Source organism: Coleofasciculaceae cyanobacterium, from assembly GCA_036703275.1.
GTDB lineage: Bacteria > Cyanobacteriota > Cyanobacteriia > Cyanobacteriales > Xenococcaceae > Waterburya.
Window position 1 is genome coordinate 57,672 of record DATNPK010000082.1, and the last position, 97,074, is coordinate 154,745.

A 97,074-nucleotide genomic window follows, 5' to 3' on the forward strand; every position below is an offset into this window, starting at 1 on the left:
GCTACTTTGGCTTTCTTGCAGTATACCTCTGGCTCTACGGGTGAACCTAAAGGAGTAATGATTACCCACGGGTGTCTGATGCAGAATCAGGAGATGTTAAAACAGGCTTTTGGACATACTAAAAACTTGGTTGGGGTTGGTTGGCTACCGTTGTTTCACGACATGGGTTTGATTGGAAATGTAATCCAGCCGATATATATGGGAGCATTTTGTGTGATGATGTCTCCCGTTAGTTTTGTGCAAAAGCCGATTCTTTGGCTACAGGCGATTAATAAATATCGAGCGACTACTAGTGGCGCACCAAATTTTGCTTATGATTTATTGTGCGATCGCGTTACGCAAGAACAAGCAGCGCAATTAAACTTAAGTAGCTGGGAAGTAGCGTTTTGCGGAGCAGAACCCATAGAAACGGCAACTATGGAACGATTTAGCCGTAAATTTGCCAGTTGTGGCTTTAAATCGACGGCATTTTATCCCTGTTATGGCATGGCGGAGGCTACTCTAATGATGACGGGGGGAGATAAAGCTAAATCTCCTGCGGTTAAACATTTAGACACAATTGCTTTAGAACAAAACAAGGTGGTGACTAGAGACAAACCCCAACTAGGGACAAAGACTTTTGTTAGTGCGGGGTATCCTTGGCTTGATGGCAAAATTGCGATCGCTAAACTAGCCAAAAGCACTGCCGATCCTGATTCTTTAACTGAATGTCAGCCAGATCGCATAGGTGAAATTTGGTATTCAGGATCTAGTGTCGGACAGGGATATTGGCAGCTACCAGAAAAAACCCAGCAGACATTTCAGGCTAGCCTCAATGGTAAACAGTATTTACGGACAGGAGATTTAGGTTTTATTAGCGACGGTGAACTATATATTACTGGTCGTTTGCATGATATTTTGGTTTTTTGGGGACTCAATCACTATCCCCAGCATATTGAACAAACAGTAGAAAAGTGTCATCCTGCACTAAAAGCCAACTGTGGCGCAGCTTTCTCAGTGGAGGTGTCGGATAAATCCAGATTGATCGTTGCTCAAGAAATAAAGCGTACTTACCGTAAATCTTTGGTAATGGATGAAGTAGTAGAAGCGATCCGCTGGTCAATATTTCAACAGCATTTTATTGATATCTATGGCATTGTCTTATTGCAACCAGGTAGCATGCCAAAAACTTCTAGTGGCAAAGTGCAGCGTAGTGCTTGTAAGGTAAAATTTCTTGACGAAAGCCTAGAGGTTTGTCAACAATGGTATCTCAAAGATGTAACCAAGAGTGATGTGACTGGGTTATTCCAGAGATATACAAATCCCCTGACCTATCTTAAAATGTTATCGGCGATCGCCAGAGGGAAAATGCGACGCACTTTATATTTAAGAATGAACAGTCTGGGTAAATGGTTATAAGCAAGGACTAAGAAATAAATATTTATGCTGAAGAGGTTTAAAAGTATTAAGTATGGTTTTTTATTGGCGATCGCGATTTTAATTACAGTTGCGATCGCGCAATCGGCTATCCCCGCCGAGAGAATTGATTTTAACTACAGTCTGCTGGGTTTTAACCTCAAAGTTAAAGATCTTGAATCCTTTGCTAAAGACGGAAAGGTAAGCAATAGTCTGAATTTTTATCTCAAGCGCATATCGCCGCAGCAAACCACGCAGTTACAGAAATTTCTGCAACAGAGTTACGATGTCGATCCTGTCTTAGTCTATCGTTATTCCCGTACTTCTGTAGGAATTAGGATGTTGCAACGCATTGGCGAGATTATTCAGCTACCTGGCTATCTCAATGGTTTTTATGGTTTGCGTGCTGCGGTGGTACAAACTGCTGCATCTGCTGAAGGAATTAATTTGGTTGATTTTCTCAAGCGTTTTCCGACGGATATTCAACTCAACCTAGAGGAATTACTTAAGCTGGTTAAACAAGTTGCTGATGCAGAAGCAAACACCAAGGATTTTATTGCTGGCTTAGAAGATAATCGCCCAGGCGCAAAATTTGATTCTAAAAACGTCCCTGAGTTTTCACAGCTGGGAGTATATAAAACTAGCAAACAAACTTTAGAATTTTACGATCGCACTCGCGATCGCAATTTAGTTACCGATCTTTATTTACCACAAGGCAAAACCGATACTATTCCCGTAATTGTGGTTTCTAATGGTTTGGGTGCTAAACGCGATCGCTTTGATGAGTTAGCCAATTATTTAACTTCTTATGGCTTTGGGGTAGTTATTCCCGATCATCCAGGAAGCGATCGCTACCGCCAAAAAGCTTTTTTAAAAGGATTATATCAAGAGAACTTTGATGCCACTGATTTTATCGACCGTCCCCTCGATATTAGCTATATACTAGACGAATTAGAGCAAATTAATCAAAAAAATGGCAATAATCAGCTTAATCTAAAACAGGTAGGTCTTTTTGGCTATTCTATTGGCGGGACAACCGCTCTTTCTTTGGCAGGGGCGGAGATCGATTTTGAACAATTAGAACAAGCCTGCGCTCAACCGCTGAATTTGCTGAATATTTCGATTTTGTATCAATGCCGTGCTTTGGAATTACCCAGACAAAAGCACTCGCTCAAAGACGAACGGATTCAGGCTGCGTTTATGTTTGTGCCTTTTGGCAACAGTATTTTTGAGCGAGAAACTCTAGCTAAAATATCTATCCCGATTATGTGGCAGGTTGTTGACCGAGATTTCTTGACTTCTTTATTAAAAGAACAAGTACCATTATTTGAGGCTTTAAAAAGTGGCGATCGCTATTTGGTAATTTCTCAAAATCTACCCCACTCTAACGTTACTTTATCAAATGAGCAGCGATCGAGTCAAGCAAAAGCTTTTGAAGTGGCTAAAATATATCAAAATATTTTATCTTTAGTTTTTTTCCAAAATTATCTGGCTGGTAATAAACAATACCAACCTTATTTAAGTTCAGAATATATTCAGGCAATTGAACAAGAACCTTATGAACTTCATTTAATTGAACCGACTTCGCCTCTACGAGATATGTCAGACTAAAAATCTCTTGCCTTCACTCATATTAAAAGCTAATAGCTAATAGCTAACGGGACGCGACGTAAGGAGCTAATCCTTTAGGGCTAATAGCTTTTTCTAACTATTGCTATATAAAAGTCCCCTAAAGGATTAGAAGTTCGCGTCCGTCCTCGGCGTCCTAAAGGACTAGCTAGCGCGTGACGCGCTAGCTAGTCCTTTAGGGCATATGCTTTAGCATACCGCACAGATAAACACAGATGAACACGGATGATTGATTTGCTTACCAACCAGATCTAAGTTTTTGAAAAGAATTTGTTAATCTATTGTCTATCGGAAAAAAAGTTAGTCAATATGTTGTAAATAAATGAAAAAAAGCAGCCAAAATTACTATTGGTGGTTAGGAATAAGTTTACTTTTTACTCTTTATTATGGGTTGCTTTCTTATTACCACGCTTTTAGCCAAGAATATATAGTTCAAGATGATATTAGACAGCACATAATTTGGTTGCAGAAGTATATCGATTCAGAATTATTTCCCAACGATTTTATTGCTGACTATTTTCAAAGTCTTGCTCCTCTGGGATTTGAAGCCTTGTATTTTTGGACTGCCAAGGTTGGTTTTGAACCAGTCTGGTTAGCGAAAATTTTGCCAGTAATTTTAGCAATAATAACTACTGTGTATATCTATTTATTTACTTTAAAAATATTACCAAGGGCTAGCTGTGCATTTCTTGCTAGTCTATTGGTTAATCAACTTATCTGGCTCAATGACGATCTGATTTCGGCAACCCCCAGAGCTTTTATTTATCCTTTTTTGGCGGCATTTTTATATTATTTAACCATAAATTCGCTAATTCCTTGTCTTGTATTAATGTTATTGCAGGGTTTATTTTATCCTCATATATTATTAATCGAAATGGTTGTATTGACTCTAAGATTATTAGTATTTAAAAAGAGCTTTTCAATTAAACTTACCGCTGATAAGCAACCTTATCTTTGGTGGATTTTAGGCTTGATTATTACAGCGATCGCGCTATATCCGCTTACTCAGCAACCCCCTGAACTAGCTACTGTGATTACCGCCGAACAAATGCAGCAAATGCCTGAGTTTAATCCTGGTGGTAGAACTCCTATTTTTGGTAGTGGCTGGTTTGAATATTGGTTTTTTGGAAATAGCGGTTTAGATCTTCCTCTATTTCCGACTATAGTTTGGTGTAGTTTAGGATTACCTTGGATCTTAATAATTAAGTTGCCAGTTATTAAGCTGATTACCAACAAAATTGCCATTTTAAACCAAGTTACTATTGCATCTTTATTAATGTTTGCGCTAGCGCATATTTTATTGCCCGTGCTACATTTGCCTAGTCGTTTTACCTATCATAGTTTGCGTATTATAATGGCGATCGCTACGGCAATTGTCTTAACAATATTAATAGATATAGGTAAAAATTGGTTTAATCGCCAGCTTCAAGCTAAAACATCTTTTAAGTTATTCGATAAAATCAAAATTGCTTTAATTATTATCTTTAGTATTACAGTAATTGTTGTTCCTGCTGTACCCTATATATTTAGTTCGTTTCAAAACTGGCAAGTGGGTACAGCACCAGAAATTTATCAGTATTTAGCCCAACAGCCGAAAGATATTTTAGTCGCATCTTTAAGTGCAGAAGCTAATAATATTCCCGCCTTTTCTCAGCGCTCAATTTTAGTAGGAGATGAATTTGCTTATGCTTATCATCCCGCTTACTATAATCAGATTAAGCAAAGAACTGTTGATTTATTACAGGCTCAATATAGTGCTAATCTTAAAATTTTGCAGTTTTTTATCAGAAAATACGATTTAGATTATTTATTAATAGATAAAAATGCTTTTACTCCTGAATACTTATTAGAGAAAGATTGGTTGATAAATAGTTCCTGGTCAGAAGAAACGAAAAAAGCAATCGCACAATTGGAATCTGGAAGTACACCAGCTTTGACTAGATTTATACAGTCTTGCACAGTAATATCTACTGAAGATTTAATTCTTTTTAATACAGCTTGTATTATTAAGTAACAATTTTACTTAGCATATGCAATAAAATAGAAAATAGAGCTCTCTTTAATTGTTAGAAACTATTTAAGTCTGAAAAAAGATGAAAAGATTATTTATTGTTATGGTTGGCAGTTTTGTCTTTAGCGGAGTTCCGACCTTAGCTTCTTCTCCAGATGCTTGGTCAGAATATTATCAAAAAGTCACTAAAAGTTGCCTTAAAGCGAGTAAATTAAGCAATTCACAACTTAGGGGAAAAATAATTAGCTTTTCGGACATAGGCTATGAGGCATTGTTGGTACAGGGACAATATCCACAACCCCACATGAATAATCAAGTTGGACAAATGCTTTGCCTATTTAATCAGTAAACTGGTCAAGCATCTGTTATGGATGCCGATCAAATAAGGGAAAATCCTAGCCAAGAATAAACTTAAAAGAAGATAATAGTTACTTCAAATAGATCCTAAATAGACTCGATCAACTAAAGTAGAAAATGCACCATGCTTTAAGACAAATTAACCTTGTAAATAGGATTTCTAGACTGTCGTGACTTGAAAATAAATAATGAGCAAACACTATAAGATAGTAGCTTTACCAGGAGAAGGAATTGGTTTAGAGGTAGTAGAAGCGACGCTGAGTATTTTGCAACAGGTAGCCGTAAAACATAATTTCCAACTAGAGGTAGATAATGGCGTAATTGGAGAATCAGCATTGAAGCAGTACGGCGCGTATTTTCCTAAAGTTACGTCTGAGTTATGCAGTCAAGCAGACGGTATTCTCTTTGGTGCGGTAAGTAAAGGTGGATTGTTAGAACTAAGAAAACAGTTTGATTTGTTTATCAATCTCCGTCCAGTTAAAACATTTCCTAGTTTAATCAATAAGTCTAGTCTAAAGCGCGATCGCCTTATAGGAGTAGATATTTTATTTGTTAGAGAATTAGTGAGCGGGATTTATTTTGGTGCGTCGGGAAGAGAAAAAGATGAACAGGGAGGTTATGGTTATCACACCATGCAGTATTATGATTGGCAAATTAAACGTATTGCCAAAGTTGCGTTAGACAAAGCTCAAGCCAGACGAGGTTTACTGACGGTAGCTCATAAGGAAAATGCTTTACCCCATTTACCTTGGACTAAATTGGTAGCAGAAGTAGCTCAAGAATATCCTGAATTGACTGTTGAGCCAATGCTGGTTGATAACTTGGCAATGCAGTTAGTGATTAATCCGCAGCAGTTTGATGTTATTTTGGCAGGCAATTTATTTGGAGATATTTTAAGCGATCTTGGCGGTGCTTTAGTCGGATCTATTGGTTTATTAGGTTCTGCTAGTCTTAATGAGGTAGGATTTGGTCTTTATGAACCGATTCATGGCACTGCACCCGACATAGCAAAAAAAAACCAGGCTAACCCAATGGGTACATTAACTAGCGCAATGATGATGCTAGAACAATGGGAAGAAGTAGCTGCGGTACAAAGTTTACAGCAGGCTTGGAATCAGATTTTAGCTCAAGGTTATCGCACCCGAGACTTGTACTCACAAGATACAGAAACCCTCGTAACCACCCAAGAGTTAGTAGAGTTATTTCTCAGAGAATTGTCAACAAGCAATAATTATTAATTTTTTACCAAATCAAGCCTCAAATTAAAACTTTAGTGAACATTTCCGAGAAGATTAACTGATTATCAGATGAATCGCTGTTGGGCTAATAAATGCCAAGATTCTCTGGTAAGTTGCCATTCGATTTGACTCCATCCTCGATCGCTCATCCATTTTGAGCCAGAGCGATCGCCAATTTCCCTAAAACCATATCGCCTTGCTAAACGTGCAACCCGCAGATTTGCACTGACAGAAATGCCTCGAATCTCCTTTAACCCAAGATCGCAAAACCCAAACTCAATTAAAGCTTTAGCAACTTCAATTGCATATTTGTAACGACTCCAAAACTGCGGTGCTAACTCAATACCCATTTCCGCTCGCTCCGAATCATAACTGGCACGGCGTAACCCACAACAGCCAATTAATTTTAAGTTTCGGCGATCTATAATAGCAAGCTGATAGTTGCGTCTCGGATTTTCTAGACTCCAAGTTTTAAAAATTTGAAAAAGCTCTCGAGCATAATAGGGTTTTGCTTGTTCAAGGTCATAAAATTCAAAAGAACGAGGATCGTCATGATATCTCACAAAAGCTGGTAAATCATCTTCGATAAAGTCTCGAAGCAGAAATCTTTTCGCGATTAATTCCATGACAATAATTCTAGATCGAGTGAGAATGCTATATTAAATTTAACTACAATATTACAGCGAATTTCAGTTGAGTAGAACTCATTATTTGCGACGCGAAGCTAGTCCTTTAGGGCGTAGCTTATCCGTGATAGACTCATTACTCAGACAAATCAATGTGGTCTACCCAATCAAAAACTGCTGTAATACATTATTGCCCTATACTTGTACTTTCAAGATGCCAATCGGCTCGGTTGAGACGATAAACAAAACAGTGATCGTCACCAAACCATCGCTGCTCGATAAATTGAAAGCCAAGGCGTTCATAAAAGCGGTGGGCGCGGGTATTACTAGCAAGTGGATCGACGAGTACAGCCGTCACCAGCGGATCGCTAAAAGATCGGGCAAGTGCAAGCTGCATCATTCTTGTTCCATAGCCTTTACCTAAATCAGTCTCTTCTCCAATCCAGATATCAATGCCGCGAAGATTCTCCGTGACATTCCCCCAATAGTGACTATCTTCAAGCGCTGGATCGATAATCTGAATAAATCCGATGGGACGACCATCGATTTCGGCAATTAATTGTTCTCTCCACTCGTGGGTGCGTTCAAGTTCGACCTCCCAACCCCAATCATCGTTAGGATCTGAGGCAAGTACGTGAGGTTGTTCATCCCAGTATCGCAATAGAGTCAAATCAGCAGAGGTAGCGGGGCGTAGATCGAGCTTAACTTGTACAACCATAAATTTATGATTAAATGATTAGTTAATAACGGAGTGCGATCGCCAATAATACTGTTGTCACCAACAAAAAATATTTCATTGTTTAAGTTGAGGTGCTTAATTTACTAAGTTTTTACTTTTTTAACTGCTTACAATCAATAATTTGCTCAAACGGAATTTTTTCGGAGTTAATCCCTGGGATTGATCTTAAATCGTTTACTAAATGCAGCCAAATTACTATAGCCAACCATACTAGCAACTTCTCCTACCTTCCAATCACCCATTTCTAATACTTGCCGAGCTTGTTCTATACGATAGTTATGCAAGTATCCAAATACTGTTGTGTTAAAACAGTAACGAAATTCTCGCTTCAGCGTACATTCATTTAAGCCTACTAACCGAGCCAATTCTCCTAAATTGGGAGGATCTCGTCCATTCTTTGATGTAAGATATCTCTAGCATGATGAATGTGATCGACCAAATCATTGGGTGAGTAAATGCGATCGCTATTGTTTTTGTCTATCTCTGCTGCTGCAACTAATCCTAATAATTCTAGTGCTTTTCCTTGTAAAAACATTTCATCGAACAATTCGTTATAGGCAGATTGTGAAATAGAAACGGTCATAGCGATGAGCAATTCAAGCAAGAACTTAATAAAAAATTATCTTATTATTTTTGGCTAAAAAGTAATGAGAATTGGCGATCGCATCAATATCATCTGTAACTTTTATTTCAATAGGAATCAGCCGTCCAAAAAGGAGCAGCAACCACAGTGCGATCAATTTCGTGCCAAAATACGAAAATACTGTCAAGTTAACCAGCGCTACTAGCGCGTCTAGATTAATTTGTTGGGTATTGAAAATTATTTTGGGCCCCCTAACCCCCAAGCTTGGGGGAATCAGCCCAGCATTCTAGCCTGGACGCGCTACTACGGGGAAACAAATTTCCGTTGTAGAGTAGATAAGGTTTTTGATTCATATCCGCTTCAAAGGTTATGGTAGTTTTACAATCTTTCAATTAGTTCTCTGCTAGTTTCGGTAACTGGTTGACGACGGCGACGCAAACGATACATAATCAAGCCAGTCATAAACAGAATAGAGGGAGATAAGCCAACGAAAACATATAAAATACGAGTCAGTATACCGCCAAAAGTACCATAGTGCATTGGAACAAAAGCATTTAAAATGCGATTGCCCAATTTAGCAGTTTTACTATTAATAACGTGCAGTACTTTGCCACTATAGGGATCGATTTTTACTTGATTAGCAAAATATTGAGCATCCCCAGGTTGCTTGAGGTAAACAGAAAAAACTTCATCGGGTTTAGTGGAGACAGAAATAAAAGTAGGAGTAGCTTCTGGGATAGTTGCGTTAGCTTGTTGGAGTATTTGACTAATAGCTAAAGGTGCTTTTCTTGTAACATCAGATTTAACTTCTGGAGGTTTGGGAGTAAAAGTTAAGGCATAAATAGCTGATTCTGTCTGTTCGTAAAAATTCCAGATAAAGCCAGTCAAACCAGTAAAGGTCAAGAATAAAAAGGCAATAATGCCCACCAACTTATGAATATCGTAGTTTTTGCGTTTTGTTTTACCATTCCATTTGATTTTAAAACCAGATATTAAATTTCGCCATCCCGACCATAAAATTAAACCAGTGATAGCTAGGATACACATTAATAAAGCTGCAATACCGACAAGAATCGTGCCTATTTTACCAGCAAATAGAGCATAGTGTAGTTCGTAAACTTTGCTATAAAAAGTACTCTCGCGCGATCTCTCTCCTAAAATGTTCCCTGTATAAGCATTAGCAAATACTTCTAATTGTTTATCTTCACTATTTTTGAGACGGACTCGATAAATATTGGGGTCAAAATGCAGATCGAATTGCGCTAGTTTAAAATCAGGTTGATTAGCATAAGCTTGAGTGATGTTATTAGCAATTGCGTCTAAAGATAAGGTTTTTTCTTGAGGAATAACCGGCTCAAATTGTTGTTTAACTAATGCAGCATCAATTTCTTTTTGGAAGACAAGTAAGCTTCCAGTTAAACCAACAATGACTAATATCAGTCCCACAGCCAGACCAATATAGCGGTGTAGAGAAAAAGCCAGATTGCGTATTGTTCTAATATTCATGATTAAAACTCCAGTGAAATTGTGCTTAAAATAGTGAAAGGTGCGCCAGGATCTACACTCAAACGAGAACCAGAATTGCCAAAGCGTGACGCAGAGAAATAGTCAATATCAAACAGGTTTTCAATGTTTAATTGAGCGCGCCAATTATTGCGTTCGTAAAATAAAGCAGCATCAGTACGAAAATAGCCAGGTAAAGTATAGGAGTTATCCAAATCACCAAAGCGATCGCTTAAATACAAAAATCCCAAACCAAAACCTAATCCTTCGAGATTACCTTTTTGTAGTTCATAAGTCGTCCAGAGACTAAACTGGTTGTCGGGAACATTAGCAAGACTATTATCTACAATATCCGTATTATCTTCAGTAACAAAAGCATCGAGATAAGTATAACCAGTAGTAATATTCCAACCAGGCAGAATTTCTCCTCCTAGATTGAGTTCAATCCCACGACTGGCTACTTCTCCTGTTTGGATCGAGAAAAGCGGATTGACTGGATCGGGTGTCGATACATTTTGTATTTGATCTTGAAGATAAACTCCAATCGTATCCACATTATCATCGCGGAAAAATTCTGGAGCAAAGTCAAAAGGTTCTTCTGTATAAACTGGGTTGAAAACATTAATAGAGGGATAGGGAGGAAATTGAAAACTCGGATCTTCCGCATCGTGACGGTATTCAGTGCCAAATAGAAGCTGATGTTGAACCGAACCAGTTTTAAATTTACTAACAACTTCAGCATTAGTAAAAAACCGATTGTAATCTCCGCCAGTAGTATAGGCAGTGCGTGCGAGTTCTCTCGATTCATCAAAAGAATCAGTTAAAGTACCAAATCTTTTCGGATTGTATTGTATATATTGCAAGGTATGTCCGACCGACCAATCTTCATTAAATTGATGATTGAATGTGTAACCAAGATTAAACTGATCTTGCTCAAACTCCCCAAAATCTTCGCCGAAAAAGCGTTCTTTAGGTACATCTACTATCCCATCCCCAAAAGCAACTAAACCTTCATCTGTAGTTTCGCGATCGCTGACATATTGACCATAAAAATTAATAGAAGTATTAGCACCAATATCCCACGTCAAAGTAGGAGAAACTAAAAATCTTTCTCCATTAACAAAATCGCGGAAGCTTTCGTAGTTTTCGTAGGATAGATTCAAACGATATCTAACTGTTTTGGAGTCATTTAAAGGTCCAGAAACATCTAGATCGCCTCGGTAAGTATTAAAATTACCTGCGGTAAATGAAGCTTCATAAAACGGCTCACTTAAGGGTTTTTTAGAAACCAGGTTAATAATTCCCCCTGGTTGTCCTTGACCAAATAGCACGGATGCTGGTCCTTTTAAAACTTCAAGGCTTTCAACATCGCTGGTACTTAGGGGTGCTAAAGAAAAGTAAGCAATCCCATCTCGAAAAATTTCACCATCAAAACCCCGAATCAGAAAACCAGGGCCACTAACACTCGTCCCTCTACCACCAGCAGAAACCACACCCCCCACAGTTTCTAAGGCATCTCCTAGTTCGGTAACATTACGATCTTCTAATACCTTTTGAGGAACTACTTGAATTGACAGAGGAGTATCTTTAATTGGAGTATCTGTTCCTGTAGCTGTACTAGCATCAAGAACATAATAATCATCTTGTCCTTCCCCTGTAGCAATAATTTCTATCTCTTCATCTGGTGTTTCTTGTGCTCTACGTGCTTCAGGGTTAATACTCAAAACTAAATTCTGCTGTGATAGTATTACTTCCGCGCTTGGTGTTTGGGTTTCTCCGGTAACAGTTAAGCCAATACTATTATCATTTACTTTAGTTAAAGCAATTGAGTTTATTCCTGGTGCGGGGTTGGTTTTAGTAACACCGTTTCTAATCGAGAAGGCTAAAGTTGCATCTAAAATATCGATTACTAAATCATTCCCTTCAGGCAAAATTAACGGAACTAATCTTTGTCCTCCTGCTGCGGTTTTGAGGATTACTTCTAATCCTGTATTAGTTTTATCTAGTTCTACTCCTGTAACACGAGTAATGAGGTTTTGTTGTGCGAGTAAATCTTTAGCTGACGTAGGAAAGGTTGTGATTGGCTTGTTCTCTTTCGATTCAACTTTGTTTCTACTTAGCTCTGGTGTTACTTGTGCTTCTACGCTAGTTGCTAGCAGAAAATAAGCATAACCAACTAGACCGCAACAACTGAGGTCAATTAAATAATTAATATTCACTTTTCTCTTGCTCCTTCATAATCCTCTGGTTTGTACTACCAAACTCAGAGGAGTTACTCACTATTTGTTAGTAGTTAAAATAATTAATTCAATTACTTCCCAATTGCGACCATTCTTCTGGCAACACATTAGCGACAAGTGCAAAGCTGCCATTACCGTCAGGAGTTAACACATAAGCCATGCCTTGAGGAGCGGGCTAAATTCCTGTCGCCGACTCAAAAACGTCATCGTGACCGATAATAACTGTATTAGTTCCGCTTTCTGGTACGGCAGTTAACATCGGTGTTAAAAATGCTTTCATCTGAGCCGCTTGTTGTTCCGTATACTCTTCAGCTTTAGGGAAATTCAAAGCAGGATTTTTTTCATACTGACCAAATGCCAGATCGGCAGTTTGCCAAGCACGACAATATTGGCTGGAGATCACCTGACCTACAGGAATAGAATTGGCTTCAAATTCTTCTCCAATCGCCTTGGCTTGCTGCCATCCTGCTTCATAAACCCCGTTGAGTCGAACAATCATTAACATCAGCACTAACGTGATCGGCATAATCTTTTTCGGTTTGGGCGTGTCGGAAATAAATAATATGACCGCCTTCGTGTAATGCGCTTAATAACTCTGCACCAGATAATTTATCTGGAAAATCGGCATTGGCTTGTTCTCCAGGGCTTAATTCCGCCCCACCTTCTCCGCCTTGACCACCTTCGCTTTGAGCTAATAATTCGGTGGCTGTGGGTAATTTTTGAACTTTCTCAGCGTTGTTAATCAGCGTACTAAAGATACCAATAGTAGTGGCTACGCCTCAAGCTAAAAATAGTTCTACGGATTTTAGATTGTTGTTCATCTTGGTGACGAATAATTAATATTTACGATTTACTCTTGTTCTGCTGCGATTGCCATTTTGGCTCCTGGTACTTGGCGCAAGCGATCCATCACCTTAACTACAGTCCCATGTTCGACTTTTTCATCGGCATTAATAATTACCACCGATTCCGAATTGGGTTCAATTTTCTCAGTTAATGCAGCTTTTAATTGATTTAACTCAATGGGTTGGCGATCTAAAAACATTTTGCCATCAGGTTCGATAGTAATATTCATCTGTACTGACTGTTTCGGTTCTGCCGTTTGTGCCGAAGGTAAATCTACAGGTAAACCTTGCGATCGCGTTAGAAATAAACTGGAAATGATAAAAAACGCCAAAATTGAAAAAATAACGTCAATCATTGGCAGGATGTTAATATCAAACTGCTCTTCTGGTTCATTTATGGGTCGCATATTCTCTGATCCCCTGATGAAAACGACGATTGAGCAGTTCTAATTGACCACCGTATTCTTGAATAAAGGCTAATTCCCGTAGATATAGTCCTCGAAAAGCATTAGCAAATAATAAGGTAAAGATTGCTACTACCAGCCCCATTACAGTTGAAACCAAAGCCTCGCTTAATCCTCCTGTAACACCACTTGAATTAGTCGCAGCCGCATTACCTAAATCCATAGCTGCAAAGGACTGAATTAAACCGAGAATCGTACCCAGTAATCCCAACAAAGGCGAGGCAGTAATAATTGTTTGAAACCAAGTACCAAATTTTCTTAAAGTCGGTATTTCAGCTTGAACCGCACTATCTAAAGCTAAACGAAACTCATCGGGTGTCGGCTGTTCCAACTCGATCGCTTCTAAAAAGATACGAGCAATAGGTATTTGGGCATTTTTTTTCAATAGAGCGATCGCACTAAAGCGATCGCTGCGATATAAAGATAATACTTCTTTGACAAGGCGACGTTGATTCTGCTTCACTCGCCACCAAAAAATTATCCGCTCAATAATTAAAGCCAATGCTAATAAAGAAAATCCCAGCAACGGAATACTTACTATTCCTCCTGCTGTCCATAAATTATCAATCGACATGAATCCTACCTAGTTAATTGAGAAGTACTTTCAATATGCAATTTCCAACAGTATCACATTTAATCAGTAATTACACCCAATTAAATTTAAAATTTTTGTAACTATTTTCCAGCTTCAACTCTAGCCAAATCGAGCTTTAATATCAAATGGACTTAATCAAAATAAGTCTTGTTGAACATACTGTTCAAGAGTCGAAAAATAAAATATTTTTGTCTAAGATGAGAGATGCGATCGCTATTAAAATTAAACTTATTTATAATAAGTAGCAATAAAAGCTTGGCATGATATATTGCATAGTTAATGATCGATACTGATAAGCTTGGCAAAATTAATCCAAACGATAGTCAGTAAGCAATAACAATCTTGACTATAAATCCATAGTTGCGTTGCCATTGATGTCACGTTTCACAAGTAAATCTAATGTCTACTTCCAAATTCTGCATTCAACAGCGTAAACAAGAACAAAAGCGACTTAACAAACTGCTAATCTATGGTTTTGCAGGTTCAACATTACTTCATGCAATACTTGCTTATGCTCTGCCTCGTTGGTCGTTTGATTATCCAATTGAAGCAGAAAAACCAATGGAGTTGATTATCGTCGATCAGCCCAAACCAGAACCAATACCCGAACCAGTAGTTGAACCAGAACCAATACCAGAACCACAACCAATACCAGAACCACAACCAATACCAGAACCAGAACCAATACTAGAACCAGAACCCGCACCTAAAAAAGTTTTAACTACTCCCGCTCCAGAACCTTCGCAACCTATAGTCCCTGCGCCAATTGAGGAGCCTGTTAAAGCACCAGCTAACTCCGTGACTTCTGCTGAAAGTAGTAATAACAAACCAGATGTGCCAAATTCAGTAGCTGCCAGTAATAGTGCGCCTCCTCGTCCTGAAGCCAGTAGTGGTGAAGAAGGAATTAGCTGTGTTGATAATTGCGAACCAGAATATCCTGCTACATTAGAAGGAGTAGAAGGTAGTGCAGGAGTCAAACTAACTATTGATAGTAATGGCAATGTAATTGGCGCAGAATTAGCCGATGCTGATAGTAATAGTCAAGTCAACCGTGAGGCTTTGTTGGCAGCCAGACAAATGCAGTTTAGTTCTCTCCCCAGTGGCGATGTAGCATCAGTTCAGGTCAAAATTGATTTTACTGTAGAGGGTTCAGAATACGATCGCGCCCGCCGTGAAGAACAAGAAAGAAGAGAACAAGCAGCCCAAGAACGCGAAGAGCAGCAAGAAGCGGCACGTCAACAGCAGCTAGAGCAAGAAAGACAAGCACAACAAGAACAATTAGAACGAGAAAGACAAGTCCGTCAACAGCAGCAACAGCAACAGCCAGCACCGCAACAGCCTGTAACTGATACTCAACTACCTAAACCTTTACCTGCTTTATCTGAAAGCGAAGAGCAAGAACGGTTAAGGAAGTTTCGAGAAAGGCTAGAGAATTATTAACAAGAGTAAGACAAAATAAATATATAAGCAAGGGGACTAGGGGGCTAGGGGACTGGGGGACTTCAAACGTCATACTTCAATGGTTTATCAGACAGTAGAGTTATTAGTTAGGCGTTAGACGGATTTATTGTCAAATAGTTTATACTTTTGTTCATGATTATATTGATTCTTCAATAGCCTTTGATAATATTCAAACGCATACCGCGCTCAACAATTAATCAACAAAGCTAATTGGTTTATCGTTTAGTAGTTAGGTCACAACAAATACGGCAGCAACAAATAGCTCTAGATACTCAGCAACAGCACTATTTATTGCGGGTATTACGGTTAAATAATGGCGATCGCTTTGTGGCGATGGATGGCGCAGGTAATTCTTGGTTAGCCGAAATTGTGGAGCAGTCGGCACAGATTATTGAATCAGTCGAGATCGACACAGAATTGCCTATATCTCTTAGCCTGCTGACAGCTTTGCCAAAAGGAAACGGTTACGAACAGATAATACGCTGCTGCACAGAATTAGGAGTCAGTAATTTCCTGCCCGTAATGAGCGATCGCACTATCCTTAAACCTAGTCCAAATAAAGTCCAACGCTGGCGCAAAATTGCAGTAGAAGCAGCGGAACAGTCGGAAAGGCAGGTTGTTCCCACGATTTTTGAACCAGTTAAATTTAGTTTGGCGATTCAGCAAACTAAATCCAACCAGGCTAAATACATTTGCGTGGCGCGGGGAAATATTCCGACTCTCTGGAGTTCATTGCAGCAAAATGGCACTCAGCCAGAAATAATCATTGCGACAGGTTGCGAGGGGGGCTGGACAGAGACAGAGCTAGAAAAAGCGATCGCCCTGGGTTTTCAACCCGTTTCTCTGGGAAATCGTATTCTTCGCGCCATCACCGCTCCGATTGTTGTTAGCTCATTAGTTGTAGCAATAGGGAACAGCTCCTTACCAAATTAAGGAACATTAATTTGTCATTTTTAGTCATTTAAGAACGTAATTAACTCAGATTTTGGTCCTCAAACTCAAGAAAATTTAACAGTTTTTTAATTCAATGCCCATAAATTTCCGCTTAAAGAGGACGAAATCGGAAATTTGAGCTTTAATCATATCGATACAGCACACAAGAGATACTATGAAATTATCTAAAAAGTTGAAGTTAGCAGCAATTTTTACAGGTGCGATCGCTTTGACAACTCCATTATTTCCTGCTTTAGCTCAGTATACTGAAGAACCCGTTCCTGAAGAACAGGTGATTGCTGTAGCTATCCCTGCCGGGAGACTTTATAATTTGACGGTAATGGAACAAATCCCAGGTAAACAGCAGTGTTGGAGTACAACTGGTTCTGAGCCTACTATTGTAGATCCTCTGTGGACGACCTTCGATTTCACAAGTAGCTGTCGCCGTTCTACTGATAGCAATGGTTATTCTGTGCGTCTTGATGGACAAGATACTAGCCAAAATTACCGGCTTGATGTTGTTCCTAAAGGAAATGAACTTCAGTTAGTCGCCACCAATTATCAAAATGGTCCTGACCTCGTTGTCGGTCAAACTAACGGAAAAGCCGCAGATGGGCAATATCTGAAAATTAATCTCAATCCAGGTTGGGAATTTAGCAAAAAAGCTTACGAAGGTAAGGTGTTAGGTCACTACTTCTTTAGCGGAGACTCAACCGCGATCGCTGCTGCGGGAAATGCTCCCGTTTCAGATACCTCTACTGCTAGCTCAGGTTCTAACTTTAGCGACATTTCTAACGATATTTATCAAGACGAGATCGAACAAGCCGTAGCACTTGGTTTTATTGCTGGTTTTAAAGACCAAACTTTCCGTCCCACGGAGTCATTGACCAGAGAACAGTTAGTTTCAATGGTTTATGGCGCATTGGAGACTGTTGACAGCTTAAATCTAGAACCTGCTACCTCAGTGCCAACTCAACCCTATCCCGATGTCAATTCCTCTCGCTGGAGTGCGTCTAAAATTCAGTGGGCAAAAGAAAGCGAAATTGTCAAAGGCTATCCCGATGGTTCGTTCAAACCCGATACTCCCGTTACCAGAGCCGAGTTGATTGCCGTACTGCAAAATGCTGCTAAATTCGCCAAAATGAAACAGGGCGAATCAGCTCAACTAGTAACTAGCCAAGAACCTACCAATTTCTCGGATATTTCTAATCATTGGGGTGCTGAAACTATTCAAGCTATGTCCGCGTACTGTGGTGTGGCTTCACCTTATCAAGAAATAGGAGATGCTTTTAACCCTGATACTCCTGCTCAAAGGGACTATGCAGCAGCAGCAACTCTTAGAACGCAAGATTGTATTACGGGTGGCAATAAAAAGGTTAGTCCATAATTTAGCTAATGGCTCACTGTTAATCGTCATCTAAAAAAAGAGGGGTGCAACACCCCTCTGTCTATTTCATGATTAAGTAAGTTTTAAATTTTTCAACTGACGGACGAGAAGTAAACTTTAGATTTAACTGGATCTGGGTTCATAGTTTGATCTCCCTCTTGCCATCCCGCAGGACAAACTTCGTCAGGATTAGCCTGTACGTGCTGAATCGCTTTAAGAGTACGCAAAGTTTCATCTACGCTGCGACCAAATGAAAGGTTATTGATAGTTGCGTGTTGGATTACCCCTTCTTGATCGATAATAAATAAGCCTCGTAATGCCACTCCTGCTTCAGGATCGAGAACATTGTAAGCATTACTAATTTCTTTTTTAATGTCAGAAACCAAAGGATAGGCAATGTCACCAATACCACCTTCTTTGCGCTCGGTTTGCATCCAGGCTAGGTGAGAAAATTCACTGTCTACCGATACGCCCAAAATTTCGGTGTTAAGAGACTTAAAGTCTTCATGGCGATCGCTAAAGGCAATAATTTCGGTTGGACAAACGAAAGTAAAATCCAAAGGATAGAAAAACAAAATAACATACTGACCGCGATAGTCAGATAACTTAACAGTTTTAAATTCTTGGTCAAAAACAGCGGTAGCTGTAAATTCGGGGGCTTCTTGCCCTACTCTCAAACATCCTTCTATAGTCATAGTTTTGATTTCTTTAATTACCAAACAACGTCGGTTTACAAAGTGAACGCCAGCCGTATCCTCTTCGGACAGGGTATTATTCACAATTTTATATAAATTTTACGAATCTTAATCAATATATCATGGTCATAACGGGAACGAGTTATTAATCAACAGTTAACACAACAAATCAATCTACTCTTCCATTTGGTTTAATTTACAGCCGTTTTTAGTTGAATAGACTACGTTTTCAATTAGTTAGTTCATAGTGAAGCATTGCGATCTTGGGGAGGGGCTGTCGCCTGGGGTTGCCGTAAACTAAGCGGTGCAAGCCGCCGCCCCATTGAGCAAACTGTCTCACTTTTAGCTCTTTTAAATTTTATTATTGTGGTCTACTAATTTGAGCGCGGGGGATGCGCCACCTGCGGGCGCATATCCAACCGTGCTGTTGAAAAGCGCAGTAAAAAGAACAACGAAGCAGATTAACCTTACTTACTACTTACTACTTACTACTTACTACTTACTACTTAATCCAATTCCCGTCTGCCTTCCAAAGCCCTGGCAAGAGTTACTTCATCAGCGTATTCTAAATCTCCTCCCATTGGTAAACCAAAGGCGATCCGAGTTACTTTGGTAAAAGGTCTGAGTAGTCCGTTAATATACAGCGTAGTCGTTTCTCCTTCAACGCTGGGGCTAATCGCCAAAATAACTTCTTTAATTGGCTCTTTGGTTACACGGCGAACTAGAGCTTCAATATTAAGTTGTTCCGGGCCAATTCCGTCCATAGGCGAAATAACTCCACCCAAGACATGATATAAACCGCGATATTCTCTGGTTTTTTCTAAAGCGATCGTGTCGCGGGAATCGGCTACTACACAGACAGTAGAGCGATCGCGATTTTGATTACTACAGATCGAACATACGGGTTCGGCGGAAAGATGAAAACAAATCTTACACAGACCAACCTGTTGTTTGGCTGCCACTAAAGCTTGAGCTAATGCCTGAACCTCTTTCTCTGGGCGTTTGAGCAGGTGGAGGGCTAATCTTTGGGCGGTTTTGGGACCTACTCCTGGTAAAAGCTGTAGCTGCTCGATTAAACGAGCTAAAGGAGGCGTATAAATGGCTTGCTTCTCTCAATATTCTGGGTTTAGGAAAGATAATTATATCAAATCTTTTTCCGTCACTGATTATTACTGGTTATTTGTTAACAGCTTATGGCTAGTTGCCAAAACCACAAATTCAACTGCTTAATTTAAAAACAGGGAAGGAGCGTATTTCTTAATTAATTCTTATTAAGCAGTTATTACTATAGATAGATGAGAAGACCATATCAATACGATGTAAGATTCTTAAAATAATATTTATGTAAAATATTAAAATTCGCGAGCATACCCTTTAAGCAACTGAACAATTAAATGACTAGTACAAAATCCGTTGATAATACGGTCGATCTCAACGAACCGAAGTATTATTTTAATCGAGAACTAAGCTGGTTGGAATTCAATCGGCGGGTTTTGGCAGAAGCACTAGATGCTAGAACACCTTTGCTAGAGCGTCTCAAGTTTATGGCGATTTTTAGCTCTAACCTAGATGAATTTTTTATGGTTAGGGTTGCAGCATTAAAAAAGCAGGTTGCAGCAGGGGTTAGCAAGCTATCGGCAGATGGTCGCACTGCGCTACAGCAGCTAGAAGCGATCTCGGAAACTTTGGCTCCAATGATTACAGAACAGCATCAGCATTTTGAAAAGGTACTAAAAAAAGAACTAAACAAATCAGGGATTCATCTACTCAATTATGTCGATCTCAACCAAGAACAAACAACCTACATCAATAATTATTTCGAGGATTATATCTTTCCAGTTTTAACTCCTTTGGCGGTAGATCCATCACATCCATTTCCCTATATTTCTAATCTCAGCCTAAATCTTGCTGTGGTGTTGAAAGATCCCGCTATCGATCATGAATTATTTGCTAGGGTCAAGATCCCCAATGTATTACCCCGCTTTATTGCCTTCCCAGAAAAATTAAGACAAAAATATCGAAATAAATCGGGGGTTTGGACTGGTGTGCCGATGGAACAGATTGTGACCCATAATTTGGAGTATCTGTTTCCAGGGATGACTATTTTAGAGTCCTATGCTTTTCGGGTAACTCGCAATGCCGATCTGTCGGTAGAAGAAGACGAGGCGGATGATTTATTGTTAGCGATCGAAAAGGAGCTACAAAAACGCCGCATTGGCGGCTCTTCGGTAAGACTCGAAATTGAAGCTTCGATTCCCTCTGAACTTCGCTCGACCATCATTAGCGAATTGTTTTTGGAAGAGTGCGACGTTTATGATATTGATGGCTTGCTAGGCATGGGAGATTTAATGTCTTTTTTGTCCTTACCCCTACCTGAACTTAAAGATAAACCTTGGAATGCGGTATTGCCTCCCCGTCTTAATTGGCTAAAGGAAAACGAAGGTGATTCTAACGGAGAAGGAGAAAACTTTTTTAACGTAATTCGTCATGGAGATATTTTAGTTCATCATCCTTATCATTCTTTTAGCAGTACTGTTTTGCGTTTTGTAACTGAAGCAGCTCACGATCCTAATGTCCTAGCGATTAAAATGACTTTGTATCGTACCTCTGGAGACTCTCCTATCGTCAAAGCTTTAATTGCAGCGGCAGAAAATAATAAGCAAGTAGTAGCATTAGTCGAACTTAAGGCTCGTTTCGATGAAGAAAATAATATTCTTTGGGCGAAAAAGTTAGAAAAATCTGGGGTTCATGTGGTTTATGGCGTTACGGGACTAAAAACCCATACCAAGATCACTTTAGTTGTACGTCAAGAAAAAGAAAAAATCCGCCGTTATGTTCATATCGGCACAGGTAACTATAATCCCAAGACAGCAAAAATATATACGGATTTAGGTTTATTGAGCTGTCGAGAAGAGTTGGGAGCAGATTTGACAGATCTGTTTAATTATTTGACTGGTTATTCACGACAAAAGTCATATCGCAAATTGCTAGTTGCTCCAGTTAGCTTGCGCGATCGCATGATCGAAATGATCGACCGTGAGGCGGAAAATTGTCGTCAAGGAAAAACGGGACGTATCGTGGCCAAAATGAACTCTTTAGTCGATCAACAGCTGATTCAAGCTCTTTATCAGGCTTCACAAACAGGAGTTGAAATAGACTTAATTATTAGAGGAATTTGCTGTCTAAGACCAGGATTACCCAAAATTAGCGATAAAATTCGCGTGATTAGTATTATTGGTCGTTTCTTGGAGCATTCTCGTATTTTCTACTTTCATAATGCTGGGGAAGAAGAAATTTATATCGGTAGTGCAGACTGGATGACTCGTAATTTGAGCCGACGGGTGGAAGCAGTTACTCCGATTGAGTCTGGCGAAATCTTTAGCGATCTACAGGAAATTTTGGGGGTAATGTTAGCCGACAACCGTAAAGCCTGGGAATTGCAGTCTGACGGGACGTTTATCCAAAGAAAGCCCAAAAAAGACGAAGAAGCCAACAGCTCTCACGATATTTTTATGGAGATGGCACTACAATCTACAGGATTCTCGTCGAATTAAGTTAATTTATGAAAGTTGCCGTATTTAGTACCAAGCCTTACGATCGCCAATTTTTAGCTCAGGTTAATCAAAAACACAATCACGAATTACAGTTTTTTAGTCCTAGTTTAGACGGGCAAACTGTAACCTTGGCCGCTGGATTTGAAGCAGTCTGCGTGTTTGTTAACGATCGCCTGGAGCGTAAGATTATGGAGATTCTGAGTCAACAGGGAATCAAGCTAATTGCGCTGCGGTGTGCAGGATATAATAACGTCGATCTTGATGCTGCTCGTGAATTAGAAATTACGGTAGTTAGAGTTCCTGCCTATTCTCCCCATGCCGTGGCCGAACACGCGATCGCTTTGATTTTGACTCTCAATCGTAAGATTCATCGGGCATACTATCGTGTCCGTGAAGGGAACTTTGCTTTAAACGGACTGCTGGGATTCAATCTTCATGGTCGTACCGTGGGCATTGTCGGCACAGGTAAAATTGGTCGGATTACAGGTCAAATACTTCATGGTTTTGGCTGTCGCATACTGGCTTATGATTTAAATCCTCATCAAGAGTTTGCGGAACAATATGGCGAGTACGTGGCGTTGAAGGAGCTGTTAGCACAATCTGATATTATTAGCCTGCATTGCCCTTTAACCGAGGATACTTATCATTTAATCGATGACGAGGCAGTCAATTTGGTCAAACCTGGAGTAATGCTAGTTAACACTAGCCGAGGCGGTTTGGTAGATACTAAAGCAGTCATCAAAGGTTTGAAATCTAAGCAAATTGGACATTTAGCCTTGGATGTCTACGAACAAGAAGAAAAGATGTTTTTTGAAGATTTATCAGGTGAAATAATTCAAGATGATGTCTTTGAAAGATTACTTACTTTTCCTAACGTAATTATTACAGGACATCAAGCTTTCTTTACCGTCGATGCCCTAAATAACATTGCCGAGACGACTTTAGCTAATATTACGGCGATCGCTAATAATCAACCTTGTCCGAATCAATTGAGTAATTTTAGTTAGTCAGTTAGTCATTTGATTTAACAGCTTTTTAACTAGAGCGATCGCTTTTTGGTTCAGTTTCGCCAAAAATTAATACTTTTAATATAGAGCTAAAAAACCAAACTACTCCTGCAATTAAAAGCACCAAGAGTAGAGGTGCAAATCCAGCAAAGGGAGCTAAAATCAACATTAATAATAAGCCAAAAAGTATTGTTTTATACCAAATATTATTCATTTTAAATCTCGATGATTTTTATTTAAACTAATTAAAATCGCGCTTAAAATTACCTATCTTTAGTTATAAAAATTAATTAAGGAATGTAAAATTTGCGTCGTATTCTATATAAATCAAGCTTTTGAACGATTTTAGCTTTTGTGTGCCAATTTAGTACCTGTAATAACTTGGAGATAATTATTACTGAGTTGTCTCACCATAAAAATATATGGTGTTTAAGGAGGATAAAAATTGTGTCTAGTAAGTTACTTTCATTGATTAATCATTTGTTTACGGCTGTCTTATTGGTGGTGCTATTGTTTGCCTGTCAAAAAATATCAGAAGGCAAGAATTTTGAAGGGATTAAATTGGAGTATCCAGCCGATTGAGCTAAACTATTTTTAACTTAAAGTTGCTTGGCTATTCCCCTCTAACAGTTAATTTCCTAATTTATGCTTGGCTTACTATAAATTAAGATTTTTTCAACAAGATTCTTTTCACGTTAGAGTAAGGGGGATGATGGTTTAGTCATATGAAAGCAACAAGAGATATTCTAATTATTGGCGGTGGCGTTGTTGGTTTAGCGATCGCTATTGAATTAAAACGTCAGGGAGCAAAAGTAACCGTAGTCAGCCAAGACTTTTCTCAGGCAGCATCCCACGCCGCAGCAGGGATGTTAGCACCAATGGCAGAAAAGCTTACCTCGGCGGCCATGCTAGATTTGTGTTTGAGATCCCGTTGGCTGTATCCTGAATGGACGCGCAAGCTAGAAGAATTAACTGGGTTAGAAACTGGCTATTTGCCCTGTGGTATCCTCGCGCCAGTTTACGATCAACCTGAATCTACAGCCGACGATCGCCACAATAGTATTTGGTTAGATCGACAGGCAATTCAACTATATCAGCCAGGATTGAGCGATCGCGTAATTGGTGGCTGGTGGTATCCTGAAGATGGACAGGTAGATAATCGTTGTTTAATGCGATCGCTACTGCAAGCTGCTCAAACCTTAGGTATCGAGATCCATGAAGGAGTCAGCGTCAAGGCGATTCAACAACAGCAAGGCAGAGTCGAGGCAGTTCTCACTAATCTTGGACAGATAAACGCCGAGCAATATGTTTTAGCGGCTGGTTCATGGTCGAGTCAACTTTTACCTTTGCCTGTGCGCCCTGTAAAAGGACAAATGCTCTCGCTCAGGATGCCACAAAAGCTACATCAACCTTTCCCTCTCCAGCGTATTTTATACGGCAATGGTGTTTATCTCGTTCCCCGACAAGATGGCAGACTGATCGTCGGAGCAACAGTAGAAGAAGTTGACTGGACTCCTTTTAATACCCCCAAAGGGATTCAAAGCTTGTTAGATAAAACCACCGAACTTTATCCCGCCGCAGTCGATTGGCAAATTGAAGAATTTTGGTGGGGTTTTCGTCCAGGTACGCCTGATGAACTGCCGATTATCGGACGTAGTTCCTGTGATAATCTGTTTTTAGCTACAGGTCATTATCGCAATGGAATTCTGCTGGCACCAATCACTGCATCTTTAATCGCCGACTTAATCCTGAAACAAAAGTCTGACCCTCTATTGGCTAAATTTAGCGATCGACGTTTTTATCAATCAGCAAATATGACTCTAAGCAACTCTAAATTATCGCTTCAAATAGAATCAAATCCCCAGCCTCCCTTATCCCCTGGCACTACGTCTTTACTAGACGATCAAATAATTATCGAAGACGATCGCCAACTAACTATCGCAGGACGTACTTTTAATTCCCGACTGATGACTGGCACGGGTAAATATCCTAGTATGCAGGCAATGCAGCAGAGCGTGGCGGCTAGCGGGTGCGAAATTATTACCGTAGCGGTAAGAAGAGTCCAAACCAAAGCCCCAGGACATGAAGGATTAGCTGAGGCGATCGACTGGCGTAAAATTTGGATGTTACCCAACACCGCAGGGTGTAAAACTGCCGAAGAAGCCGTTAGGGTTGCTCGTTTGGGCAGAGAAATGGCCAAGCTTTTGGGGCAGGAAGACAATAACTTTATTAAGCTAGAGGTTATTCCCGATGCTAAGTATCTTTTGCCCGATCCGATAGGTACGCTACAGGCAGCCGAACAGTTAGTCAAAGAAGGTTTTGCAGTTTTACCCTATATCAATGCCGATCCTTTATTGGCTAAACGGCTTGAAGAAGTAGGCTGCTCTACGGTAATGCCTTTAGGTTCACCCATTGGTTCAGGGCAAGGAATTAATAATGCAGCGAATATCGCGATTATCATCGAAGAGGCGAATGTACCAGTGGTGGTAGATGCGGGTATTGGTACGCCTAGCGAGGCAGCCTTGGCAATGGAAATGGGAGCTGATGCCTTGTTGGTTAATAGTGCGATCGCACTGGCGAAAAACCCTGTAGCAATGGGACGAGCAATGGGTTTGGCAACCGAAGCAGGAAGGCTGGCTTATCTATCGGGAAGAATTCCGGTTAAACAGTATGCTACTGCTAGTTCTCCTCTGACTGGTACAATTAATTAGTCTCATGTGTCAACGGCATTAAAAAAGAGCAGAGGTTGAAAATGCTATTCCTCTACTCTCAATAACTATTCTGTTGATTTTAGTTAAACCTAAGCTTATTCTGCATTTTGACGATACCATTGAATGGTATTTTTTAGACCTTGCTTAAACTCGGTTTCAGCGACAAAGCCAAACTTCTCTTTTGCTCTTTGGGTATCTAAACAACGGCGAGGTTGACCATTGGGCTGATCGGTTTGCCAAACAATCTCCCCCTGAAAATCCATTAGCTCACAAATAGTTTCAACTAGATCTTTTATTTTTACTTCGTGATTAGTGCCTAAATTTACTGGCGCAGGTTCGTTATATTTCTGAGTCGCCATGACGATACCCCTTGCTGCATCAGTAGAATACAAAAATTCGCGAGTCGGACTACCATCACCCCATGCTGGTAACTGTTTGTCTCCCCGCTGCTGTGCCTCATACACTTTACGAATCAAAGCGGGAATTACGTGAGAACTACGAGGGTCAAAATTATCTTCTGGACCATAAAGGTTAACTGGCAAAAGATAAATCCCGTCAAAGTCATACTGTTGGCGATAAGCTTCTAACTGCACAAGTAAAGCTTTTTTGGCAATACCGTAGGGTGCATTAGTTTCTTCAGGGTAACCATTCCATAAGTCGTCTTCTTTAAATGGTACGGGCGTGAACTTAGGATAAGCACAAATAGTACCGACGCAAACAAATTTGGCTACACCTTCTTGGTAGGCAGCATGAATAAGCTGAGTACCCATCATTAGATTGTCATAAAACAATTCCGCTGGCTTTTCTCGATTTAAGCCAATTCCCCCAACGTGGGCAGCCAAATGAATCACAATATCTTGCTCTTTAACCGCCTGTTGGCAATTTTCCCATTGGCAAAGATCTAGTTCGCGAGATCGCGGTGTACTAATTCTGTCTATGCTTGCTCCAGCTAACAATAGCTGATCGACTACCTGCTTCCCCAGAAAACCAGCACCACCAGTAACCAGGATATTTTTGTCTTGTAAACTTAACATTGCTCATTAAGATTGGATTTGTAAATATTTTAGATGTCAAGTCGCTAAATGGCTCAAATTACTCTGAATACTTGAATACCTAATCAACGATTGTGGCGAAATTACGACGGTTTAAAGTATTATCTTCACGTTGGCCACCGTCGGGAGTAGGCAAATTAAGATTAATTAAATCAGCATTAACCATCAGCTTGACTAGCTCTTCAAAAGTTACAGAAGGTTCCCAACCCAGTTTTTGCTTGGCTTTAGTTGGATCGCCAATTAATAAATCTACTTCAGCAGGACGTAAGTAACGAGGATCGAAAGCAACATAATCATGCCAATTTAAGTTGACGTAGCTAAAAGCAATATCAAGAAATTCTTTGATTTCGTAAGTTTCTCCCGTAGCGACTACATAATCATCAGGCTGTTCTTGTTGCAGCATCAGCCACATAGCTCTGACGTAATCTTTAGCGTATCCCCAATCTCTTTTAGAGTCTAGGTTGCCCAAATATAGTTTCTTTTGTGTACCTTCTACAATGCGAGCAAGGGCTCTGGTAATTTTGCGAGTCACAAAAGTTTCGCCACGACGAGGAGATTCATGGTTAAACAAAATGCCGTTACAGGCGAAAAGATCGTAAGATTCGCGATAGTTGATAGTTTGCCAGTGAGCATAAACTTTGGCGCAAGAGTAAGGACTGCGAGGGTAGAAAGGCGTAGTTTCTTTTTGAGGAACTTCTAAAACTTTACCAAACATTTCTGAAGATCCAGCTTGATAAAATCTAACTTCAATTCCTGTCCGATGCTGGTAATCTCTGATCGCTTCCAACAAACGTAAAGTACCCATTCCTACGGAGTCAACGGTGTATTCAGGGGAGTCAAAACTAACACGAACATGAGACTGTGCGCCCAAGTTATATATTTCTGTAGGTTTGACCTCTTCTAAAATACGTCTTAAGGTAGTGCCGTCTGTCAAATCGCCATAGTGCAAAAATAGCTGGGCCTCTGGGCTATGAGGATCTATGTATATATGATCGATGCGATCGGTGTTGAAGGTAGAAGTCCGACGAATAATTCCGTGAACTTCATAACCTTGATCCAATAAAAACTCGCTCAAATATGAACCGTCTTGACCAGTAATGCCAGTGATCAAAGCTACTTTGCGTTCACTCATTTGTCTAATTTACCTACTTGCTATTTTGTAAATATTATGTCTTTTTCCCCACTATAATACACAGATAGTAAAATCTATTCCGAAATAGTACTGAAAAACAAAACAACCAAATGTTTTTGCTAAAATTGCACTAATTTATTAACCTAGTACTGTAAAGTATCTAGATTATTTAAGATCATTAAATTAAATGTTATTTGAGCAATTAAGCTAAATAATTAGTGCTAATAATCATTTAGCTTTTCAAGTTAATTTACCAAGAAAATATAATATTGTTGATTGGGTCTAACATAAGCGACAACTGATTTGCTATTTTATTAGCAACATTAGCGCACCATCTTTTTTTTGCAGAAATTTTTTGGAGTATTAGATCAATTACAAACTTTAATTCAGCTTAAATACGATAATACGATTAAAAATAATCAGTTTGGTATTTATTCTAAATGACCGAGAATATCGATCTTAGTAACACCAAGACAGCCCATAGTTCAATGTAGCGCTAGCAATTAGTAAGCTCCATTGTTGCGTGGAAAAAGCATTACACCAATTGTTTTGTAAACAATCCATAAATCTAGTACCCAATTGTGACTGGTAGCATAGTAAACATCGATTTGTACTCTTTTAGGGTAAGGAATATCGTTTCTACCCGAAACCTGCCATAATCCAGTAATTCCTGGTTTAATTTTGAGCACGGTATTGATTTTGCGACCATATTTTGGTAATTCTTCAGGTACGAGAGGTCTTGGTCCAACTACACTCATTTCTCCTTTCAATACATTCCAAAATTGGGGAAACTCATCGAGGCTGGTTAAACGTAGAAATCGACCAATTTTGGTAATTCTAGGATCTTGCTTCAATTTAAAACTATCCTGAAACTCTTGACGCATTTGGTCTGAGTCTTGCACGATCGCTTTGAGAACATCATCTGCATTATCGACCATCGTTCTAAATTTTATGCAGTTAAAAGGACGATGATCCTTGCCAATTCTTTGTTGAACATAAAAAATTGGCCCTTGAGAATTAAAGGCAACCAAGATCATTAAAATCAAATATACGGGAGAAAATACAGTCAGAACAAATAAAGCAAAAACTATATCAAATGTACGTTTAACAAAATTTCCGTTCAAAATATAAAAGGATAATTTCAACCGATTAGGATTGAATATAGATCGAAAACTTTTTCTAACTAATCCCTGTACAACTTTGACGGAAATAAGCTGGCTATTAGCAGTCATCTTACTCCTTCACACATCACACCACACTGTTCAATCATAAATCTATAAAGCTCTGATCGATTGATAATTTTCGCCTCAGGGATAAATATAGACTCTTAATTATTGTTTCCATTTTTGGTAACAATCCTCAACATATTTTAAATATGATTGCTTGAAAATGGTCGGACTAAATTTATTAGCTTGTAAACGACAATTTTCTGGATCGATTTTAAATTGAAATTGTTCAAAATTTTCCACCGCTTTAATTAAAGCTTCTGGTTGCTGAACATCAAAAAACAAACCCGTACCGTCTTTGGGACATTGACGAATATCTTTGACTGTTTCTAAAGCACCTCCCTTGCCATAGGCGATTACTGGTGTACCACAGGCTTGGGCTTCGACCAAGGCAATACCGAAGTCTTCACAAGCTGCGTATACAAAGGCTTTCGCTTTGGTTATGTATTGTTTAACTATATGATGCGGTTGCCAACCTAAAACCTGAACATGAGGCTCTGCTAGCTGACGTATTTCTTTTAATTGTGAGCCTGCTCCAATAATTACCAAAGGTTTTTTTAGTTGATTAAATGCTTTAACAATTAAGCATATTTGTTTATAACTTACTAATCGAGAAATTGTCAGATAGAAATCTTCTTTCTCGGGCTGAAAATCAAATTGTTTGAGATCGACTGGAGGATAGATTACTTTGGCTGGGCGACGATAGCAACGCCAAATACGCTTGGCTGTATGTTGGGAATTAGCAATAAAATAGTCAACTCGGTTAGCCGAAATAACGTCCCATTGCCGCAGACGATGCAGGATATATCGGGCAATAATTCCCTGAATTCCTCTGCCTTGGCGATCGCTTTTTAAATAATCAAAGGTCAAATCCCAAGCATACCGCATTGGAGTATGACAATAACAAATATGTAGTTGATGAGGATTGGTTAAAACTCCTTTGGCTACGGCATGAGAGGAAGACAAAATTATATCGTAATGATTAAGATCTAATTGTTCGATCGCCAGAGGCAAAAAAGGCAAATATTTTTGTACGCCATTACGAGCTAGGGGAAACTTTTGGAGAAACGTGGTTTTGATCTTCCTTTGATAAAGATAGCTTTCGGGGTTGACCGATTCAAAATCGATCAAGGCGTAGAGATCGACATCAATATGTTGCAAGATCTCTTTAACCACTAATTCTGAACCCCCTGTCGCTTTAGGAGTTAACCATTCATGCACGAAAGCATATTTTAAATCCACAGCTACCTAATAGATTTGTCGTGATTTCAAATAATGACCATATTACACACTAAATGGCATTATTTACGGAATTACCTCGTTGGCGTAAAAAAGACTATATTAATCGTTGGTCACTGGCTAGTTTGGCAAAGCGGTATCGGCTTGCGTAATTAGCTGCCACGCTAGATTAGCTAAATTATTGCCTACCTTTTGATGAGGTTTGAGATTAAGTCTGTCAATAGCAGCGTCATCGACTAAAAGATAAATAGCTTCATCTTGTTGCCAATATTGTTTGAGCTGTTCATCTGGGACAGGAATCACAACGCGATCGCTATAAAATTCTAAGGAAGGACGCAAATTATGATAAGCGGTATAAATATTTTGTTGAGGCGGAGTATACTGCTTGAGCATCTGAGCCAGGGGTTTAACTGGAAAAGCTTCATTTAACTCCCATAGCCAGTGATTAGAGTTGAATAACAATAGTAAAGCCAGATAAAAGCCAGTAATAATTACCGAAATAAAATGGCGATCGCCTAACCACACCATTGCCGATGCTAAAGTAAAACAAACTGTCACCACAATTAAAATTAAACTTAAATCGGTTTCTGGTGCTGTATTTACCCAGCCATAGTAAGCACTTCCTATCCCGCAAGCGATCGCCACTAGGCTTAAAGACACTTTTTGGAAGTAGTCAGCCTGGTTTTTTGACCAAGCCTTGCTCAAGCTAGCCCCAATCAGCAAAGATAACCCAGGATAGATAGGAATCACGTACCAGGGCAATTTAGTTGCCATTAGAGAAATAGCCAGGAGATAGATACTTGTCCAAACTAAGGTTAACTTGCCCCAACTAACGTAACGATTTTGCCATGCTAATTTAAACCCATAAGGCAGAAATATGAGCCAAGGAAGGCTATATTTAGCAATTTCCATTAAATAATACCAAGGTGGGCTAGAAACGTTACTTACAGGCTCCCAGATGCGATTGAATGTCTGTGTACCTAAGCTAGTCCCTAAAAATTCTGCACCGTATTGTAAATACTGTAGCCCATACCAGGCGAGCGCTGGAATGACCCCGAAAATAAAACCACTCCAGAGATATAAGCTTTGTAATAACTTGGGGCTATCCCAAGCAACAAAAATGAGGCTAATCGCCCCTAGCAACACTCCCATCATGATGCCCTTGGTCAAACACACCAAACCAATAGCCAAGCCAGCTCCTAGCAGCCAGGGTCGATGTTTACGTCCTCGCAATAGACACCACACCGCTAAACAAAACCAACAGGCGATCGCGCCATCGAGCATCGCTATGCGACTATGACGAGCTACTGGTAACAAAGTCAAATAAACTAAAGCCGAAAAAACGGCGGTTGAGCAAGAGGGGAAAATTTCTCTACCAATGAGATATAGCAAGGGAACAGCCAAAGCTGACAAGGTAGCGGGAACTACTCGCGTACTCCACTCACTGATTCCAAACAGCCGATAAGCAAGAGCGATTAGCCAGTGAATTAGTGGCGGCTTATTCCAATAAGGATCGCCAAAGTTAATTGTGGGATATAGCCAAGTATGACTACCAGGTGAACCACGCCAAATATTACGCGCCACTCCCGCCACAATACCTTCATCCCAGTCTCTAAGGGGCAGATTTGCGATACCAGAGGTATAAAGAACCACCGCAGCAACCAACAAGCCAAAAACAAATAGGCGCTCGCTATTTAATAGCTTGCTAATGTCTCCCCATCTCCCCATCAGTTCCAACCGATAATTTTAGTGTTTACTAGTTTATTTATTATTCAGGGTAGCCACTCACTGCATCAGAATAATCACTACCCGCGTCTTGATCGTTATCTCTTTTTGAACCTAATAGTTCCAGGCGATCGACTTTGATTGTAGGACGAGAACGCTGTCCTCCAGTGTTTCTATCTGTCCAAGTTTCAATTTTTAATGAGCCTTGAATACCAATTAATTTACCTTTTTGGACGTAATTCCCCGCTACTTCGGCAGTTTTACCCCACATTTCTAAATTAAACCAGTCTGGCTGATCGCTATTACGGCTGCGACGATTTACCGCTAAAGGCAATTTACACAAAACTGAACCAGAGTCAAAGTATTTTACTTCTGGGGCAGCACCAGCACGACCGACTAAATTGACAACATTAAGAGTCATGAGCTTATATTTATAGTACTAAGGAACTAGATAACAATTTTTTAGTCTAGCAAATTATAACCAAACGATATCTAAACTAAATGAAGTCATTAGATCTAGGCTTCCGATTACTTAGCCAGCAGACCAGGTTTTTGAAATAAAGAGCTGATTTTCAACCTATGCAGTTAGGCAAATACCAATAAAATTATTGTGGGATTTTTTTCTTAAGTTACGAGATCGAAGGGTAATGAAGCTGTTTCATGTCAGCGAGGAAGAGAATATAATAGAGTTCGTTCCCAGATATTCGGCTCATACTGAAAAACCTGTAATTTGGGCGATCGCCGAATCCAAATTAGCTTATTACCTATTTCCCAGAGATTGTCCGCGAGGATGAAAAATGCCCAACCTCGACCAAAATCAATATTGTGACGATTCGCCCCTACCTTAACTATATATTTTCCTCAATCCATTGTTTCACGGTTGCCACAACTTCTCCCATTGGTAGATCTTGAGATTCTTTAGTAGCTCGTTTGACCACTTCCACTTTTCCTTCAGCCAGCGATCGCCCCGTAACCACGCGATAGGGTATGCCAACTAGTTCGCTATCTTTAAATTTGACTCCTGCTCTTTCTTTACGATCATCAAGCAAGACTTCTACTCCAGCCTGTTTAAATTCTTCGTAGAGTTTTTCCCCCGCCGCCATTTTTTCGGTATCAGAGATATTCGGAACAATTACTACTACATGATAGGGCGCGATCGCCACAGGCCAAATAATACCATTTTTATCATGGGATTGTTCTACTGCTGCCTGAGCTAACCGTGAGACACCGATACCATAGCAACCCATCAATAAAGGTTCGGTTTTACCCTGTTCGTTAGTAAAGTTTGCCCCCATCGCCTCAGAGTATTTTGTCCCTAATTGGAAGATATGCCCTGCTTCAATACCCCGCGCACTCACTAAAATTTGACTAGGATCGTGAATAGCGCGATCGCCAGCTTTAGCTTCTTGGATATCTACCTTAAGTTCAGGTAGAGTGAAGTTATCACCCCAGTTTGCCCCGACAACATGATAGCCGACTTCATTTGCCCCAGTCACAAAGTTTTTGAGATCGACAACGGTTTGATCGATTAAACGCAGGAATCTGTTGGCGACGTTTTTTGAGACGTTGATATAGTTATTATTTAGATCGGGTGCAATATAGCCCAGGGGTAAAGATTTAGCGGCCCATTTCTGCTGCGCGCTGGCATCAGGTACAGTTAAAGAGATAATTGTTTTGGCTTTATACTGAGGTGCAAGTTTAGTAAGTTCGTTAGTCAGCTTAACTTCATTAATATCGCGATCGCCACGAATATTAATCAAAACTAAAACAATCATCCCGTTATCGTAAACGACTTCGTATAGAACATTTTTGACAATTATCGTCGGGGAACAGTTGAGTGTTTCGGCTAAAAGAGCGATAGTTTGTGTATTGGGGGTAGCTAACTTTTCATAGCTGCGAAAAGGCGATTTCTCCACATCTGGAGGCAAAGATACTGCTTTTTCGGTGTTGGCTGCATACTTACCATCTTCGGTATAAAGAATCTCATCTTCTCCAGCTTCTGCGAGGATCATAAATTCCTGAGACCCAGAACCACCGATTGCGCCAGAATCCGCATCCACAGGGCGAAATTCTAGACCGCAGCGAGTCATAATATTACGATAAGCCCGATCCATCGCTTGATAAGTCTGTTTTAAACTTGCTTCATCAACATGAAAAGAATAAGCATCCTTCATAATAAATTCTCTACCCCGCATCAAACCAAAACGAGGGCGGATCTCATCACGGAACTTGGTTTGAATCTGATATAAATTTAAAGGTAGCTGACGATAAGAACGAATTGTTTCACGGGCAATGGTAGTAATTACCTCTTCATGAGTTGGTCCTAAACCTAATTCTCTGTCTGCGCGATCGCTTAAAGAAAACATAATTCCCTCTGCTTTGGTATAGGTATCCCAACGCCCTGATTCTTGCCATAATTGCGCAGGCTGCAATTGAGGTAACAAACACTCCTGCGCCCCTGTTGCATCCATCTCTTCCCGCACAATCTGAGAAACCTTTTGCAATACTCGCCACATCAAAGGCATATAAGCATAGATACCGCTACCAATACGACGTATATAGCCTGCGCGGAGTAATAACTGATGGCTTGGTATTTCTGCCTCGGCTGGTGTTTCTCGCAGTGTCACAAACAACATCTCGTTTAGTCGCATGGTTAATTCCTTCGGTAAGCTTGCAGACTTCTTATTTTATCAGTCATCAGAATAGCTAAACGATATTATTGAATTAATAACTCAACCAGCAAACAGCGTTCATTGCCGAAGAATATCTTTATGTACTCCGAGTACATTTGGCGTACATAAGAACTGAAAGTACGGAGAGGGTGGGATTCGAACCCACGTTTCCTTTCGGAAAACTCGATTTCAAGTCGAGCGCGTTCGACCACTCTGCCACCTCTCCTAGAATGGCTTACCTATAATAACAGAGAATGTGGGTGACTCGTTGAGTCTAAATGTACTATTTTGTTTAAGGAAGACTAAATGTTAGATAACAACAAGTCATTAGAACTTACCAATTTTCAGACTCGAAGCCAAAATTGATCGCAACCATATTATTCCTCGCCAAGTGTAGTGAACTTAAGGTGAGTTAGTTCAAAGCAAATTTAACAAGTCTGAATAAATTTGTGCAGAGCTTAACATAGATGTCACAAATAACTGACAATTTTAACTATTAACTAAAAAGGGTCTAGCACTGCTAGACGCTTGGAAAAAGCAAATTTAAACTACAGTCTTGTAATAATTTTTAGTTGTTTGAAACAAATTGTTGATTAGAGATGCAAATATTTAGCTTCTGCTTCTAGCTGTTTAACTAACTTATTGTTTCCATTAGCTCTGGCAGCTTCTAGGCGAACGTTCAAACTTCTTCGCATACTTTCGCGGTGGCTGAGATGAGCATTTTTCAGGACTTCTTGACGTCGATTGTTCATGGTGGACTTTTTATTTTATAAAATAGGCTATATGGGTTGAATATATAAGCTAGCATTTTCACTCTAAGAAGAACTACTTATCTTTCAAAACTTAATAAAATTAATCTATTTTGTAGTTAATCATCTTTAATTTGCTTTTGTGACAGACAGCTTTCCCGATTATCTAATGGTTTCTGCTTTCCCCAACGGAGAAAAGCGGATTTCAATTCTTCTACGGTTAGCATCAGGATTGCGACTGGATGTGGCAAATTCTCCAGACGGAAGCTGTAGCTGTGCAGCGGAATAGGGACGGAATTGTACACCTTCTAGTCGACCTGTTTGCTGTTGCACTGTCTGTAATTCCTTGACCACCTCCAGCGCACGCATCAATCCCAAGTCAGCATTTGAACCAGCCTTAAGGTTGTCTACAGGCTGCTTTCCCTGCGCCACTTCTTCTAGCTGCTGGTCTAAATTTCCGTTACCAAAGTTTATCTGACCATCAGTATGTCCAATAATTTCAACTACATACAGGTTGCGCTGTTGACTAACACGTTCGATGCGATCTACCAAATCCATCGTAATGTAACTTTTCAGCTCTGTTGGTAGATTTGCGCTACCAGAATCGAACTGATATCCACCTGAATCTTGAATTACTACTACAGGAGGTGCAGATTTTAAGCGTTTTATTTCTGACTGGAGAATGTTTATACGACCACGACTTTGTTCGTTGCTACTAAGCAATAGTCTTTCTAAATCTGAAGAAGTTTTTTTTAGTTGGCGTACATTAGAAGTACTCTCTCCTAACTCATTTTCTAAGGTAGCTATTTCTCGTTGCAATAAACGCACCTGTCTTGAGGTATCGCTCAAGTTTTGCTCGGTTTCCTCAGCAGCATATTTGAGAAATAGTGATTTAAATAAAGCTAATAAAAGAAACAAGCTGATAATCATAAAAGCATTAGCCATCAAGTCGGTAAAAGACGGCCAGACATTTAAGCTTTCTGTAGCTTCATAACTGCGTAACTTGCGTTTTTTTGTCATGTCAATTAACGATTTTCAAGATGATTAATTTTAGGCTTTGGGGATTTGATTGACTAGTTTTGATAACTCTTGCTGAATTTCTTTCAATCCCGATCGCTCGATGAGATTTTTCTCTTGATTGAGATTGACTAAGCTAGTATATTGCTGGTTAATATTATTTACTTTTTGATTTAATTCGAGGAATTTTCTCGTAAGTTTTTGCATGGAGTCTAAATTGTGTTCAAAAGACTGAGTAGACTTTTGTAAAACTAGAGAAGATTGAGAAAATTGATTTTGTGCGATCGCTAAATCATTGGTTGCAGAGGTTAGCTTTTCGGGAAAACGACTATTATCTAAAACGTGAGCAGCCTGTTCAAAAGTTTCGGCACTATTTTGGATTCTCACAAAAGCTTTGGTCATAGATGCTTCAATGGTGTTGCCCAATTTATGTACCATGCTATCAAAGTCGCAACCAAACTGTCTAATAGCTTCTTCTAAGGAACTAATCGGCTGTATTTTGGGTAAATAAATGTTGTCGATATAGTCTTCAATAGAGCTAAGTAAACTTGCTTTAACTATATTAGTATTCCACAACATATTTAAGACTGTTAGTAAAGAACTACAGGCGATCGCAATTAAGCTAGTTGTAAAAGCAACACCCATTCCTTGTAATGGACGGTTCAATTCTTCAACCAAGTTTCTAACATCATTAATGTCAATTTGGGTAATTGTTTGACTTAAACTTGCTAGATTAAAAGTAATACCTAAAAATGTTCCCAATAAACCAAAAGAAAGCAGTAAATTAGGTAAAATGCGGCAGAGATGATCGATAAAATCGCATCCTAAGCCAAGTCCTAAGAAATAGAACTTTTCCTGGTTATACACTCCCTCAATTACTGAAGTAGTATTGAGTTGATCCCGATTTAGATTGCGATCGACAAACCTTTGTTCTAGTTTGGCGATCATTCTTGGCGTAGATTCTAGCATGACTCCGCTCAATAATCTTCTCGTTTTTTCGGTCAAATATTTTAAATGTCGATATAAACAATAACGTAATAAGATAGCGAAGATTGTCGGCAAAATTACCAGAAGAATTGCTAAAGCGACCAAATAGCCAGGAATTAAGCTAAAAATACTCAGTATTTGTTGCATAGTTTTAAACAGTGTTGGGTTGCCTATAATATTAAAGCCAGGATGGCTAAGTTTTTGAGAGGCTTCGATTCTGACATTAATCGGCTCAAATTAGGTAATATAGCAAGCGAACTATAGTTTAGGACATCGTACAACGCGCTCTTCTCAATGGGGGAAACCCCTGCAATATGCCCTAAAGGACTAGCTTCGCGTCACACTAGCTTCGCGTCGTCCTTTAGGACGGACTGTCTCACTTTTAGCTTTGCAGATTAAATTGGTGTGTTCTACTCAACCCAAAAGCGCAGTAAGTTATGAGCAATTAGCTGCTTGTCTAATTATGTTTATGTAGCTTTTTGAACAGTTTAAACTAATGATTTTGATGGTTCGGATTGTTCGATCGATTCAGTTTCTGGATCTAAAGCGTCAATTATGCCTAATATTTCTCTTTCAAAGCTAACCTGCGCCCGATTAGTTTTAGCCCCAAAATAAAAGTTATTATTCTGTTCCAATGCCCAAATTTGAGAATGAGAAAAGTAACTCATCACTACTCCCAGCATTAGCAGTGCAAACCCTGTATAGACAATAGGTACACCAGGATCGGCTTTAATCTGTAGACCAGTGCTGCCAATAATATCGATTAGCTTAATTTTAATTCCGTCAATATCTACACTTTGACCAATACGGATCGCGCTGGTTAATTCTCCCTGTTGGTTATAAATTAAGGCTGTTCCCTGTAAGTCCTTAATTAACATCGAAACACCAGAACTCATATCAGGTTTGGTAGGAATCCAAGTTCCCCAGATGTTTCCTGCACCAAGAGTATCTAACTTAGCTACTGGTAGCTGAAAAATAGGACTATTGTTCAACTGAACTCTAGCAGCAGCAATACTCCAGTTAGTCTGATACAAGGTAACGCCATCGTAACGCAAGGGCTTATTGACATGGATAGTTGACCGCTTTAATTCCTTACCGCGATCGCTTATTACGGAAAGATCGGAATAAAACTGATCGATATCTCCGTTATCGGTATAGTCAATCCAGAAGCGATTAACCTTAACTGACCAGTTATCAGGAATCTGAGAAGCCGAAAAAGGGCCTGATTCAATAATATTCTGAATTTTAAAAGTGTCCCCGCTGGCGATCATTTCCTGGGCAAAAAAGCCAGTAAAGATGCCCCACATTCCCCCTGCTAAGACCATTAGCATCCCAATATGTACGACAATCGGTCCAATCCGCCCAATAAGACCTTTGCGGGCATATAGAGTATTGTCCTGTTGCCAAATTTGATAGTTTTGCTTATTTAATAAAGGAATCAAAGATTTAATTGAACCCTGTTCTAATTTGGCACTGAGAGCTAATTTCTCAAACTGCTGCGGTTTTTGATAGTATTTCCATTTACGGGCAGCTTTAAGGGCAGGCAACTGGCGGGTAAAGGTACAGGCCGTCAAGCTAGCACCAAATAGAATTAGTAACGAAAGATACCACCAGGTACTATATACATGGTTTAGACCCCAGACTAAAATCACTTTCCAAGTCAAAAAACCATATAAAGCAGGAGATTCAGGGTAGTTTTCTTGGTAGAAAGAGAGGGTTTCAGCTTGCTCAATTACTGTACCTGCAATACTAACTACAGCGATCGCCAATAGCAAAATAATAGCTAATTTTAAGTTAGCGATAATGCCGAGAAAACGACGGAAGATTGAATTTGGTTTTAAGAGATTCATTATGTATGATGTTGGGAGTTGGTAATAGCAATGAGTGTCTTTAGAATCTAATTACAGGCAACCGAGACAACAGGGAAAAGATGCCAAAGCCGAGTAACAAAGCCCCACTGACAGGATTGATCCAGCTAGACCAACGGCGTAATTCTAAGATTTTTTTGATTGAAGCGGTAAATGTTCCTGCGATAACCAAGGGGGTAACGTAACCGATCGCATAAGCAATTAATAAACCGCCACCTAAAACTAAATCCTGAGTGGTAGCTACCCAAGTTAGCAGAGTTGCCAGTACAGGAGTACTGCAAGGAGAAGCAATTAAGCCAAAAGTCAGACCGAGTAAATAAGAACGCAATCCACGGGGTAAATCTTCAGCAATCCAGTCTGTTGCGCCCAAAGAAGGAAAACGTAACGGGAGAATTTCTAATAAATTTAATCCCATCGCGATCGCCACTAGACTGACAACGATTGGCAAACCGACACCTATTTGTCCGTATACTTTACCAATCGTCGTGGCAACAATACCCAAAATAGCTAAGGTAGTCGCTAAGCCCAAGGCAAACCAGCTAGACTGGGCTGCTGCCTGTAATCTGCCCTCAGACTCATAACCTCCGATGTACCCTACGGTAATCGGCAGCATCGACAGCATACAGGGAGTCAAGCTAGTAACCAGCCCTGCCAAAAATATCACGCCAATACTGATCGCGCTGAGATGAGTTAATTGAGAAGAGACTAGGCGATCGGCAAATCGCTCTAATAAATATATCTGTGTTTGTAAAAATTCCAGCATTAAAAAATTAATCGATTTAGGCCTACCCCTCTTGAATTCTATCAAAATACCTAAATTCTATAGATCTCAAAGCTGAAAAGACACTAAATATTAGCGGACGTGCTATCAAAGTTAAAGAACTAGCACAAAGAATCACAAGCCAATATGTTCAATAAAAATACAATTTTCTTAGTTTTATTACTGTTTATTCCCGTTTCCATTGCGGCACACTTTTTAGAATGGGGGGAGACTACCGTATTTATTACCGCAGCTTTGGGAATTATCCCGCTAGCTGGCTATATGGGTACAGCTACCGAAGAAATCGCCGTAGTAACAGGCCCCAATATCGGCGGTTTGCTCAACGCTACCTTTGGTAATGCTACTGAATTAATCTTAGCTTTTATCGCCCTCAAAGCTGGCTTAGTTGGCGTGGTTAAAGCTACCATCACAGGTTCGATTATCAGTAACCTGCTGTTGGTCATGGGATTTTCCATGTTGCTGGGAGGATTACGCTTTAAGGAACAGAAATTTCAGTCCACCGTAGCCCGTCTCAATGCTTCTTCAATGAACCTGGCGGTAATTGCCTTACTTTTACCTACAGCAGTACAGTACACATCCGCAGGTATCGAAGAACAAACGCTGCAAAACTTATCCGTAGCCGTAGCAGGAATTTTAATTTTAGTTTATCTTTTAACGTTACTGTTCTCGATGAAGACTCATGCCTATCTTTGTGATGTGGGCGATGTCGTTTTAGATGAGGGTGGAGAAGGTGAACCCAAAGTTAATTTGCCCTTTTGGATATCTATTTTGTTGCTAGTCACCCTAGCAGTAGCAGTAGAATCAGAACTACTCGTAGATTCTTTGGAAGCAGCCACGAGTAACTTGGGTTTAAGTGCCTTGTTTACTGGAGTAATATTACTACCAATTATTGGTAATGCAGCAGAACACGCCACGGCGGTATCTGTAGCGATGAAAGACAAGATGGATCTTTCCGTATCCGTGGCGGTAGGCTCAAGTATGCAGATTGCTTTATTTGTTGCCCCAGTACTAGTAATTGCTGGATGGATTATGGGTCAGCCGATGGATCTCAACTTTAATCCTTTTGAACTAGTGGCAGTAAGCGTAGCGGTGCTAATTGCGAATTCGATTAGTTCTGACGGAGAGTCTAACTGGTTGGAGGGAAGTTTATTGCTAGCGACTTATGCTGTAGTAGCGCTGGCTTTCTTTTTCCATCCAGTTGTTGAAGGAATGATTTAGCTGATTTACAGATATATATATTTGTTAATCTATTTGTCTTTTATGGGGATAGAGTCGTAATTCTTATCCCCATTCTCTTTATCTAATGGTTGATTAAAAAATACTAGACACTAAAAGTTGTGTCGTAGCAATCGAAGCAGGAGAAATTGAAGAACACGATCTTATAGATGTGGTCGCGTCTTCAGATATAAAATCCGAAGCTTGTGACGACCGTGCGTAAGCTTGCTTGGGATAAAAATGGTTGGTCAGACTATTTGTACTGGCAGCAGCAAGAGAAGAAAACTCTCAAAAGAATCAATCGACTGGTACAGGATACTTTAGTTTCTCCATTTGACGGGATAGGTAAACCAGAACCTTTGAAAGAGAACTCATCGGGTTATTGGTCGAGAAGAATTGATGAAACCAATCGACTTGTTTATCAGGTGAGTGATAAGTACATAACAGTTATTTCATGTCGCTATCATTATTAAATTGGTAAATCGATACAGCCAGAAAATTCGTCAATCGCTACAAAAAATAGATCGACTGTGGACGAAAAATAGTGGTAGACGGTTTGGTTTTACTCCTCACAAAAAAGCTTATTTAGCAACAGAAAATAACTTTAATGATTATGTTGAATCTACTTACGAAGCATTTGGCGATCGCCTTAGTTGGAGAATTTTTGGTTCTTGGAAAAGATATCAAGATTTTAATTTTCAAAAGATTGACACAGCGATGACTCCACAACCAAGAAAAACTAGAATTAGCCCTGGCTGACTACAATACGCGCGATCGCATTCAATCCTAATAATGCTCAAGCTTATGGTAATTTAGGCTTGGTTTATATGAAAATGGACAACACAGAAGCAGCAAAAACTAACTTACACAAAGCCCAAGAATTATTTATTGCTCAGGGTAATACTGCTGGTGCAGAACAAGTAGCTAATATTTTGCAGCAATTACCTTAATAGGAAACAAGTCGAAAGTACCACAAGGGTATAACATCAAAAGTCACATTGTCCTGCGGGAACAGGAAAAGTTTTCCTAGATTGGGCATTGCCCACCTCACCAATTATTTATATGTGTCTATTCTTCTACTGATACAGGCTGGAAATCAATCGTTAGACCTACTGCCTGTAATATCGAGGTTAATGTATCTAATGTTGGATTTCCATCTCCCCTTAGAATTCGATAAAGGTGCTGTCTTAATATCTTAGATTTATTGGCAATCACTTGAGTCTAATCTTTGGCTTCCACTACATTTTTTAACGCCAATAAAAATGCTTCTGTATTTCCATCTGATAATGTTTCATCCAAAGCAGCTTTTACAGCAGTTTTCAAATGAATAGACCACATTGATTTGTTTAAGTAATAAGTAATAAGGCAAGAAACTCATTACTCATTACTTATTAATTCAGCCCAGCATTTTAGCCTAGATGTGCTACTACCAAGTCTCTTCTTACTTTTGAGAATATGAATTGAAAAAGGTGGGCAATTAGCCCACCTTTATGATTAATCTATTTGTCTGATATTTCAATCAAATTAACGAGTTGTTTCTACCAAAACGTGTTCTTTGACTGGAGTAACAGTAGTCTTACCAGCTTCGTCAATATCAACTAGGGCATTATCGCCGTCATTAACGTGACCAGAAAGAATTGCTTCAGCTAGGCTGTCTTCCAGTAGTCGCATAATCGCACGACGCAGAGGTCTTGCACCATAGCTAGGATCGAAACCTTCTTCAATTACCTTGTCTTCAAAGGCACTGGTAACCCCAAGAGTAATCTCACGCTGTTCTTCTAGTCTGGCAGATATCTCTTCGAGCAAAATACCAGCAATTTGTCTAACTTCGGGTTTGGTTAGCTGACGGAAGACAATAATTTCATCAAGACGGTTGATAAACTCAGGACGGAAATAGTTTTTCAATTCTTGATTGACAAGATCTTTGATGCGGTTGTATTGCGCATCGTCTTTATCGCCAGAGAAGTCAAAACCTAAGCCACTACCACCTTTTTCAATCACTTTAGACCCAATATTAGAGGTCATAATAATGAGGGTGTTTTTAAAGCTAACTGTGCGTCCTTGAGCATCGGTAAGACGACCATCATCAAGCATCTGCAACATCAAGTTAAAGACATCGGGATGAGCTTTTTCGATCTCATCGAACAACACGATGGTGTAGGGCTGACGACGTACAGCTTCGGTTAGCTGTCCACCTTCGTCATAACCAACAAACCCTGGAGGAGAACCAATAAGCTTAGATACAGTATGGGATTCCATGTACTCTGACATATCTATGCGAATAATCGCATCTTGTGAGCCAAACATCTGAATCGCTAATGCTTTGGCAAGTTCTGTTTTACCTACTCCAGTAGGACCAGAAAAGAACAAACTAGCGATGGGTCGATCGCGATCGCCTAATCCAGAACGAGAACGGCGTAGGGCGCGAGAAACGGCTCTAACAGCTTCATCTTGACCAATAACGCGCTCATGAAGATTATCTTCAAGATACATCAATGTTTCTGATTCGGTTTCCGTCATTTTGGTAACGGGTACTCCAGTCCAAGCAGCGACAATACGCGCGATCGCTTCTTCATCTACTACAGGAGTCAAGGCTTCGGGATTAATGGTAGGCACATCTACCTGATTTTGTGACTTACCCTGCTGTAGACAGTGGTTGAGATGAGTGCGTGAACCAGCTTCATCGATCAAGTCAATTGCCTTATCGGGTAAAAAACGGTCTGTAATATATCTTTCGGAGAAAATTACCGCAGTTTTAATCGCTTCGTCACTATATTTAACTTTGTGGAAATCTTCGTAAGTTTTACGTAATCCCTGAAGAATTTCAATTGCATCTTCAATCGAAGGTTCACCCACCATTACTTTTTGGAAACGGCGTTCTAGTGCTGCATCCCGTTCGATATGCTGGCGATACTCATCTAGAGTGGTGCTACCAAGACATTGAATTTCGCCTCTGCCTAAAGCAGGCTTGAGCATATTAGCAGCATCCATCGCGCCACCCATTGCACCTGCGCCAACGATGGTATGAATCTCGTCAATCACCAGGATAATATTACCCGCAGCGCGAACTTCTTCGACAATAGACTTGAGCCGTTCTTCAAACTCGCCTCTAAACTTAGTTCCTGCAAGCAGCGAACCCATGTCCAGGCTAATTACTTCTTTATCAGCCAAGAGAGAAGAGACATCACCCTCAACAATACGTTGAGCTAATCCTTCGGCGATCGCGGTTTTACCAACTCCAGGCTCACCTACTAAGATTGGGTTATTTTTGGTGCGTCTACCTAGGATCTGGACTGCTCTTTCAATTTCTGGATATCTACCTACTACCGGGTCTAGTTTGCCTTGTCTAGCTAAGTCAGTTAGATTAATACTAAATTCTTTAAGCTTAGTTGTCTTTTCTCTACCGCCACCAAAACCGAAAGGATTATCTTTACTAGCAGTAGCAGCAACTACCTCGGCTTCGCCTAATTTTTTGATTAGATCGGTTCGCAGCTGTCTTAGGTTAACATTCTGTTTAGTTAATAATTTTACTGCCATATTGTCTGTCTGCTTGATGATCGCCAACAGAATATGTTCAGGACTAATAAAATTACTTTTCAACTGACGCGCTTCATTAAAAGCCTGTTCTAGGATTCTTTTAGCTTTGGGTGTGAAAGGAATATTAGCAGGGATAAACCCAGAACCTTTACCTACAACCTCAATTGCTAAATTTCTGGTATTATCGAGGTCGATACCCAAGTTGGCTAATAATTCTGCTGCTGTAGATGTTCCCTCTCCAATCACTCCCAATAAAATGTGTTCCGTACCCACAAGATTATGCCCTGTGTTTCTGGCTTCTTCTTGAGCGAGAACAACGTTTTTTATGGCTTTTTCATTGAAGTATTCAAACATAGTTTAGAAAACTCCTCTTTTTTTCTTTATTAATATTTCTTTATCTTCTGTCTTCAATTTATCGCTTTTAGTTGCCAAGCTGTAGTCGTAAAAGCCGTAATCTTTGCTAAATTTTGGTCAAATCGGTAATATCTATAGTTTGAGCTACATCTTATGATTGACGAAGGCTACATTAAATATCAATGTAATTGGAATCGAGCTTCAGCGATCGCTGAGGCGGAAATTGTTGAATTAAATCAATGGCGAACTAAGCTATATCAATTGGGTTTAATCGGTCAATACGACAATGGAATTGGCTTTGGTAATCTCAGTGTTCGTCTTGCCAATACTTCAGAATTCATCATATCAGGAACACAAACAGGGGGAATTGCCAACTTAACGGCGCAGCACTATACAAAAGTTACTGATTATAACTGGCAAGAAAACTACGTCACCTGCCAAGGGTTAATCAAAGCTTCTTCAGAAACATTGACCCATGCTGCTATTTATGTCGCCGAACCTGAAGTAAATGCGGTAGTCCATGTTCATCATCAAAAAATGTGGCGTAGACTGTTAAATCGCTTTCCTACCACTAATCCTGTTTGCGCTTACGGTACACCACAAATGGCACAAGAAATTATTCGATTGTGTCAACAACCAGCAACTCAACGACAAAAAATTATGGTCATGAGTGGACACGAAGAAGGTATTTTAAGCTTTGGCAAAAATTTAACTGAAGCTAGCGAAATCTTACTCGCTCACTTCTTAGCTATTTGATTTTTCACGTTTCATGTATTTAATGATTGTTTTGAGCATTGTCGGTATTGATTGACTAATCCTGGCATATGGATAAAATAAGCAAAGCCCAAAACATATTATGGAAGATGACAAATTGATCGCTCGACCTCGACTTTATCAAAAAAAGAATCGTTCCATCATGCTACCTGTGTTGGCAGCGATCGCTCTGCTACTTAGCATTATGTTTAGTTCCCCTGTTACAGCTAAACTGTTTGATGGTCCTGTAGATCGACTTCCTTTGGAACAGAGGGTTTCCCTGAAAAAAGGAGAATTAGTTTTTTTGGGCAAAGCTGGCGACTATACCTCTCGTTTGCTGATTAAAACTTCGATGGACAATGTATGGCAGGTTTTGACCGACTATGAAAATTTTGCTAAATTTATGCCTGGAGTTGTTAGCAGTGAGCTGATTGAAACTAATGGCGATCGCAAAGTATTTGAACAAATTAACAAAATCAAAACTCTAGTTTTCAGTATTGAGTCGAGAGTGAAGGTTGCCACCATCGAATCTTATCCCGAACAGATTGCCTTTGAAGCAGTGGACGGCGATTTAAAAGCCATGAATGGAAAATGGATGTTAGAACCTGTATCACCATATCCTAGTGCGCCTTTCGACCAAGTTTTAATTACCCATCAAGTAATGGTCGAACCTGGTAAAACTCCTAGCGACGGCATTTTTTTTAGTATCTATGAAGATCGTTTACAAGAAACTTTAAAGGCAATTAAGCAGGAGGTTGAGAAACGAGCCAAGCAATAAACCGAGCGAAGCTATTTTTGTTTATTGGTTAGCGTTAGTTGTCTTTTGGCTTCGTATAGTAACAAAGCGGTGGCAACACCAACGTTTAAAGACTCTACTTCATTTGCTAGAGGAATTGTTGCCTGCTGATCTGCCAGATCGATCAACTCTTGAGATAATCCTGCTCCCTCATTACCGAATAAAATCAAGCTAGGGCGGGTAAAATCTATTTCCCAGTAAGTTTTGTTGGCTTTGGAGGTAGTAGCAATAATCTGTACTCCCTGCTGCTGATGTTGTCGAGCTAGTTCAGGTAAATTTTGGCACTCAGCAACAGGCACTCGAAACCATTGTCCCGCACTTGAGCGAAGCACCTTTGGGCTATAAATATCGATGCTATCGGCACTGAGCCAAAGACCGTCAACCTCGGTTGCTGCTGCACTACGTAGGATTGTGCCTAAATTTCCAGGATCTTGCAGCCTTTCTAAGGCAATTCCCAGGCGGTTGAGAACGATCGCTGGTTTTGTCTTGGCACGAGTCGCGATCGCGACTACTCCATCTGGATTAACTGTAGTCGCGATCGCATTTAATACATCCGAACTTACAGGTTGAGTGGTAAAGTTTTTTTCAGCAATTATTCGGTACAGTGACTGATGATTTTGTTGCCATCGCTCTGTGTAAAAAACCGTATCTAATTTATAGTCCGCTTGACAAGCTGTTGCGATCAAATTAGTTCCTTCGATTAACAACAGGTTTTGCTGAAGTCTTTCCTTGGCGCGGTGAAGCTTACGAACCTGTTTAATTAAAGGATTTTGGATACTAGTTAAAATTATATCTTTCACTTAGCTGTTGACGAATAGCATTGTTCAAAGTAATACTTTGATTGCCTGATAGTGCGGAACTCGGGACTTGAACCCGAATGTTTTAAGCAAACACTAGAATCTGAATCTAGCGCGTCTACCAATTCCGCCAGTTCCGCAAAAAACCTGAATACACCAAAACTTATTATGATTGACTTTTATGTTTAATGTCAAACCCCAAAAAAATCTAAAATTGAATTTTTTTTACCCAGACTGTTCAATTAAATTTTTGAAGTCTATCTTTGTACTACGCAAACGCTGAAATTAATATATTTATTATCAAGAGGATAAAGCCATTAACTCTATCTTTAACCCAATCAAAACTCAAGCTACTCTCGAAGACTCTCAAGCCGTATTAGAAATTTGGGGACGCACTTCTCTCAAAGGAAATGTCAAGATTAGTGGAGCAAAAAATTCTGCCCTAGTACTCATGGCTGGGTCAATACTCTGTCCTGGCAACTGTACTTTACGCAACGTGCCTGACTTAGTAGACATCAAGCGTATGGGTCAAATTCTCCAAACTTTGGGTGTTAAGCTTCAACGAGAGGGCGATGTTATAGAAATTGATGCTACTAATATTAATCCCAAAGAAGCTCCTTATGACGTAGTATCTCAATTAAGAGCTAGCTTCTTTGTCATTGGACCACTTTTAACCAGATTAGGGACAGCTCGTGTTCCCCTGCCTGGAGGGTGTGCCATTGGCGCAAGACCAGTCGATCTTCACGTTCGGGGATTGCAGGCAATGGGGGCTAATGTTTCGATCGAAGACGGTATAGTTCATGCGAATTTGGTAGGTAGCAGACAGCGTTTACAAGGAGCTAATATCTATTTAGACTATCCTAGCGTTGGCGCAACAGAAACTATTCTGATGGCAGCTACTCTGGCAAAAGGTGAAACCAAGATTGAAAATGCAGCTCAAGAACCAGAAATAGTCGATTTAGCTAACTTTTGTCGCCAAATGGGAGCAGAAATTAGCGGAGCAGGAACAAACACGATCAAAATTCAAGGGGTCAGCAAACTAAGTTCTATAGACTATAACGTTATTCCCGATCGCATTGAAGCAGGAACGTTTCTAGTCGCAGGAGCAATTACTCAATCCGAAATTACTTTGAGTTGCGTTATTCCCGAACATCTAGCTCCCGTAATTGCCAAGCTAAATGATATTGGCTGTCAGGTAGTAGCAGAGGAGGAAGAAGGTACAGTTTTTGGTGGCAATATCAAGTCAAAGCGTCTGCGAATTATTCCAGGGGAACTACAGGGGACTGATATTGAAACTCTTCCCTATCCTGGCTTTCCTACAGATATGCAGGCTCAGTTTACCGCCCTGTTGAGCATCAGCCAAGGTAACAGCGTAATTAGTGAAACCGTATTTGAAAACCGTCTGCGTCATGTAGCTGAACTACAGCGTATGGGAACTAATATCCGCGTTAAAGGTCATCATGCGATCGTTCAAGGTGTCTCCTCTATCTCTGGCGCGCCAGTCATGGCAACAGATTTAAGAGCCTCTGCTGCTTTAGTATTGGCTGGTTTGGCTGCCGAAGGCAAAACTACCGTCCACGGCTTACATCATTTAGATCGGGGTTATGAAGACTTGGAAAACAAGTTTCGTGCTTTAGGTGCAAGATTAGAGCGTATTCTTCCTGAAAGTACCTAGAAAAAGCCTCTGGAATAGTAATTAGTAATCAAGACGATCGCACTTATAGATTTTGGCGTTGCTTATTTGGCGGATAATTGCTCATGGGGTTTCTCTCAAGGGCAATTGTCGCGCGATCGCACTTGCTGTTTCAGAACGTAACCAAGAACAAAGATAACTTAGGTTTTAGAGATTGCCTAATATATTCTCGAATCTCTAAATCTTTTGCTGCGCATAGGTTTCAAGATTAAGCTATACATTTTGCTCAAAAAGATGCATAAATCAAGAATTGCGATCGTATACGAAATATAGTTACTCCAATCAATCAATTCAGGTTGAATGGCGCTAGAGGTTAGAGAGGGAGGATTTAACTATGAGCAGTATCTATAAGAGAAATAATTGTATCGAGGAAAACATCGGCTTTTTCATTTCGTCACGTCAAGGAAAAATAAGATTAGCAGAACCAAAAAGATCTTGAAGGAAAAAAATTATGATCGTACTTCCATCTTGGTTATCTGTTAAAATCACTTAAATAAGGCACTTAATTACATTCTCAAACTTATTAGAAGCAATTGAGAAATTCACGAATAATTAATTCTTCCTTGATTAGTTAAAAATGCTGTTTTACGGAGAACTGGGCGAGCTTATAACTAATAGTTTCGTAACTGGTGATACAAGCCACTCAGTAGGATTAGTAGCGTATTTCATACATAGCTGGGTAATTAGTTGCAGTCAACCAAAGTAACAAAAAAAATATTTTTCAGTGAATTTTGATACAAAAAATTTAGGTTGTCTCCGATTAATGCTATAAAAATGGCATAGTTTCCTTCCCTAATGTTAAGCAGTTTGCAAAAATTCTCTTTGTAAACTAATCGCTCAAATTTTAGTCAATTTTTTGCTTATATTAAAGATAATATTAATACAAATAAACTATGTTTGTCTTCACACAAATCTCACAGTTCAATTATATTTTAAACTAAAAGCTTTAATAAAATTGCACGGATATGTAGTTTAAATTACCTTTAAAAGCTATGTAACTTGTTGTATAACACACAAAATCAAACAAATGTTTAGTTTATTAGGGTTATGCAAAAAGTAAAATATAATGTTAAGTTATAGAGAGCAAAATAGTTAAGTTAAAAAATATTACCTATTTTACAACTTAACTATTTTGCATAAAACTATCTTATAGAGTAATAATTGAAAAATAAAAATAACTATCAACCAAAAAATTTGCTTTTTAATTATTTTTTCCAAAAACTGCTTAAATAAACCGCTTAAATAAAAAACATTTTATTTGTGTTTTCCTGGTAACATAGGCTTTTTAAGATAAAAGAAGGGTTTTATTGTTTAAATACCAAAATACTTATCGGCTTTAAAGTTATGAAAATACTGCCAAAGGTAGCTAATTTTAAACGGCATTTACCTAGTCAATATAAGAAGAAAAGCTCTTTAAATTCAGTACCAGATTCAGATTCAAAACAATTAATCGCCAGGTTAGATTCAGAGCAACAGACTAGAGACGTTGAGCGGCTCAAAAATCTCATTTCCTCTTATAAGCTAGAGCTAAATCAAAAACGCAATTTGTTAGAAAAAGTTGAAATAGAGACCACAACTCATCAACTAATTGCCCAAGCTGAAGTACAAGGTCAAAAATCAGCCATAGCTTCAGCGATCGCCGAAACCAAAGTGGCCAGCGAATTATTAGCTCAACGAAAGTCTGAATTAACCGCTTATTCAACCAGACAAAAGCGCGTCCAAAATCTATCGGCATTAGAGCAAGAAAAACTCGACCAAATCACCTCAGAACTAAAAGAGCATCAACAGCGGCTGGAGAGACTCAAACCTCTGGCAAAAGCAGGGGCAATATCCCAAGAAGCTATCTTTCAGGCTCAACAGGCTCAACGACAGAGTCAACAACAACTAACTGACAACAAACTGCAAGGAATTAGTAATATCAGCGAACAGATATTTCAATCCAAACAAGCTCTACGGGAGATGGAAGCAAGTATTACTCAAAGTCAAGGAGACTTGGTTTCAGGGCAAAAAGAAGTTGAGCGACTTCAGGCAGAATTGACGCATAAAAAAGCGGAGAGACAGAGAATTGAGCTTGAGTCGCAACAGAAAGCAGAGCAGCTAAAGCTGGAAATCAATCAAACTGAAAGCAAAATAGCCGAAACCAAAAATCAGCTAGCAACTGCCCAGAGCCTGCTGGAAAAAAGATCTTTAAGATCTCCCGTGCCTGAGACTGTTTTATCTTTCAACGTGATCAATACGGGTAAAGTGGTTCAGTCAGGAGAAACTGTTGCCGAAATCGCGCCTCAAAGCTCTCCGTTAGTGCTTTCGGCTGTCTTGCCCGATCGCGAAGCTAGCTTTGTTGAAAAAGGTATGCCAGCACAGGTCAAGTTTGATGCCTACTCATATCAACATTATGGGGTAATTCCTGGCAAAGTAATTTCTGTCTCGGCAGATACGACAACCGATGAAAAATTGGGTGCAGTATACCGATTAAAAATAGAACTCAAACGCAACTATGTTACTAACGATATCAAGAAAATTTTGTTCAAACCAGGTTAAACAGCTACTGCTGATATTGTGATTCGGCAACAGCGAATCATTGATGTTTTGCTCGATCCGATCGAGAAACTCAAACAGGACGGCATCGATTTATAAAACCCAGATTGATTTATTCGAGAGAAAAATTATGTATCGCAATTTTAATTCTGCTAATTCCCAGCTCGACAAGGTAATGAGCGACGATCAGTTCAACCAAATAGTTGAAGCAATTATATCGGGAAAATATTCTTGGGCGTGTCTTTTGATTCTGCGCTTTTCAGGATACAACCCGTTGCACTATATTCCTTATCGAACCTACAACCGACTGATGAAACTTAATCGAGAGTCAGAGCCTCAGTTAGTGAGGGATAATACTGTAGCTCATCGCAGCCAGTCTCAATCGCCTCAAACGTCTCAGAAATCTGCGACCAAGCTCCGAGATCTATGTTGTTTGGAAGAAATCGATCGCCAGTCTCAGAAGGTAAAAGGTGGAGAAAGAGTATTCTCACTCTACGCAATACCCAATTTGATTTGGCAGAAATTTAGCAATAACTAAATAAAAGATCGGGCTTTAGTGATTTGAGCTATGACTTTTCTTAGCTCTTAGCTTTTTTAATTCAACATCGACTATTGCTTTGTTGCCTCTGAAAAAGTTTAAACAGAAACAGAGAATTACCTTTACTCAGACTTTTGAGCTAGAGGTTCAACAACTAACTTTTGCTGGTTTTTTACGGAGTAAGAGCAAGTGGATATTACAGCAATGAAATCGCCGTCTTCTGAGGATAGTTCAGATCGGCTGACAGTCTTATCGTGGCTGTTAAAGCAGGGTCAATTTGACTCAGGCAAAGCAGAGTTGATTAAACATTTGAGTCAACAATTTGAAATAATTTAGTTTCAATTGGGCGATAACTTGATGGTTCAGTCAGGTTCCTCGACTCATTCCCACAAACCGAAACCAGACTCTGGCTATTTCTGGCTAATTTGTGAAGGGCGATCGCGATTGTTGAGCTTTGATGTCGATAAACAAAGAGAAGTTTCCACTAATCTAATGGCAGAAGGGGCTATCTTCGGCGGAGAATCTATCTGGTGCCAAATTTTCCTTCCTTACAGGGTAGTAGCTGCTAGTAAAGTTAAAGCTGCGAGAATTTTTTTGGCAAAACTGTCTCCTTATTTTGCAAAACTGCCCGAGCTTGACCGAAAATGGCAGTATATGGCTCAGCAGCAGCAAAAATTAATCTTTTTAAAAACTCTAACGCAACTACGCTCTTTATCTAGCCATCGAATTAAAAAATTGCTGCCTCACCTAGTAGCAACCAAGATTAATGCTGGAGAATATTTGAAATCAAAAGGGCAGACTGCTCGTTTCTGGTTACGGCATGGTCAAATTAAAGACCGAACTATCAAAATAGGAGATTCTTGGGGATATTTAGAGTCGACTAATCATAATTGGATAGCTCAAAGCGATCTGTTGGTCTATCAATTGCCTCAAAAAAATTGGCAAATTTTCTCAGAACTTGCTCCTGAGCTAGTTACTGCTTGGTCAAAAAACCCTGATGCTCAATTCAGCCAAACACCATTAGCCAAAATTAAAAATTCTAATAGTGTCAGCGCTCTAGTGAATCTCAAAACTCCGAGCTTAAGTATTACCCATGTAGCTAGTCCCTCACCAGACCATTCTTCACAGCCTCAAGCCATAGATGATGAGGTTCAAGAAGTCGATTATCCTAGACCGATTAAGCGTCGTGGTCGATGGAAAACCTATCCTTTTATTGAACAGCAAAGTTCCTCTGACTGTGGTGCAGCCTGCATAGCGATGATTAGCCGATACTGGGGCAAGCGTTTGAGCATCAACTTCTTGCGGGAGATAATCGGCATTGGGCGTTCTGGAGCATCCCTGAAAAGTTTAGCTAAAGCAGCAGAAAGCATAGGTTATCAGGCTCGACCTGTAAGAGCCAGTCTGAGTCGTATTGCCGAGCAAAAACAGCCTTGGATTGCCCATTGGCAAGGGGATCATTATGTAGTTGTTTACCGCGTAAAAGACAATAAAATTTTGGTTGCTGATCCAGGGAAAAGCAAGTTTCAACTTTCTAGCTCAGAGTTTACTTCTATTAGTCAAGCTAATTCAAGGTTTGTATCATCCTCTTAGTGGTCAAGTTGCGATCGATGGACATAATCTAAAGCACGTTTCCCTGAAATCTTTGCGATCGCAAATGGGAGTTGTACCACAAGACTGCTTTCTATTTTCGGGAACTATCCTGGAAAATATTACGCTTTATTGAGCTGAATTTACCTTAGAACAGGCTATTGCTAGCGCTAAGTTAGCAGAGGCTCATGCCTTTATTCAGGCTCTACCTTTAGGATATAACACCAAGGTTGGCGAACGGGGTGATAGTCTTTCTGGTGGACAGCGACAGCGCATTGCAATCGCTCGTGCCTTTTTAGGCGATCCGCCTATTTTGATTTTAGATGAAGCAACTAGTTCGCTAGATACAGAGTCGGAACGGCGTTTCCAGGAAAATCTTACTCGTCTTTCTCGACAGCGTACTACCTTGATTATTGCCCATCGTCTTTCGACGGTGCGTAACGCCGACTGTATTGTAGTGTTAGATAAAGGTTTGATAGTCGAGCAAGGAACTCACGCAGAATTAATCGCCCAACAGGGACTCTACTATCAATTAGCCAAACAGCAGTTGAGTCTCTAACAAGATATCCATTGATTCTAATTATATTTTAATTATGATGAGGAGCGATCGCGATCGCTATGTATCATGTAGTTCAATTCACTATCTAGCCACTGTTTGAAAATGCGATCGATAATCTCTTGACGTATTTTGGCAGTTAGTTGAGCGGGAATATACTCCTCAATCTTAAATAAATGATACCCCACCTCTGTCTTAATTGGTCTAATGATTTCGCCGATGGCAACTGGAGTTTTAAATATAGCAGCAGCTATGTCTGGGGGATAATCCCAGCGATGTACTTTTCCTTCATAGCCACAAACATATCGACTGCCGATTCTGGCTTCTACTCCTAACTGTTCTAATTGTTGGCGACGCAAGCGTAGTTTTCTTTATGATAAAAACAGGGTAGTTAGACAAGAAACTACTTGAATCGAAAATTTGAGTTTGATATTTCCAACCTAATTATTTTTAAGCAAAACTGAACCATGACTAAATATAGAGTTTATCAGCAAAGAATTGTCTCACCCGATGGCAGAGCTGTTGCAGAAGCAACCAGCACCGTTATAACTTCTGGCGACAATCAAACTAAGGTCGAGCAGAGTGTTTCGGTAAACGTGACTCAAAACGGCAGTTTTAGTAGTAACTCTAGTAGCTCAACTTCAAGTTCTCATACTCGTGCTAACTAGCAGAAAATAATTAGCTGAATATCTCTAAATGTTTTTGAGAAGGGCGCGTCGCCTGAGTGTGAGGGACGCGAAGGAAACCTATGCTGTCAAAGTGTCGTTCGCGAAGCGTCTCCGTAGGAGATACCCGAAGGGCTATTAGCTATTAGCTATTAGCTTAAAACCCGATTTAGTACCTTAACTTGTTATCAATGCTTAATTGCCTAAGCAAAGTCACTAAAACTATAGATGCGATCGCTATTGCCAAAATAGAATGCTTCGACGTTTTCAACTATCAACATCGAATCCCCATCTTTAATGGTGAGAGTCTGGTTAGCAGATGAGCCGAGGGTAATTTGGTAGTCGTTTATATTACCCCATAGCTTGAGAACATCATAATCTTTACCGCCATTAATCGAAACTGTTGCTTCAAAACCGCCGATCTCAAAGGTATCATTACCGCGATCGCCGAAAATAGCAGCATTTTTAATCAAGCCTGACTGATCTTCTTGAAAATAAACTTCTTGAGTGGATCGATTAAAATCGACTATCGCTGCTTGGAAATAGTCATCACCTTGACCTAATTCAATTTGACTGTCTTCAACGCCAATATTGCTACCATAGCCAATGACTCGATCATTACCCTTTCCTGTCTCGATGTTACCGCCTTTAATGCCGATTGCGCCCTAGCCAATAACTTGATCGTCTCCCTGGGATGTTTTAATTACTCCCGAATTATCAATGCCGATGGCGATCACTGTTGAGGTATCGGCTATCGAATTAGTATCGGTTTGAGCATCTGAATTATCGGCAATACCAACTGCATCGGCTTTAGCATCTGCTGTAGCAGCTACATTATTAACTGCGATCCCGATAATAATGTCATTACCTCTGCCAGTAGCGATCGCGCCTGTATTAACAATTGCCACAGTATAACTTTCTGTAATAGCCAAGGATTCGGCTTTAGCTGTTGCTATAGCTATATCGTTAGCAATAGATTCTGCTTCAGCGATCGCCTGAGAATTACTGGAACTTCTAGTATTAGCTAACCCAAAAATTATATCGTCGCCTTGTCCTGTAAAAATTTCACCAGAGTTAAAAATTCCGAATGTACTTGTTTTACTATTAGCTATAGTTGCGGATGTACTTCTAGAAATAGCTGTCTCAATTTGATTGACAACTTCAGAATCACACTCTGTAGATAAAGCGGCAATATTGCTAGCAAAGGCAGTAGCTTCAGCCTGACTATCTGCCGAGGTACTAGCTAGACCTATGATCGTATCATTACCATTACCAGTAGCGATCGCACCTAAATTATCAATTCCAATAGCCAGTGCATCGGCTATAGCAATAGACTCACTATTGACAATGGCAGAAGAGTTATTACCCAAAATTACCGCGATTTTAGAGGTAGCCAGAGACTCACTGAAATGCTGAGGCATTAGCTACACCGATCAGGCTGTCATTGTCTCTACCAGTGCTAATTTTATTTATATTTTCTAAACCGATAGCTACAGCATTAGTTTGGCTGTTGGCAGCAGCAGAAAATATACTTTCAGAAACATATTTAGCTTGAGATTGTACCTCAGAATTATCGACTATGTTTTCAGGATAAAATAAGTCGTTTTTGCTACATTTCCAGCTAGGTCTTTCAATCCCAATAACCTAGGATAAAGAAATTAATATACCATCAATAGCTACCCGATTTACTAGTGATATATTTGGAAAAATGTTATTTATTTTACTCACAATAACTTTCTACATATTTAATCATTTTGCTCAATTAATTATGCAGGCTATTAGAGGTTTTATTTATCAAGATCTGATGAGTAATTAGCTAGATAAATAAACAATACGTTAAGTTTTCATGTCCTTTTAATCAAGCAAATAATATTTTTTGATTAAAAACAACCAATTACTAAAATGCTGTGTTGACAATACCGTTTATTTAGAATTTAGAAAATGTGCTTTGGATGATCCTGTAATCGGGTCACTTAGGAATGTTAAATATTGCCCTCAGTACAATTGTCAATTATGCGATCGCTGGCTACATTACAACTTTTTATTGAAAGCAGTCTCGCCATAGTCTCAATTAGGTTTCTGCTTTAAATTTAAAAGTTGGCTGGCTAATGATAGTGATGAGAATGAAACTATGCCTGATGAGCTAAGAGATTGCCAGCCAATTAATTTTTGATTGGCACTTTCAATTAAACTAGCAATAATATTTAGCTGCTTTTTTTTGCCAGTATTTTTAGCTTTTTGTTTCACTACCCTGCGATCTCTTCTTTTTACAAGACTACAAAATATGCCATTAAAAAACTGACTCAAATGTAAGAAGAAATTACCACCTACATTTTTTAAAGTGGTCGTCAAGTATGTTCCTGATGATAGAAACTAGAGGCGGTATCTGCCCATCGCTTAAACGCTTTACTAATAAGGAATTGTCGTTCCAGAGATTAACTCTAGCAAAAAAGGCGAAAAGTATCTGAGAAAGAGGCGATGCGGCTCTACTGCGAATGTTATGTAAGCAAACCCACTATCGTATTTGCTGCACGGGAAGGGAGGTTATCGGTGGTCTAACTCAAGTTAGTTACTTAAAAGCTCTCTCTAAGAACTTTCGGTTAGCTTTTTTTACTCTTGAAATCCATCGCCGATGAGTAGACAAAATTGTTGAATAAGGAATTGTCGTTCCAGAGATTAACTCTAGCAAGGAAGGCGAAAAGTATTTGGGAAAGAGTCGATGCAATATTTGCGCTAACTGCTGCCTGATAATAAACTCGATTATCAGTTTTTTGTTAAATGACGGGAAAACATTGTCGCTTAGTTCTACTACAGCATGAGCATCGGACTTTCGCCGCTCAGTAAATTTTGCGCTCGCCATAGCTAGATTATCTGAATATTCATTCAATAGTTCATCAACGATCGCGGCATCTTCCATAGCTGAATTACAACCCTGTCCAAGAGATGGAGACATCGCATGAGCAGCATCTCCAATGAGTAAAACGCTGTCCTCGTAATGATAGTGACTACAAATAATGGTTAAAATACTGGAGACTGGTCGATTCAGAAACTCAATTGCTTCTGATTCCGATATAATTTGACCGATTTCTGGAAAATGTTGCCGAAAGAATTGTAAAACTTCTGCTGCCGTGGCAAGGGTAACTACAGAATTGCGATCGCGAGGAAAGGTAATTACACCGCTCATCGAGCCATCTAACTGATGCACCATCAATACACCAGTACCGTTTTCTAACCTCCAAGCGTGAACATAGCCTGATTTCAATTCATCTGTAGCAGTTTTTGTGGAAGTTTCCACGGAATTAGGCAAGAAAATGGATTTGTAGTCAGTGGGAATGTATTTTTGCTCCAACTCAAATAATTCTGTCGAAAGAAATTTTTCTCTAACTATTGATTTCGCTCCATCTGCGCCGATTAATAAGTCATAATTAATCGTGATTTCTGCTGTCTGATTCTTTTGAAAGGTTGCTGTTTTGCTGGCAAAATCGAGCTTAGTACATTGATGGTTAAAATAGAGATTGAGACGACTTTGATCGTAGGTTTTAGTTGACTTTTGTAATAAAGCGATCGTTAATTGAGTGCGGTCAAGAATAAAAATGGGATTTCGCCTGGGAGTAAATCTTGTCTTACCATTAGTTTGATGAAAAACTGAACCAGTGCTTTCGACGCTCATTCCTGTGACTATTTCTACCAAACCTTCAATGTTACTCAAAGCATTGATTCCTCTTGGATTTAGCGAGATCAAAAAGGTTCTTGAGCTTGAAAAGACAATGGTTTGGGGGTCGCTACGACGTTCGTAAATATCGACTTTATAGCGATCGCCACGACGTAATAAATAGTGTGCTAAAAGTACTCCACTGGGCCCTGCACCGATAATTGCGACTGTCTCAACCATAATCAATTTCCATCTGAAAAATAGTTTAATTACAAGTTGGTGGTGAGTCTGGCTTTTCTAAGCAAAAATTTCATTACCGTTTCTTCTTTAGTAATAATGTCGGTTTGCCCTTCCATACCCAATTGAATGGCACACTGGTTATTTTCCTTGCCTACAGAACTATTATTTGGCTCAATTGCCACTTCATAAAAAGCTGCACCCGTTTGTTGACTAGGAGCATTAGCGGTAGAGGATGTATTAGTATTATCTCGTTGAGGAAAAGCTGCATCGGGAGCAATAGCTGTAAGTGTTCCTTTAAGAGTGCCGTAATCGGAATAAGGACAAGCAGATACACGCATTTGAGCTACTTGACCTTTTTTAAGTTTACCTATTTCTTTAGCAGGAACTGAAGCTTTGATGGTTAGCTTAGTATCACCAGGAGCAATTTGAGCGATTTCTTCGCCAGGGCGTACAGTTTGACCAGGATTGCGGAGATTGAGCTTAGAGATAATGCCGTCTGTGGTTGCAGTGATTATAGTTTGCTGAAGATCGGTATTTACTTGCTGTAGTTCGCGGGCATCTTTGTCTAATTGCTGGTTAATTTCAATTTGTTGTTGAATCAAAGCTTCTTTTTCTTTATTTAAAGTAGCAAGACTAGCTTTACCTGTAGCTTCAGCTTCGGTAATTCGAGACGTGGCGATCGCAATTTCCGCATTACTGGGATTTAAAGCAGTTTGTGCGCCTGCTAATTTAGCTTTGGCTGCTGCGGTTGCCTCCTGTTGCTGCTGTAAGGCTAATTGTACTTCCTCCAATTGATCGCGTGAAATTGCCCCTTCTTTGGCTGCACTGCGATAACGATTCAGTTTGGTTTGCGCTGCATTTAAAGCCGCTTTGGTTGCTTTTAAGTTTGATTCGGTTTCTTGAACTCCTGCTTTGGTAGTAATTTGTTTATCTCGATATTCCCGTTCGATGCGATGAAGTTCTGCGATCGCACTAGCGACATTTCCATCAATACGGTCAGTTTCGGCGCTTATTTGACTATTAAGAGCATTAATTTGCGCATTAATTTGCACAAGCTGTAATTGTGACTGTTGAACTGTGTTTTGTAATTGACTTTTTTGGGTTTGCAAACGAGAGTCACCGATCGTGGCCATGACATCTCCTTGTTTAACAACCTGATTGCTTTTAACGGCAATACTCATTACTCGTCCTTCTGTAGCAGCCTGAACTAGGCGTAATTCACCTTCAGGACGAATCAGGGCTTGTACTTTGACAGTTTCTTTATATTTAGTCACTGAAGCAATAGGAATCGCCAAGGCAACTACGGCAACGATAAACAGTCCGCCAAACATAGTCCAACGACTAATCGGGGGCAGAAATTCGTCTTCTTGAACTGTGGGGAGGAATTTGGGATTGGAGTTGTTAGTAAGCATGGCATAAACAAATAGGTAATGGGTAATAGGTAATAGAGAACAAATTATCTGTGTTTATCTGTGTTCATCTGTGGATAATTCTTTAAAATAATCAATTGCTCTCAAAATGTGGCTGTAGCAATTTAGCGGTGAGAGAGAGAATGTCCGTTAAGTTCGAATAATGGTCTTTTAGTAGGGATAAAATCATCGAGAAAATCTAAATGATCTCCAGCAATAGAGCGCAATTGCTCGGGAGTACCCTGAACTTTTAATTGTCCTTTTTCTAGCATCACAACCCAATCGGCACGGACAATTACTCTGGGACGATGACTAATTAAAATAGTGGTTTTGCCCCGTCGATGAGCAAATAATTGTTCTAAAACTCTGGCTTCACTGACTGGATCTAATGCGCCAGTAGATTCATCTAAAATTAAGACTGGGGGATCGGTGACTATCGCTCTGGCGATCGCTAATCGTTGTTTTTGACCACCAGAAAGGTTTGCCCCAAATTCTCCTAATACGGTTTGATATTTATCGGGTAGTTCGCTAATAAATTCATCAGCACCAGCGATTTGGCAGGCTTTAACAATTTGCTCGAAGGTGAGATCGGGATAACTGAAGCGAAAGTTATCAATAATTGAACGACTCCAAAAGTGGGCTTCTTGGGGTAAAAGTACTACCTGTTGGCGCAAACATTCTATAGAAAGATCTTGTTGATTATAAATTCCGTAGCGAACATTGCCAGATTGTACTGAATATAAACCAGCAATTAGTTTAGCGAGGGTACTTTTACCGCAACCAGATTGACCAATTAAAGCAACTACTTTACCGTTAGGAATAGTTAAGGAAAAGTCCTGTAGTAAATCAACTCTTCCCGCATGATGAAAGTTTAAATTATTACAAATAATATCGGTATCGCCTGGAAGTTCTGCCCAAGGTTTTTTAAAGTCATTTTCATCTTCGGGAGTGGCTTCAATTACTTCTGTTAAACGTTGAATGACTACTTGTGCCGTAATAAATTCATCTGCTAGTCCAATGGCACTACCTAAAAAGCCGAGAAAATTACCGCTCATGCCGTTATATGCCAGTAATTGACCGATACTGAGATCGCCCTGAATTACCAGATAGCTGCCCAACCACAATAAACCGACGGAAGTGAAGCTAGACAAAACGCTGGTAATACTACCGCTGTAAAGACTCAGTTTCATCGTATTCCAGCCGAGATTAGCCAAGCGCCCATAATTACCTTGATATTCTTGCCAAGCTTGGGGTGTAGCCTGAGTGGTTTTGAGTACCTGTACTCCGCGAAACGTTTCGACCAGAAAGCCTTGATTTTCTGTACCCAAAATGATTTGATTGCGAGTTTTTTGCCGTAGGGCAGGTAGAAAAACTAAGTTGACCAGAGTAACAATAATAAAAGCAACAATCGAAGCGACGCTGAGTTGCCAACTGTAAAATAGCATTGCTGCCAAGGAAACCACGGCAATAAAAAATTGACTGGGCAAACCAAGCACAATTTGAGATACCAAACGATTAATCGCACCGACATCCGCAATGCGACTAACTACTTCTCCGCTGCGTCTGCCTTCAAAATAAGAAAGGGGTAAATGTAATAATTTGCGTCCGTATTCTAAAATTAGTCCCAACTGCAACTTTTGCCCAAAATGACCAATTAGGTGAGACTGAATTAGCCCAACCACAGTTCTAAACACGTTCATCACGATAACTGCGATCGCAACTGTAGCCAATAATTGAGTATCTCCTCTGACTAAAACATCATCTGTCAGTAATTGCATCATGATCGGCGAAGCTAGAGACAGCAAACCTACCGCAAAATTAATCGCGATCGCCTGGGCTAAAATCCAACGATAGGGTAATACTCTTTTGAGATAGCGTCCAAAGCCTCCTAAACTTCCCTTTTGGTCTTCTTCTTGTTCGTAAAAGCGACTGTCATCGGGAGTAAGTAACAACATTACTCCATTGCCCCACCCAACGGTTAACTCACGACGAGTCAGATAGCGAATACCAACGCCAGGGTCAGCAACAATGTACTTTTTGCCTTTTTTACCGTATAAAACCACCCAATGGTAGCCTTTCCAGTGAATAATAGCTGGTAAAGGAATTTCAGATATGCGATCGATAATCTCTGTAGTTGCTTTAACTTGACGCACATTAAAGCCGAAAGCCTCTGCACCTCGGTTCAAACCTAACAAGGTAGTGCCTCTAGCACCCGTACCTACAGCTTCTCTGACTCGACTAATCGCAAAGGTGCGTCCGTAATGTTTGGCAACGGTAGCAACGCAAGCAGCCCCGCAGTCTTCTTCGCTGTGTTGCAATACGATTGGGTGTTTCATGTTTTTGCAGTAAGTAATTTAAGATCTGGTTTTTTGAACTATCTGTATAGTAGAAATCAAATCCCTAAAAAACGTCTGAAAAACGTCTCGAACTGCACCTAGACTTAATGGATAAATTCCTGCTGACTTTAGTAGATGAACTAAGTTAATTTCTCTATGACTAAAGTTAGAATTGAAAAAACCAAGGTGCGTCAATCTTCAATAACACACCCAATGCTATTTCCTTAAGTTCAGTCAAATAAACATTTTAATCTAGGATTTCTGCAAAATAATTTGCTTTGACATATGCAGAACCTTCAGTAAAGCCTCGACGATAATAAAGCAAAGCAGTAAACAGTAAATGTTTGATTGGGTCGAGATTTTTATGTATAGCGTTTTGCCATCCTAAACTGTAAAGCTCATAGCTCAAATAGCCAACGCGCTCAATCTGCATTCTATACCTCCATTTTTTCTTAAATGATCTTGAGTATTAAATTGATTTATTAGGTTACGAGCGATCGCATTTAATAACGCGCGATCGCGCTTACTTCTACGCTTGTTTTGTTGAACTATGTTATGGATTTTAAAGAGGAAATTTCCATTCCAAATTATAGAGAGAATTGGACTGATTGTTGATCTTAGTCATTGTTTTTATCCTAATAATTTGGGTTTACTTTAGTTATCTACCAGGCAAGAGTTGATAAAACAATTAGTAGTTAGTTAATTAACTTTTGCTTTGGTTTTTAACTATCTTGATCATAAAAAATAGAACTACTAAAAACATCTGAAATAAGTCCCTAACCTTAATCAACTAAATATATATACGGCTATAGCACTTTAGTTATAGTTAAATCGCCACCAGATTAGCTGCAAACCATCCACAAAAAAAAGACTCTTTGAGAGAAGAGCCTTGCTGAAATATTCTAGTCACAGAATTAGAGTGTGGTTGCGGAATAAGTTGGCAAAATTCAGTGTATTAAATCTAATAATTTCATTGAGTAGTGGGACGGTAGAAGTAATAATCGGCGGTGTAAGGCACGGCAATTTCCGTATTTTGACGATCGCGATCGCAACTTTCTTTAGGCATTACACCACCAGTTGTATGCAAACGCTGAATCCATTTTACGCTTGCCAATCTGCCATTACCTTGAGCAGATTCTATTTGCAGCAAAAACCAAGGAATTGAGTCATTTGAGACAATCTCCTCAGCTTTTATACCTGCGGTGATTTTACTACCATCGTTTGCTTCCCAGGTTGGGCCAGCGTAATGCGTTCCCAAAACTTCGCCCTGAGAATTAAATAGCTTGGCATCAGGAGCTTTTAAAGTCCACTCAAACTGCGATCCTGGGTTTGTATCCTGATTGCAAGTATAAATTTGCGCTCCTTGAGCCTCAGCTTTAAGTATGAGTTGTTGCCCAGTTGGCACTTGCAAATTTTTGGTTACTTGAGGATTGTCGTTAAGGTTACCACGAGCGACACTGCATAGCCCTAGGCTAATTACAGAGGCAATGACGCTAATATTTATCCATGAAAATTTCTGCATAAAAATTCTTGTGTTAATTGTTATTAAACAGTTCTGGGGAAAGATTTCGTATGGGCGATCGCAGTTATTAGAGTTATTGCTAAAGTTTTAAGCTGATCTTTTTACAACTTTGGACTATGGCAGGGCTTTAAAAGAGGATATTTCCTTGCCAAAATCACCAGTATTAACAGTTGTACCTGGCCCTACGTCAATGTATTTGCCCCCAAAATTTATATCCTCATAGAATCTCCATGTTTTATCATTAAAAATAGCAATAGATCCAGTAGCATCATTAAAACCAAATTCCCTTAAATCTTCTATTTTTTTATTACTGGCAAATCAAAATCCTTGTTTGTTTGATTCGGAGTATAAAGTCACATCTGTAACTGTTACTGCTCCACCAGAAATAGCAGCAGCAGATTCAGGAGAAATATCTTAAACACATTCAACGTTATGGAAATATTTTGATTGATTATTGTTTTTAGACATAAGTTTTTTCCTAATGATTTCAGTTGATTTTCTTGGTTTACCAAATAAAAGTCTTTGAAATAATTAGTAGTTAGGTAATCAACTTTTACTTTGGTCTTTAGCCATGTTTATATTAAAATTTTGAGTCAAATAAAGCATCTAACAAAGGTCTTTAATCTCTATCAACTAAATGAATATACGCTCTAATACTTTAGTTGTTTAGCCAAGTAGATTTTCTATCACTAAAGTCATAGTCATAATATGAAATTAACAGTAATAAGAAAAAAAAGACCCTTAAACGAAAGAGTCTTGCTTGAATATTGTGTTGTGTAGATAAAATTATGGATGGCGCGATCGTCATCGGTATTTATTAAGGTTGTATGGTTTCCATATCATAGACGGATCAACTTAACGGAAGTAATCCTATCATCATTAGCCCCAAGATTATAACTTCCTGGTGCTAAAAAACCTGTATCACCACCTCCGTCATCAGTAAAGAACTGCCATGTGCCCCTGTTAACTATGATTGATGAGACGGTATCGTTAAAAGTAGTTTCCCCACCATCAGGAAGCACACCAATGTTAACAAACTCTCCAGCAGCCCCGTTAGCTGTTAGCACGTCACCTGATAGACCCAATGCCTGTCCTTGCCCGTTAGGGTCTTTGTGGAAAACTATATCTGCACCTATAGCACTGGAATCAAAAGTTGGCCCTGCAGCACCAATTGAAACTGCACCACCAGAATAAGAAGCAGCAGTTTCAGAGGAAATATCTTGAACAAATTCGATGTTATGGAGGGAATTGGATTGAGTGTTAATTTTAGACATTCTTTTTCTCCTAAGTGTTTGAGTTGATTTGAGTTATCTACTGAGCAATAGTTATTGAGATAATTAGTAATCAGCTCAAGACTATTTGCTCTAAACAATACAGAACAGTTAAATATGTAGAAGCGTATTCTATACGTCCTAATAAAATTGAGTGGTTTCACATGAGGTGCGATCGCTTTCGGAGATGGTGTAGCAAATCGCGTTATTTTTTAGACTAATCTATAGCCTGGAAAGAAGAGATTGATAATCCAAACTCGCCAACATCCATAGCCGTATTTGGTCCTACATCTATATAATTTCCCTGAAAATTGGCATCTTCGTAGAATCTCCAAGTCTTACCATTATTAATCGAAACAAATTGAGTAGCGTCGTCAAAACCATATTCGCTTAAATCTTCTATTGCTTTATTGCTATTAAAGCTAAATCCTTGATTGCATGGTTCAGAAGTTAAACTCACATCTGTAACTGTAACTGCACCACCAGAATAAGAAGCAGCAGTTTCAGAGGAAATATCTCGAACAAATTCGATGTTATAGAGAGAATTGGACTGATTGTTAATCTTAGACATTATTTTTCTCCTAAGTGTTTGAGTTGATTTGAGTTATCTACCAAGCAATAATTATTGAGATAATTGGTAATTAGTCAATGAACTTTTGCTTTGGTTTTTAACTATTTTTATTTTATGAATTAGAGCAAAACAAAACATCTGAAAAAAGTCTTGTGATAAACATCAGCTAAAGAAATAGATTGATTTTGACGTTTGTCCAGGTATTCGGTAAAACTTTCTCAAACTTTAGTCTTGGTTAGCAATTATTTCTTCGCACTAAAGTGATAATTTTTTATGACCTTATGAGTATTTAGGGTTTAATAAAGGAACAAATTGTTGTCTCCAGCTAAAGTTATGAACTCTTGGTGGAAAATTCAACCCAATCCTTTTCGCTTTTTATTGCTCGCCGAATGGATAATGCTAGGCAGTTGCGGTTCTCTAGCTATCATCGAAGCTTTTCAAGACCAAACTATACCGGTTGAACATATTTTAATTCTAGTTTTGCTCGGTTCTATGGGTTTAGCTTTGCCTAATGGTTCTCTTGCTTTTCGGGTGATTTATACGACTATCGAAATCGGCTTAATTGCCATTGGTACATCATTAGGCTATCTCCATATCTTGCCTACTTTATATTTAATTGTTGTTATCCGTAGTTGTTTTTTGTTTGAATCTGTTGGTCGTTGGGTAGTTGCTGGTTTAGTCTTGATCCTTTTTTTGCTTGATGAGCTACGTTATGCCCAGCGAGCTTTACCAGAATTGCCTGAAGAACAGTTTGAATTTATGATGCATTTGATGGCACAGACTTTGGTTTTTGGTTTAGGAATCTTTTTTGTCTTGCAGCTGGTCAATAAATTACTAGTTGAACGTCAAATAAAGCAACAACTTGCTGTAGCCCACCAACAATTACAGGACTATTCCCAACAAATTGAAGATCTTGCTGCCGTACAAGAACGCAATCGCATCGCTCGCGATATTCATGACTCCCTGGGACACGCCTTGACATCCCTTAATATTCAACTGCAAACAGCGGTTAAACTCTGGCAAAAAAATCCTGCTCAAGCCCATCCTTTTCTGGCACAAGCTCAAAAATTAGGAGCGATCGCTATGAAAGAAGTACGTCAATCAGTTGGCACATTGCGAGCAGATCAGGCAGATGAACAGCCTTTAAAATCAAAAATTTGGGCTTTAATCGACAATCTTCGTTCTGGTACTGGTCTAACTATTCGTAGCAAAATTGCTCATTGTCCTCAACTATCACCCCAAATAGAAAATACTATTTATCGTATTGTCCAGGAAGCTTTGACGAATATAGCTAAGTATGCACAAGCTACAGAAGTAGAAATTAAGCTTAAGGTAATTGAAACAAAAGTATATCTAAGTGTTCAAGATAACGGTAAAGGATTTGAATTAAATCAAAACAAGACTGGATATGGACTACAGGGTATGCAAGAAAGAATTAATGCTGTTGAAGGTTGCTTGCAAATTCAAACTTCGCCAGGGGCTGGCTGTCGAATTTTAGTAGAAATTCCTTTATCGAGAGTTATTACCTTGTCGCCTTAAGCTAATTTAAATTCAACTTACTTGCTAAACAAAGCGATCGCCTTTTTTGCCTTTTTTTATTTGTCCCAAATAGCTAATTAACCTATTATGTAAGTAAGAAGAATTACCCAGATGTAGTAAAAATAGATGATTCGCCTTTTGCTAGTAGACGATCAAAGTCTTGTTTGTCAGGGATTAGCTGCAATGTTATCACTGGAAGAAGATTTAGAGATTCTTGGTACGGCTAATAACGGTCAAGCAGCTATTGATTTGGTGGCTAAGAAACAGCCAGATGTGGTTTTAATGGATGTGCGAATGCCGGTGATGGATGGCAGAGAAGCCACGAGAATTATTGTTCAACAATTTCCCCAAGTCAACGTAATAGTTTTGAGTACTTTTGATGACGATGAATATATTGCTGATGCTATCAAAGCGGGAGCAAAAGGTTATTTACTCAAAGATATGCCCTGCGAAGAACTAGCCCAGGCAATTCGACTTGTTCATAGTGGCTACACTCAATTAGGTCCTGGATTGATGGAAAAATTGCTTCAAGGAGTCTCCCAACCTAATGCTGAGCAATCCAAGTCCCTGGCAGCAGAATTAAGTCAATTGACTAAAAGAGAACAAGAAGTGTTGTCCTTAATAGGTAAAGGTCATACCAATCGTGAAATTGGTCAAAAACTTTACGTTACAGAAGGAACTGTTAAAACCCACGTTACTCACATTCTCAACCGTCTTAATCTAAGAAACCGATCGCAGATCGCCATTTATGCCAATTCTCTGGGGCGTTGCTGAACAAATTCAGGAAAACCCGCGTCTAAAAAACTCGATCTAGATCGCGATCGAGACTTTAACTTTGGTAGTATTATTGTGATATTACGGCAGCTAATTCTTGACGGCTGACACCAGTAATAAATAAAGCGCGAATGGTTAGCTCTAAAGATACTGATGGATCGTTCTTTTCGATTTTGGCTACTCGCGATTGAGAAGAGTCCATTAATTCTGCCAAAGTAGCCTGAGATAGCTTTTGATCTTTCCGTTTTTGTTTCAAAAACAGAGCTAGTTTAACTTTTAATTCTACAAGCTCGGATTCGGCAGGAGTTAAATCAAGAAAATCACTAGCATCCTCGACAGCCCAACCAGCAGCCTCTAATTCTCTGACGTTTTTCTGAATCCATAACTTTTTTCTCTTAGATTAAATCTCGTCATATCGCTTCAGTCTTTTCTAACATTGCTTAATAACCGAGTGTGGGGTTTTGTTGGTTTTTTTGGCAAACACATCCACAATCACGATGGCATCAGAATCTATACGATAGATAATTCGCCAAGTTTTATCTTCATCATTGATTCGTAACTTATGACACCTCGCTCCAATAGTAGGCATTGGGCGCAATTAGGGTAAAGATAGGGATTGGTCAAGTTGTAGCAGTCGCAGAAAATGTAATTCCTTTTCCCGTTCGTTCTTTTGTTGACCCAGATCATGAGTGAGGAATTGAGTTTTAAGAATGCTATCGAAGCAAAACGCGCGATCGCTATTAAACGAGTACTAGCCCGTCAGCTGGCGGAGGAGATGAAACGACAAAACCTGACTAAAACAGAGATGGCGAAGCAGATGCAGACCTCCAGGGCGCAATTAGATAGACTACTCGATCCAGAAAAGACAGGAGTGAGCATTGAAACTATCACCAGAGCAGCTTCGGTAGTGGGTCGTCAACTGCGAATCGAATTAGTGTAAGCTAATTTGGATTTCTCTAATTAATACATCAAAACGTCCAATTTTGATGCACACTTTTAAATACGTCCGTATTAATGACTAGTCAGAACAAAGTTACTAATGCCAATTGCGATTAGGCGGAGCCAATCGCCTGATGCTTTCATTAATATATGGCTGTGGGTTGAGAGTTAGTGAGGCGATCGGTTTAACTTAGGATGATTTCAAAAAACACGGTGACGGAGGTAAAGCGACGGTGTTTGGTAAGGGAAGTAAAACTAGGATTGTTTTGATACCAAATAAGTTATGGCAACAGGTAAAAGAGTTTGAGAAGCGCGAGGAAGCGTTGCCCGTGCATGATTTGCGACGCGAAGCGAGTCCTTTAGGGCGAAGCTTATCCTAAAGGACTCGCTTCGCGTCGCGGGGGTTCGCCCCGTTGAGCTTACCGAGTAAGAAATACCATCGAGTTAATCAGTACGTCTTTATTAGTCGCAATCATAATCAGATGGATGTAGTGTCATCGGATGATTAAACGAGCCTGTATCTTCACGTTTTCAGGAAAATCTACCGTCAGTTCACCATTCAAGTAAATCTCAGCCCCAGGATAAGCTTGGTGTAGTTCCTCTAGTTTGGCGATCGCTTTAGCGACGGACATTTTGTAGAAGTAGGAGCAGCAAGAATTCCTGGCGATCACAATCTGACTCTTGCCTATGTTGGATACTTTGGCTTACCTCTTAAACCCTTGTATCCCAAAGAAGGACTTTATATGATAGTAGAAGATGGTCAACGCCTCTAGTTTCCGCGGACGAGCTAGCCAGAGCAGTACCAGCAGCGCAGATATTGGAATAGAAAAAGATTAACCAAGGTTCAGATCGTTTACCCTTAGCTTTTGCCGATATTTTAGCTGAAAAAATTCCTCTTGGCGATCGCGTTACTGACATCGAACAGACATCTCAAGGAGTTCGAGTATTGTCTCAATCTGGACGAGAAGATTGGGGTGATTGCGTACTCTGCACCGTACCTTTGCCAGTCTTGGAGCGCATTATTTTCAATCCTCTATCCGCTTCCAAACAAACTGCTCTTGATGAAGGTTACAACTATCGTCCCGCTACCAGAATGTTTGTAGAATTTCCCGAACGTTTCTGGTCGAAAGAAAATTTGAATGGTTGGGGAATTTTTCGCGATCGCTGTGAAGAACTTTGGCAACCAACGTGAAATCGCCCTGGTAAAACATCCAATAACCAGTCTCGAATTGTAAAAGCCTCATCTAAAGAACTGGTGGGCAAATCTACAATGAGATTTCGGCATGTTTTATAATCTTTTTGATAAGTACTGGGACTGACTTGAGGCTTTTTATACCGTTGAAGATATTTTTTCTTTTTCTGAAGCGGATTTATATTTTTCTAGGGTCGTGTCAAATTATTTCCTGGAAAATATTTTGTTCGATCTCTGCTGCCTTCAGCTCGGCAAATTTGCGATTGTTCGGAGTATCAGATAACCTTAAAGAAAAATAACGACGCTTACCAGCAAATTGGAAGCGCAACTGCAATCGATTGTTAGAATTAATTATTACTACAGAACCCTTCGATGTTTTTCTAGGAGTTTTAGATTGCATAACAATTAGCTTGAATAGTACTTTTGTATTCAAATTTTAACTGGTGTAAACGAATTTTACCAGTAATTTTTACACCAATTATTTACCAAAACTTGCCTAAAAATGCCCAATATAAAATTACATTGCGGAATATTCTGCAATGTAAATAGGCTCTCAATCCCCTGATATAGAATGAACCTACTGCTATTTCTAAAGTGTCAGAGGGGAGACTTGAACTCCCGACCCTCGGCTTATGAGTCCTAGTACAAATCCTTTCATAGCAATTATTACACGATTTTTGAATTGTAATTACACCCAATTTACACCCAAATAAAAAAAGCTAGTTTTATCCTTTACAAAGATTGTTAACAGCAAATGGGCATTCTAGAAACAAGTTCTTTTTAACAGACTTGCTATATGCTGCCTTCAATTTTTGAAACCTGTATTCCTAGAGAAGAAATACTAGCAGGAGAACTTTCTGTCGATCTGTTCGCTGCCAAACTACGATCTGTAGTAGAAGGAAAAGCCCCTCAGATATATCAGAATAGTGAAAGTTTCTTTGCCAATACCTTTGCTACAGATGGGATTAAAACCCTTATAAGTGAAGTATTTAGCAGGTTAACAGGCAAGTCATCAGGTTCACCTGTGATCAGGCTAGAAACTAGTTTTGGTGGTGGTAAAACCCATGATGAGATAGCTTTATGGCATATCTGTAAAGAAGGGAACAGAATTCAAGGTTTAGAAAGATTTGTTGAACCGAATTTAATTCCCGATCGCACTGTACAAGTTGCCGCAGTTGATGGTAGAGATTTAGACCCCGAAAATGGTATTCATCATCCTAACGGCATCATCACTACGACTCTTTGGGGAGAAATTGCTTATCAAGTTGGTGGAGTAGAAGGGTATCGATTATTACAGGGAAGCGATCGCTCTGGTATCAGTCCTGGTACGGATGTTTTAGAAAGATTATTAAATGGTGAACCGACGGTAATTATCTTAGATGAGATTGCCCGTTATTTACGTGCAGCGAAGGCAAAACAGATTGGCAGAAGCGATCTTGCGGAACAGGTTGTAGCATTTCTATTTTCCTTGATGGATTTAGCAGGAGCTTGTAATAACTTAGTTTTTGTCTATTCCTTGGCTTCAGCTTCCGATACCTTTGCAGACGAGACAATGGAGTTGCAAGAGTTGATTCGTGCTTCTGCCAGACAGGAAAGAGTATTGAGTCCTTCTACTGATGTTGAGGTCTACAATATTGTCAAACAAAGGTTGTTTAAGAGTGTAGATAGTCAGGCTGCATCACAAGCTGCATCTGAATATTTGAGTGTTTATCGTAGTACTCGCGTTAATCTTCCCGATGGTTGCAAAGACGCTAGTTACTCTCAAGCGATCGCTCAAAGCTATCCGTTTCATCCTGAATTATTTAATCTTTTAACTAAAAAAATTGCTTCCATACCAGAGTTTCAGAGAACTAGGGGGGCATTACGGTTATTAGCCCAAGTCGTCCAGCATCTTTGGCAAAATCAAATAGAAGATACGCCAATTATTCATCCCCACCATATTCCTGTGGGCAAAGAAAAGCAAATTACCGACGATTTAACTTCTCGTTTACAACGCTCATTAATGCGATCGCCGATTGGGGCTGATATATATAATCCTAGTGGGAAACAGGCTTATGCTCAAATCCATGACCGTCAATGGCAAGACGCAGGTAAGCCACCGTTTTCTAGTTGGGTGGCACGGACAATATTTTTAAATTCCTTGACTCAAGGTACTTCATCAGGGATTCGTCGTACAGAGTTGAACTTATCTCTTTTAACCCCTGGATTAGAAGCAAGTTTCATCGACCAAGCACTAGATAAATTAGCTCAAGTAGCTTGGTATTTAGATAATGACCCGATTACAACTCTTGCTAGGTTTAAAGAAGAGCCTTCAATCAACAAAATTGTTACCGAAGAAAAAGAACAGGTAGGACGTACTGAAGCGAAGGATTACTTAAGAAGTCGTCGTGATAGTATTTTTGCCAAGAAAATTTTTACTCCCGTATTTGCTCCTGAAAGTCCTGGAGATGTAGATGATATTCCCGATGAGATTGCTTTGTGTTTAATTGACTTTAATGAGGCAACGGTTAAATCGTCTACCGATAGTCCCCCAGATTTAGTGCAGCAGATTTTTGATAATACGGGCGAATCAGGAAAGTTTCGGGTGTTTCGCAATCGTCTCTTGTTTTTGGTCGCTAATCATCAAGAACTTGATAAAGCCATCGATAATGCTAGAGAATATCAAGCAATCCGAAATATCTTGGGGAGTCAGACCAGATTAGAAGATTTATCAGAAACTCAGCAGAAACAGCTTAGGGAAAGAGAAGGCGCAAAAGACTTAGAGGTAAGAATTTCTCTCACAAATGCCTATCGTCATCTATTTTATCCAGCCAAAGATGATGTCAAGGCTCCCAATGGTTTGATGCACTATACTTTACCTCCTCAAGACTCCAGCACCGTTAAAGGTAAAAATAATCAGCAGGATGTCATCCTTAAGGCGCTTAAGGACTGCGAAAAAATTAGAGCGGAAGATAAAGCAAGTCAACCATTTGCACCAGCTTATATTTTGCAAAAGGTATGGTCAAAGGGATTGGATCATTGGTCAACTAAAGCTTTAAGAGATGCGTTTGCCAAGGATTTAAGTCTCAATATTTTACTCCCAGGGGAATTAACCACTCTACGGGAAACTATTCGCAATGGCTTACAAGATGGTCAGTGGGATCTAAAAATTGGAGACAAAGTTTATATCAAAACTGATGGCACATTAACGTTTCCTGACACCATTGAATTTAGCGATCGCTTTATCTTATATCGTCGGGGAATTCTGCAACCACCTGAACCGAGAGTTATTGAATTAAATGCTCAGGTGATGTCTAATTCAGAGACAGAAAAACCTGTTAGGATTCGCTGGAAAGCTAAGGGAGCATTAAAGATTAGTCTCCATCAGGATGGTACTTTAATAACCCAACGGGGCTTACAAGCTGCCGAACCTGCGTCGGCAGACAGCCCCTCAGAATTTCGTCCTTCTGATGAATATGAAACCAAGATTAGGGCAAACACTATTTTTCGCCTAGTTGCTGACTACGGAAACGGAGAAACCGCAGAGCAAGAAACTAAGGCTATTGTTGCCCAATCTGGCAGGGTTAAAGCTACTGGAGGAAATTATGATCCTGGCAATGACCATGAAATCACTGGCAGCATCTTTGAACATCGATCGCCCCTGATCGAATTAGATGGCACTGTTAATAAAGTTTTCAATGATTTAGCCGATCTGATAGGCGATCGCAAAATCAAAGAGATCAAATCTCTGGAAATCTCAGTAGACCAAGTGATTGACTATCGTAAGCTAGGAACGACGATTCCTTTATTGAGTCGTTTTCCCGTAACTATCGAACAAACCTCGATGCTGCAAACAGTTGACGATCAGTTTGTGAAATTGGAATATCAGGGACAAGTAAAAGGATTTCAAAGCTTCTTTGGCACAATTAATGGATTACTCAACAATCCAGCAACTCAAGCCAATGTAAACCTCAAATTAATTATCGATTTTGGCGATCAACCTATTGCCTCAGAGGGTTCAGAACTCAATACTATCCAGCAAGCTCTTAATCGGAATCCTGTAGAGAGAATCAGTTTTAGTGCGGAGGTTAAATACTAATGCAAGAATTTCAATTACGAGTAATTCCTACCGAAAACAATAATTTTGCCTTGGAACTATACCAATGTGCTTATAAGAAAGCAGGAGAGAAAAAGCGTCCTGCTGCGAAAAAAATTGGCTGCCTTAAAGGTGATACTTTAAATCTGGTTAAACAAAGTATTTATCAGGTACTGAAAACTAATAATTACGACCCCCAAACCCTCTCTTCAAAACGTCAAAGTTGCTATACTTTATCGGAAGAATCGGGAGTACAAACAGCAATTATGTTTCAAGTTTTGCAACCCCTGTCTCAACCAGAGAAAATTAACAAGATTGCAACAGGAATTTCAGCTATGAGTAATGAGGAAGCTCATTATTGGTTTGCCATGATTGCTAATGGAAGGCGAAAAAATGCCTTAAAAGCTTTAAGGGTTTTATTTGAAGACTAGTCGCTGCGCTTCAATTCAAAGTTCAAAATGTAGAATTCAAAATTAATTTCCTTTCTTACTTTATTCTGAAATTGGGAAATTAAAATTGGCGTTGGTGAATCCAGGTATGATTTTTGAGATTTGAAAGTCTTAATTGAATTTAAAAAGCTAATAGCTAATAGCTAACAGCTACGAACCGAAACATTTTGTACGTCATACGTTAAATCACCAACGCCTTAAAATTCAATCTCTTGCCACTCTTTTGCTTCAGCAAAGCGACTTAGATGTTTTACGTTGGTAGTAGCAATAACTATATATCTACCTGGATATTCTTGCTCTAGCAGCTTGTACTGGGCGCAGATGATTATGTCAGCATCAAGGCTTTTGTTATCTGCGGTGGGTACTCCTTGTATACGGGCTTCTGCCCAAAGGCTAGCAGCTTCGTTTAAAACTGTGTTGCTAACAGGTAGAAAATCGATAAATTCAGCTAATTTGTTGAGATTATTTATTCCTTCTGAAGACAAACCTCTCATGGAATTCAGAATTAGCGATCGCCTTACTTCGTAATCACAGATCTGACTGCTGACAATATATACTCCTTTGGCTAACAGGGCATATAATCTTTCTCTTGCTGCTGCTACTTCAGGTGAAGAATTCGGATTACAAAGTTTTCCAAGTACTCCAGAATCAATTAGGACAATCATTTAGTGTTCGTATAGTTTTTGTCCAACTGGTCTTTCTGAATCGATTGTCTTCTTAAATTCTTCAAAAGCAGCTTCTTTTTCTGAGGATGCGGGTTCTTGTTTTTTGCTATCGATCCACTCTCTCAGTTTTTTCAGCTTAGGTTGGTTTTTGCGTAATTGTTCTTCTCTATCCCACGTACCATTAGCCTTGTGCTTCGACTTCACCTTGAGATGTTCCTTAACTGATGTTGCTTCTTGGGAATCTAAAACGATCGCTTTTTCACAACCTTCTAAAATTAAATGATATTTTTCGTTTGCTGCCTTCTCATCGGGAACTAAAGCAACAAAGCGATTTAGATCGATAATTTTTCCACTTGGTAATTCTATCGTTGTGGTCATATTGGTCAACTCCTTTACTGATAAGTATTCAAAGTTAATAAATGCCGATCGCAATTTAAATTGCTCTTTGAATCTTGGCTAAAGATTGAGGTGTAATTGCTCCATAAGGACCTCGCTCTAAATAAAGCTTGCGAACCGCAGATATATTGTCGCATAAAGCCAAAGAAGCCGATTCTAGCCCTCCTTCTCCTGCGGTCATTAAGATTCTCGTTGGTGTCTCGCCACTGGTTAAATCACTGGTAAAAGGCACGATTAAGACATTTTCTCTAAATTCATTTCTGACATTCATTGAAATAACAACAGCAGGGCGTTTTTTTGTGTCACCTAAAGTTTTCAAAGCCTTGATGAGATACACTTCACCCTGACGGGGATAGGAAGTTGCCACGCTTTACAATCCTTCCTCTTCCAGAATCTCTTCCATTTGTGCTTGGGAAAATTGCGCCCAGTTTTTTTCAAATTCAATATCAGCCTGAGAACGATTTTGATAGAAGTTTCTTAGTTGTTCTTCTATTTGTTGTTTGCGCCACAGCCTTAGACCTTCTTCTACCGCAGCCGAACGATTTTTAGTCATGCGATCGACTTCTTCGAGTAGCTGCGAATCTACAGTGATGGAAATTCGTTGTTTCTGGGAACTATTAGACATAGGAGCTTGTGTAGTTTCTACATAAATAATAATACTTTTTATATTACTCATGACTAAAACCCAACGTCCCCAGGTTTTTATCGAAAAAATCATGCCTGTAAAGCTTCTCAATCAACAGGTATATTACGAACACGGGGGAAATCCTTTTAAGTGGTTACATCGTTAATATTCTCGCAAGCCTTTATCTTTTTCTCGCGCTTCGGTTTTGGCTTCTCTTTTACCAGCCGATATTTCGATGGAAGAGTTTGAATATTTGTTGGGTTTACATCCAGAAAAAGACGGAATTTTGATCGACAAAAAAGAGCCAATTAAGCTTTATAAAACTCCTCCAAGCAGTAAAGTTATTAATAAATTAGAAGAGTATTGTGAGAAGGTTTGGGGTAAAAGAAAGCCTGTAGTTTTAGATGCCTTTGCAGGTGGCGGAAGTATCCCTTTTGAAGCTGCTAGATATGGTTTAAATGTGCTGGCTTCAGACTTAAACCCTGTGGCTGTGGTGACGATGAAGGCTGCAATGGAATATCCTCTCAAGTTTGGGGCGGATTTACAGCAGGATATTGATAAATGGGTGAAGTTTGTTGGGGATGAGGCAGAGAAAAGATTAGCCGAGTTTTTTCCTTCACAACCAGTAGGGGCGATTCGTGAATCGTCCGTACAGAATTATCTTTGGGCGCATACGGTTGTTTGTCCTCATTGTGAGTCAGTTGTGCCTCTAAGTCCTAATTGGTGGTTAAGTAAAACTAGCAACTATGCAGGGAAAGGACAAGAAAGAAAAGTTACGAGTGATTGGTATGCTGTAAAACCGATTCCTAATCCTAAAGAAAAGCGAGTTGATTTTGAATTGGTTAGAGGAAGCAAGGGTAAAAATACAACAATTGAAACTGATGAAGGTGAATACGATCCTGATACCACCACAACTATCAGTAGAGGTGTTGGTAAATGTCCGAATTGTACCAGCGTAATTGAAGACGATGTAATTAAATCACAGGCAAAATCATCTGGTTTGGGTCATCAGTTATATGCAGTTGCCTATAAGGAAGGAAAAGGCGGTTTACAGTTTAGAATTCCTACGGATTTAGATTTAGATGGTGTTGCTAAAGCTGAAGCATATATCAAAGAAAAATTAGAATCTTTTGAAATTAGTAATATTGTTCCTGATGTAGAAATATACTCAGGTGCAAAGACAGATGAATTAATTAGATATGGGATTGATAGATGGGATAAATTATTTAACCCGCGTCAGCTTTTGACTCTTGTTACCTATGTAGAAATCATTAACGAGGCAAAATCCAAGCTACAGATAGAATACGAACCAGAAAAGGTAGAAGCGATCGCAACTTATTTAGCTTTGGTTTTAGACAGGTGTGTTGATTATAACTCACGTCTCTCAGGATGGAATGCTGGTAGATCGGGAGGAGATAGAGCTTCTAAACTACACTCGCTAAATTTAAACTGGAGTTATCCAGAGTATAGCGGAGCAAAAATTATATGGCTATTTTGCGCTGAATCTATTTCTGAAAAATATAAAGGGCTTTGCTTATATGTAAGCAAAACATCTCAATTAACAACTATCCCAGGATTAGAAAGAAGTACAAAGAAAGAAGAAAATAAACTTCATACTTCAAACCTCATACTTCAAACTTCTTCCGCCGACAGCCTCTATCACATCCTTGATCGCTCTGTAGACGCAATTGTCACCGATCCTCCGTACTACTCCACCATTCAATACGCCGAACTTTCCGACTTCTTCTATGTCTGGCAAAAACGCACGTTAGGGGATATCTTCCCCGATTTATTTTGGTCGGAACTTACCGACAAAGATCGCCAAGCAGTCGCCAATCCTTCCCGCTTCCGCAACATGGGTGCATCCCCAGAAGAACTAGCCAAACAAGACTACGAAGCAAAAATGGCACTCGTCTTTAGTGAATATTATCGTGTCTTACGAGACGACGGCGTAATGACAGTGCAGTTTAACCATAAAGAATCTGGTGCGTGGGATGTACTGGCAAAATCCCTAATTGATGCTGGCTTTGAGATTACTGCATCTTGGTCGGTTAGTACCGAAAACCCCCAGAATCTTCACCAAGCTAAGAAAAACTCTGTTTCTAGTACCGTGCTGTTAGTCTGTCGCAAACGCGATCCTGATGCCGAACAAGCCTGGTGGGATGACTTGCGCCCCGAAGTTACCAACTTAGTCGAACAACGTGCCCCCGAATTTGAAGAGAATGAGATTACAGGTATCGACTTGTACCTGAGTGCTTTTGGTTCAGCCCTGAATGTCTTCTCTCGTTCCTATCCCATCCTAGACAGTAGCGGGGAATCAGTACGCCCCGAAGTTGCTTTCGCCGAAGCCAGAAAAGCCATAGCTAACTATCGTTTCCGCAAGCTGGTACAAACCGACACCGCAGGTTTCGATCCTCTCACTCAATGGTATCTCCTCGCTTGGGATGCCTTCAAAGCCCGTGAATTCCCCTTCGATGAAGCCAGACAGTTAGCCTTAGCCGTTGGTGGTTTCGACGTGAACGATTTAGCTAAAGTCTATAAGCTGCTTGCTTCTAAAAGTGGTAGCTGTACCATTCTCACTCCCAAACAAAGACATAAAAAACGCGCTTTTTCTGCCAATGCCGATAACTTTTCCAATCTGTATTTAGTCGATGCCCTTCATGCCATTATCGCCATTTACCAAGAAGAACAAAACCCCCAACTAGTTAGAAACTTTATGCAAAAAACGGGGTTAAATAACAACGATATGTTGATGAAAACCTTGGAAATTGCTTTTAAAGTAATGCCCACTAAAACCGAAGAACACAAAACCCTAACTTCACTGTGGCTGTCAATGGATGAGATAAAAGCCAAGGTTGTGATGGAACAGAAGAAACTATTTTAGTTTTTTAAAAACATTAAAAATAGCCATGTCTACAAAATCAAAATTCGTAGCCAATTATAACGTTTATCTCGATCTAGAAGAAGATAATGTTCTTATCTGCGATCGCTATAGAAAACATAATCTTGTACTTGGCAAGCCTACAGAAAAAGGTATTAAAAGAAATAGAGATGTAACAGAGGAACAATCTAGAGCCATTAGTCTATGCTATTCGATAGCAGAACGACATTTTAGTAGCATCGATTGCCATAGTATAGATCGAACTACAGCGAAGCTAACCAAAGATGAATTATGGCTCGAACTCAACAATAGGGAAGTTAGACTGTATCCTTTGATAGGCGATAAATATCTAACTATTGGTTGGGTTTCAGAAAATGGTATTGCCAACAATCACAGAACCAATGACGAACTTTATAGGCATGATACTCTTGTTTTCTGTGATAAGTATCTAAAAATTGCAGAACGTTATTTCTGTCCTCAAGTAAAAAAGTGGCAAAAACTTCAAAGAGATAGGCAAAATTAAATTAAATTAAATTTAATTTCAAGAGCTATTGGCAGTAGTGAACAAGTAATAATACCCAAAACTTTGTTGATGAAAAAAGGGGGAGAAACAACAGAAATTTATATGGATGACGAACTTGTTTAAAATACTGTTTTTTTGCAGTGATTGTCGATCTCATTTGCGATCGCAATACAGAAAGTCTATTCAGATAAGTACGTGTTGCGTTTATTTCACATAGAATATAGACTAAGAGAACAAGTTATAGATTCGAGTGTCATGGCAATGCTAGACAGACAAAGGAAAATACCTATCCCAACTGAAGCAGATATCGAACTATCCGCACAAAGCAGCCGTGTCTTAGCCTCTCTGACTAATTCCCATAGCCACACTCAAAAAATCACAGTAGAATCAGAAAGCGGAAAAGAAGAATCGTTAATGATTCCTTCCGTAGCTTATGAGCTTTTAATTGATATTCTGTCACAACTGTCTCAGGGGAATGCGGTTACTCTCGTTCCAGTTAAAGCTGAATTAAGTACTCAGCAAGCAGCAAACTTATTGAATGTTTCTCGTCCATATTTAATCAAACTGCTTGAATCGGAAGAAATACCCTATTTTAAAGTAGGCAAGCACAGACGAATTCTTGCCAAAGATGTGTATAAATATAAAGCTGAAATTGATGCGAAGCGGAGTCAGTCACTAGATGAACTTACTGCTTTAACAGAGGAATTGGATCTATACGAAGACAATTAAATAATGATTCCCAATTTCACAGTAGTCTACGATGCCTGTGTTTTATACCCGAACACGCTCAGAGATTTATTAATGGAACTGGCTACAAAAGATCTCTACCGAGCAAAATGGACAGATGAAATTCATGATGAGTGGATTAGAAATCTCAAACAAAATAAACCAGACTTACCCACAGAAAAGATTTATCGGGTAAGAGATTTGATGAACGCAAACGTTTGTGATTGTCTCGTTACTGATTATCAATGGTTAATTGAAAAACTAAACTTGCCAGATCCTAATGACCGTCATGTTCTCGCAGCAACTATTCAAGCCAAGGCTGAAGTAATAGTTACCAGTAACCTAAAAGACTTTCCCCAGTCAGAATTAGACAAATACAATATCGAAGCGCAGCACCAAGATACTTTCATTACTAATCTTATCGACCTTCATCCCCTACAGGTTTTTGATGCAGTACAAAAGTGTCATCAGAGACGTAAAAAACCACCTTGTACCTTTGAAGAATATTTGATGAGGCTGCAAAAACAAGAGCTTCCTAACACCGTATCTATGATTAAAAATATGCTTTAAAAGCTTTTACAAATTCTCTTATGTTAATTAATCAAAAAATCGATCTGCTTTTTGCCAATGCTCTTGTGTGATATAAACACCAATAGTAGCTAATGTTCCACCAATGACAGCAGCATCATCAGTGAAACCTAAACCCGTAATTATATCGGGTATAGCATCAGCAGGACTTAAAAAATAGCCTAAAGCAGCTAAAATTGTTCCCTTTACATGAATTGGCGTATTGGAATCCATAGCACAAAAATACATTGCTACTGCATCTCTGACAAATGGAACATACCCAACAAAACGTTTAATTTGGCTGAGAAAATTTTGCATAACTAACTTGATAAATATAAAAACAAATAAAATACATCATATTACAAAAGACTCAAATATGAATATATTTCCTTAAAATTATATTGACACAGCTATAGGTAGATCGAAATCACAGCCTAAAGTATAAACAAAGCCTTGAATTGAGAAATAGCTCTCAATCATTCTCAATTCATGCAGTTACAAGATCGCTCTTGGCGCATTAGCTACTCCAGCAACGAAAATAATCCCATCGCCGATTTTTACATTCCTGCCTTAGAATGCGCGGTGCAATACGATCGCAAGTCAGGATTCTTTGGTAGTGCCATCCTGAGTCAAGTAGCTAGGGGAATTGGGGCTATGCTGCACAATCAGGGCAAGATGCGCTTGATTATGGGCTGCCAGTTTAGTCCCCAGGATATAGCAGCGATAGAAAAGGGTTATGAATTGAGAGAGGCTTTAGCTTTTCGTCTAGAAGCTGACTTGCAAGCACCAGAAAACTTTGTTCAATTAAAACACTTCGAGATTCTTAGCTGGTTGATTGCCAATGAATATTTAGATATTAAAATTGCCGTACCTACCAAGGATAAAGGTATTCCGATTGAAAGCGATCGCTTGCTCGATCCACAGCACATATTTCACGAAAAGGTAGGAATTTTTACCGATAGTAAGGGCGATCGCCTTGCTTTTAGTGGCTCAAACAATGAATCTTTGGGCGGATGGGAGAAAAATGTAGAATCCTTTCATGTTTATTGCGATTGGGAAGGCGATCGCGATTTAGAGAGGGTTAACGAAGAAGCTTATAGGTTTGAACAGCTTTGGAACGATCTATCTCCCAATGTTAAAATTTTCGATCTGCCAGAAGCAGTAAAGCGGAAACTCTTAAAGTATACTCCTGACAGTAAGCCAAGTTGGAAAAAAGAATCAGAACTAAAAGAAGAACAATACAGTCGTTCGGAAGTTTTAATTGAGAAGGAGGAAGACAAAAGCTTAGAGTTACCAAAATCTCAGTCTAAGCTTCCCGATCCTTGGGAAATTGAAAAAGAGAAGCAAGCTTTTGGGCAATTATTAAATATTCATCAGCATCCAGGTTGCTTAGATTTTTGCCTAAAATCGATTCCCATTCAACCTTGGGCGCATCAGTTAAAAATCTTACGTCGAGTTGCCGATAAATTTCCTTGTAGCTTTCTCATTGCCGATGAAGTCGGTTTGGGTAAAACCATTGAAACTGGGCTAATTCTGCGCTATTTAATAGTCAGTAAAAAGGTAAAAAGAGTTTTAATTCTTGCCCCTGCTAGCGTTCAACCCCAATGGCAAGAAGAATTGAGAGAAAAGTTTAATCTCCATTTTTGGAGTTACAGTCAAGGTAAATTTAAAGACTGCTATGGAACAACTACCACGCCAGCTTTAAATCCCTGGAACACTCAAGATTTAGTTTTAGCCTCATCCCATTTAGTCCGACGCACTGAAAGGATAGAAGAACTATTAGCAGCCGAACCTTGGGATTTAGTTATTCTCGATGAGGCACACCACGCCCGTCGTAAAAGCCCCCAACAGCGTAAAGATACCCCAAATCGCTTGCTTCAATTGATGCAGCAGTTGCGAAACAAAACCGAGTCTCTAATTCTCCTGTCTGCTACTCCAATGCAAATCGATCCCATAGAAGTATTCGATCTACTGGATATTTTGGGATTAGAAGGTCATTGGAGTTATGGCGAAAATTTCTGCAATTACTTTGCTTCGCTTTCAGATCGACCAGATAGCCACACTTTAGACTTCTGGCAAACCATGTCTGTTGATTATTTTTGTCGCGGTGGTAGTGAATGCGATCGCTTGGAAGAACATTTAACAAATGGCGATCGCTTGCTGGCTTATAAACTGCGAGATACCTGGAAAGATGGCAAAAGTATTGTCAATCCTAAGAAATTAGCCAAAGATACTCCTTTTCTAAATGCTTCCCGCCATTATCTAACCGTTAATACCCCTCTCAAAGATTTGATGTTCCGCCATACCCGCGATACTTTGAGGCAATATTACCAACTAGGTATTTTAGACCGAGATATTCCCCGAAGGTTAGTCAGCGATAATGCGATCGCTCTCGAACCAAACCGAGAAGTACCTTTATACCAAGCTGTTAGCGATTATGTACGTCACTTTTATAAATTGGCACAAAAAGAAAACCGTAAAGCCCTGGGCTTTTTAATGACTTTATATCGCAAACGTCTTACAAGTTCCTTTTACGCCATCCGCGAATCTCTCCAGAGACGCTTAGAAGGCATTAACAATATTTCCCAAGACGATCTTAGCGACTTGGATGATGCCGACGATGCAGTCATTACAGGACTAGAAGCCTATTTAGAAGAACCAGTAGACCCCAAAGAAATTGAATATCTCGAAGACTTACTACGGCAGTTTGAGAATACAGGAGAAGATAGCAAGCTATCCCATTTCCTAACTATTTTGCGTCGAGAACTGAGTCAAAGAGAAAGCGCGATCGTGTTTACTCAATATACTGACACGATGGATTATTTAAGAGAGAACTTACAGCAGCTATATGGTTCTCAAGTAGCTTGCTATTCAGGAAGAGGAGGCGAGTTGTATCGAGCAGGAGAATGGCAAACAGTACCCAAAGAACAAATCAAAAAACAGTTTCGCGAAGGTACAATCAAACTGCTACTCTGTACCGAATCTGCCAGCGAGGGCTTAAACCTTCAAACCTGTGGGGTACTAGTTAACTACGATCTACCTTGGAATCCTATGAGAGTAGAACAGCGTATCGGTAGAATCGATCGCATCGGTCAAGTTTATCCCACAGTTCATATCCATAACTTCTATTACGACGGTACGGTAGAAGCAAAAGTATATCGAAGATTGCGCGATCGCATTGATGCTTTTCAAACTGTAGTGGGCAATTTACAGCCGATTTTAGCTCAAGTTCCCACTTTTATCGAACAAGCCGTTATGAGTGCCGATCCTGAAGAAGAAGGAGTATTACTAGCAGAATTCGAGCAGGTGTTGGACACTCCACCCTTACGCCCTGGCTTAGAGGAAATGAGCGCAATGGATGTCCAAGCTGACTTAAAAGAAATTCGTAAACCACTTGTTTCTAGTCCTGTTACTCCAGAACAAATAGAAGCACTCTTTACTAACTGCCGAATGTTAATAGCTGAAAATATCTTTTTTGAATCAAAGGGCAATCGCGTCTGGGAAATGACTTACAAAAACAAAGTCTATTCTGTAACTTTTTATCCTGAAGTTTTTGATGAAAACCCTTCTTTGCGATTGATGACTTTTGGCGATTATTTATTTCAAAAGATATTAGAAGTAATAATTTCTGAACGCGATCGATTATATTGCATTCATCAGCAAAATACCCACACACCCTAAAAGTGTAAAGATAGGAACGATCCAAGCAATTATTACCGTTTGACGGACATATTTTGTTGTTGTTTCAGTTTGTACCACTAGCTGTTGCTGCTTCTTGAGTAAAACCGAAACTGAGTTAACTAAGCCTGTTGAGATCGTCTGAAGATTCCGCTCCCGCGTTGCCAATTCTTCGATTGCTCGAAGCAGTTTGGTATCTAATTGCTGCTGATTCTGCTCGATATTTTGTAGCTGCCCATTTAGCTGCTCACTAATCCAGTTAGAGATATCGGCTATCTGAGTTGTATAAGCCTCAGCCGACTCTTCAAGCTCTTGTTTTGCCCTAACTATCTTCTCCCCAGAAGCTCCTAATACTTCAACAGCAGCTATGTTCTGTGCCACACAAAAATAAAAATCGAACAACTCATTGTTGAGAAAGTACTGATTATCATTCAGCCATCGATATACTCGCTGTATAATTTCTGGCTTCTCTTTACCTAGTCTTTGCTCAATAAATTCTTGTAGCTCTTGCTGCTGTTGAGGTAAAGTTGGCTTCTTTAAATAAGTCACGCTTTTAACCTCAAGCTTTCAACCTTAAAACCAGCATCATCTAGCACAGCATATACTCGTCTCATATATCCCCGTAATCCTGCTAACTGAGCCGTACTAAACTCCGAATGTCTTCTGGCTTCGGTAAAACTTAGAGCATTTTTATATACTGTAGTCGCTGTATCGAACCTCAACTTCGGTAAGTCAATTACCTTCAACTCATATTTCGCAATTAACTCGGTCGTAATAAATTGGTCAAAGCTATCCCAGTCCTCACATCTGCCCAAGTTTCTAACTAATATATGAGTCGCATTATCTTTAACAAACTCTAGCGTCCTCAAAAAACCCTCATAGCATTCAACTGAGTCATCCAGCACGTACCAATTCTGAATCTCCACCCCTAGATCTTTTGAAGCCTCTAAAATATCGCTAGCTGTCAACCAGTGATTAAACGCTTCTTCTACATTCCCTGGCAGATCCACTAACACCAATTTCTCTAAAGCCAAATCTAAAATCTTATCTGGTATCTTTAGATTGCGATCTAACTCACTAAATCTAGTCGGCAAAGCAAACTCAGGATAAGCTTTCAAAAAACTCTCTTGTCTATCCGCATCCACCGCATAAAAATCTAGCTCCGATTCTAGACAGTAAGCAGCCTTTAATTTAGATAGCAGTGTCTTCCCCACACCACCTTTCTTACAGTTAGATATTTGAATACCTGGACGAGTTGGAATTATTGTCGATGTCGATTCCGTCTTGTCTATTTTGACTTTGACCATGATGATTTATTTACTCGCAAATAACTTATCTACTGCCGACTGCTTCCTATCTGGTTGATTGGTCTGACTATTTACTTCTGTTTCGATTTGTTCAGGCTCTTTGGTCGGCAAGATCGAACTAACGGTATTAGTTTCTTCCTTTGCCTCTTCATTCAAAGAACGACGATATTCAGTGTGATATTGCTTTAACGTAGCAGCACTAATCTTGACACCACTTTCTGTTATCGATTCAGCCAAGTCATCATATTCACATCCTCTAGCTAAAGCTGCCTCAATTCTCAGATGTAACTTAGCCACTAGCGTTCTCAAATACCCTGGTTTTGATGCCTTGTCTTTTGTCTTATCAATCTTCTTGGCAATCGCTTTCTCTATTGGACTTAGTTCCGACTGATTCATTTTCTTTTTTTTGTTTCACTTATTTGATTATTGTGCCAAATATTCGGTAAATAAAACAATTTATTTAACAAAAAAAATCACTTTCAGTGAGATAAGTTATGTTTAACAAGGCTAGTTATATACTGGTTTAAATTCCACACCTGATGCACCCTTGGTGAGAATAAAATAAATTATTGAGGTTTTATAAATAAATATAGATTAGGTATTTTTGGCTATTTTTAAACATCAATAATAAGAAATATAAATTGTTTTTTAAGCAGTAGTTTTAAATAATTAAAAATGTCACCATCAAAAAAGATTAAACAAGCAAAATAATTAAAGATGGTTTGCTCAATTGGTAGACTTTACGCCAAAGTAAATGACTATGCGACTGACAATTACTACACTCAAAACCAAGGATTAGATAATAGTCAGTGGTATGGGCAAGGTGCAGAAATACTCGGTCTTAATGGTCAAGTTTCAACGGAAGAATATAACAATGCCTATCAAGGACTAGACAATCGAGGAAATCCTTTACGTCAAAGGCAATCAGGCAAAAAATATAATCCAGGCAGAGATATTACGTTATCTGCTCCCAAATCAGTGACGCTACTAGGTCTAGTAAAAGAAGATAAGGAAGTAATCGCAGCTCACAAAGAAGCAGTAAAAACCACTCTTACTTATATAGAGAGAAACTGTATCTTTACTAGAACGGGTAAAGGAGGAGTAAATCACCTCCAGACAGACAATGCTTTATTCGCTATCTTTCAACATGACGATAATCGCAACCTAGATCCCCAACTCCATAGCCACTGTGTAATTTTTAATCAGACACAAGCAGCAGATGGCAAATGGCGTTCTATGGACAACCGCGAGCTATACCAGCAGAAGATGACTATTGGTATGGTCTACCATCACGAGCTTGGTAGAAGAATTCAAACCCTCGGATATGAACTCGACTGGAACCGCGATGGTACTTTTGATGTTCGAGGTTATAGTCAATCTCAGTTAAAAGAATTTAGCACTCGTAAACAGGAGATAGAAAAAGCTGTAGGAGTTGAAGCTAGTGCAGCAACCAAAGCAAGAGCCTGCACTACAACACGTAAAAGCAAAGTACATCAGGCGGAGTCAGAAAGAAGAGAGCTTAAACAAATATGGCAGCAAAGAGCCAAGCAGTTAGATATTCGACATCCTCAAGTCAATGATCGACATCAGCAGGTTACTAATTTAAAAGATAAAAGTAAATTAGTAATTGAAGCTACAGAGATAGTTAGCGAACGCCAGGTCGCTTTTCCCAGGCATATTCTTCTTAAAGAATCTCTGCGACAATCTCAAGGTGAGTATTGTATTGAAGATTTAGAAAGAGAGATTAATCAAAGTAGTAGTTTAATTAAAACTCAAGATGGCAGATTAACGACCGAAGCAGCAATAGATAGAGAAAAACAGATTCTTTATCTGGCTAGAAACAGCAAAGAAAAATATAGTCCCCTAGCAGATATAGAGACTGCTAAACATCAAGCTCAAAAACTAGGACTAAATAAAGCTCAGGCGATTGCTCTGAAGAATTTTGTAAATAGTCGGGATGGTGTAATACTTTGCCAAGGTGATGCAGGAGTAGGCAAAACTTACACCGTAAAAGCTCTAAAAGAAACTATTGACCGAGATATTTCAATGCGGGGTTTAGCTCCCAGTGCCTCTGCTGCGGGAGAACTAAGCAAAGGTGCGGATATCAATTGTCAAACCTTAGATGCTTATCTCAAGATTTCGATAAAGTCACTGCCCAAGAACGAACTAATTGTGGTGGATGAAGCGGGGATGATTAGCAGTACTCAAATGAAAAACCTGCTAGAAAGAGGTGAACAAACAAACTCCCGCATACTCCTAATTGGTGATACAAAACAGCTAGCTGCGGTACAGGCTGGTTCACCTCTTAAACTGCTTCAAGAAAAAGCCAAATTACCGACCATCAGAATCGATAAAAATGTCAGACAACAGAATGTACAGCTAAAAGAAGTAGTCGATCTATTATCCGCAGGAGAGATAAAGCAGGGATATCAAAAGCTCAACGAACAAAACAGCGTTAAGCAGATACCGATTGATAGTTTGAGATTGAAGGCTGTGGTCAATGACTACCTAACAAGAGATGTAAAGACTCAATCTCAAACCTTGATTTTAGCGGGGACAAACAAAGAAAAAGAAGTCATCACTAAGCAGGTACGGCAAGGCTTAATCGAGCAGGATAAATTAAGTCGGCACTCTCAACAAATTCATATACTCACGCCCAAGGATTTAGATAAATTCACCCTAATTCAAGCCAACGGTTATGAGATAGGAGACGTAGTTAAGTTCAGCCATACCAGTGCCAGATTTAGTAAAGATCTCTACTACCGAGTTGATGCCGTAGACAGTCAAACCAAAACTCTGATTCTCAGAGATAGCCTAGGCAACAAACAAGATTTAGAACTGAATACTTATAAAGACCGTGCCGTATTTCAATCTGAGACTCGCGAGCTTCGTTGTGGAGAACAAATGAAGTTTACCCGCAACCACTATCAGAATCAACAGAAGCAGATTAATGGGCAACAGTTCACTGTGTTGGGCTTTAACGCTAATGGACAAATAGAAATAAAGACTAAAGGCAAAACTCAGACAGTTAATCCCGATGCTCTCTTATATTCCGACTATCGCTACGTCGATACAGTCCACAGTAGCCAGGGTAAGACAGCTAACTACTGCATCTATGCTGTGGGTTCTGGTAAGTCTCTCATGCTAGGCAGAGAAAGTTTCTACGTCGCAGCATCTAGAGCCAAACATGAATTTAAAGTATATACCGCTAGTACAAAAGCTTTAGGACTATCAATCGAAAAATCTAGAGGGCAGGAGAATGCTCTCAATCTAATTATGAAACAAAAACTCGACAGCCAATTATCGACTCCATCTAGAGAACAAGAGTTCAAATTACTTGTTTCGGCTAAGTATCTAGTTGAAAGCCAAGGAATACTAGACCCTAATAATTCTCACAGTAAGAGTTATAAGTCAGCAGATGGAACAGAAATTAAACGAGATAAGGATTCTCTGACTGTTACCCATCAAGATAAAGAACTCGTTTTTAATCGAGATAACTCTACGGTCAGAAATACTTTTACTGTCAACGAAATAGACCGCCAAATTCAATCCAGAAATCTGGAGATGCAGCAGCACCTCAATCAAAATCGTACTCAAACTCAATCATTAACAATCGGTAGATCATGAAAGCCAAAAATAACGATAATTCTTCTTTGATAGCAACATTCATGATGCTTGCCATACTCTTATTAGTTTTGTGGGGAGTGAAAAATACAGAGGTTGCTTTGTTTCTGATTGAGCATCCAGTTGTAATTTTGCCCTATGTGTTTGAAAAACTAGTAGATAAGTTTGGCTATTTTAAATTAATCTTTATTGGGTTTATCATCGCTTTTATCCTAATATTTCTGCTAGTCAAACCTGATGATAAGCTTATCAAGCACAATCGAAATGTGATTCGGGGATCGAAAGTACTACCTTTTCGCCAACTTAAAAGCATACTAAAAAAACTACCAAGACTTAAGAAACAGCCTCAATTAAAAATTGCAGGTATGCCCATTCCTGCCAAGCTAGAAAATCGTGGCTTCTTTATGTTTGGTTCTCCTGGGACTGGTAAAACTCAGGCTATCAGCCAGATGACGGATATCATCAGCAAAAGAACAGATTTCCGCGCTATTGTCTTCGATCGCAATGGGGAGATGTTAGAGAAATTCTACAATCCTAGAAGAGATTTTATTTTCAATCCCTTTGATGCTCGTTCTGTCCACTGGAGTCATGTTCATGAGGCAGCTAGATCTGAAACTATGGCAGCAGCGTTGATTCCACAAGAGTCCGCCAAAGAGCCTTTTTTCTCTAATGCAGGTAGAGCGGTAATGGCAGAGTTGTTTCGCCAGACTAAAAGCAACGCCGAACTATGGGAGTTATTAAAAAGCGATACCAAAACTTTAAGCTCATTTATCTCAGGAACTTTAGCTGCTAGATATTTAGACGAAGAAAGAGCAGCAACTTCGGTGCTGTCTACTGCTTCTAACTACTGTCAGTTTTACGATTGTTTAACTCAGCCTCAAAATAAAGCTAAAGCCCTTAGTTTTTATGAATGGGGTAGGAGTGATAGTTCTAGTTGGATCTTCGTTACCTTAAGAGAAGATGAGTCTGAATTGCTTAGACCACTCCATAGCTTGATTTTTGAGTTGATGCTCAAAGGTCTACTATCCAATGAACACCGAACTATGAAAACGGCAATTGTTATCGATGAACTGGGTGCATTGAATCAGTTGCCCAGTCTCCATCGTTTACTGAGTGAAAGCCGTAAATTTTTAGGTTGTCCTATTTTGGGTACTCAGACCGAGGCTCAGATAATCGATAAATACGGGCAGCAACAGACACGAACTATTTTACAGGGAACTAAAACCAAGCTTATTTTGGGCTGTGCTGACCCTCAAACAGCAGAAACAATGGCAAAGGTTATTGGCAGACAGGAGTATTGTTACACAGCCGAAAATCAGAGTCGTTCGCGCCATACTGGTAAAAGTGGCAGTGGTAGAACTGATAGTTTCAATGAGCAGCTACGGGAAGGTTATGCCGTGATGCCCGATCAATTAGCTAACTTACCAGATCTTCGAGGCTATCTGAAAATCGCTGAGTATTGCGCTCCGATTAAGTTGAAGCCAAAAAAGTTCAGCGTTCGTGCTAAGAAATTTGTTCCACTAGTAGATTCAGCTATAAATTATGGTGAGCAAACGATTGAAGAGCAATGGTCTGATTCGGAGGATGATTTAGACGAGTAGATAGCTGCCAGTCGTCGGGCTGCAATGGCTCACTAATGTGGTATTCAAGATATCTAATACCTTGTCGCATGCCCGATTCGCTTCACCGACTGACTTAAATAATGAAATAGAACAAGAGAGTAGTGTAAACAGAAAATTACTAGAATTGTGTTTTAAAGGAAAGTTCAAGTCTTTAATTAGTTTTATTTTCCGCATAAGTTACGGTTAAGGTTCCCCAATTATTAAGATTAAGCAATCGAATAAAATTATTTAGCATAGGTTAGTTATATTTAAGAATTCCAGATAATAAGCATCTAAAACTTGAAGAGCTAGCAGGGGTTGTAGACAAGCTAAAACAGAATTTTAAAAATTATTAAGGAAAAGTATTTGTCTACATGATCAGATTTAGCAAAATCTTTTGAAGATTTGCAAGTTGCTCGTTGCTTAAAGAAGATCTAACTATCTCTAACACATTGTTAACTATTTTTCCTCTAGCTATTTCTTCTTCTGTTTTTTCCTTCTCATATAAGTCTCTAGTTATTCGGCAAATAATTATTTCCTCATTATTGTTTTTTTTAACTATATATTTTCCATCACTAAATTTATTCTGTTTTGTTGTATCAAGAATTTTCTGAGCTATTGACATTGCCTGCTCAAATCTATCTTTTTGCTCTTTTTTAGTATATTGAAATATCCGTTTGAGTATAATAATATCTGTAGAAAAGAAGTGATTTTCAACTGCATTATTACTAACAACTAAAACTCTTTCGGTTTTCTGGTTATTGTACTTATAAATTTTAACTTTATACAAATCACAGCCATTTTTTTCTATCTCGACAAATATATCAATGGGGTTTACTCTGCTTGTTTTGAAAAAGGTAAAAGATCCGCATTTTCTCTTGTATTTATATTTTCCATATCTATTTGCTAAAAGTTGAGCATATTTCACAAAATCATTTTCAATATTATAAGAATTAACAAAATTTTGTGTCAAAAGAGGAGCATAGAGTTTTAAACAGGTAAATTGTGCTAAGGCAATATCTTGTACGGTAATTCCTTCAAATCCTTGAGGTGAAATAAATACTTTTTTGGTTATTACGTCTTCTAAATTAGTTTCTAAAAAAGTAGAGCCATAAACGGAACAAGTATCAAAAAAAGCTTTTTTTAAAGAGGCTTTATTGAAATTAGTTTCTCTCAATTGTACTTTAGTAAATTTTGCAGATTCTAAATATACTTGCTTTAAATTTGCTCCAGAAAGATCGACTTTATCAAATACAATTTTCTCCATACAAGCTTTTTCAAAACTTACTTCTTTGAAATTTGAATCTAAAATGTGAGCTTTATATAAATTAGTTTCTTTAAAAACAGCTCGATTAAAACAAGTACATAGTATATTAATCTTTTTTAAATTAGCTCTTGAAAAATTTGAGCTAGTAAAACAACCTCCTTGAAGCTCTGCTTTTTCCATGTTGGCTTCAATAAGGCTTGCATGTTGCATAGATATAAATACAGCCCTAAAACCAGCTAAATTAGCATGGTCTAAATTATACCCATCTAAATTATCAAATTCTCCTTTTCTCAAACAAATACCAGATAACTGAGGAATAACGTCTGGATTCTTCTTTCGCCAATTATTCCAAGCCCTAACTCCTTTTTTTAGCATTGATAAATGCCTTTTGTTGTAAGTGAGAGTTTTGTTTTCTATATCTAAATCTTCAATTTTGGATGTTGGTTTCTCAATGAATTCAATAAATTCTTCAAAAGATAAATTAAGCAATAAGGCGATTTTTGGGAAATGTATTCTGTCAGGATTCTGCTCTCCCTTTTCCCAACGAGCTATTGTTGACTGAGTAACGGAAGGCTCAAGAATTTTACCAAACTTACCCTGAGTCAAATTGTTTATTGACCTGATTTTTTTGATTAATTCTCCTAAAAGATTATTAGATGAGGTCTCAGAAGTATTAGTCACTGTCTTGCAGAGCAAATGTTAATCTTAAGCAATATTTTTTTAAGCAATCGTCATTATAACAGTAATATTGTATGCCAGAGTAAGTTTTTGGGTTTAATCATATTTTTATGCTCTAGCACATTTTTCTTATTTTTTTTTAATAAAAGATGTGATATCTTGAAACAAGATTCAATAATTTGAACACGAACAACCAAACAAAAAGAGCCGAGGCATGTAGGGTTCACCTGGCATAGTGAAAAAGCCCTGTAACGCTCGACTCTCTAGTGACAGCTTTCGCTGTGCTATTTATATCTTACTCGACCCAGTGAAATATAACTTAGCTCAGTAGACAGTTGACTAAAGAGAGTCATGTTTTGTGTGTCTCGGCGCACCACAAAAAGGAGAGCATCATGACATCGATTATCAAAAATCAAATTTCAGAACCTGAAATTAGTCAAAACTGGGTCAACAAAAATATTGCAGCTCAGATTCTGGGAATTTCTACACATACTCTGAAGCTATATCGAAAAAGACATTGGACTTTAGGTATTCATTTTCAGTACCTCAACTCCAGAACAATTCGATATCATGAAGGACTTTTACGAGATTGGTTTGCAAATATTTCCGAACCTAAAGTTCATCAACGAGCAATTGAAATTTATCTAGCCTCTCTGCTTTCTAATCAACAGAAGAGACGTAATCGTAAATCTAGATAAAATTTTCCTATTTTCCAAGTAAAGTAATACCTTTTGAATTATTTCAAGAGGTATTGATTCGCTACACCATTTTTTCTACATCATGTCTAATAAAAAAGTTCAAGGCAAGTTTTATCCACTTCAACATCAAGAATTTCTCAAACTCAATCAACTTCTCACTCAGTCAGAGTTATCGGTTTATCTATGGTTGAAAACTAACGATCCTTTTGGGGGTAAACTCATCGAAGCCGATACTCAAAAAATTGCTGAAGATCTAGAAATTAGTCGTCGTAGCGTTCAACGCGCTTTAGTAAAGTTACAGCAAGAGGGTTTAATTGAACTGGTAATTAGCAAATTTAAGTATCGTCTTAAATCAGAGTTTGCATCCCAAAGCGAAAACAATTCTAAAGTCAAAGATAATTTACAAGTAGCGACAACAGGATCGCCTGACGACAGCAAGATCGCTTCAACGACATCAGTGTCACTTCCGCGACACCAAGATCGCTTTGACGACACCAAGATCGTTTTAACGACACCAGTGTCGCCATCGTCTTCTGAAACCAAGTCAGAGCAAAGGTTTCAAATTCCTAAGATCTCTAAGACTTATATAGACTTTAAAAAGACTCTCTCAGAAGACGAGAGCGAGAATTTTTTCAGGTTTGTTAAAGAGGCAATTAAAAATTTTAGAGAGCCAGTACAAGATATTCAAGCTTGGTTAGCCAGTAAAACCAAAGCTGGTCAAAATCGCTGGGAAGTTTATTATCAGAAGTATCAAGGAGATAAGAAAGCTTCTAATGCTGGCTCTGATTCAAGTTCAGTTGAAGATGGCGCAAGAAAAAATGCGATCGCCAACTATCAAAAACGGTTAAACCAAGAAAAAATAGGTCATAGAGGAACTGGCAATGAAGTATCTACACTAGAATTCAATCGACTATTGGATAATTCGGACAACCAAATCAAAAGAATCAACAAACTTGAAAGTCAATCCCAACCAATTTCTAAACCGTTGGGCAAATATGTCTCTGAAAGCTGCGAACATTTGCGTAATCTAAGAATGTCAAGCCTCTTTGCTAATGAATCAATCCAAGGAGGTATGGCGTGAAAGAAGCAAATTTACCTCCAGCCAATATTGAAGCCGAAGAAGCAATTTTAGGCGGTATCTTGTTCGATCCTAAAGCAATTTCTCAGGTTGAAGCATCTCTAATTCCTTCTGCTTTTTATGTTTCGGCTCATCAAGAAATATATCAGACTGCTTTAAAGCTTTATCATCAAGGCAATCCTACGGACTTTATGGCTGTTAGTACCTATCTGGCAGATAGAGACAGATTAGACCAAATAGGCGGAACAGCAAAATTAGCCCAACTGTTAAACCGTACTATTTCAGCAGTAAACATCGATCGCTATGTCGATTTGGTGATGGATAAATTTCACCGACGTAGAGTAATTGAAGTTGGACATAAAATTGTCGATTTCGGCTATGATTCTACTCTCGGATTAGAAAAACTCTTGAATGATTCTGAACAGGAAATATTCAGTGTTACCCAGCAAAGGATAAGATCTGATACAGACCAAAACAGCAATATTGCCATGTCTGCTTTTAATCAGCTTGATGAAGAAAATCCTATTTATCCAACTGGAATTGAAGAACTAGACAAATTAATCATGGGATTTGAGCCAGGAACGCTTACTCTATTGGCTGCTAGACCATCGATGGGCAAGAGCGCAATTTCTCTCTATCTTGGTTTACAGCAGATGATTCAACAGAAGCTGCCTGTAATCATCTTTTCTTTAGAGATGACTAAGCATCAGATGGAATATCGGCTGTGGAGTTTGATGAGTCGCATGAGTTGCTATCAGCATTTAGATTTAACTCCGATTCATGGCGATCGCATTCGTCAACATCGAGCGGGATTATCTTCTCTAACTGAAAAGGAAATGGAGAGCATCGCCAAAATTGTTCGGGTCGCTGTAGATCTGCCCCTTTACATGAATGACAATCGGGGAATTAAAGTAGCAGGTATTACGTCTGAGGCTCGTCAGGTAAAAGCTAGAGAGGGCAAGCTAGGCTTGGTAATCGTCGATTATCTACAAATGATGGCATCAGATAATGGTGGCAATCGCAGTTATGAACTGGGTGATGTTGGTAGGGGTTTGTATCAACTAGCAGGAGAATTGGAAGTCCCTGTTTTGGCTCTGTCTCAAGTCAGCAGAGGAGTAGAAGGAAGACAGAACAAACGTCCGATGATGTCAGATTTGTCTCAGTCGGGAATTCTGGAGATGGTAGCAGACAATATTATTTTTGCTTATAGAAAACGCCGTAAAACCAACGTCTTTTAAGCGTTGGATATAAGGCGCGATAAATTTACAACGCAGTAAGTTTCATGGTAAAATCATAGCATGAAACAAATACGCGGATTTAAATACAGATTTTACCCAAACTCAG

94 protein-coding genes, 2 tRNA genes and 1 pseudogene (1 of these 97 cut by a window edge) are annotated in these 97,074 nt (G+C 39.3%); 44 read left to right on the plus strand and 53 right to left on the minus strand.

Annotated elements, in window-relative coordinates; translation table 11 throughout:
• From V6C71_15560 to leuB, 5 genes are all read left to right on the plus strand, one after another.
• Positions 1 to 1,398, plus strand: the 3' portion of a protein-coding gene (locus tag V6C71_15560; GenBank protein ID HEY9769886.1) for a fatty acyl-AMP ligase. 489 nt of this gene lie to the left of the window's left edge; 1,398 of the gene's 1,887 nt are visible here — the last part of the coding sequence; the start codon falls outside the window, past its left edge; it ends in the stop codon at positions 1,396 to 1,398.
• A gap of 24 nt (positions 1,399 to 1,422) precedes the next feature.
• Entirely contained in the window at positions 1,423 to 3,006 is a 1,584-nt protein-coding gene (locus V6C71_15565) for an alpha/beta fold hydrolase (GenBank protein HEY9769887.1), read from the plus strand.
• Between the two features lie 340 nt (positions 3,007 to 3,346).
• Positions 3,347 to 5,038 carry a hypothetical protein gene (locus tag V6C71_15570; protein HEY9769888.1) on the plus strand — a complete coding sequence of 564 codons (1,692 nt, stop codon included), beginning with the start codon at positions 3,347 to 3,349 and terminating at the stop codon, positions 5,036 to 5,038.
• Positions 5,039 to 5,117: 79 nt separating this feature from the next.
• A complete protein-coding gene (locus V6C71_15575; protein HEY9769889.1) occupies positions 5,118 to 5,384 on the plus strand; it encodes a hypothetical protein in 267 nt (88 codons plus the stop codon).
• A 196-nt stretch (positions 5,385 to 5,580) separates the two neighbouring features.
• The gene (leuB, locus tag V6C71_15580; protein ID HEY9769890.1) at positions 5,581 to 6,630 is read left to right on the plus strand and encodes a 3-isopropylmalate dehydrogenase; all 1,050 of its coding nucleotides are present in this window, start codon (positions 5,581 to 5,583) and stop codon (positions 6,628 to 6,630) included.
• Positions 6,631 to 6,695: 65 nt separating this feature from the next.
• On the opposite strand, the gene V6C71_15585 is transcribed toward leuB, so the two are convergent.
• From V6C71_15585 to V6C71_15630, 10 genes are all read right to left on the minus strand, one after another.
• Complete coding sequence (locus tag V6C71_15585; GenBank protein HEY9769891.1) at positions 6,696 to 7,256, minus strand: GNAT family N-acetyltransferase; 561 nt, start codon at positions 7,254 to 7,256, stop codon at positions 6,696 to 6,698.
• Between the two features lie 187 nt (positions 7,257 to 7,443).
• On the minus strand, positions 7,444 to 7,974 hold the full coding sequence (locus V6C71_15590) for a GNAT family N-acetyltransferase (protein HEY9769892.1): 531 nt from the start codon (positions 7,972 to 7,974) through the stop codon (positions 7,444 to 7,446).
• A 167-nt stretch (positions 7,975 to 8,141) separates the two neighbouring features.
• Complete coding sequence (locus V6C71_15595) at positions 8,142 to 8,360, minus strand: AraC family transcriptional regulator (GenBank protein HEY9769893.1); 219 nt, start codon at positions 8,358 to 8,360, stop codon at positions 8,142 to 8,144.
• Positions 8,361 to 8,365: 5 nt separating this feature from the next.
• Positions 8,366 to 8,578, minus strand: a complete 213-nt coding sequence (locus tag V6C71_15600; protein ID HEY9769894.1) for a hypothetical protein — start codon at positions 8,576 to 8,578, stop codon at positions 8,366 to 8,368.
• Positions 8,579 to 8,603: 25 nt separating this feature from the next.
• The gene (locus tag V6C71_15605; protein HEY9769895.1) at positions 8,604 to 8,765 is read right to left on the minus strand and encodes a hypothetical protein; all 162 of its coding nucleotides are present in this window, start codon (positions 8,763 to 8,765) and stop codon (positions 8,604 to 8,606) included.
• A gap of 191 nt (positions 8,766 to 8,956) precedes the next feature.
• On the minus strand, positions 8,957 to 10,084 hold the full coding sequence (locus V6C71_15610) for a PepSY-associated TM helix domain-containing protein (protein HEY9769896.1): 1,128 nt from the start codon (positions 10,082 to 10,084) through the stop codon (positions 8,957 to 8,959).
• A 2-nt stretch (positions 10,085 to 10,086) separates the two neighbouring features.
• Positions 10,087 to 12,300 (minus strand): TonB-dependent receptor, encoded by a 2,214-nt coding sequence (locus V6C71_15615; protein HEY9769897.1) that lies wholly within the window; start codon positions 12,298 to 12,300, stop codon positions 10,087 to 10,089.
• A 196-nt stretch (positions 12,301 to 12,496) separates the two neighbouring features.
• Positions 12,497 to 12,847, minus strand: a complete 351-nt coding sequence (locus V6C71_15620) for a hypothetical protein (GenBank protein HEY9769898.1) — start codon at positions 12,845 to 12,847, stop codon at positions 12,497 to 12,499.
• Between the two features lie 324 nt (positions 12,848 to 13,171).
• Complete coding sequence (locus V6C71_15625; GenBank protein ID HEY9769899.1) at positions 13,172 to 13,573, minus strand: biopolymer transporter ExbD; 402 nt, start codon at positions 13,571 to 13,573, stop codon at positions 13,172 to 13,174.
• Positions 13,557 to 14,204, minus strand: coding sequence for a MotA/TolQ/ExbB proton channel family protein (locus V6C71_15630; protein ID HEY9769900.1), 648 nt, complete (start codon positions 14,202 to 14,204; stop codon positions 13,557 to 13,559). Before V6C71_15630 ends, V6C71_15625 begins: the two co-directional genes overlap by 17 nt.
• A gap of 420 nt (positions 14,205 to 14,624) precedes the next feature.
• Between V6C71_15630 and V6C71_15635 the strand changes: the two genes are divergently transcribed.
• From V6C71_15635 to V6C71_15645, 3 genes are all read left to right on the plus strand, one after another.
• The gene (locus V6C71_15635) at positions 14,625 to 15,665 is read left to right on the plus strand and encodes a TonB family protein (protein HEY9769901.1); all 1,041 of its coding nucleotides are present in this window, start codon (positions 14,625 to 14,627) and stop codon (positions 15,663 to 15,665) included.
• Between the two features lie 231 nt (positions 15,666 to 15,896).
• Positions 15,897 to 16,619, plus strand: a complete 723-nt coding sequence (locus V6C71_15640) for a 16S rRNA (uracil(1498)-N(3))-methyltransferase (GenBank protein HEY9769902.1) — start codon at positions 15,897 to 15,899, stop codon at positions 16,617 to 16,619.
• Between the two features lie 175 nt (positions 16,620 to 16,794).
• Complete coding sequence (locus V6C71_15645) at positions 16,795 to 18,006, plus strand: DUF3747 domain-containing protein (GenBank protein HEY9769903.1); 1,212 nt, start codon at positions 16,795 to 16,797, stop codon at positions 18,004 to 18,006.
• A 92-nt stretch (positions 18,007 to 18,098) separates the two neighbouring features.
• On the opposite strand, the gene V6C71_15650 is transcribed toward V6C71_15645, so the two are convergent.
• On the minus strand, positions 18,099 to 18,785 hold the full coding sequence (locus tag V6C71_15650) for a peroxiredoxin (protein HEY9769904.1): 687 nt from the start codon (positions 18,783 to 18,785) through the stop codon (positions 18,099 to 18,101).
• A 422-nt stretch (positions 18,786 to 19,207) separates the two neighbouring features.
• The gene (gene recR / locus V6C71_15655) at positions 19,208 to 19,801 is read right to left on the minus strand and encodes a recombination mediator RecR (GenBank protein ID HEY9769905.1); all 594 of its coding nucleotides are present in this window, start codon (positions 19,799 to 19,801) and stop codon (positions 19,208 to 19,210) included.
• Between the two features lie 294 nt (positions 19,802 to 20,095).
• Here recR and ppk1 point away from each other — a divergent pair, with 294 nt between their 5' ends.
• Positions 20,096 to 22,255: a polyphosphate kinase 1 gene (ppk1, locus tag V6C71_15660; GenBank protein HEY9769906.1), complete on the plus strand. Its 2,160-nt coding sequence runs from the start codon at positions 20,096 to 20,098 to the stop codon at positions 22,253 to 22,255.
• An 8-nt stretch (positions 22,256 to 22,263) separates the two neighbouring features.
• Entirely contained in the window at positions 22,264 to 23,262 is a 999-nt protein-coding gene (locus tag V6C71_15665; GenBank protein ID HEY9769907.1) for a 2-hydroxyacid dehydrogenase, read from the plus strand.
• Positions 23,263 to 23,290: 28 nt separating this feature from the next.
• Here V6C71_15665 and V6C71_15670 read toward each other — a convergent pair whose 3' ends face one another.
• Complete coding sequence (locus V6C71_15670) at positions 23,291 to 23,476, minus strand: hypothetical protein (protein ID HEY9769908.1); 186 nt, start codon at positions 23,474 to 23,476, stop codon at positions 23,291 to 23,293.
• Positions 23,477 to 23,709: 233 nt separating this feature from the next.
• Between V6C71_15670 and V6C71_15675 the strand changes: the two genes are divergently transcribed.
• Positions 23,710 to 23,844, plus strand: coding sequence for a hypothetical protein (locus V6C71_15675; GenBank protein HEY9769909.1), 135 nt, complete (start codon positions 23,710 to 23,712; stop codon positions 23,842 to 23,844).
• Positions 23,845 to 23,987: 143 nt separating this feature from the next.
• Positions 23,988 to 25,973 carry a glycine oxidase ThiO gene (gene thiO, locus V6C71_15680; GenBank protein HEY9769910.1) on the plus strand — a complete coding sequence of 662 codons (1,986 nt, stop codon included), beginning with the start codon at positions 23,988 to 23,990 and terminating at the stop codon, positions 25,971 to 25,973.
• Positions 25,974 to 26,068: 95 nt separating this feature from the next.
• On the opposite strand, the gene V6C71_15685 is transcribed toward thiO, so the two are convergent.
• The 6 genes from V6C71_15685 to V6C71_15710 all read right to left on the minus strand — a co-directional run bounded on the left by V6C71_15685 (position 26,069) and on the right by V6C71_15710 (position 32,768).
• On the minus strand, positions 26,069 to 27,007 hold the full coding sequence (locus V6C71_15685) for a GDP-L-fucose synthase (GenBank protein ID HEY9769911.1): 939 nt from the start codon (positions 27,005 to 27,007) through the stop codon (positions 26,069 to 26,071).
• Between the two features lie 79 nt (positions 27,008 to 27,086).
• A complete protein-coding gene (gene gmd, locus V6C71_15690) occupies positions 27,087 to 28,157 on the minus strand; it encodes a GDP-mannose 4,6-dehydratase (GenBank protein ID HEY9769912.1) in 1,071 nt (356 codons plus the stop codon).
• A gap of 503 nt (positions 28,158 to 28,660) precedes the next feature.
• Complete coding sequence (locus V6C71_15695; protein ID HEY9769913.1) at positions 28,661 to 29,281, minus strand: sugar transferase; 621 nt, start codon at positions 29,279 to 29,281, stop codon at positions 28,661 to 28,663.
• A gap of 207 nt (positions 29,282 to 29,488) precedes the next feature.
• Entirely contained in the window at positions 29,489 to 30,625 is a 1,137-nt protein-coding gene (locus V6C71_15700; GenBank protein ID HEY9769914.1) for a glycosyltransferase, read from the minus strand.
• Positions 30,626 to 30,742: 117 nt separating this feature from the next.
• On the minus strand, positions 30,743 to 32,350 hold the full coding sequence (locus tag V6C71_15705; protein HEY9769915.1) for a glycosyltransferase family 39 protein: 1,608 nt from the start codon (positions 32,348 to 32,350) through the stop codon (positions 30,743 to 30,745).
• Positions 32,351 to 32,390: 40 nt separating this feature from the next.
• Complete coding sequence (locus V6C71_15710; protein ID HEY9769916.1) at positions 32,391 to 32,768, minus strand: single-stranded DNA-binding protein; 378 nt, start codon at positions 32,766 to 32,768, stop codon at positions 32,391 to 32,393.
• A gap of 226 nt (positions 32,769 to 32,994) precedes the next feature.
• On the opposite strand from V6C71_15710, the gene V6C71_15715 reads away from it, so the two are divergent.
• Entirely contained in the window at positions 32,995 to 33,141 is a 147-nt protein-coding gene (locus V6C71_15715) for a hypothetical protein (GenBank protein HEY9769917.1), read from the plus strand.
• A gap of 54 nt (positions 33,142 to 33,195) precedes the next feature.
• On the opposite strand, the gene proS is transcribed toward V6C71_15715, so the two are convergent.
• From proS to V6C71_15750, 7 genes are all read right to left on the minus strand, one after another.
• Positions 33,196 to 34,998: a proline--tRNA ligase gene (gene proS / locus V6C71_15720; protein HEY9769918.1), complete on the minus strand. Its 1,803-nt coding sequence runs from the start codon at positions 34,996 to 34,998 to the stop codon at positions 33,196 to 33,198.
• Between the two features lie 162 nt (positions 34,999 to 35,160).
• Positions 35,161 to 35,245 (minus strand) — tRNA-Ser (locus tag V6C71_15725).
• Positions 35,246 to 35,612: 367 nt separating this feature from the next.
• Positions 35,613 to 35,771, minus strand: a complete 159-nt coding sequence (locus tag V6C71_15730) for a hypothetical protein (GenBank protein HEY9769919.1) — start codon at positions 35,769 to 35,771, stop codon at positions 35,613 to 35,615.
• A gap of 159 nt (positions 35,772 to 35,930) precedes the next feature.
• Positions 35,931 to 36,788, minus strand: coding sequence for a hypothetical protein (locus V6C71_15735; GenBank protein HEY9769920.1), 858 nt, complete (start codon positions 36,786 to 36,788; stop codon positions 35,931 to 35,933).
• Between the two features lie 30 nt (positions 36,789 to 36,818).
• Positions 36,819 to 37,919 carry a hypothetical protein gene (locus tag V6C71_15740; GenBank protein HEY9769921.1) on the minus strand — a complete coding sequence of 367 codons (1,101 nt, stop codon included), beginning with the start codon at positions 37,917 to 37,919 and terminating at the stop codon, positions 36,819 to 36,821.
• A gap of 341 nt (positions 37,920 to 38,260) precedes the next feature.
• Entirely contained in the window at positions 38,261 to 39,622 is a 1,362-nt protein-coding gene (locus V6C71_15745) for a cytochrome c biogenesis protein (GenBank protein ID HEY9769922.1), read from the minus strand.
• A gap of 40 nt (positions 39,623 to 39,662) precedes the next feature.
• Positions 39,663 to 40,403, minus strand: coding sequence for a cytochrome c biogenesis protein CcdA (locus tag V6C71_15750; GenBank protein ID HEY9769923.1), 741 nt, complete (start codon positions 40,401 to 40,403; stop codon positions 39,663 to 39,665).
• Between the two features lie 144 nt (positions 40,404 to 40,547).
• Here V6C71_15750 and cax point away from each other — a divergent pair, with 144 nt between their 5' ends.
• The 4 genes from cax to V6C71_15770 all read left to right on the plus strand — a co-directional run bounded on the left by cax (position 40,548) and on the right by V6C71_15770 (position 42,586).
• Positions 40,548 to 41,639: a calcium/proton exchanger gene (gene cax / locus V6C71_15755; protein ID HEY9769924.1), complete on the plus strand. Its 1,092-nt coding sequence runs from the start codon at positions 40,548 to 40,550 to the stop codon at positions 41,637 to 41,639.
• Between the two features lie 203 nt (positions 41,640 to 41,842).
• Positions 41,843 to 42,109, plus strand: a complete 267-nt coding sequence (locus tag V6C71_15760) for a Txe/YoeB family addiction module toxin (GenBank protein ID HEY9769925.1) — start codon at positions 41,843 to 41,845, stop codon at positions 42,107 to 42,109.
• Between the two features lies 1 nt (position 42,110).
• Entirely contained in the window at positions 42,111 to 42,395 is a 285-nt protein-coding gene (locus V6C71_15765) for a GUN4 domain-containing protein (GenBank protein HEY9769926.1), read from the plus strand.
• Between the two features lie 14 nt (positions 42,396 to 42,409).
• On the plus strand, positions 42,410 to 42,586 hold the full coding sequence (locus tag V6C71_15770; GenBank protein HEY9769927.1) for a tetratricopeptide repeat protein: 177 nt from the start codon (positions 42,410 to 42,412) through the stop codon (positions 42,584 to 42,586).
• 574 nt (positions 42,587 to 43,160) lie between these two features.
• Here the strand turns inward: V6C71_15770 and V6C71_15775 are convergent.
• Positions 43,161 to 45,527 carry an ATP-dependent Clp protease ATP-binding subunit gene (locus V6C71_15775; GenBank protein HEY9769928.1) on the minus strand — a complete coding sequence of 789 codons (2,367 nt, stop codon included), beginning with the start codon at positions 45,525 to 45,527 and terminating at the stop codon, positions 43,161 to 43,163.
• A 153-nt stretch (positions 45,528 to 45,680) separates the two neighbouring features.
• On the opposite strand from V6C71_15775, the gene V6C71_15780 reads away from it, so the two are divergent.
• Together V6C71_15780 and V6C71_15785 are read left to right on the plus strand one after the other, a co-directional pair.
• Positions 45,681 to 46,283, plus strand: coding sequence for a class II aldolase/adducin family protein (locus V6C71_15780; protein HEY9769929.1), 603 nt, complete (start codon positions 45,681 to 45,683; stop codon positions 46,281 to 46,283).
• A gap of 100 nt (positions 46,284 to 46,383) precedes the next feature.
• Positions 46,384 to 47,058 carry an SRPBCC family protein gene (locus tag V6C71_15785; protein ID HEY9769930.1) on the plus strand — a complete coding sequence of 225 codons (675 nt, stop codon included), beginning with the start codon at positions 46,384 to 46,386 and terminating at the stop codon, positions 47,056 to 47,058.
• Between the two features lie 11 nt (positions 47,059 to 47,069).
• Here V6C71_15785 and V6C71_15790 read toward each other — a convergent pair whose 3' ends face one another.
• Complete coding sequence (locus tag V6C71_15790; protein HEY9769931.1) at positions 47,070 to 47,876, minus strand: RNA methyltransferase; 807 nt, start codon at positions 47,874 to 47,876, stop codon at positions 47,070 to 47,072.
• 52 nt (positions 47,877 to 47,928) lie between these two features.
• A tRNA-Leu gene (locus V6C71_15795) sits at positions 47,929 to 48,013 on the minus strand.
• A 242-nt stretch (positions 48,014 to 48,255) separates the two neighbouring features.
• On the opposite strand from V6C71_15795, the gene murA reads away from it, so the two are divergent.
• The 7 genes and pseudogenes from murA to V6C71_15830 all read left to right on the plus strand — a co-directional run bounded on the left by murA (position 48,256) and on the right by V6C71_15830 (position 54,785).
• Entirely contained in the window at positions 48,256 to 49,548 is a 1,293-nt protein-coding gene (murA, locus tag V6C71_15800) for a UDP-N-acetylglucosamine 1-carboxyvinyltransferase (GenBank protein ID HEY9769932.1), read from the plus strand.
• 1,362 nt (positions 49,549 to 50,910) lie between these two features.
• A complete protein-coding gene (locus V6C71_15805) occupies positions 50,911 to 52,104 on the plus strand; it encodes an HlyD family efflux transporter periplasmic adaptor subunit (GenBank protein HEY9769933.1) in 1,194 nt (397 codons plus the stop codon).
• A gap of 127 nt (positions 52,105 to 52,231) precedes the next feature.
• Positions 52,232 to 52,639: a HetP family heterocyst commitment protein gene (locus V6C71_15810; GenBank protein HEY9769934.1), complete on the plus strand. Its 408-nt coding sequence runs from the start codon at positions 52,232 to 52,234 to the stop codon at positions 52,637 to 52,639.
• A gap of 204 nt (positions 52,640 to 52,843) precedes the next feature.
• Positions 52,844 to 52,975, plus strand: a complete 132-nt coding sequence (locus V6C71_15815) for a hypothetical protein (protein HEY9769935.1) — start codon at positions 52,844 to 52,846, stop codon at positions 52,973 to 52,975.
• A gap of 21 nt (positions 52,976 to 52,996) precedes the next feature.
• Positions 52,997 to 54,229, plus strand: a complete 1,233-nt coding sequence (locus tag V6C71_15820) for a cysteine peptidase family C39 domain-containing protein (protein HEY9769936.1) — start codon at positions 52,997 to 52,999, stop codon at positions 54,227 to 54,229.
• Positions 54,213 to 54,503, plus strand: a pseudogene (locus V6C71_15825) (ATP-binding cassette domain-containing protein). Before V6C71_15820 ends, V6C71_15825 begins: the two are co-directional and overlap by 17 nt.
• Positions 54,504 to 54,539: 36 nt before the next feature.
• On the plus strand, positions 54,540 to 54,785 hold the full coding sequence (locus tag V6C71_15830; protein ID HEY9769937.1) for a hypothetical protein: 246 nt from the start codon (positions 54,540 to 54,542) through the stop codon (positions 54,783 to 54,785).
• A gap of 32 nt (positions 54,786 to 54,817) precedes the next feature.
• Here V6C71_15830 and V6C71_15835 read toward each other — a convergent pair whose 3' ends face one another.
• Entirely contained in the window at positions 54,818 to 55,141 is a 324-nt protein-coding gene (locus V6C71_15835) for a peptidylprolyl isomerase (protein ID HEY9769938.1), read from the minus strand.
• Between the two features lie 108 nt (positions 55,142 to 55,249).
• Here V6C71_15835 and V6C71_15840 point away from each other — a divergent pair, with 108 nt between their 5' ends.
• On the plus strand, positions 55,250 to 55,450 hold the full coding sequence (locus V6C71_15840) for a hypothetical protein (protein ID HEY9769939.1): 201 nt from the start codon (positions 55,250 to 55,252) through the stop codon (positions 55,448 to 55,450).
• A 200-nt stretch (positions 55,451 to 55,650) separates the two neighbouring features.
• On the opposite strand, the gene V6C71_15845 is transcribed toward V6C71_15840, so the two are convergent.
• From V6C71_15845 to V6C71_15890, 10 genes are all read right to left on the minus strand, one after another.
• Positions 55,651 to 55,920: a hypothetical protein gene (locus tag V6C71_15845; protein ID HEY9769940.1), complete on the minus strand. Its 270-nt coding sequence runs from the start codon at positions 55,918 to 55,920 to the stop codon at positions 55,651 to 55,653.
• A gap of 192 nt (positions 55,921 to 56,112) precedes the next feature.
• Entirely contained in the window at positions 56,113 to 56,868 is a 756-nt protein-coding gene (locus tag V6C71_15850) for a hypothetical protein (GenBank protein HEY9769941.1), read from the minus strand.
• 646 nt (positions 56,869 to 57,514) lie between these two features.
• A complete protein-coding gene (locus V6C71_15855) occupies positions 57,515 to 57,799 on the minus strand; it encodes a hypothetical protein (protein ID HEY9769942.1) in 285 nt (94 codons plus the stop codon).
• 217 nt (positions 57,800 to 58,016) lie between these two features.
• Positions 58,017 to 59,339 (minus strand): NAD(P)/FAD-dependent oxidoreductase, encoded by a 1,323-nt coding sequence (locus V6C71_15860; GenBank protein ID HEY9769943.1) that lies wholly within the window; start codon positions 59,337 to 59,339, stop codon positions 58,017 to 58,019.
• 29 nt (positions 59,340 to 59,368) lie between these two features.
• Positions 59,369 to 60,751, minus strand: coding sequence for an HlyD family efflux transporter periplasmic adaptor subunit (locus tag V6C71_15865; GenBank protein ID HEY9769944.1), 1,383 nt, complete (start codon positions 60,749 to 60,751; stop codon positions 59,369 to 59,371).
• Between the two features lie 122 nt (positions 60,752 to 60,873).
• Positions 60,874 to 63,084 carry a peptidase domain-containing ABC transporter gene (locus V6C71_15870; protein HEY9769945.1) on the minus strand — a complete coding sequence of 737 codons (2,211 nt, stop codon included), beginning with the start codon at positions 63,082 to 63,084 and terminating at the stop codon, positions 60,874 to 60,876.
• Positions 63,085 to 63,331: 247 nt separating this feature from the next.
• Positions 63,332 to 63,517, minus strand: a complete 186-nt coding sequence (locus V6C71_15875) for a hypothetical protein (protein HEY9769946.1) — start codon at positions 63,515 to 63,517, stop codon at positions 63,332 to 63,334.
• Positions 63,518 to 64,054: 537 nt separating this feature from the next.
• Positions 64,055 to 64,606 carry a DUF3455 domain-containing protein gene (locus tag V6C71_15880; GenBank protein HEY9769947.1) on the minus strand — a complete coding sequence of 184 codons (552 nt, stop codon included), beginning with the start codon at positions 64,604 to 64,606 and terminating at the stop codon, positions 64,055 to 64,057.
• A gap of 839 nt (positions 64,607 to 65,445) precedes the next feature.
• Positions 65,446 to 65,880 carry a hypothetical protein gene (locus V6C71_15885; protein ID HEY9769948.1) on the minus strand — a complete coding sequence of 145 codons (435 nt, stop codon included), beginning with the start codon at positions 65,878 to 65,880 and terminating at the stop codon, positions 65,446 to 65,448.
• A gap of 214 nt (positions 65,881 to 66,094) precedes the next feature.
• Complete coding sequence (locus V6C71_15890) at positions 66,095 to 66,448, minus strand: beta/gamma crystallin-related protein (GenBank protein HEY9769949.1); 354 nt, start codon at positions 66,446 to 66,448, stop codon at positions 66,095 to 66,097.
• Between the two features lie 333 nt (positions 66,449 to 66,781).
• Here V6C71_15890 and V6C71_15895 point away from each other — a divergent pair, with 333 nt between their 5' ends.
• On the plus strand, positions 66,782 to 67,987 hold the full coding sequence (locus V6C71_15895; GenBank protein ID HEY9769950.1) for a sensor histidine kinase: 1,206 nt from the start codon (positions 66,782 to 66,784) through the stop codon (positions 67,985 to 67,987).
• Between the two features lie 126 nt (positions 67,988 to 68,113).
• Positions 68,114 to 68,761: a response regulator transcription factor gene (locus V6C71_15900; protein HEY9769951.1), complete on the plus strand. Its 648-nt coding sequence runs from the start codon at positions 68,114 to 68,116 to the stop codon at positions 68,759 to 68,761.
• 70 nt (positions 68,762 to 68,831) lie between these two features.
• Here V6C71_15900 and V6C71_15905 read toward each other — a convergent pair whose 3' ends face one another.
• Positions 68,832 to 69,017, minus strand: a complete 186-nt coding sequence (locus V6C71_15905) for a helix-turn-helix domain-containing protein (GenBank protein ID HEY9769952.1) — start codon at positions 69,015 to 69,017, stop codon at positions 68,832 to 68,834.
• Positions 69,018 to 69,191: 174 nt separating this feature from the next.
• Positions 69,192 to 69,350: a type II toxin-antitoxin system RelE/ParE family toxin gene (locus tag V6C71_15910; GenBank protein ID HEY9769953.1), complete on the minus strand. Its 159-nt coding sequence runs from the start codon at positions 69,348 to 69,350 to the stop codon at positions 69,192 to 69,194.
• A 96-nt stretch (positions 69,351 to 69,446) separates the two neighbouring features.
• Here V6C71_15910 and V6C71_15915 point away from each other — a divergent pair, with 96 nt between their 5' ends.
• Together V6C71_15915 and V6C71_15920 are read left to right on the plus strand one after the other, a co-directional pair.
• Positions 69,447 to 69,701, plus strand: a complete 255-nt coding sequence (locus tag V6C71_15915; GenBank protein ID HEY9769954.1) for an XRE family transcriptional regulator — start codon at positions 69,447 to 69,449, stop codon at positions 69,699 to 69,701.
• Positions 69,702 to 69,933: 232 nt separating this feature from the next.
• Positions 69,934 to 70,080 (plus strand): hypothetical protein, encoded by a 147-nt coding sequence (locus V6C71_15920; GenBank protein HEY9769955.1) that lies wholly within the window; start codon positions 69,934 to 69,936, stop codon positions 70,078 to 70,080.
• 114 nt (positions 70,081 to 70,194) lie between these two features.
• Here V6C71_15920 and V6C71_15925 read toward each other — a convergent pair whose 3' ends face one another.
• A complete protein-coding gene (locus V6C71_15925) occupies positions 70,195 to 70,332 on the minus strand; it encodes a hypothetical protein (protein ID HEY9769956.1) in 138 nt (45 codons plus the stop codon).
• Positions 70,333 to 70,532: 200 nt separating this feature from the next.
• On the opposite strand from V6C71_15925, the gene V6C71_15930 reads away from it, so the two are divergent.
• Positions 70,533 to 70,892: an FAD-dependent oxidoreductase gene (locus V6C71_15930; GenBank protein HEY9769957.1), complete on the plus strand. Its 360-nt coding sequence runs from the start codon at positions 70,533 to 70,535 to the stop codon at positions 70,890 to 70,892.
• Positions 70,893 to 71,091: 199 nt separating this feature from the next.
• On the opposite strand, the gene V6C71_15935 is transcribed toward V6C71_15930, so the two are convergent.
• Positions 71,092 to 71,292 carry a DUF3596 domain-containing protein gene (locus V6C71_15935; protein HEY9769958.1) on the minus strand — a complete coding sequence of 67 codons (201 nt, stop codon included), beginning with the start codon at positions 71,290 to 71,292 and terminating at the stop codon, positions 71,092 to 71,094.
• Between the two features lie 396 nt (positions 71,293 to 71,688).
• On the opposite strand from V6C71_15935, the gene V6C71_15940 reads away from it, so the two are divergent.
• Positions 71,689 to 74,970: a DUF499 domain-containing protein gene (locus V6C71_15940; GenBank protein HEY9769959.1), complete on the plus strand. Its 3,282-nt coding sequence runs from the start codon at positions 71,689 to 71,691 to the stop codon at positions 74,968 to 74,970.
• Positions 74,970 to 75,398: a hypothetical protein gene (locus tag V6C71_15945; GenBank protein ID HEY9769960.1), complete on the plus strand. Its 429-nt coding sequence runs from the start codon at positions 74,970 to 74,972 to the stop codon at positions 75,396 to 75,398. Before V6C71_15940 ends, V6C71_15945 begins: the two co-directional genes overlap by 1 nt.
• A gap of 215 nt (positions 75,399 to 75,613) precedes the next feature.
• Here the strand turns inward: V6C71_15945 and V6C71_15950 are convergent, their stop codons facing one another.
• Genes V6C71_15950 through V6C71_15965 form a run of 4 tightly spaced genes read right to left on the minus strand, consistent with a single transcriptional unit; the run spans position 75,614 to position 77,153 of the window.
• Complete coding sequence (locus V6C71_15950) at positions 75,614 to 76,081, minus strand: type II toxin-antitoxin system VapC family toxin (protein ID HEY9769961.1); 468 nt, start codon at positions 76,079 to 76,081, stop codon at positions 75,614 to 75,616.
• Positions 76,082 to 76,459 (minus strand): hypothetical protein, encoded by a 378-nt coding sequence (locus tag V6C71_15955; protein HEY9769962.1) that lies wholly within the window; start codon positions 76,457 to 76,459, stop codon positions 76,082 to 76,084.
• A gap of 55 nt (positions 76,460 to 76,514) precedes the next feature.
• A complete protein-coding gene (locus V6C71_15960; protein ID HEY9769963.1) occupies positions 76,515 to 76,844 on the minus strand; it encodes a type II toxin-antitoxin system PemK/MazF family toxin in 330 nt (109 codons plus the stop codon).
• Between the two features lie 3 nt (positions 76,845 to 76,847).
• The gene (locus tag V6C71_15965) at positions 76,848 to 77,153 is read right to left on the minus strand and encodes a ribbon-helix-helix domain-containing protein (protein HEY9769964.1); all 306 of its coding nucleotides are present in this window, start codon (positions 77,151 to 77,153) and stop codon (positions 76,848 to 76,850) included.
• 154 nt (positions 77,154 to 77,307) lie between these two features.
• Here V6C71_15965 and V6C71_15970 point away from each other — a divergent pair, with 154 nt between their 5' ends.
• The 4 genes from V6C71_15970 to V6C71_15985 all read left to right on the plus strand — a co-directional run bounded on the left by V6C71_15970 (position 77,308) and on the right by V6C71_15985 (position 81,802).
• On the plus strand, positions 77,308 to 79,986 hold the full coding sequence (locus V6C71_15970; protein HEY9769965.1) for a DNA methylase: 2,679 nt from the start codon (positions 77,308 to 77,310) through the stop codon (positions 79,984 to 79,986).
• Between the two features lie 25 nt (positions 79,987 to 80,011).
• Positions 80,012 to 80,506, plus strand: coding sequence for a hypothetical protein (locus tag V6C71_15975; GenBank protein ID HEY9769966.1), 495 nt, complete (start codon positions 80,012 to 80,014; stop codon positions 80,504 to 80,506).
• A gap of 255 nt (positions 80,507 to 80,761) precedes the next feature.
• Positions 80,762 to 81,235, plus strand: coding sequence for an excisionase family DNA-binding protein (locus V6C71_15980; protein ID HEY9769967.1), 474 nt, complete (start codon positions 80,762 to 80,764; stop codon positions 81,233 to 81,235).
• 3 nt (positions 81,236 to 81,238) lie between these two features.
• On the plus strand, positions 81,239 to 81,802 hold the full coding sequence (locus tag V6C71_15985; GenBank protein ID HEY9769968.1) for a PIN domain-containing protein: 564 nt from the start codon (positions 81,239 to 81,241) through the stop codon (positions 81,800 to 81,802).
• A 27-nt stretch (positions 81,803 to 81,829) separates the two neighbouring features.
• On the opposite strand, the gene V6C71_15990 is transcribed toward V6C71_15985, so the two are convergent.
• Positions 81,830 to 82,117 (minus strand): YkvA family protein, encoded by a 288-nt coding sequence (locus V6C71_15990; protein HEY9769969.1) that lies wholly within the window; start codon positions 82,115 to 82,117, stop codon positions 81,830 to 81,832.
• 171 nt (positions 82,118 to 82,288) lie between these two features.
• Here V6C71_15990 and V6C71_15995 point away from each other — a divergent pair, with 171 nt between their 5' ends.
• A complete protein-coding gene (locus tag V6C71_15995) occupies positions 82,289 to 85,480 on the plus strand; it encodes a helicase-related protein (GenBank protein ID HEY9769970.1) in 3,192 nt (1,063 codons plus the stop codon).
• On the opposite strand, the gene V6C71_16000 is transcribed toward V6C71_15995, so the two are convergent.
• The 3 genes from V6C71_16000 to V6C71_16010 are packed head-to-tail and all read right to left on the minus strand — an operon-like array spanning position 85,442 to position 87,180.
• Positions 85,442 to 86,026, minus strand: a complete 585-nt coding sequence (locus V6C71_16000) for a hypothetical protein (GenBank protein HEY9769971.1) — start codon at positions 86,024 to 86,026, stop codon at positions 85,442 to 85,444. The two genes, V6C71_15995 and V6C71_16000, sit on opposite strands and share 39 nt — an antisense overlap.
• On the minus strand, positions 86,023 to 86,784 hold the full coding sequence (locus V6C71_16005; protein ID HEY9769972.1) for a hypothetical protein: 762 nt from the start codon (positions 86,782 to 86,784) through the stop codon (positions 86,023 to 86,025). Before V6C71_16005 ends, V6C71_16000 begins: the two co-directional genes overlap by 4 nt.
• 6 nt (positions 86,785 to 86,790) lie before the next feature.
• Positions 86,791 to 87,180: a hypothetical protein gene (locus tag V6C71_16010; protein HEY9769973.1), complete on the minus strand. Its 390-nt coding sequence runs from the start codon at positions 87,178 to 87,180 to the stop codon at positions 86,791 to 86,793.
• 321 nt (positions 87,181 to 87,501) lie between these two features.
• Here V6C71_16010 and mobF point away from each other — a divergent pair, with 321 nt between their 5' ends.
• Both mobF and V6C71_16020 read left to right on the plus strand, forming a co-directional pair.
• Complete coding sequence (gene mobF / locus V6C71_16015) at positions 87,502 to 90,411, plus strand: MobF family relaxase (protein ID HEY9769974.1); 2,910 nt, start codon at positions 87,502 to 87,504, stop codon at positions 90,409 to 90,411.
• Positions 90,408 to 92,009 carry a type IV secretion system DNA-binding domain-containing protein gene (locus V6C71_16020; GenBank protein ID HEY9769975.1) on the plus strand — a complete coding sequence of 534 codons (1,602 nt, stop codon included), beginning with the start codon at positions 90,408 to 90,410 and terminating at the stop codon, positions 92,007 to 92,009. Before mobF ends, V6C71_16020 begins: the two co-directional genes overlap by 4 nt.
• A gap of 370 nt (positions 92,010 to 92,379) precedes the next feature.
• On the opposite strand, the gene V6C71_16025 is transcribed toward V6C71_16020, so the two are convergent.
• A complete protein-coding gene (locus V6C71_16025; protein ID HEY9769976.1) occupies positions 92,380 to 93,957 on the minus strand; it encodes a pentapeptide repeat-containing protein in 1,578 nt (525 codons plus the stop codon).
• Positions 93,958 to 94,346: 389 nt separating this feature from the next.
• On the opposite strand from V6C71_16025, the gene xisR reads away from it, so the two are divergent.
• From xisR to V6C71_16040, 3 genes are all read left to right on the plus strand, one after another.
• On the plus strand, positions 94,347 to 94,652 hold the full coding sequence (xisR, locus tag V6C71_16030) for an excisionase family protein (protein HEY9769977.1): 306 nt from the start codon (positions 94,347 to 94,349) through the stop codon (positions 94,650 to 94,652).
• An 82-nt stretch (positions 94,653 to 94,734) separates the two neighbouring features.
• Positions 94,735 to 95,733 (plus strand): hypothetical protein, encoded by a 999-nt coding sequence (locus V6C71_16035; protein ID HEY9769978.1) that lies wholly within the window; start codon positions 94,735 to 94,737, stop codon positions 95,731 to 95,733.
• On the plus strand, positions 95,730 to 96,968 hold the full coding sequence (locus tag V6C71_16040; protein ID HEY9769979.1) for a replicative DNA helicase: 1,239 nt from the start codon (positions 95,730 to 95,732) through the stop codon (positions 96,966 to 96,968). Before V6C71_16035 ends, V6C71_16040 begins: the two co-directional genes overlap by 4 nt.
• The last annotated feature ends 106 nt before the right edge of the window (positions 96,969 to 97,074 follow it).

Excerpts from the sequence above, each read along its gene's own strand:
- V6C71_15565 (HEY9769887.1), top strand. The coding sequence starts at position 1,423 with ATGCTGAAGAGGTTTAAAAGTATTAAGTATGGTTTTTTATTGGCGATC.
- V6C71_15570 (HEY9769888.1), top strand. The coding sequence starts at position 3,347 with ATGAAAAAAAGCAGCCAAAATTACTATTGGTGGTTAGGAATAAGTTTA.
- V6C71_15575 (HEY9769889.1), top strand. The coding sequence starts at position 5,118 with ATGAAAAGATTATTTATTGTTATGGTTGGCAGTTTTGTCTTTAGCGGA.
- leuB (HEY9769890.1), top strand. The coding sequence starts at position 5,581 with ATGAGCAAACACTATAAGATAGTAGCTTTACCAGGAGAAGGAATTGGT.
- V6C71_15585 (HEY9769891.1), bottom strand. The coding sequence starts at position 7,256 with ATGGAATTAATCGCGAAAAGATTTCTGCTTCGAGACTTTATCGAAGAT.
- V6C71_15590 (HEY9769892.1), bottom strand. The coding sequence starts at position 7,974 with ATGGTTGTACAAGTTAAGCTCGATCTACGCCCCGCTACCTCTGCTGAT.
- V6C71_15600 (HEY9769894.1), bottom strand. The coding sequence starts at position 8,578 with ATGACCGTTTCTATTTCACAATCTGCCTATAACGAATTGTTCGATGAA.
- V6C71_15610 (HEY9769896.1), bottom strand. The coding sequence starts at position 10,084 with ATGAATATTAGAACAATACGCAATCTGGCTTTTTCTCTACACCGCTAT.
- V6C71_15620 (HEY9769898.1), bottom strand. The coding sequence starts at position 12,847 with ATGCCGATCACGTTAGTGCTGATGTTAATGATTGTTCGACTCAACGGG.
- V6C71_15625 (HEY9769899.1), bottom strand. The coding sequence starts at position 13,573 with ATGCGACCCATAAATGAACCAGAAGAGCAGTTTGATATTAACATCCTG.
- V6C71_15630 (HEY9769900.1), bottom strand. The coding sequence starts at position 14,204 with ATGTCGATTGATAATTTATGGACAGCAGGAGGAATAGTAAGTATTCCG.
- V6C71_15635 (HEY9769901.1), top strand. The coding sequence starts at position 14,625 with ATGTCTACTTCCAAATTCTGCATTCAACAGCGTAAACAAGAACAAAAG.
- V6C71_15645 (HEY9769903.1), top strand. The coding sequence starts at position 16,795 with ATGAAATTATCTAAAAAGTTGAAGTTAGCAGCAATTTTTACAGGTGCG.
- ppk1 (HEY9769906.1), top strand. The coding sequence starts at position 20,096 with ATGACTAGTACAAAATCCGTTGATAATACGGTCGATCTCAACGAACCG.
- V6C71_15665 (HEY9769907.1), top strand. The coding sequence starts at position 22,264 with ATGAAAGTTGCCGTATTTAGTACCAAGCCTTACGATCGCCAATTTTTA.
- V6C71_15670 (HEY9769908.1), bottom strand. The coding sequence starts at position 23,476 with ATGAATAATATTTGGTATAAAACAATACTTTTTGGCTTATTATTAATG.
- thiO (HEY9769910.1), top strand. The coding sequence starts at position 23,988 with ATGAAAGCAACAAGAGATATTCTAATTATTGGCGGTGGCGTTGTTGGT.
- V6C71_15685 (HEY9769911.1), bottom strand. The coding sequence starts at position 27,007 with ATGTTAAGTTTACAAGACAAAAATATCCTGGTTACTGGTGGTGCTGGT.
- gmd (HEY9769912.1), bottom strand. The coding sequence starts at position 28,157 with ATGAGTGAACGCAAAGTAGCTTTGATCACTGGCATTACTGGTCAAGAC.
- V6C71_15705 (HEY9769915.1), bottom strand. The coding sequence starts at position 32,350 with ATGGGGAGATGGGGAGACATTAGCAAGCTATTAAATAGCGAGCGCCTA.
- V6C71_15710 (HEY9769916.1), bottom strand. The coding sequence starts at position 32,768 with ATGACTCTTAATGTTGTCAATTTAGTCGGTCGTGCTGGTGCTGCCCCA.
- V6C71_15715 (HEY9769917.1), top strand. The coding sequence starts at position 32,995 with ATGAAGCTGTTTCATGTCAGCGAGGAAGAGAATATAATAGAGTTCGTT.
- proS (HEY9769918.1), bottom strand. The coding sequence starts at position 34,998 with ATGCGACTAAACGAGATGTTGTTTGTGACACTGCGAGAAACACCAGCC.
- V6C71_15730 (HEY9769919.1), bottom strand. The coding sequence starts at position 35,771 with ATGAACAATCGACGTCAAGAAGTCCTGAAAAATGCTCATCTCAGCCAC.
- V6C71_15735 (HEY9769920.1), bottom strand. The coding sequence starts at position 36,788 with ATGACAAAAAAACGCAAGTTACGCAGTTATGAAGCTACAGAAAGCTTA.
- V6C71_15740 (HEY9769921.1), bottom strand. The coding sequence starts at position 37,919 with ATGCAACAAATACTGAGTATTTTTAGCTTAATTCCTGGCTATTTGGTC.
- V6C71_15745 (HEY9769922.1), bottom strand. The coding sequence starts at position 39,622 with ATGAATCTCTTAAAACCAAATTCAATCTTCCGTCGTTTTCTCGGCATT.
- V6C71_15750 (HEY9769923.1), bottom strand. The coding sequence starts at position 40,403 with ATGCTGGAATTTTTACAAACACAGATATATTTATTAGAGCGATTTGCC.
- cax (HEY9769924.1), top strand. The coding sequence starts at position 40,548 with ATGTTCAATAAAAATACAATTTTCTTAGTTTTATTACTGTTTATTCCC.
- V6C71_15775 (HEY9769928.1), bottom strand. The coding sequence starts at position 45,527 with ATGTTTGAATACTTCAATGAAAAAGCCATAAAAAACGTTGTTCTCGCT.
- V6C71_15780 (HEY9769929.1), top strand. The coding sequence starts at position 45,681 with ATGATTGACGAAGGCTACATTAAATATCAATGTAATTGGAATCGAGCT.
- V6C71_15785 (HEY9769930.1), top strand. The coding sequence starts at position 46,384 with ATGGAAGATGACAAATTGATCGCTCGACCTCGACTTTATCAAAAAAAG.
- V6C71_15805 (HEY9769933.1), top strand. The coding sequence starts at position 50,911 with ATGAAAATACTGCCAAAGGTAGCTAATTTTAAACGGCATTTACCTAGT.
- V6C71_15810 (HEY9769934.1), top strand. The coding sequence starts at position 52,232 with ATGTATCGCAATTTTAATTCTGCTAATTCCCAGCTCGACAAGGTAATG.
- V6C71_15815 (HEY9769935.1), top strand. The coding sequence starts at position 52,844 with ATGAAATCGCCGTCTTCTGAGGATAGTTCAGATCGGCTGACAGTCTTA.
- V6C71_15820 (HEY9769936.1), top strand. The coding sequence starts at position 52,997 with ATGGTTCAGTCAGGTTCCTCGACTCATTCCCACAAACCGAAACCAGAC.
- V6C71_15840 (HEY9769939.1), top strand. The coding sequence starts at position 55,250 with ATGACTAAATATAGAGTTTATCAGCAAAGAATTGTCTCACCCGATGGC.
- V6C71_15850 (HEY9769941.1), bottom strand. The coding sequence starts at position 56,868 with ATGCCTCAGCATTTCAGTGAGTCTCTGGCTACCTCTAAAATCGCGGTA.
- V6C71_15860 (HEY9769943.1), bottom strand. The coding sequence starts at position 59,339 with ATGGTTGAGACAGTCGCAATTATCGGTGCAGGGCCCAGTGGAGTACTT.
- V6C71_15865 (HEY9769944.1), bottom strand. The coding sequence starts at position 60,751 with ATGCTTACTAACAACTCCAATCCCAAATTCCTCCCCACAGTTCAAGAA.
- V6C71_15870 (HEY9769945.1), bottom strand. The coding sequence starts at position 63,084 with ATGAAACACCCAATCGTATTGCAACACAGCGAAGAAGACTGCGGGGCT.
- V6C71_15875 (HEY9769946.1), bottom strand. The coding sequence starts at position 63,517 with ATGCAGATTGAGCGCGTTGGCTATTTGAGCTATGAGCTTTACAGTTTA.
- V6C71_15880 (HEY9769947.1), bottom strand. The coding sequence starts at position 64,606 with ATGCAGAAATTTTCATGGATAAATATTAGCGTCATTGCCTCTGTAATT.
- V6C71_15885 (HEY9769948.1), bottom strand. The coding sequence starts at position 65,880 with ATGTCTAAAATTAACACTCAATCCAATTCCCTCCATAACATCGAATTT.
- V6C71_15890 (HEY9769949.1), bottom strand. The coding sequence starts at position 66,448 with ATGTCTAAGATTAACAATCAGTCCAATTCTCTCTATAACATCGAATTT.
- V6C71_15895 (HEY9769950.1), top strand. The coding sequence starts at position 66,782 with ATGAACTCTTGGTGGAAAATTCAACCCAATCCTTTTCGCTTTTTATTG.
- V6C71_15900 (HEY9769951.1), top strand. The coding sequence starts at position 68,114 with ATGATTCGCCTTTTGCTAGTAGACGATCAAAGTCTTGTTTGTCAGGGA.
- V6C71_15910 (HEY9769953.1), bottom strand. The coding sequence starts at position 69,350 with ATGCCTACTATTGGAGCGAGGTGTCATAAGTTACGAATCAATGATGAA.
- V6C71_15915 (HEY9769954.1), top strand. The coding sequence starts at position 69,447 with ATGAGTGAGGAATTGAGTTTTAAGAATGCTATCGAAGCAAAACGCGCG.
- V6C71_15925 (HEY9769956.1), bottom strand. The coding sequence starts at position 70,332 with ATGTCCGTCGCTAAAGCGATCGCCAAACTAGAGGAACTACACCAAGCT.
- V6C71_15935 (HEY9769958.1), bottom strand. The coding sequence starts at position 71,292 with ATGCAATCTAAAACTCCTAGAAAAACATCGAAGGGTTCTGTAGTAATA.
- V6C71_15940 (HEY9769959.1), top strand. The coding sequence starts at position 71,689 with ATGCTGCCTTCAATTTTTGAAACCTGTATTCCTAGAGAAGAAATACTA.
- V6C71_15945 (HEY9769960.1), top strand. The coding sequence starts at position 74,970 with ATGCAAGAATTTCAATTACGAGTAATTCCTACCGAAAACAATAATTTT.
- V6C71_15950 (HEY9769961.1), bottom strand. The coding sequence starts at position 76,081 with ATGATTGTCCTAATTGATTCTGGAGTACTTGGAAAACTTTGTAATCCG.
- V6C71_15955 (HEY9769962.1), bottom strand. The coding sequence starts at position 76,459 with ATGACCACAACGATAGAATTACCAAGTGGAAAAATTATCGATCTAAAT.
- V6C71_15965 (HEY9769964.1), bottom strand. The coding sequence starts at position 77,153 with ATGAGTAATATAAAAAGTATTATTATTTATGTAGAAACTACACAAGCT.
- V6C71_15975 (HEY9769966.1), top strand. The coding sequence starts at position 80,012 with ATGTCTACAAAATCAAAATTCGTAGCCAATTATAACGTTTATCTCGAT.
- V6C71_15980 (HEY9769967.1), top strand. The coding sequence starts at position 80,762 with ATGGCAATGCTAGACAGACAAAGGAAAATACCTATCCCAACTGAAGCA.
- V6C71_15985 (HEY9769968.1), top strand. The coding sequence starts at position 81,239 with ATGATTCCCAATTTCACAGTAGTCTACGATGCCTGTGTTTTATACCCG.
- V6C71_15990 (HEY9769969.1), bottom strand. The coding sequence starts at position 82,117 with ATGCAAAATTTTCTCAGCCAAATTAAACGTTTTGTTGGGTATGTTCCA.
- V6C71_15995 (HEY9769970.1), top strand. The coding sequence starts at position 82,289 with ATGCAGTTACAAGATCGCTCTTGGCGCATTAGCTACTCCAGCAACGAA.
- V6C71_16005 (HEY9769972.1), bottom strand. The coding sequence starts at position 86,784 with ATGGTCAAAGTCAAAATAGACAAGACGGAATCGACATCGACAATAATT.
- V6C71_16010 (HEY9769973.1), bottom strand. The coding sequence starts at position 87,180 with ATGAATCAGTCGGAACTAAGTCCAATAGAGAAAGCGATTGCCAAGAAG.
- mobF (HEY9769974.1), top strand. The coding sequence starts at position 87,502 with ATGGTTTGCTCAATTGGTAGACTTTACGCCAAAGTAAATGACTATGCG.
- V6C71_16020 (HEY9769975.1), top strand. The coding sequence starts at position 90,408 with ATGAAAGCCAAAAATAACGATAATTCTTCTTTGATAGCAACATTCATG.
- xisR (HEY9769977.1), top strand. The coding sequence starts at position 94,347 with ATGACATCGATTATCAAAAATCAAATTTCAGAACCTGAAATTAGTCAA.
- V6C71_16035 (HEY9769978.1), top strand. The coding sequence starts at position 94,735 with ATGTCTAATAAAAAAGTTCAAGGCAAGTTTTATCCACTTCAACATCAA.